Origin of the sequence: Rheinheimera sp. 1928-s, from assembly GCF_029269265.1 — a bacterium.
GTDB lineage: Bacteria > Pseudomonadota > Gammaproteobacteria > Enterobacterales > Alteromonadaceae > Pararheinheimera.
On sequence record NZ_JARIXP010000004.1, the window covers coordinates 288,358 to 403,700 of the forward strand.

104 protein-coding genes, 3 tRNA genes and 1 pseudogene (2 of these 108 only partly in view) are annotated in these 115,343 nt (G+C 44.7%); 24 read left to right on the top strand and 84 right to left on the bottom strand.

The annotated features are described in order from the left end of the window. Together P3C17_RS11630 and P3C17_RS11635 are read right to left on the bottom strand one after the other, a co-directional pair. Positions 1 to 2,527, bottom strand: partial view of an efflux RND transporter permease subunit gene (locus P3C17_RS11630; RefSeq protein WP_300929596.1) — the 5' portion only. The gene continues 539 nt to the left of window position 1, outside the view; 2,527 of the gene's 3,066 nt are visible here — the first part of the coding sequence; it begins with the start codon at positions 2,525 to 2,527; its stop codon lies off the left edge, out of view. A gap of 3 nt (positions 2,528 to 2,530) precedes the next feature. Then, a complete protein-coding gene (locus P3C17_RS11635; RefSeq protein ID WP_300929597.1) occupies positions 2,531 to 3,610 on the bottom strand; it encodes an efflux RND transporter periplasmic adaptor subunit in 1,080 nt (359 codons plus the stop codon). A 104-nt stretch (positions 3,611 to 3,714) separates the two neighbouring features. Between P3C17_RS11635 and P3C17_RS11640 the strand changes: the two genes are divergently transcribed. Then, a complete protein-coding gene (locus P3C17_RS11640) occupies positions 3,715 to 4,599 on the top strand; it encodes a LysR family transcriptional regulator (RefSeq protein WP_300929598.1) in 885 nt (294 codons plus the stop codon). Positions 4,600 to 4,913: 314 nt separating this feature from the next. On the opposite strand, the gene P3C17_RS11645 is transcribed toward P3C17_RS11640, so the two are convergent. The 3 genes from P3C17_RS11645 to P3C17_RS11655 form a co-directional block, all read right to left on the bottom strand. After that, positions 4,914 to 5,687 carry a putative porin gene (locus tag P3C17_RS11645; RefSeq protein WP_300929599.1) on the bottom strand — a complete coding sequence of 258 codons (774 nt, stop codon included), beginning with the start codon at positions 5,685 to 5,687 and terminating at the stop codon, positions 4,914 to 4,916. A gap of 136 nt (positions 5,688 to 5,823) precedes the next feature. Beyond that, entirely contained in the window at positions 5,824 to 7,815 is a 1,992-nt protein-coding gene (gene uvrB / locus P3C17_RS11650) for an excinuclease ABC subunit UvrB (protein ID WP_300929600.1), read from the bottom strand. Positions 7,816 to 7,879: 64 nt separating this feature from the next. Next, the gene (locus tag P3C17_RS11655; protein WP_300929601.1) at positions 7,880 to 9,244 is read right to left on the bottom strand and encodes an MATE family efflux transporter; all 1,365 of its coding nucleotides are present in this window, start codon (positions 9,242 to 9,244) and stop codon (positions 7,880 to 7,882) included. A gap of 535 nt (positions 9,245 to 9,779) precedes the next feature. On the opposite strand from P3C17_RS11655, the gene P3C17_RS11660 reads away from it, so the two are divergent. From P3C17_RS11660 to nth, 11 genes are all read left to right on the top strand, one after another. Next, positions 9,780 to 9,856 (top strand) — tRNA-Asn (locus P3C17_RS11660). A gap of 26 nt (positions 9,857 to 9,882) precedes the next feature. Then, positions 9,883 to 9,959 (top strand) — tRNA-Asn (locus P3C17_RS11665). A 35-nt stretch (positions 9,960 to 9,994) separates the two neighbouring features. After that, positions 9,995 to 10,071: transfer RNA gene (locus tag P3C17_RS11670), tRNA-Asn, on the top strand. A 123-nt stretch (positions 10,072 to 10,194) separates the two neighbouring features. Then, complete coding sequence (locus tag P3C17_RS11675) at positions 10,195 to 12,051, top strand: EAL domain-containing protein (protein ID WP_300929602.1); 1,857 nt, start codon at positions 10,195 to 10,197, stop codon at positions 12,049 to 12,051. A 235-nt stretch (positions 12,052 to 12,286) separates the two neighbouring features. After that, a complete protein-coding gene (gene rsxA, locus P3C17_RS11680) occupies positions 12,287 to 12,868 on the top strand; it encodes an electron transport complex subunit RsxA (RefSeq protein WP_300929603.1) in 582 nt (193 codons plus the stop codon). After that, complete coding sequence (gene rsxB / locus P3C17_RS11685) at positions 12,869 to 13,423, top strand: electron transport complex subunit RsxB (protein WP_300929604.1); 555 nt, start codon at positions 12,869 to 12,871, stop codon at positions 13,421 to 13,423. It abuts the gene before it with no gap. Position 13,424: 1 nt separating this feature from the next. After that, positions 13,425 to 15,803 (top strand): electron transport complex subunit RsxC, encoded by a 2,379-nt coding sequence (rsxC, locus tag P3C17_RS11690; protein ID WP_300929605.1) that lies wholly within the window; start codon positions 13,425 to 13,427, stop codon positions 15,801 to 15,803. Continuing rightward, a complete protein-coding gene (rsxD, locus tag P3C17_RS11695; RefSeq protein ID WP_300929606.1) occupies positions 15,800 to 16,864 on the top strand; it encodes an electron transport complex subunit RsxD in 1,065 nt (354 codons plus the stop codon). The genes rsxC and rsxD overlap by 4 nt, the downstream gene beginning before the upstream one ends. After that, entirely contained in the window at positions 16,864 to 17,490 is a 627-nt protein-coding gene (gene rsxG, locus P3C17_RS11700) for an electron transport complex subunit RsxG (RefSeq protein WP_300929607.1), read from the top strand. The genes rsxD and rsxG overlap by 1 nt, the downstream gene beginning before the upstream one ends. Positions 17,491 to 17,510: 20 nt before the next feature. Beyond that, entirely contained in the window at positions 17,511 to 18,218 is a 708-nt protein-coding gene (locus P3C17_RS11705) for an electron transport complex subunit E (protein ID WP_300929608.1), read from the top strand. 15 nt (positions 18,219 to 18,233) lie between these two features. Then, positions 18,234 to 18,893: an endonuclease III gene (gene nth, locus P3C17_RS11710; protein ID WP_300929609.1), complete on the top strand. Its 660-nt coding sequence runs from the start codon at positions 18,234 to 18,236 to the stop codon at positions 18,891 to 18,893. Positions 18,894 to 19,087: 194 nt separating this feature from the next. Here the strand turns inward: nth and P3C17_RS11715 are convergent, their stop codons facing one another. From P3C17_RS11715 to P3C17_RS11730, 4 genes are all read right to left on the bottom strand, one after another. Next, entirely contained in the window at positions 19,088 to 20,056 is a 969-nt protein-coding gene (locus P3C17_RS11715) for a polysaccharide deacetylase family protein (RefSeq protein WP_300929610.1), read from the bottom strand. Positions 20,057 to 20,190: 134 nt separating this feature from the next. Then, entirely contained in the window at positions 20,191 to 21,237 is a 1,047-nt protein-coding gene (locus P3C17_RS11720; RefSeq protein ID WP_300929611.1) for an acyltransferase, read from the bottom strand. A gap of 93 nt (positions 21,238 to 21,330) precedes the next feature. After that, complete coding sequence (locus P3C17_RS11725; protein WP_300929612.1) at positions 21,331 to 22,077, bottom strand: alpha/beta hydrolase-fold protein; 747 nt, start codon at positions 22,075 to 22,077, stop codon at positions 21,331 to 21,333. A 455-nt stretch (positions 22,078 to 22,532) separates the two neighbouring features. After that, positions 22,533 to 23,099 (bottom strand): DUF6624 domain-containing protein, encoded by a 567-nt coding sequence (locus tag P3C17_RS11730; protein WP_300929613.1) that lies wholly within the window; start codon positions 23,097 to 23,099, stop codon positions 22,533 to 22,535. A 357-nt stretch (positions 23,100 to 23,456) separates the two neighbouring features. Between P3C17_RS11730 and P3C17_RS11735 the strand changes: the two are divergent. Then, positions 23,457 to 23,735: pseudogene (locus P3C17_RS11735) on the top strand (endonuclease III); the annotation flags it as partial. Positions 23,736 to 23,744: 9 nt separating this feature from the next. Continuing rightward, entirely contained in the window at positions 23,745 to 24,146 is a 402-nt protein-coding gene (gene gloA / locus P3C17_RS11740) for a lactoylglutathione lyase (RefSeq protein WP_300929614.1), read from the top strand. Between the two features lie 64 nt (positions 24,147 to 24,210). Here gloA and P3C17_RS11745 read toward each other — a convergent pair whose 3' ends face one another. The 7 genes from P3C17_RS11745 to P3C17_RS11775 all read right to left on the bottom strand — a co-directional run bounded on the left by P3C17_RS11745 (position 24,211) and on the right by P3C17_RS11775 (position 28,651). Beyond that, a complete protein-coding gene (locus tag P3C17_RS11745; RefSeq protein ID WP_300929615.1) occupies positions 24,211 to 24,900 on the bottom strand; it encodes a transposase in 690 nt (229 codons plus the stop codon). A 116-nt stretch (positions 24,901 to 25,016) separates the two neighbouring features. After that, positions 25,017 to 25,907, bottom strand: a complete 891-nt coding sequence (locus P3C17_RS11750; RefSeq protein WP_300929616.1) for an aspartoacylase — start codon at positions 25,905 to 25,907, stop codon at positions 25,017 to 25,019. 135 nt (positions 25,908 to 26,042) lie between these two features. Further along, complete coding sequence (locus P3C17_RS11755; protein WP_233077955.1) at positions 26,043 to 26,267, bottom strand: bacterioferritin-associated ferredoxin; 225 nt, start codon at positions 26,265 to 26,267, stop codon at positions 26,043 to 26,045. A 148-nt stretch (positions 26,268 to 26,415) separates the two neighbouring features. Then, positions 26,416 to 26,808, bottom strand: coding sequence for a DUF2750 domain-containing protein (locus tag P3C17_RS11760; protein ID WP_300929617.1), 393 nt, complete (start codon positions 26,806 to 26,808; stop codon positions 26,416 to 26,418). Positions 26,809 to 26,895: 87 nt separating this feature from the next. Next, complete coding sequence (locus P3C17_RS11765; protein ID WP_300929618.1) at positions 26,896 to 27,777, bottom strand: peptidylprolyl isomerase; 882 nt, start codon at positions 27,775 to 27,777, stop codon at positions 26,896 to 26,898. 20 nt (positions 27,778 to 27,797) lie between these two features. Next, entirely contained in the window at positions 27,798 to 28,232 is a 435-nt protein-coding gene (locus P3C17_RS11770) for a YqaA family protein (RefSeq protein WP_300929619.1), read from the bottom strand. Then, entirely contained in the window at positions 28,232 to 28,651 is a 420-nt protein-coding gene (locus P3C17_RS11775) for an MAPEG family protein (RefSeq protein ID WP_300929620.1), read from the bottom strand. Before P3C17_RS11775 ends, P3C17_RS11770 begins: the two co-directional genes overlap by 1 nt. A gap of 245 nt (positions 28,652 to 28,896) precedes the next feature. On the opposite strand from P3C17_RS11775, the gene P3C17_RS11780 reads away from it, so the two are divergent. The 3 genes from P3C17_RS11780 (at position 28,897) to P3C17_RS11790 (ending at position 32,229) form a co-directional block, all read left to right on the top strand. Continuing rightward, positions 28,897 to 29,478, top strand: coding sequence for a thymidine kinase (locus P3C17_RS11780; protein WP_300929621.1), 582 nt, complete (start codon positions 28,897 to 28,899; stop codon positions 29,476 to 29,478). A 13-nt stretch (positions 29,479 to 29,491) separates the two neighbouring features. After that, the gene (locus tag P3C17_RS11785; RefSeq protein WP_300929622.1) at positions 29,492 to 30,517 is read left to right on the top strand and encodes an MJ1255/VC2487 family glycosyltransferase; all 1,026 of its coding nucleotides are present in this window, start codon (positions 29,492 to 29,494) and stop codon (positions 30,515 to 30,517) included. 95 nt (positions 30,518 to 30,612) lie between these two features. Next, positions 30,613 to 32,229 carry a response regulator gene (locus P3C17_RS11790; protein WP_300929623.1) on the top strand — a complete coding sequence of 539 codons (1,617 nt, stop codon included), beginning with the start codon at positions 30,613 to 30,615 and terminating at the stop codon, positions 32,227 to 32,229. Between the two features lie 6 nt (positions 32,230 to 32,235). Here P3C17_RS11790 and galE read toward each other — a convergent pair whose 3' ends face one another. From galE to P3C17_RS12130, 68 genes are all read right to left on the bottom strand, one after another. After that, on the bottom strand, positions 32,236 to 33,249 hold the full coding sequence (gene galE, locus P3C17_RS11795) for a UDP-glucose 4-epimerase GalE (protein ID WP_300929624.1): 1,014 nt from the start codon (positions 33,247 to 33,249) through the stop codon (positions 32,236 to 32,238). A 2-nt stretch (positions 33,250 to 33,251) separates the two neighbouring features. After that, complete coding sequence (rfbD, locus tag P3C17_RS11800; protein WP_346015664.1) at positions 33,252 to 34,208, bottom strand: dTDP-4-dehydrorhamnose reductase; 957 nt, start codon at positions 34,206 to 34,208, stop codon at positions 33,252 to 33,254. Then, positions 34,168 to 34,713 carry a dTDP-4-dehydrorhamnose 3,5-epimerase gene (rfbC, locus tag P3C17_RS11805; protein WP_300929625.1) on the bottom strand — a complete coding sequence of 182 codons (546 nt, stop codon included), beginning with the start codon at positions 34,711 to 34,713 and terminating at the stop codon, positions 34,168 to 34,170. Before rfbC ends, rfbD begins: the two co-directional genes overlap by 41 nt. 60 nt (positions 34,714 to 34,773) lie before the next feature. Further along, positions 34,774 to 36,867: a YjbH domain-containing protein gene (locus P3C17_RS11810; RefSeq protein ID WP_300929626.1), complete on the bottom strand. Its 2,094-nt coding sequence runs from the start codon at positions 36,865 to 36,867 to the stop codon at positions 34,774 to 34,776. Further along, complete coding sequence (locus P3C17_RS11815; RefSeq protein WP_300929627.1) at positions 36,864 to 37,625, bottom strand: capsule biosynthesis GfcC family protein; 762 nt, start codon at positions 37,623 to 37,625, stop codon at positions 36,864 to 36,866. Before P3C17_RS11815 ends, P3C17_RS11810 begins: the two co-directional genes overlap by 4 nt. After that, positions 37,622 to 38,308 (bottom strand): YjbF family lipoprotein, encoded by a 687-nt coding sequence (locus tag P3C17_RS11820; RefSeq protein ID WP_300929628.1) that lies wholly within the window; start codon positions 38,306 to 38,308, stop codon positions 37,622 to 37,624. The genes P3C17_RS11815 and P3C17_RS11820 overlap by 4 nt, the downstream gene beginning before the upstream one ends. Before the next feature lie 74 nt (positions 38,309 to 38,382). Then, complete coding sequence (locus P3C17_RS11825; RefSeq protein ID WP_300929629.1) at positions 38,383 to 38,790, bottom strand: hypothetical protein; 408 nt, start codon at positions 38,788 to 38,790, stop codon at positions 38,383 to 38,385. 130 nt (positions 38,791 to 38,920) lie between these two features. Beyond that, positions 38,921 to 40,828, bottom strand: coding sequence for a nucleoside-diphosphate sugar epimerase/dehydratase (locus tag P3C17_RS11830; RefSeq protein ID WP_300929851.1), 1,908 nt, complete (start codon positions 40,826 to 40,828; stop codon positions 38,921 to 38,923). A gap of 241 nt (positions 40,829 to 41,069) precedes the next feature. Beyond that, positions 41,070 to 43,022, bottom strand: coding sequence for a nucleoside-diphosphate sugar epimerase/dehydratase (locus tag P3C17_RS11835; RefSeq protein ID WP_300929630.1), 1,953 nt, complete (start codon positions 43,020 to 43,022; stop codon positions 41,070 to 41,072). A 97-nt stretch (positions 43,023 to 43,119) separates the two neighbouring features. Continuing rightward, on the bottom strand, positions 43,120 to 44,010 hold the full coding sequence (galU, locus tag P3C17_RS11840; protein WP_300929631.1) for a UTP--glucose-1-phosphate uridylyltransferase GalU: 891 nt from the start codon (positions 44,008 to 44,010) through the stop codon (positions 43,120 to 43,122). A gap of 12 nt (positions 44,011 to 44,022) precedes the next feature. Continuing rightward, the gene (locus P3C17_RS11845; protein WP_300929632.1) at positions 44,023 to 45,024 is read right to left on the bottom strand and encodes an NAD-dependent epimerase; all 1,002 of its coding nucleotides are present in this window, start codon (positions 45,022 to 45,024) and stop codon (positions 44,023 to 44,025) included. Then, positions 45,025 to 46,191, bottom strand: a complete 1,167-nt coding sequence (locus P3C17_RS11850; protein ID WP_300929852.1) for a nucleotide sugar dehydrogenase — start codon at positions 46,189 to 46,191, stop codon at positions 45,025 to 45,027. 49 nt (positions 46,192 to 46,240) lie between these two features. After that, a complete protein-coding gene (locus tag P3C17_RS11855) occupies positions 46,241 to 46,795 on the bottom strand; it encodes a sugar transferase (protein ID WP_300929633.1) in 555 nt (184 codons plus the stop codon). Positions 46,796 to 47,095: 300 nt separating this feature from the next. Beyond that, complete coding sequence (locus P3C17_RS11860) at positions 47,096 to 48,052, bottom strand: SDR family oxidoreductase (protein ID WP_300929634.1); 957 nt, start codon at positions 48,050 to 48,052, stop codon at positions 47,096 to 47,098. Next, positions 48,045 to 49,184 carry a glycosyltransferase family 4 protein gene (locus P3C17_RS11865; protein ID WP_300929635.1) on the bottom strand — a complete coding sequence of 380 codons (1,140 nt, stop codon included), beginning with the start codon at positions 49,182 to 49,184 and terminating at the stop codon, positions 48,045 to 48,047. Before P3C17_RS11865 ends, P3C17_RS11860 begins: the two co-directional genes overlap by 8 nt. Before the next feature lie 31 nt (positions 49,185 to 49,215). Beyond that, the gene (locus P3C17_RS11870) at positions 49,216 to 50,373 is read right to left on the bottom strand and encodes a glycosyltransferase (protein WP_300929636.1); all 1,158 of its coding nucleotides are present in this window, start codon (positions 50,371 to 50,373) and stop codon (positions 49,216 to 49,218) included. Then, on the bottom strand, positions 50,366 to 51,499 hold the full coding sequence (wecB, locus tag P3C17_RS11875; protein ID WP_300929637.1) for a UDP-N-acetylglucosamine 2-epimerase (non-hydrolyzing): 1,134 nt from the start codon (positions 51,497 to 51,499) through the stop codon (positions 50,366 to 50,368). Before wecB (P3C17_RS11875) ends, P3C17_RS11870 begins: the two co-directional genes overlap by 8 nt. 2 nt (positions 51,500 to 51,501) lie before the next feature. Further along, on the bottom strand, positions 51,502 to 52,608 hold the full coding sequence (locus P3C17_RS11880; protein ID WP_300929638.1) for an NAD-dependent epimerase/dehydratase family protein: 1,107 nt from the start codon (positions 52,606 to 52,608) through the stop codon (positions 51,502 to 51,504). A 3-nt stretch (positions 52,609 to 52,611) separates the two neighbouring features. Continuing rightward, positions 52,612 to 53,646, bottom strand: coding sequence for a polysaccharide biosynthesis protein (locus P3C17_RS11885; protein WP_300929639.1), 1,035 nt, complete (start codon positions 53,644 to 53,646; stop codon positions 52,612 to 52,614). A gap of 39 nt (positions 53,647 to 53,685) precedes the next feature. Further along, positions 53,686 to 54,927, bottom strand: coding sequence for a hypothetical protein (locus P3C17_RS11890; protein ID WP_300929640.1), 1,242 nt, complete (start codon positions 54,925 to 54,927; stop codon positions 53,686 to 53,688). Between the two features lie 39 nt (positions 54,928 to 54,966). Further along, entirely contained in the window at positions 54,967 to 55,869 is a 903-nt protein-coding gene (locus tag P3C17_RS11895; RefSeq protein WP_300929641.1) for a glycosyltransferase, read from the bottom strand. Between the two features lie 108 nt (positions 55,870 to 55,977). Further along, on the bottom strand, positions 55,978 to 56,712 hold the full coding sequence (locus P3C17_RS11900) for a hypothetical protein (RefSeq protein WP_300929642.1): 735 nt from the start codon (positions 56,710 to 56,712) through the stop codon (positions 55,978 to 55,980). Further along, positions 56,712 to 57,956 carry an O-antigen translocase gene (locus P3C17_RS11905; protein WP_300929643.1) on the bottom strand — a complete coding sequence of 415 codons (1,245 nt, stop codon included), beginning with the start codon at positions 57,954 to 57,956 and terminating at the stop codon, positions 56,712 to 56,714. The genes P3C17_RS11900 and P3C17_RS11905 overlap by 1 nt, the downstream gene beginning before the upstream one ends. A gap of 2 nt (positions 57,957 to 57,958) precedes the next feature. Further along, on the bottom strand, positions 57,959 to 59,077 hold the full coding sequence (locus P3C17_RS11910; RefSeq protein ID WP_300929644.1) for a DegT/DnrJ/EryC1/StrS family aminotransferase: 1,119 nt from the start codon (positions 59,075 to 59,077) through the stop codon (positions 57,959 to 57,961). Continuing rightward, positions 59,074 to 59,535, bottom strand: a complete 462-nt coding sequence (locus P3C17_RS11915; protein WP_300929645.1) for an acyltransferase — start codon at positions 59,533 to 59,535, stop codon at positions 59,074 to 59,076. The genes P3C17_RS11910 and P3C17_RS11915 overlap by 4 nt, the downstream gene beginning before the upstream one ends. After that, positions 59,532 to 59,933 carry an FdtA/QdtA family cupin domain-containing protein gene (locus tag P3C17_RS11920; RefSeq protein ID WP_300929646.1) on the bottom strand — a complete coding sequence of 134 codons (402 nt, stop codon included), beginning with the start codon at positions 59,931 to 59,933 and terminating at the stop codon, positions 59,532 to 59,534. Before P3C17_RS11920 ends, P3C17_RS11915 begins: the two co-directional genes overlap by 4 nt. Beyond that, positions 59,930 to 60,811 carry a glucose-1-phosphate thymidylyltransferase RfbA gene (gene rfbA, locus P3C17_RS11925; RefSeq protein ID WP_300929647.1) on the bottom strand — a complete coding sequence of 294 codons (882 nt, stop codon included), beginning with the start codon at positions 60,809 to 60,811 and terminating at the stop codon, positions 59,930 to 59,932. Before rfbA ends, P3C17_RS11920 begins: the two co-directional genes overlap by 4 nt. A gap of 3 nt (positions 60,812 to 60,814) precedes the next feature. Next, a complete protein-coding gene (gene rfbB, locus P3C17_RS11930) occupies positions 60,815 to 61,888 on the bottom strand; it encodes a dTDP-glucose 4,6-dehydratase (protein ID WP_300929648.1) in 1,074 nt (357 codons plus the stop codon). Next, positions 61,885 to 62,853: a Wzz/FepE/Etk N-terminal domain-containing protein gene (locus P3C17_RS11935; protein WP_300929649.1), complete on the bottom strand. Its 969-nt coding sequence runs from the start codon at positions 62,851 to 62,853 to the stop codon at positions 61,885 to 61,887. The genes rfbB and P3C17_RS11935 overlap by 4 nt, the downstream gene beginning before the upstream one ends. A gap of 186 nt (positions 62,854 to 63,039) precedes the next feature. Continuing rightward, positions 63,040 to 63,531, bottom strand: a complete 492-nt coding sequence (gene rfaH / locus P3C17_RS11940; RefSeq protein WP_300929650.1) for a transcription/translation regulatory transformer protein RfaH — start codon at positions 63,529 to 63,531, stop codon at positions 63,040 to 63,042. Between the two features lie 12 nt (positions 63,532 to 63,543). Beyond that, on the bottom strand, positions 63,544 to 66,324 hold the full coding sequence (locus tag P3C17_RS11945) for an SLBB domain-containing protein (protein WP_300929651.1): 2,781 nt from the start codon (positions 66,322 to 66,324) through the stop codon (positions 63,544 to 63,546). A 446-nt stretch (positions 66,325 to 66,770) separates the two neighbouring features. Further along, positions 66,771 to 71,300 (bottom strand): choice-of-anchor U domain-containing protein, encoded by a 4,530-nt coding sequence (locus P3C17_RS11950; protein ID WP_300929652.1) that lies wholly within the window; start codon positions 71,298 to 71,300, stop codon positions 66,771 to 66,773. A 134-nt stretch (positions 71,301 to 71,434) separates the two neighbouring features. Beyond that, a complete protein-coding gene (wecB, locus tag P3C17_RS11955) occupies positions 71,435 to 72,565 on the bottom strand; it encodes a UDP-N-acetylglucosamine 2-epimerase (non-hydrolyzing) (protein WP_346015665.1) in 1,131 nt (376 codons plus the stop codon). A 118-nt stretch (positions 72,566 to 72,683) separates the two neighbouring features. Further along, on the bottom strand, positions 72,684 to 74,099 hold the full coding sequence (locus tag P3C17_RS11960) for an MBL fold metallo-hydrolase (RefSeq protein ID WP_300929653.1): 1,416 nt from the start codon (positions 74,097 to 74,099) through the stop codon (positions 72,684 to 72,686). A 132-nt stretch (positions 74,100 to 74,231) separates the two neighbouring features. After that, a complete protein-coding gene (locus P3C17_RS11965; protein WP_300929654.1) occupies positions 74,232 to 76,946 on the bottom strand; it encodes a hypothetical protein in 2,715 nt (904 codons plus the stop codon). A gap of 169 nt (positions 76,947 to 77,115) precedes the next feature. Next, entirely contained in the window at positions 77,116 to 77,604 is a 489-nt protein-coding gene (locus P3C17_RS11970) for a DUF2802 domain-containing protein (protein WP_300929655.1), read from the bottom strand. After that, on the bottom strand, positions 77,604 to 78,098 hold the full coding sequence (locus tag P3C17_RS11975) for a chemotaxis protein CheW (RefSeq protein ID WP_053424550.1): 495 nt from the start codon (positions 78,096 to 78,098) through the stop codon (positions 77,604 to 77,606). The genes P3C17_RS11970 and P3C17_RS11975 overlap by 1 nt, the downstream gene beginning before the upstream one ends. A gap of 40 nt (positions 78,099 to 78,138) precedes the next feature. Further along, the gene (locus P3C17_RS11980) at positions 78,139 to 78,882 is read right to left on the bottom strand and encodes a chemotaxis protein CheW (RefSeq protein ID WP_300929656.1); all 744 of its coding nucleotides are present in this window, start codon (positions 78,880 to 78,882) and stop codon (positions 78,139 to 78,141) included. A gap of 1 nt (position 78,883) precedes the next feature. Beyond that, entirely contained in the window at positions 78,884 to 79,663 is a 780-nt protein-coding gene (locus P3C17_RS11985) for a ParA family protein (RefSeq protein WP_233008846.1), read from the bottom strand. A gap of 1 nt (position 79,664) precedes the next feature. Continuing rightward, positions 79,665 to 80,654 (bottom strand): flagellar motor protein MotB, encoded by a 990-nt coding sequence (locus tag P3C17_RS11990; protein WP_300929657.1) that lies wholly within the window; start codon positions 80,652 to 80,654, stop codon positions 79,665 to 79,667. Further along, positions 80,655 to 81,398 carry a flagellar motor protein gene (locus tag P3C17_RS11995; protein WP_300929658.1) on the bottom strand — a complete coding sequence of 248 codons (744 nt, stop codon included), beginning with the start codon at positions 81,396 to 81,398 and terminating at the stop codon, positions 80,655 to 80,657. Beyond that, the gene (locus tag P3C17_RS12000; protein ID WP_300929659.1) at positions 81,391 to 82,587 is read right to left on the bottom strand and encodes a chemotaxis response regulator protein-glutamate methylesterase; all 1,197 of its coding nucleotides are present in this window, start codon (positions 82,585 to 82,587) and stop codon (positions 81,391 to 81,393) included. The genes P3C17_RS11995 and P3C17_RS12000 overlap by 8 nt, the downstream gene beginning before the upstream one ends. An 11-nt stretch (positions 82,588 to 82,598) precedes the next feature. After that, on the bottom strand, positions 82,599 to 84,785 hold the full coding sequence (locus tag P3C17_RS12005) for a chemotaxis protein CheA (RefSeq protein ID WP_300929660.1): 2,187 nt from the start codon (positions 84,783 to 84,785) through the stop codon (positions 82,599 to 82,601). A 15-nt stretch (positions 84,786 to 84,800) separates the two neighbouring features. Then, a complete protein-coding gene (locus P3C17_RS12010; protein ID WP_300929661.1) occupies positions 84,801 to 85,553 on the bottom strand; it encodes a protein phosphatase CheZ in 753 nt (250 codons plus the stop codon). 25 nt (positions 85,554 to 85,578) lie between these two features. Then, positions 85,579 to 85,962 carry a chemotaxis response regulator CheY gene (cheY, locus tag P3C17_RS12015; RefSeq protein ID WP_026349410.1) on the bottom strand — a complete coding sequence of 128 codons (384 nt, stop codon included), beginning with the start codon at positions 85,960 to 85,962 and terminating at the stop codon, positions 85,579 to 85,581. Between the two features lie 42 nt (positions 85,963 to 86,004). After that, positions 86,005 to 86,724 (bottom strand): RNA polymerase sigma factor FliA, encoded by a 720-nt coding sequence (locus P3C17_RS12020; protein WP_300929662.1) that lies wholly within the window; start codon positions 86,722 to 86,724, stop codon positions 86,005 to 86,007. Continuing rightward, positions 86,721 to 87,554 (bottom strand): MinD/ParA family protein, encoded by an 834-nt coding sequence (locus P3C17_RS12025; protein ID WP_300929854.1) that lies wholly within the window; start codon positions 87,552 to 87,554, stop codon positions 86,721 to 86,723. Before P3C17_RS12025 ends, P3C17_RS12020 begins: the two co-directional genes overlap by 4 nt. 40 nt (positions 87,555 to 87,594) lie before the next feature. Beyond that, entirely contained in the window at positions 87,595 to 89,001 is a 1,407-nt protein-coding gene (gene flhF / locus P3C17_RS12030) for a flagellar biosynthesis protein FlhF (RefSeq protein ID WP_300929663.1), read from the bottom strand. A 10-nt stretch (positions 89,002 to 89,011) separates the two neighbouring features. After that, positions 89,012 to 91,117: a flagellar biosynthesis protein FlhA gene (gene flhA, locus P3C17_RS12035; protein ID WP_300929664.1), complete on the bottom strand. Its 2,106-nt coding sequence runs from the start codon at positions 91,115 to 91,117 to the stop codon at positions 89,012 to 89,014. 73 nt (positions 91,118 to 91,190) lie between these two features. After that, positions 91,191 to 92,318: a flagellar biosynthesis protein FlhB gene (gene flhB, locus P3C17_RS12040; RefSeq protein ID WP_300929665.1), complete on the bottom strand. Its 1,128-nt coding sequence runs from the start codon at positions 92,316 to 92,318 to the stop codon at positions 91,191 to 91,193. 9 nt (positions 92,319 to 92,327) lie between these two features. Next, a complete protein-coding gene (gene fliR, locus P3C17_RS12045) occupies positions 92,328 to 93,101 on the bottom strand; it encodes a flagellar biosynthetic protein FliR (RefSeq protein WP_300929666.1) in 774 nt (257 codons plus the stop codon). Further along, positions 93,101 to 93,370 (bottom strand): flagellar biosynthesis protein FliQ, encoded by a 270-nt coding sequence (gene fliQ, locus P3C17_RS12050; RefSeq protein WP_300929667.1) that lies wholly within the window; start codon positions 93,368 to 93,370, stop codon positions 93,101 to 93,103. The genes fliR and fliQ overlap by 1 nt, the downstream gene beginning before the upstream one ends. Continuing rightward, the gene (fliP, locus tag P3C17_RS12055) at positions 93,367 to 94,113 is read right to left on the bottom strand and encodes a flagellar type III secretion system pore protein FliP (RefSeq protein ID WP_300929668.1); all 747 of its coding nucleotides are present in this window, start codon (positions 94,111 to 94,113) and stop codon (positions 93,367 to 93,369) included. Before fliP ends, fliQ begins: the two co-directional genes overlap by 4 nt. Continuing rightward, positions 94,114 to 94,560, bottom strand: a complete 447-nt coding sequence (gene fliO, locus P3C17_RS12060) for a flagellar biosynthetic protein FliO (RefSeq protein ID WP_300929669.1) — start codon at positions 94,558 to 94,560, stop codon at positions 94,114 to 94,116. Then, positions 94,560 to 94,949, bottom strand: coding sequence for a flagellar motor switch protein FliN (gene fliN, locus P3C17_RS12065; RefSeq protein ID WP_008898500.1), 390 nt, complete (start codon positions 94,947 to 94,949; stop codon positions 94,560 to 94,562). The genes fliO and fliN overlap by 1 nt, the downstream gene beginning before the upstream one ends. Before the next feature lie 2 nt (positions 94,950 to 94,951). Continuing rightward, positions 94,952 to 96,040, bottom strand: coding sequence for a flagellar motor switch protein FliM (gene fliM, locus P3C17_RS12070; RefSeq protein ID WP_233078004.1), 1,089 nt, complete (start codon positions 96,038 to 96,040; stop codon positions 94,952 to 94,954). A 12-nt stretch (positions 96,041 to 96,052) separates the two neighbouring features. Beyond that, a complete protein-coding gene (gene fliL / locus P3C17_RS12075; protein WP_300929670.1) occupies positions 96,053 to 96,577 on the bottom strand; it encodes a flagellar basal body-associated protein FliL in 525 nt (174 codons plus the stop codon). 160 nt (positions 96,578 to 96,737) lie between these two features. Further along, positions 96,738 to 98,651, bottom strand: a complete 1,914-nt coding sequence (locus tag P3C17_RS12080; protein WP_300929671.1) for a flagellar hook-length control protein FliK — start codon at positions 98,649 to 98,651, stop codon at positions 96,738 to 96,740. Positions 98,652 to 98,774: 123 nt separating this feature from the next. Beyond that, on the bottom strand, positions 98,775 to 99,215 hold the full coding sequence (fliJ, locus tag P3C17_RS12085) for a flagellar export protein FliJ (RefSeq protein ID WP_300929672.1): 441 nt from the start codon (positions 99,213 to 99,215) through the stop codon (positions 98,775 to 98,777). A 3-nt stretch (positions 99,216 to 99,218) separates the two neighbouring features. Beyond that, positions 99,219 to 100,556 (bottom strand): flagellar protein export ATPase FliI, encoded by a 1,338-nt coding sequence (fliI, locus tag P3C17_RS12090; protein ID WP_233078008.1) that lies wholly within the window; start codon positions 100,554 to 100,556, stop codon positions 99,219 to 99,221. A gap of 42 nt (positions 100,557 to 100,598) precedes the next feature. After that, complete coding sequence (gene fliH, locus P3C17_RS12095; protein ID WP_300929673.1) at positions 100,599 to 101,402, bottom strand: flagellar assembly protein FliH; 804 nt, start codon at positions 101,400 to 101,402, stop codon at positions 100,599 to 100,601. A 22-nt stretch (positions 101,403 to 101,424) separates the two neighbouring features. Further along, complete coding sequence (fliG, locus tag P3C17_RS12100) at positions 101,425 to 102,459, bottom strand: flagellar motor switch protein FliG (RefSeq protein WP_300929674.1); 1,035 nt, start codon at positions 102,457 to 102,459, stop codon at positions 101,425 to 101,427. Further along, the gene (gene fliF, locus P3C17_RS12105) at positions 102,452 to 104,170 is read right to left on the bottom strand and encodes a flagellar basal-body MS-ring/collar protein FliF (protein WP_300929675.1); all 1,719 of its coding nucleotides are present in this window, start codon (positions 104,168 to 104,170) and stop codon (positions 102,452 to 102,454) included. Before fliF ends, fliG begins: the two co-directional genes overlap by 8 nt. Before the next feature lie 16 nt (positions 104,171 to 104,186). After that, positions 104,187 to 104,528 (bottom strand): flagellar hook-basal body complex protein FliE, encoded by a 342-nt coding sequence (gene fliE / locus P3C17_RS12110; protein ID WP_300929676.1) that lies wholly within the window; start codon positions 104,526 to 104,528, stop codon positions 104,187 to 104,189. Between the two features lie 160 nt (positions 104,529 to 104,688). Beyond that, positions 104,689 to 106,044 carry a sigma-54 dependent transcriptional regulator gene (locus tag P3C17_RS12115; RefSeq protein WP_300929677.1) on the bottom strand — a complete coding sequence of 452 codons (1,356 nt, stop codon included), beginning with the start codon at positions 106,042 to 106,044 and terminating at the stop codon, positions 104,689 to 104,691. Beyond that, positions 106,031 to 107,149, bottom strand: coding sequence for an ATP-binding protein (locus tag P3C17_RS12120; RefSeq protein ID WP_300929678.1), 1,119 nt, complete (start codon positions 107,147 to 107,149; stop codon positions 106,031 to 106,033). The genes P3C17_RS12115 and P3C17_RS12120 overlap by 14 nt, the downstream gene beginning before the upstream one ends. A gap of 122 nt (positions 107,150 to 107,271) precedes the next feature. Next, positions 107,272 to 108,723 carry a sigma-54-dependent Fis family transcriptional regulator gene (locus P3C17_RS12125; RefSeq protein ID WP_300929679.1) on the bottom strand — a complete coding sequence of 484 codons (1,452 nt, stop codon included), beginning with the start codon at positions 108,721 to 108,723 and terminating at the stop codon, positions 107,272 to 107,274. 165 nt (positions 108,724 to 108,888) lie between these two features. After that, positions 108,889 to 109,686: a flagellin gene (locus P3C17_RS12130; RefSeq protein WP_300929680.1), complete on the bottom strand. Its 798-nt coding sequence runs from the start codon at positions 109,684 to 109,686 to the stop codon at positions 108,889 to 108,891. A gap of 239 nt (positions 109,687 to 109,925) precedes the next feature. Between P3C17_RS12130 and pseC the strand changes: the two genes are divergently transcribed. The 7 genes in view from pseC to P3C17_RS12165 are tightly spaced (at most 28 nt apart) and all read left to right on the top strand, a layout consistent with a single transcriptional unit that may run on beyond the window. After that, positions 109,926 to 111,149, top strand: a complete 1,224-nt coding sequence (gene pseC, locus P3C17_RS12135; RefSeq protein ID WP_346015666.1) for a UDP-4-amino-4,6-dideoxy-N-acetyl-beta-L-altrosamine transaminase — start codon at positions 109,926 to 109,928, stop codon at positions 111,147 to 111,149. A gap of 6 nt (positions 111,150 to 111,155) precedes the next feature. After that, entirely contained in the window at positions 111,156 to 111,845 is a 690-nt protein-coding gene (gene pseF, locus P3C17_RS12140) for a pseudaminic acid cytidylyltransferase (protein ID WP_300929856.1), read from the top strand. Further along, the gene (pseG, locus tag P3C17_RS12145; RefSeq protein ID WP_300929681.1) at positions 111,842 to 112,933 is read left to right on the top strand and encodes a UDP-2,4-diacetamido-2,4,6-trideoxy-beta-L-altropyranose hydrolase; all 1,092 of its coding nucleotides are present in this window, start codon (positions 111,842 to 111,844) and stop codon (positions 112,931 to 112,933) included. Before pseF ends, pseG begins: the two co-directional genes overlap by 4 nt. A 28-nt stretch (positions 112,934 to 112,961) precedes the next feature. Continuing rightward, complete coding sequence (pseI, locus tag P3C17_RS12150) at positions 112,962 to 114,023, top strand: pseudaminic acid synthase (protein WP_300929682.1); 1,062 nt, start codon at positions 112,962 to 112,964, stop codon at positions 114,021 to 114,023. Next, entirely contained in the window at positions 114,023 to 114,598 is a 576-nt protein-coding gene (locus tag P3C17_RS12155; protein ID WP_300929683.1) for a GNAT family N-acetyltransferase, read from the top strand. Before pseI ends, P3C17_RS12155 begins: the two co-directional genes overlap by 1 nt. 1 nt (position 114,599) lies before the next feature. Continuing rightward, positions 114,600 to 114,857 (top strand): acyl carrier protein, encoded by a 258-nt coding sequence (locus tag P3C17_RS12160; protein ID WP_300929684.1) that lies wholly within the window; start codon positions 114,600 to 114,602, stop codon positions 114,855 to 114,857. Then, on the top strand, positions 114,857 to 115,343 hold the 5' portion of the coding sequence (locus P3C17_RS12165; protein ID WP_300929685.1) for an SDR family oxidoreductase. It continues 263 nt past the right edge of the window; only the first 487 of its 750 coding nucleotides appear in the window; the start codon lies at positions 114,857 to 114,859; its stop codon lies beyond the right edge, outside the window. Before P3C17_RS12160 ends, P3C17_RS12165 begins: the two co-directional genes overlap by 1 nt.

The following is a 115,343-nucleotide window of genomic DNA, read 5'->3' on the forward strand; positions in this document are numbered from 1 at the left end:
GTAAAGGAATAGCTTCGATCTGAGGCTGTACCCTTTGCAATAAAGCTGCAGCCGTATCATCACTTAAAATATTATGATCGGCCATCACAGTCAGGGTTCGTTTGCGGTCACGGCGCATAATTTGTGGATCTTCCCACTCCAGAGCAAAACTGCTAACCACCTGGCTGATTGGAATATAGCGGTTTAGTTTAGGACTGTAGACCTGCAGATCGGCCAACGCATCCACACTTTGCCGTTCTGAATCTGGCGCTCGGGTGATAATGGGCAATAAGTGAGTGCCATCACGGTAAATACCCACAGTACGGCCATTGACATGAGTCAGCAGCACATCGTCAATGTCCTGTTTGCTAATACCAACCCTGCGCGCCAAAGCTTCGTTAAACTGCGGCCGGATCACTTTGACTCTGTTACTCCAGTCATCACGTAAATTCCTGGTGCCGGCATCTTCAGCCAGAATAGCTTTGGCCTGCTCAGCCAATTGCCGTAATACATCAGGATCAGCGCCACTAAAACGAGCTTCCAGTTTGGCCGCCGTTGATGGCCCTACATCTAAACGTTTTAATTTATGTTGTAAGCCAGGATGTTGCTCAGCAATATACTGGCTAATATCGGCCATACGACCTGCCAGCAAGGATTTATCCTCTACCCTTACGATTAACTGGCTGTAAGCGGCATAAAAACGTTCTGGCTGATAGGTCAGCATAAAACGGTCAGCGCCACGGCCTGAAGTTAAGGTTACCGCTTCCACTCCATCCAGACTTTTTAAATGCTGCACAACCTCTAAAGCTTCCAGGTCAGATTGGCGTACATCAGTGCCAGCAGGTTGCCATAGATCAACCAGAAAAATCGGCGTGTTAGACGGAGGGAAGAATACCTGTTTTATTTTGGCAAAGCCCACAACAGACAGGATCAACAGCAGGATCATCAAAGCATAACTTAAAAACCTGTACCGAAGTACGGCAGTTAAAAGCGCTTTGTAGCCGTCGAAAATAAAACCACGGTACAACTCTGGTTCTCCCTGCGCCTCATCCGCATCAGCTTTCAGTTCTTCTTTGAAAAATAAGCTGGCAAAAAATGGGGTCAGGGTAATAGCTGTTATCCAGCTCAGCAGCAAACTAACTAATAATACCCAAAACAAACTACCGGCAAATTCCCCTGTGGCGTCACTGGATAAACCAATAGGCGCAAAAGCAGTAATAGCAATAATAGTTGCACCCAACAAAGGCCATTTGGTTTGTTTGACTATGGCGGAAGCCGACTGGCTGATGGTTAAGCGCCTTTGCATCCCAATCAATATACCTTCGGTAATGACAATGGCGTTATCCACCAGCATACCCAAAGCAATAATTAAGGCGCCAAGCGAGACGCGTTGCAGCTCAATTTGCATCTGCTGCATAAAAATAAAAGTGCCAAGTACAGTCAGCAGTAAAATAAGCCCAATCAGCAAACCACTGCGAAGTCCCATAAAAATCAACAGCACCACGATAACAATGAGCACAGCTTCCAGCAGATTCAATACAAAACCACCGACTGAAGCTTCCACTTCAGCCGGCTGGTTATAAATGGTATTGATTTCCATACCTACAGGACGGGCATAGTCCAGTTCGGCCATACGTTGTGTCACCAAAGCACCTATATCAACAACATTTACGCCTTTACTAAAGGAGACCCCCAGGGTCAGCGTATTTTTGCCATCAAACTTTAAAATCTGGCTCGGCACTTCCTGCACATCTTTGTAAACTTTGGCCACATCTCCTAAATAAATCAGCTCTTTAGCGGCTGGGTTGCTGATAATCAGTTGTTCCAGTTCCTGTACAGACTGAAATTCGCCTGTTGGATGAATACGGATCCGATCTGGCCCTACCCGCAAAGCTCCCGCGTTGGATACGACATTCTGAGTTTGCAATAAACTGGCAATTTGTGTTGGCGGGATCCCTAAAGCAGTCAGACGAGAGCGGGAGATTTCGACCACTACTTGCTCTTGCTGGCGACCGCTGACAGAGACTTTGCCTACGCCCTCCACCAGCACCAGCTCACGGCGTAAAAAATCGACATAGTCGCGAATTTCTTCGTCTGAGTAACCATCCCCTGTCACGGCATACAACATGCCATACACATCACCAAAGTCATCGTTTACCACTGGGGTTTGCACTCCAGGTGGCAACTGTGGCGTTAAATCATTGACCTTACGCCGCAGTTCATCCCAAATCTGTTTCAGTTCTGTCGAACGATAAATGCCTTTCATTTCCACCATAATCTGCGACGTGCCATTGGTAGAAATAGAGGTCACATGGTCGACATAAGGCAGTTGCTGAATGGCATTTTCAATCGGATAACTAACCTCTTCCTCCACCTGCAAAGGCGAAGCACCTGGGTAGGATGTAATGATCAAAGCTTGTTTGAGGGTAAACTGCGGATCTTCCAACCGGCCCAGGCCAAAGTAAGCCATAGTGCCGCCGATTAGTAAAATAGCGGTCACCAGCCAGGAAGAGGTTTTATTTTTAATAAAATACTGAGCCACATCCATGATTTACAGTCCCCGCTCACGTTGCCATGGCCGTACCTGCTGGTTTTCAGTCAGTTGCTGTACACCTGCTGTCACCACCTGATCCCCAGCGGTTAAACCAGATAAGACTTCAATGCCCTGCTCGGTTAAGCGCCCTACTGTAACGGCACGACGATTCACTTTGCCTTCACTGAACACCCAGACAAAACGCTCTGTAGCGTCCACAGGCTGATCATTGGCAGCAAATACAGCTGTAGCAGGCACTACAACGGCAGAGGCCTGAGCCCGCATCAGTTGGCTCATATCAGCCACTACATTGGCAGTCATACCGGAGAGCACATTAAACTCTTCAGGCGCAGCCATACTGAATACTACTTTAAAACTGTTGGTGGCACTGTCTGCTCTGGTGTCCCACTCTTTAATGCTGGCTTTGTAACTTAAACTTGGGTAGGAATCAAAAATCACTTCTGGCTGATAACTGATGTCTTTTTTCACCAGCGCTATCACATCTTCAGGCACCTGGATCACCACATCCACCATGCCTTTGAGTTGCAATTCCAGAATAGCTTGCTGAGCGGCGACATTTTCATGATTTTCAACTAAAGAGCGCGACACTATGCCGCTAAAAGGCGCCACTAATTCGGTGTAACTTAAATTCGCTTGTGCTGTTTTTAAATCTGCATCCGCCACCTGCAACTGAGCCTTAGCTTCATCGTACATGGCTTGCGACACCAGATTCTGCCCAATCAGGCTGGCAGCACGATCAAACTGAGCCTTGGATAACTGATATTTCGCCTGAGCTTGTTCGACCCTGAGTTTAAAATCAGTCGGGTCCAAACGCGCCAGCACATCACCTTTTTGTACTTCCTGGCCAGGGCGGATAGAAAATTGAGTCAGTTTACCGCTGACTCGAAAAGTTAAACGGGCATTTTCAGTGGGTTCGACCAGAGCAGGAAACTGCCGGATCAATTTTTGCTGACCGTCCTGCACCATATGCAGTTTTACCGGCCTATTCAGGCTTTGCTCAGTGGTTGCAACCGGCTTGGAACAACCCGCAACCAGCCCCATAACTAAGACTGCATAGATCATTTTTTGTCTGGACATTTAACGCTCTCCCTTGTCACACCACTTAATTTGCGCTGGCACTATACAAAAGCCACTATAAGATTAAAATTTATATTTACTTCAGTTCTATATAAGAATAATTGATGAACTTAACTCAGCTTTATATTCTCGACGCTGTAGCCAGCAGTGAAAGCTTGCTGCAAGCCGCGGTAAAACTACATAAAACCCAACCTGCTTTGAGCATGGCACTGAAAAAGCTCGAACAGGAATGCGGTTTTACTATAGTGGATCGTAGTCAATATCGCCTGCAATTTACCGAAGCTGGTAAACGTTTTTATCAACAGGCTCAACAACTTCTGCATCAAAGTGCTCAATTAAAATCTTTGGCTCAACACTTAAGCAGAGGCGCTGAAGCCAGTTTAGGCTTAGCCTTTGACGAAGCAGTCGACCTACAGCCTTATATGAGTGCTATCCGTCAGGCGCAGCAGCAGTTTCCTCATACCGAATTATTGCTAAGTTGTGACTACCGGCTACAAGCGCTGGAAAAGCTGAAAAACCAGCAGGTCGATTTAGCCATCAGCCCCTGGTACCCGGTTTTTGTTAGTTTGGGTGATTTTGAATCAGTGGCTATTGGAAGTTTTGATGTTTTATGTGTCGCCAGTCCAGAGTTTTTACAGCAGTTGACTGAACCTTTAACTCACCAGGCTCAGTTGGCCGAATTACCACAATTGGTAGCGAATTCAGAAGCACTGGATTTTGACAGCGGAAAATTACTCCCCCTGCAATCGGCACGCCGCGTTAAAGTGAATAACAGTTTATGCATGAAACAAGCGCTGTTAGCTCATTTGGGCTGGGGCATGGTTGCCCGGCATCAGGTGGCTGATGAATTAGCTCGCGGTGCTTTAGTGCAGCTCAAACCTAAAGAGTTTCCAAAATTTATTCAGGGCGAAGTGCATTTAGTGCGGCATAAAGATCAGTTATTAGGCCCAGTGGCAAAAGCCATCTGGCAACAACTGACCGCAGGTTAGTACCGCAGAAAAGAGAAAGGAGCCTAGCGGCTCCTTTCTTACATAATCACTTCAATTACAACTGACATTGCCCTAAGTAGTTGGTGTTGCAGCCAGGCGGCAAGCGAGCGAGACCTCAGGAGCATAGTTGTCCTATGTGACTGAGGCGACGAGCGCAGCCAACAACGCTGCGGCGCCAAATACGACGGGCATGCCCTAAGTAATTGATGTTGCAGCGCGGCGGCAAGCGCACAAGACCCCAGGAGCATAGTAGTCCTATGTGACTGGGGCGAGTAGCGCAGCCAACAAAGCTGCAGCTTCAAGTACGACGGGCATTAGAAGCGGTAGCTTGCGCCTAACTGATACAGATCATCACCCGTCTCCAGCGCATCAAAGGCCACGCCTGCTGATAACGACAGATTTGGCAGCGCAAACCATTTCGCACGCAAGCTCAGGCTGTCATCGCTTTCGCTCAATACGTTATCCGAGATCCATTCATAACCTACACCGGCAGAGAAGTTTTTACCGAAGTAATAATCTGCACCTACCCCATAACGGGTGCCTGAAGCGTTACGATAATCCAGAATGCTTGCTTCAAGGTTCATCATATCGCCTGTGCCTAAATCCCACAGTTTTTTGGTCATCACACCATAGTTAGTGCTGCTGCCGCCTTGATCTGGTCTGTCGTGCTCAAAAATTGCACCTACTAACCAGTCATTGCTGATGAAGTAACCAACAGTACCATCAACATCTTGTTGATCCGTGCCGCTGTAATGTGACCATTCCAGTTGACCGTAGAAGTTATGGCTTTGATCCATATACTCACCACCCACTGACCAAGCGTTACCGTTCAGATTTTTAATTGGATTATGTGAAAGTGTGCCAAAGACACTGGCGTTTTTATTGATAAATGCAGCTTCAGCTAATGGTGTCTTGCCTGAAGTATCTACGGCATTAAAGAAATACTGGTGCTTCAGTGTCCATGAATCAATATCTGAGGTGCCGAAATCACCATTGATATAATCCACTGAAGATTCATTTTGATAGCTGTTCGCTGCTGCACCGGTTGAGACTACAGCGATAAGTAAAGCGAGCATGGAACTTTTCATAATTACTACCTTTTGGTTGAGAAAACGCAGGCAGTGTAAACTTATGAAAGTTAATGCTCTCTGAACGACTCCGTAAAGAAATGTATAAATATCAATCAGATAACTATGTAAAACAGGAAAACTCCGATGGTTCCGGTTAAATTTCCAGCAAAGCTTCGCGTAACTGATGAATTTGATCCCTTACTTGCGCTGCCAGTTCAAACTCCAGATCTTTGGCATGCTGCAGCATTTTCTGCTCCAGTTGCTTAATTTCTGCCTGCAGCTGATACGGAGTTTTGCCTTTGGCCAGTTTGATTTTCTCTGCCACTTTAGGCAAATCAGCATCCTGCCCGAGGTCCATCACGTCCGACACCTTCTTCTTAATAGCTGTAGGTGTGATGCCATGCAGTTCGTTATAAGCGATTTGCTTATTGCGCCGACGTTCAGTTTCGTTAATAGCGCGCTGCATAGAACCGGTAATACGATCAGCATAGAGCACAGCTTTACCATACAAATTACGAGCGGCACGGCCCATGGTTTGAATAAGCGAACGCTCTGAACGTAAAAAGCCTTCTTTATCCGCATCCAGAATAGCCACTAACGACACTTCAGGAATATCCAAACCTTCCCGCAGCAAGTTAATACCGACCAGCACGTCAAAGACGCCTAAACGTAAATCCCGGATAATTTCCATCCGCTCTACTGTGTCGATGTCGGAGTGTAAATAACGCACCTTAACGCCATGACCTGCTAAATAATCTGTTAAATCCTCAGCCATTTTTTTGGTCAGTACTGTCACCAGAACCCGCTCACCAATTTTGGCGCAGCGAAACGCTTCCGACATTAAATCGTCCACTTGTGTGGCTACAGGCCGAATTTCGATGACAGGGTCTAATAAACCTGTAGGACGCACCACCTGCTCTATCACTTCGCCTGCCGATTGCTTTAACTCGTAATCTGCTGGTGTGGCCGACACATAAATGCGCTGCGGCGCTATAGATTCAAACTCATCAAACTTTAACGGCCTGTTATCCAAAGCCGAAGGCAAGCGAAAACCATAGTTCACCAGGTTTTCTTTGCGCGAGCGATCGCCTTTGTACATAGCGCCAATTTGTGAAATGGTGACGTGCGACTCATCAATAAACATCAAACCATCAGCAGGGAAATAATCCAGCAAAGTTGGCGGTGGCTCGCCTTCGGCCCTGCCTGATAAGTAGCGCGAGTAGTTTTCAATGCCAGAGCAATAGCCCAGCTCCACCATCATTTCTAGATCAAATAAAGTGCGCTGGCCAATACGCTGCTCTTCAATCAAACGGTTTTCGGCAAGTAATTGAGCACGACGCTCTTTTAGCTCCACTTTAATACGTTCAGTGGCTGCCAGAATTTTTTCCCGGGGCGTCACATAGTGAGTTTTTGGATAAATAGTGTAACGGCTGACCACTTTCTCCACCGAACCTGTCAGTGGGTCAAATAAACTGATGCGCTCAATTTCTTCATCAAACAGCTCAATCCGTACAGCGATTTCATCCGATTCGGCCGGAAACACATCAATCACATCGCCACGCACACGATAAGTCGCGCGTTCAAAAGCCGTATCATTGCGGCTGTATTGCAGCTCGGCCAAGCGGCGCAAGATAAAACGCTGATCGACTATATCGCCCACTTTGAGATGCAACAGCATCTTCATATAGGATTCCGGATCGCCCAAACCATAAATAGCCGACACTGAGGCGATAATCACTACGTCCCGTCGTTCCATCAAGGCTTTGGTCGCCGATAAACGCATCTGCTCTATATGTTCATTAATAGAAGCGTCTTTTTCGATAAAGGTATCGCTGGACGGCACATAAGCTTCGGGCTGATAATAGTCGTAATAAGACACAAAGTATTCCACCGAGTTATTCGGGAAAAATTCTTTCATCTCACCATAAAGCTGAGCGGCCAGTGTTTTGTTATGCGCCATAATCAGTGTGGGTCTGTTCACTTGCGCTATCACATTGGCCATAGTGAAAGTTTTACCAGAACCGGTGACACCCAATAAGGTTTGATGAGCTAAACCAGATTCCAGCCCTTCCACCAGCTTGGCGATGGCCGTAGGTTGATCGCCTGCAGGCTGATAATGGGAAACCAATTCAAAATCACGACTCATCGACATCCACCACTCAAAGTTATGACATGCTGCTCATGCAAAACCAATTTACTATCGCGACTCATCAGGATTCCCCACTTATTCGTAAAGCAGCCAGTTTACGCTTAAACCAGTTGTATGCCAGACCGGAAGTAAAGGCATTCGCAATAAGCCCGCCAACAAAGACCCCTATCACTCCTCCCAGTAAACCGCCTATATAAGCAAAAGGTACATAAAATACAAAGAGGCGAACCACACTGAGTTGCAGCGCACTCATCGGCAGATGCAAGGCATTAAAAGAGGAGTTGGTCAAAATAATAATGCCCTGCAAGCCGTAGCCTAAAGGCAAAATCCAGATAAAGTAGCGAATATACTGTGCCACTAAGGGATCGTCAGTAAACAGATCAGCCACCAGCCAGGCACCAGCGGCCAATCCTATATAAACCAGCAACTGCCAGGCCAGAATAAATTTGATGCAGCTTCTGTATGCATCATCAATGCGCTGATAAGCACAGGCCCCATAATTTTGACTGACAAAAGGCGGTAAAGTCATCGAAAGCGCCAGCACGACTAAAGAAGCAATACTCTCAATGCGGGCACCGACGCCAAAAGCAGCGACAGCTTCAGCACCATAACTTGCCATCAGTGCAGTTAAAATGGCCATAGCTAAAGGGGTCAGCATATTGGCACCCGCCGCTGGCAGGCCTATATGTAAAATTTTACGGCTTATTTGAATAAATTCTTTCAAAGGCTGATGCCCTATATCCACCAGCTTACGACGCACCATCAGCAAATACAGAATAAGGCCAAAACCCAGTAGCCAGGAAATAAGGCTGGCTATAGATGCTCCGGCTACGCCCATAGCCGGCACAGGCCCCCAGCCAAAAATAAATATCGGATCCAGCACGGCATTTAACAAACCGGCACTGGCCATCAGAATACTGGGGGTTTTGGTATCTCCGGCAGCGCGCAGCACCGCATTGCCAATCATGGGGGTAATTAAAAACACAGCGCCAAAAAACCAGATCTCCATATAGTCATGGATAAAAGGCAAAGTATCGTCTTTAGCGCCTAATAAACGGAATAAGGGCTCAATAGTCAGATAGCCCACCACAGACAAAGCAATGACTAAATATGCTGACAACCATAACGCTGCTAAACCATCACTACGGGCACTTTGCTGATCGCCACTGCCCAAAGCCCGGGCAATCACAGCGGAAGTACCAATGCTCAGGCCTATGGCTAAGCTAATCACGGTAAAGGTAATAGGAAAAGTAAAACTGACTGCAGCCAGTTCTGCCGTGCCCAACATACTTATAAAAAAGGTATCTACCAAGTTAAATGACATTAAGGTAATCATGCCAAACAGCACAGGTACCGTCATTTGTTTCATAGTGGCCTGAATATCACCTTTGAGCAGATCAGGGCGTGTCGAAGTGGATTGAGTCATAACAGTCAGCTTAAGCGCAAGTGGCCGCTATTGTAGAGAAAAGTCAGAGCTCGCACTACCTACGATGCGACCAAATTGAGCTAAAACTGAGCAAGAATAAGAAAAAATGTTCACAATCTGCTTTTGCATAGAAATTTTGTTTCATCAAAAGTGTATTGCATAAGGTTTCAATTCTTTCAAATTCGTAAATCATTGTTTTATATAGAATAAAAAATTAGTCTCAAACCTATTGATCTGGCGCTAAGCCTTACCTGTTAAGGCTTAGCCTATCCATCAGGCCAACAATTCACAGACTTATCCACAGATTCTGTGGGTAACTTACGCCAGCCCTTGAGTGGCCTGACTTTGCCAAAAATCATTCAGGTAACGAAAGCCCGAATAGCTTTTGCATATGCAAAAATTAGATTTGTGCAGCTTTTCTGCCCGCTTTGGCTAAACAAGCAGCAAGTAAACTTCTTTTATGAAAAAGCACTGGGCAAAGTGTTGACAGTGTTTAAGACGGGCATTAGTATTGCGCCCCGTTGCAGAACACAGTTCCTCAGTAGCTCAGCCGGTTAGAGCGGCGGACTGTTAATCCGTAGGTCGTTGGTTCGAGTCCAACCTGGGGAGCCACTGTAGTCTCAACATATTATTTCAGTTCCTCAGTAGCTCAGCCGGTTAGAGCGGCGGACTGTTAATCCGTAGGTCGTTGGTTCGAGTCCAACCTGGGGAGCCAACTGAAATAATCACAATTTGATAACCGTATACAATTCCTCAGTAGCTCAGCCGGTTAGAGCGGCGGACTGTTAATCCGTAGGTCGTTGGTTCGAGTCCAACCTGGGGAGCCACCTAAATCACATCTTGTTCCTTCCCTTAATTATCTATTTTCCTTAGTGTTTTTCTGTGAAATACCTTAAGCTTATTTTTTGATGTTCAAGCCCGGACAAAAAATTCAGTATGGGTTGCCTGCTATGAAGTCTCCGTCCTTTATTGCTTTAAGTCACTGGACTGCCGCTTTGCTGTCAGCAGTGCTTGCGCTTTGGCTGTTCTGGTTTGCCGCAGCCCAACAAATTCAAAGCTTGTATCAGCTGCATTACAGTGCGATTCAGCAAATGTTAGCCAGTGATTTAACAGGCGATACAAAAATTCTGACCCGTCAGCTTCGTAGCAGTTTTGATTTGCCTTACTTAAAAGTAAGCCAACTGGATGGCGTGGTACTGCATGAACAAAGCAATACTATGCCTGCTTATACTGTGGCTTCCTGGGTGCTGAACCGGTTTGGCCGCCCCATCACTGCAGCTTCCGTCAACGATCAGGCACATAATTTACAGGTCGAGTTTTTACCGCAACTTTCAGAGCAGTTAAGTACGCTGGAGCTTTTTAGTTTGTTTTTGTTTTTTGGCCCGCTGATTTTAGGTGTATTGCCTTATTACCTGCAGCCGGGCCGACCCAAAAAGCAAAAAGCCCTGCCACCTCATCCTATCGAAGCTGCGGTGCATCAAGCACCAGCGGTCGTACAACAATTGCAGCCTCAGGCAACCACTTCAGGCACCGACTATTTATTAGAACTGGCCTTGTATGATCAACTGACCTCTTTACCTAACCGTCAGCAGTTTGTCCGTTATTACGAACAGCAACTCAAAGCCGCTAATGCGGTGCATCAGTCAGTATTTTTGCTGGTCCGTTGTCACAGTCTGGCCCAGATCAACCACAAACAAGGTTATCTGGCTGGTGATTTGTATATTAAAGAGATGGCGGACTTATTAAAGCAGCTACCACAGTTGTCCGACGAAAGCCCATTGTTCCGGCTGAATAACACTGACTTTTGTGTGTTGTTTCCGCAAATGACCACTGAACAAATGGAAGAGCTGGTGTTACTGCTGCAGCAGAACTTTGACAGCTATCAGCAGCAAAAACAGCTGGATTCGGTGGCATTAACAGGTTTAGTTCAGGTCGCCCAAGGCAAACCTTTAGGTGAATTACTGGCAATGGCAGACACAGCCTTAGGGCTGGCAAAAACCAAACAGAGCAAAGTCACCAAACAAAGCAACTTATGGTACTTATTTACCGATGCTCAGGAGCAAACGGCCCAGTCATCGTTCAGCACCAAAAACTGGCGCAGTCTTATTGACGATGTTCTGCAAGGTCAGCGTTTGAGTTTATTAGCCCAACCTATCCAGCCACTGAATAAAACCAGTAAAACCTATTCCGAATTACTAGTGCGCTTTCGCAGTAATGAAGATCAGTTGTTACCCACTGCATTATTTTTAGAAATGGCACAAAAACTCGACAAACTCATCGACATTGAGCAGATGATCGTAGAACAGGCATTAACGATAGTGGCGAATCATCCGACACAAAGTTTTGGTTTGAATCTGTCAGCCCATTGTGTGCAGGACGAAGGCTTTATCAGTTATCTTGAACGGCGACTATTAAAGGAAACCGAACTGACACCCCGACTGGTATTTGAAATCAGTGAATGGGGTTTGCAGCAAAACCTGAAGTTAAGCAAACGCCTGATTGATATGTTGCATCAGTGTGGCTCTCGGGTGACAGTCGAAAAATTTGGAGCAGGTATTACTTCTTTTAAGTTTTTCCGCGATTTGAAACCTGATTTTGTCAAAATGGATGGCAGCTACACCCGACAAATTGAAGAAGATAAAAACAACCAGTATTTTGTCCGGCTGATGGTCGACTTAGCACACCGCATTGGCGTGGCTGTATTTGCCGAAAATGTGGAAACTGCAGCAGAAAAACAAATGCTGGAGTCGTTGTTGATTGATGGCATACAAGGCTACTTCTTAAGTAAGCCAGCGCCACTGGAATAATGCTTTGACAAACATCTGTCTGAACCGTTGTAACATTTAGACAGGTGTAGGGGCCGCGGCTTGTCCCGGCCCGCCCTAAACAACATCGGATTTGTATTCGAGACGGGCGGATACAAGACCCGCCCTACGTTTTATCAGGCGCCATAGGCTCAGATATGGGCCATTCGCGCTCAGCGCTGTTGTTTCAATAACAACAAAGCCGCATAATAGCGCGACTTTTTTCTGGGGTTCTTTTATGTCGGAATTTTTGCTGTTGCTGGTCAGCACAGTGCTGGTGAATAACTTCGTGCTGGTGAAGTTTCTCGGCTTATGCCCTGTGATGGGTGTATCAAAAAAACTCGAAACTGCTATTGGCATGTCGATGGCCACTACTTTTGTTCTGACCTTAGCTTCCCTTTGCAGTTACTTGGTGGATTTTTACTTATTACAGCCACTGGATTTAATCTACCTGCGCACCTTAAGTTTTATTTTGGTGATCGCTGTGGTCGTGCAATTTACCGAAATGGTGGTGCATAAAACCAGCCCTACTTTGTATCGTTTATTAGGTATCTTTTTGCCTTTGATCACCACCAACTGTGCAGTGTTAGGTGTGGCTATATTAAACGTCAACGCCCGTCATGATTTTTTCTCTTCTGTAGTCTATGGATTTGGCGCTGCAGTAGGGTTTTCCTTAGTGCTGATCTTATTTGCAGCTATGCGTGAGCGTCTGGCCGCAGCCGATGTACCAGTATCTTTTAAAGGTGCCGCCATCGGCATGATTACCGCGGGTTTAATGTCTTTAGCCTTTATGGGCTTTACTGGTTTGGTGAAAGCGTAAATGTCTATTATCACAGCCCTGTGGGCTTTGGGTATTCTGGCGCTGGTATTTGGTGCTGCGCTGGGATATGCCGCTATACGTTTCAAAGTGGATGCAGATCCACTGGTTGAACAAATTGATGAAATTTTACCGCAAACCCAATGTGGTCAATGTGGTTATCCCGGTTGTCGGCCTTATGCCGAAGCTATTGCCAATGGGGATGACATTAATAAATGCCCGCCCGGTGGCGACACTACCATTAAAAAACTGGCCGACTTAATGGGGGTCGAAGCCAAACCTCTGGATGCAGCCCAAACTCCGGCGGTAAAACGTGTAGCCTATATCCGCGAAGATGAATGTATTGGCTGTACCAAATGTATTCAGGCCTGCCCTGTGGATGCCATAGTGGGTGCCTCGAAGCAAATGCATACCGTTATTGTCGACGAATGCACTGGTTGTGATTTATGTGTTGAACCTTGTCCTGTGGATTGCATTGATATGGTGCCCTTGGCCAGCAGTATTGAACGCTGGAAATGGGACTTAAATGCCATTCCGGTAAAAGTGCTGGAGTCGTAACTTGCCTACTTTATTTCAACAAATTCAGGCAGGAAAAGTCTGGGATTTTCATGGCGGCATTCATCCACCAAGCCGTAAAGAGCGCACGAATCAAAAACCTGTGGCGCTTTTAGATATTCCTGATCGTTTATATATCCCGCTGCGCCAGCATATAGGTGTGGCAGGCAAAGTACTGGTCAAAGTGGGCGATCGTGTACTGAAAGGTCAGGCCTTAACTCAGGCTGAGAACGCCATGGCTGTGCCTGTACATGCCCCTACCTCAGGCACAGTGCTGGCAATTGAACTGCATACCAGCACGCACCCTTCCAGCTTAGCCGAACCTACTTTAATACTGGCGCCTGACGGCATGGACGAATGGCGACCACGTAAGCCGTTGGATCCAGAGCAGGTAGATCTTTACACCTTGCTGGAACGTATTCAGGAATCTGGTATTTCTGGTATGGGCGGTGCAGGTTTCCCAACTCATATCAAAGTGAATGTAAAACAGCCGGTGGATTATCTGATCATCAATGCTGTGGAGTGCGAGCCCTATATCACAGCAGATGACATGCTGATGCAGGAGCGCGCCAGCGATATTATTGCCGGTATTGAGATACTGGTGAAACTGCTGAGTCCAAAAGCTGTATTGATAGGCATAGAAGACGACAAACCTATAGCGGTCGCATCTTTAAAAGCCGCTATAGGCCAAAAAGATAACTACTTCGTGCGGGAAGTCCCTACCAAGTACCCATCTGGTGGTGAGAAACAACTGATCCAGTTGCTGACCAATAAAGAGGTACCAGCAGGTCGCAGGCCTTTAGATATTGGCATAGTGATGCAAAACGTCGGTACTGCTTTTGCCATAGCTCAGGCGGTGCTGGACGATATTCCGCTGATCCACCGTGTGGTGACAGTGGCAGGTGAAACTTTAGCTCAGCAACAAAATGTGCTGGCACTAATAGGCACGCCTATTTCTGATTTGTTAAATGCCTGTGGTTTTCAGGCAGAGCCGCAGCAGCGCATCATTGTTGGTGGCCCTATGATGGGCTTTGCCATAGCAGACTGGTCTGTGCCTGTGGTCAAGACCACCAACTGCATCTTGGCGCCTACAGAAAACGAATTAGGTGCCGCCAGTGATGAAATGGACTGTATTCGCTGTGGCGCCTGTGCTGACGCCTGCCCGGCCAGCTTATTGCCGCAGCAACTCTTGTGGTACAGCAAAGCCCATGATCAGGACAAACTGGCTGAATACAATTTATCTGACTGCATTGAATGCGGTGCTTGCGCTTATGTCTGCCCAAGCGAAATTCCATTGGTGCATTATTACCGTGTTGCCAAAGCCGAAATTCGTGAAACTCAACGTGAAGCCTTAAAAGCCGAACAAGCCAAAGCCCGTTTTGATGCCCGAACTGAACGTTTAGAGCGGGAAAAACAAGAACGTCTGGAACGCAATCAACAACTGGCGGCTCAGCGAGTAGCACAGCAACAAGCCAGCGGTCAGACGACTCAGAGCGCAGCAGCAGTGCAACAAGCCTTGGAACGCACTCAGCAGCAAAGTGCCCAGCCACTGGACAAAGAACAAATTATTGCAGAGCGTGAACGTAAAAAAGCCGAAGCTTTGGCCTATCAGCAGCAAAAACAGCAGGCTCAAACTGCAACCCCGGCTGAAGACACAACAGCAACTACAGCCGAAGATCCACGCAAAGCAGCTATAGCTGCAGCTTTGGCCCGTGCTAAAGCGAAAAAACAAGCTGAAGCACAACCAGAAGCTGTTGGACAACCAGCCCCGGCTGAAACTGCTACTGCTGATATTCCTGAAGCAGATGCAAAAAAAGCCGCAGTAGCAGCCGCTATAGCCCGCGCTAAAGCGAAAAAACTAGCAGAAGCACAACCAGAAGCTATTGAACAACCAGCACCAGCTGAAACAGCAGCTCCAGAAGTGGATGCGAAAAAAGCAGCAGTAGCCGCCGCTATAGCCCGTGCTAAAGCGAAAAAACTGGCTGACGCACAACCGGAAGCTAGTGAGCAACCAGCCCCAGCTGAAACAGCAGCTCCAGAAGTGGATGCAAAAAAAGCAGCAGTAGCCGCAGCTATAGCTCGCGCTAAAGCGAAAAAACTGGCTGAAGCACAGCCTGAAACTAGTGAGCAACCAGCCCCAGTTGAAACAGCAGCTCCAGAAGTGGATGCGAAAAAAGCCGCAGTAGCCGCAGCTATAGCCCGCGCTAAAGCGAAAAAACTGGCCGAACAAACGCAGATGCAACAGATAGCGAGCGAGCCTGCAACAGAAGCAACAGTGCAAGCTGAGGCTGTACCAGCAGAACAAGATGCAAAAAAAGCCGCCATAGCAGCAGCTATAGCCCGGGCCAAAGCTAAAAAACAACAAAACAGTGAGCCGTTATGAGTTTTAAAATCGCCAGCTCCCCGCACCAGCACAGTCAAAAAACCACGGCCCAGTTAATGAAGCTGGTGGCTTTGGCTGCTGTGCCTGGTATTGCAGTGCAGGCTTACTTTTTTGGCTACGGTGTACTTATCCAATTGCTGCTGGCCATTAGCACAGCTTTGCTTTGTGAAGCTGCAGTACTGGCCCTTCGTGCTAAAAAAGTGAAAGTGAAATTACTGGACCATAGCGCTCTGGTCACCGCTTTATTGCTTGCAGTCGCAATCCCCTCTTATGCGCCCTGGTGGCTGGTGGTAATAGGTACGGCTTTTGCCATTATTGTGGTGAAACAGCTGTACGGAGGCTTAGGCAACAACTTATTTAACCCGGCCATGGCCGCTTATGTGTTGCTGTTGGTGTCTTTTCCTCTGCCTATGACCAGTTGGTTACCTGCTGCTCCTTTGCAGCAGCAGAGCTTGAGTCCTGCCGATGCCGTTTGCACTATTTTTACCAATTTCAGTTGCAGTGGGTACAGTATCAGTCAACTGCGGCAAGATGCAGATGGCATCAGTATGGCTACGCCGCTGGATACGTTAAAAACCGATCTGTCGCAAGGTTACACCACACAGGAGAGTATGAAAAAACCGGTGTTTGGCTGGTTGTCCGGTGAAGGTTGGTTTTGGGTCAATTTGGCTTATTTGCTCGGCGGTTTGTTTTTGTTGCAGCAAAAAGTGATTCAATGGCGTATTCCGGTGGCTGTATTAGGCTCCTTGTTTGGCTTTAGTTTAATCGCCTGGTTACTATCGCCAGACACCAATGCCAGCCCGCTGTTTCAGTTATTTTCCGGCGCTACTATGCTGGCGGCTTTTTTTATCGCCACAGATCCGGTGTCCGCTTCAACCACAGAAAAAGGCAGGCTGATTTTTGGCGCTTTAATAGGCGGATTGGTGTTTGTGATCCGCAGTTACGGTGGCTACCCGGACGCTTTTGCTTTTGCTGTGATGTTAGCCAATATGACAGTGCCTTTAATTGACTACTATACCCAACCCAGAACTTATGGTCACAAAAGCAAGGGAGAGCGCTAATGCTGAGTTCTGTTGGTAAAAATGCGCTGTTGCTCGGCACTGCAGCTGTGCTTTGTGTCTTTGCAGTGGCTGCTGTCAATGAAATCACAAAAAGCGAAATCGCTCAGCAACAGCTGGACGGCAAACTTCGCACCTTAGTGGAAGTGATGCCAGAACTGGCGGGGAATACAACTATTTTGAACGACTGTGTAGCCGCGCTGGATACTGAGTTATTAGGCAAAGAAGCCAAACAGAATATCTACCGCTATCGGGTGGATGGCGCAGTTAAAGCCTATTTAGTTGAAACCACAGCACCAGATGGCTATAGCGGCGCCATTGAAGTGCTGGCCGCTATCAGTCCCGACAGTGAGATTATTGGTGTGCGGGTACTGAACCATAAAGAAACTCCAGGCCTTGGTGATAAAGTTGAACTACGCAAAACGCCTTGGGTATTAAGCTTTAATGGCCAGACTGTAGGTTCAACTGACGATCGCAGCTTTGCCGTGAAAAAAGACGGTGGTCAGTTTGACCAGTTTGCCGGAGCTACTATTACCCCACGTGCTGTGGTGAAAGCAGTGAAAAACGCTGCGATTTATATTCAGCAACATCCAGAACTGGCCAGTCTGCCAGCCAATTGTGGAGTCTGAGCACTATGGAGTCCTCTTTGATGGAAAGCAAAATGAACCAGTATCAGGAGTTAGTCCGTCAGGGGTTATGGAAAAATAACCCGGGCTTAGTACAGTTATTAGGCCTTTGTCCTTTGCTGGCGGTCACCAGCAACTTAACCAGCGCATTGGGCTTAGGTTTAGCCACTATGTTGGTGTTACTCAGCACCAATACTGTGGTGTCGTTAATTCGTAATTATGTGCCGAATGAAATCCGTATTCCGGTCTTTGTGATGGTGATTGCCTCTGTAGTGACAGTGATAGAGCTGTTGATGCACGCCTTTATGTATAACCTGTATCAGGCCTTAGGTATTTTTATTCCGCTGATGGTAACTAACTGTATTGTGATTGGTCGCGCCGAAGCCTACGCCTCCAAAAATGCTGTAGCGCCAGCCGCCTTTGATGGCCTGATGATGGGCACTGGTTTTGCGTTAGTGTTATGTACTTTAGGCGCGGTACGCGAAGTAATAGGTTCTGGTACTTTGTTTGCCGGAGCAGATTTACTGCTGGGTGATTGGGCCAAAGTGCTGACTATTCATCTGTATCAGGCCGATAACCAGTTTTTATTGGCCATATTGCCACCAGGCGCTTTTTTAGTGATGGGCTTTCTGATCGCGGGTAAAAACGCTGTAGATGCCAGAGCAGCTGCTAAAGCAAAACCTGTGGAACAAAAAATCAGCAGAGCACGAGTCACCCATGTCAGCAGTTAAAGTAAAACGAGCCAAATGAACAAAGAAAAACGTATTCAGATTTTACAGCGCCTGCGGGAAAACAATCCGAAGCCAACCACAGAGCTGGAGTTTAACTCGCCTTTTGAATTGTTGGTGGCTGTGTTGTTATCGGCTCAGGCCACGGACGTCAGCGTCAATAAAGCCACCCGTCTGCTCTACCCTGTTGCTAATACACCACAGGCTATTTTTGATTTAGGTGTTGACGGCGTCAAACACTACATCAAGACGATTGGGCTTTTTAACTCAAAAGCCGAGAACCTGATCAAAACCTGCCGTATTCTGATCGACCAGCACAACAGCATAGTGCCGGAAAACCGCGACGCTTTAGAAGCCTTGCCAGGCGTAGGCCGTAAAACGGCTAATGTGGTGCTGAACACCGCCTTTGGCTGGCTAAAAGATAACGAGGGTAAATACTTTATCGCCGTCGATACCCATATCCAGCGCGTCGCAAACCGTACAGGCTACGCCAAGGGCAAGACAGTTGAAGAAACCGAACAAAGCATTATTAAAAACACCCCAAATAAATCTGAGTTTATGTTCGACCTGCACCACTGGTTGATCCTTCATGGCCGCTACACCTGCGTGGCCCGTAAACCAAAATGTGGCTCTTGTATCATTGAAGATCTGTGTGAGTTTAAAGAGAAAACTGAATAGCCAAATGACGTTAGAGCTTATAGCTGTTATCCAGCCATAAGCTCCAGGTGAATGAAAGATGCACCGCATTGAATAAGTGCCGATAGGTCACAGAGCTTGGTTTTCCCAACCCTTGCCCACAATTGGTGCCCCACCCCAAAGACGCTAACTTTAATAGTATTTATAGACCGGCGCGTTATTTATAGAGCCGGGCTCTATGGTGTTCCATTCTTTAGCGTTGTTATGGCTTGCTGGTGTTCGGCAAAGACTTCAGCAGAAGGCTCTGGCTCTGTTGCCCAGTTCACTTTATTGTCCTTAGATTTATCCCAGCGAAACAGCCAATGAATACCGAATTTAAATGCCTGAGTTGGTTGAGCATATACCGGGTGCTGTAAAGTTTTCTCTAGGCTTTGAAAGTGATAACCACGTGATTGCAAGGACATCAGAATGCTGTCTAAACTATCGGCGTTTAATTGATTCACATGCAGCATTAATATGTGCGGCACTGGCTGGTCAAACATTTTTGCACAGGCACTTTCGTAAAAATCTAATCGATGCTCTGTAAACGCAAGGTACTGCTGCTTATAAGTATTTGCCTCTGATAGCTGTTTATTTTGTAGCTTGACTGTATAGGGCGCATCAAACACGTAATCTGCATTTTCCATCGTCACCGGAACTAATCTGAGGCCTAGCTTTTCCAGGCCCTTATCGAGCATTTGTTGCGACGCATTGGTGTCGCCCGCATGCAAATAAGGCGGGCGAAAGAACTTTTGCTTTTGTTTGCCTAGTACTGTTTGCGTTGTTATCGCACCTTTTTGAATATCCGCCAGATAAGTGTCTAATTCAGTCTTATGGTAGGAAATATGTGAAAATGTATGGTTGCCAAGAGCGTGCCCATGCTTGTGCCAGTCTGATAACAGAGACTGCAATAATTTGGGGTCGTTTTTAAGGTGGCCTTCATTCACAAATCCAGTTGCTTTTACATTGTATTTCTTGAGGGTATCAAGGAGTTGTTGGTTGATGTCTTTGAGTGATTGCGCAGGTAAAGTAAATTCACCGTGGATGGGGACATCATCAAAGGTGATTGAGATATTCTTAGGATGGTGCTCCCTTGCATCCACACAAAGACTGGCAAGGCACGCACAAGCGACGATTGACATATGAATCAACTTAATAATAAACATGACTATTTTCCACTTCCCTTTGGTTTTTTAGATATCAACATAGTCTTTGGGTTCATTTGGCATGAAATCAAAGTGTAATTGGTCTTCTACTTTTGGCTCAATTCGAATAATGTTTTCCTACTGCTTATACCGCCTTAAGCAGAGGTGCGGGTTAGCGCGTCCTGCTGACTAAATTTATTAAATGCGTTACTTCGCACTAGCTTAGCTACAGGTTTTTCAAAGGTTCTGTATGACACATAAGCGGCCAATACACTTAAAATGAAAGACAACACTAACTTTAGTTCGACGGATAAATCAAACTGATTTACTTGCACAATAATTGGCAGATGCAGCAAATAGAAGGAGTAGGAAATTTTTCCGATGAAATCACCAAGCTTGTTAGCCAGCAAAATATTGTTATCAGGGACTAAGAACACGACACAAAAGAAAACTGAGCTCATTACCAGCAGTACTTCGTAGCTTAACCACATTTTAACCTTTGCATCAGAACTCACAGGCGAAAACTCAGGGTACATCAGTGGGATTAAGCAAAGAACGAATATAAACCTGTTTTTCCTCAGATACTCTGGAACTTTCAGCTGTTTATAGTGCATGCCAAAAATGACACCGATAAAAAAGTAAGGCAAGCTTCTGAGCACACTAAACAAGTTGTATGGAACGCCGTTGATATCACCATGTATTTTGGGGAAGTTCGAAAAAAACAGCACAATCATCACGGCCAGGATGAGTAGATAAATATAGCCAGCTCTGTTTTTTGAGAATGCCCAAAAAATAATAAAAATGAAATAGAAGTGAATTTCTGCCGGAATAGACCAGAGTACACTTTCACCATAGAGAAATAACAAATGTCCTACTAACGCATTAAAATCCGGAATGTTATAGAGAAAATCTTTATCTGCCAGCGACAACAGATAAGAGCAGAATACAATCACCAGGTACAGCGGTAGCACCCTGCCCGCCCGGGCTAAAAAATAACTTTTGATATTCACCTGATTAAAGGCTTTATCCAGATAGAGATAAGACATCAAAAATCCGCTCAGCATAAAGAACAGCATCACGCCATAAGCGCCAGAGCCGCCGCCTAAAGAGCCATCAAGCCAATGGGTTATATCACTAAAGTGGGTGACAAAAACGATGAGCGCAGCCAGGCCCCGCAACGTATTAAGCTTTCTAATTTCCAAACATGACTCCTTTGTCGGGTTTTAGCGGGATCTAAAATCTTTCTCTGGCGCGCGGGCGCGCTTTAGACAACGAATAACACAGCTTGTGAAACCTCATTGCCGCTTTATACCATAAACCCAGTCCAGGCCCTGAATGGCAGTAGTGGGAAATGCGGTGACATGACTCGCGCCTGAAATAGTTGAAAATTTCAGTTCAATATCAGCACTATCGAGGCCAGTAATTTTTTCCTTGAGCTGAACTGCTCCCTTGACCATATCTTGCCCTTCGCCATAAGCAGGCGTTTCATACTCACCTACTGATAAGTACACTTTTGTTTTTAACTTTGGTTTAACCGCTTGCAGCGCCAGAATCACGTTATGATCAAACCAGACGGACGGGCTACCCAGTATGTAGTTTGAAAACAGATCTGGCTCGCTAAACAAAATATAAGCGCCAAACAAAGCGCCGAGCGAATTGCCGACAAAAGTTCTATCTTTTTTGCTTGCCCGATAATGATGTTCGATAAACGGAATCACTGTGTCACGAAGAAACAGCTTATGCCCTATCGCGTTGCCGGTCTGTTGCTTCCAGGCTTTTATGACTGTGGGGGTGTAGTCTCTGGTTCTACTGTGGGTGCCCACTGAACCCTTTTCATAAGATACAGCCACAATAATGGCATGCTGCATAACACCGTTGTTCATCGGAAAACGAGTCGCACCTGCTACGATCGGAAAAGTGTAATGGGCATCAGTCAGGTATATCACTGGATAAAGGTTGTCCGTTTGACTGGCGTAGGATACAGGCAACTGAATAAACAACGGATAGACACGACCAGTGGATTTTTCTTCAAGCTCAATCACTGAACTCCTTGGTAATTCATAGGGGGTTTCAGCATTTAACTTAAAACAGATCAGCAGTAATGCCGATAGCACATACAACTTCATTTGATTTACCATGTTTTAGACCACTCAAATTGAGAGCGACCTCGTACCTATTCAGCATCGTAGTCAAGGCTTTTGCTGACGATAAAATGTATTGGCCACGCGGAAGAACTTCTATAAATAATTGTTTTTCCTGACGTATTTTCAGCTTATCCAACTCAGCCACAGCCGGTTATTACATCACGGAATAATTTAGAATGCCAAGAGTGCGACAAGTGTCGCTCACAGTCAAGAATAATATGCGACATCTGTCGCATCATGATATTGGGCTGGCTAAAAGATGATAAAGGTAGACGCTTTATCGCCGTGAGCATGTGCAGTGTAATTAACTGCACATGCTACAAGACCTCACAGGTACAGTGATTGGTAGTATTCTAATTGCAGAATTGTTGCATTCGTTCTATGTACGAATGCAGCGGAGCTAGCTTCATTTTCTCCCGTCGTAAATGGACATACTGTGGTTCCTCAATTTCATTGGGTTGCCAGCCATGACCTTCTTCACACCGACCTTGAGTACCATACTGCTGAGGACGATTTTCAGCAACTGCGATGCGATCGCTAAGCAGGGCAACATCCTGCGGATTAGCCTCTCCTTCAGGCAGATAGCTTTCAAGGATCTGAAGAACGGCTTTTTGGAGATCTCGGTTGTGATCCGCGTGCTGGACAAGTAGCCAGGCGGCTTTGGCTCCATCAGGTCCCACTTCAGATATACGCGGCCAATCAGAATCACGAAGCAGATCAGACAGAAATTTTGAATGCTCATGATCCAACTCTTTTACCCTTCCCCAATCTCCTTCATTTCGGGCCTTCTGATCCGCTGCCATCTTTTGGAGCAATTCTGCACGCAACTCGGGTCTCTGGTAGATTTCCTCTGCCATTATAAAAAGCGACAGAAGTAATGCAGTAAGCAAAAGCAAGACGTTTCGTTTCCCTGGGACCATAATTCCTCTCAATTCTGATTCGTAAACCGCTCTAATCAACGAGCTAGTAAACTACGCTATTTTTTGATCTTTTCTCAATCTGGCTTGTGCGTCAGAGAAAGATTGAAAGCCACATTTTTTATCAAACTAGCGCGGATGTACCTCTATTTCAACAGTATTTTCTAAAATCACTAAATGTATGCCCATCAAAATTGATAGATGCAATACGGAAGTTGTTTTTCAATTAACTCAACAGCTACCACTTGAAATTTGACCTGTAGTTATATGTAGTTTGCTCCAACAGAATGAGTGCTCAGCAAACTTTTGAAGCACGTATTGCTAAGTTTCTGGCACTGAACCTTTCTTCCATTACGGTTGAATATGTTAATATCCGCTGCCGCACTGAGATATTTAGGCTGGCCGACTACAGCGGTCGACACACATATTTTCCTTGTTAGCAACAGAACTAAATTTGCGCCTGGCAAAAATGTCGATGAAGTGGAACAAAAGTTACTCAAAGTGGTGCCAGCCGAATTTAAGCTGGATGTGCATCACTGGCTTATTTTGCATGGTCGTTATACCTGCATAGCCCGTAAACCTAAATGTGGCAGCTGCCTGATTGAAGATCTGTGCGAGTTTGCCGAAAAAGTCGATTAAGGAAATTTTATGCGCATTTTACATACCATGCTTCGTGTCACTAACTTAGAACGCTCTTTGGCCTTTTACACTGAAGTACTCGGCATGAAGTTGTTACGCACTTCAGAAAATGCTGAATACAAATACACATTGGCTTTTGTTGGTTTCAGTGATGAAAGTGAAGGTGCGGTATTGGAACTCACCTACAACTGGGGTGTTGACAGCTACGAGCAGGGCACTGCTTATGGCCATATCGCTTTAGAAGTAGACGATATTTATGCGGCTTGTGAGTTGATCCGCGCTAAAGGTGGCGTGATCAGCCGCGAACCTGGCCCGGTTAAAGGTGGCACGACTGAAATCGCTTTTGTACGCGACCCGGACAACTACGCTATCGAACTTATCCAGAAAAAAGCCAGCTACGTTCAGCTTTAACATGAGTTAAAAATGGGGTCAGATCACATTAGTTATGCGTAACTAATGTGATCTGACCCCATTTTCATCGGTTATATCTTGGCCTTCCCACGCTTTGCTGTGGAATACTCAAACCGTATTTTGCCGCAATACCTTTCTGAGCGACAGCACTGCCTAACAGCGAACATTGTTGCAAAGAACTGCGGATAGAACAGAGCTCTTCTTCAGCTAAAACACCACTAAATAATGTCCTGTAATTCATTTGCCGCTCTGCATCGTTTTCACCCAAAGCCAGATAACGTGGGTCTGGTGTAATAAGAGCGCTGGAACGTCCCAGAGCATTACAACTATAGCTGGACCAAAAGTAATGTTCCGGCCTCTGAACCATTGCTGCACGCACTGGATTCATCTCAATATATCGATAAACATTAAGCACATAAGCTTCTTCTGCAATCAGACAAGATTTAAATCGTCCTTCCCATAAAGTGCCGCAACGTTGATAACGAGTATTGAAATAACGAACATACTTTCGCCCTACCGACTGCATCAGCACACTGGTTGCCATTTCTTCTTTTGGTGTACATAAGAGGTGAACATGGTTGGACATCAACACCCATGCATGAATGTCGACCTGACATTGCTCTTTGTATTCCGTCAGGTAATTCAGATAAGTTGCGAAATCCTGCGGATCAAAAAAACAAGCTTGATGATTATTTCCGCGTTGTACCACATGCTGTGGCACATCAGCCGGACAATAGCGTTGGTGGCGAGGCATGGTGAATCTCCTTTGCAAAGAAACACCACTAAGAATAGCCGTCAGCCCCAAAAAGACGAGAATAAAATCACATTGTTTTTACAATAAATAAACAATGTGATCTGACCCCATTTTTATTATCCCAGCTCAATCCAGATTTTGTCGTTCAGCGACATCGCCAGATTGTTGTCGTAATAAGCGGCTTCATTGATAAAGGTTGGATACACCACTGTATCGCCGTCATAAGGCACTTCAGTGCCATCAAATAAGGTGAAAATCGGGTCGCCCGGGTGAATAGGCTGGTAGTCTTTGTCCTGCACATTTTTGTGCACCATGCCCAAACGTTCGCCTTTTTCGTTCATTGGTAATTTAATACTGTGCAAATACAGATAAGCTTCAGTGCGTTTTGGCAGCTCTGGCAGGCTCTGAGTGTTGTACAGCTCCACAAAGTCCAGAATATGAGCCGTCATTTCATGCATTTGCTCCAGCACGTCCTGACGCAGCACAGACTGAGATTGTGGCCCTACTTCCACTATCACGCCATAACGGCCCAGTGTACACATCAGCGCGTGATCTTCGGCTGCCAGATGGTCTTCATCGCGGGAGATAATAGCTTCTGGCATTTTCATCTTCACATAAGCGGCCATCTGATTATAAAAAGCACCGGCTTGCGTCATGATCAGGCAGGCGCCCATATTGCTGGTGGTGTTGTGCAAATCAATGACCAGATCGGTTTTGGCATTGCCTTTTGGCCCCAAAATTTCATTGATCACTTTGGCGCGGCTTTGTTCGTAATTGGTAAGCTCAGCATTGGCTAAATCGACATTTTTAAACTGACGGTTTAAGTCGCTGTGTAAATAACGCTTATTGGCTTTATGCGCTTCAGGGTTAGCAAACAAGGTGCTGGTCTCAAAGCTTGAGCGCTGAATCAAAGCAGGATTGTCCTGGTACTGACGAATGGCATAAATACCGGAGAATTCGTTGCCGTGGGTACCGCCCACTATCGCAACCTTAGCAATTTTAGTCATAAGGCTTACCTCAGGAAAAGATGCCAACATTATGCCTAGCCGTAGCGATAAATGCAGCCCATTTAACTTTAAATGCTGATTTTATGCATAAAAATGAAGAATAGTGCTTAGGCTATGTTGAGGTTTAAGAATTAATTAAGCAGCGGGACGGGAGTTATTGATCATCAACACTGGAATACGTTGTTGTGATGACTGTTTAGATAAAGCAGAGTCAAGAATATCGCTGGCCTGACACACACATTTGCCACATTGAGTGCCGACACCCAAATTTTGCTTCAGCTCACGCATAGAACAAGCGCCCGCTTCAACCTGCTGGCGAATGGCTTTATCTGTGACTGCTTTACAAAGACAAACGTACATAAATGCACCTGCGTAATAAACTGCAGGCATAGTAATCTAATCAAGAATGGTTATCAATAGCTTCACGGAGAAAATCTTAGCCATAAAAATGGGGTCAGATCACATTAGTTATGCGTAACTAATGTGATCTGACCCCATTTTAAAAGTGTTATTCGTTGTCTTGTGTCGCTTCAATCAGAGTTTCAGAGAACTCTTCAGGGCCAATCACCACACCAGGTTCTGCAGCATGCGGGAACACAGCAATAGCTAATTCGTCACCGTCTAAACCAGCAGTCCACTTGTCTAACCAGGTGGCGATGTCGATTGCCTGAGCCTGACACTGAGCCCAATCACCGTTGATCCACAGTTCTGCTAATTCAGCATGCGGCCATACCGGGATGCAACGTTCTTCATCAGCATCAACCAATACAAAGCCTTCTTCATCGACCAGGATCCAGATTTTCTCCAGATCGGCTACAGCCTGAATGAAGTAGTCGTAACGCTGTTCAGCGTCCAATAAACTGAGTTTGTTTAAATCGTCAGCTGTTAATTCGTAGTTCATTGCTATCCCCTCGGAGCGCCACAGAAAAGGCGCACATAATGACTGAAAAGGCCGTCATCGACCAGTAAATTTTGTGTTTTACAGGCTTTATACAGCTTTTACCTCACGCACAGGCACTTGCGGATAACAAACATCCATATTGCCGTTGCCTTTGTGCTGATAAAACACATGAGTACGGGAACGACGCTCGGCCAGAGACTGTGAAAACTCTGAACTGTTGGTACTGAGCATCTCCAGTTGCACTTGTTTGTCTGATGCTAACTCAGTACCTAAACGAGCCTGCTTAATCACAGTGCGTGCTGCCGCAGAACCTATCACACCACCATCTGCGGCTTCACCACGACGGACACGGTTCACTGCATAGTGGCCCCATATCACTTTGCCAAAGGCTGACATATTTTTATCCAGATGGCGTGGTGCCTGCCCCATCATAATAGCAATGTCTGCCACACCGGTGTCAGGTTCATTGGCACGCGCCATATTCACGACGCCGGGGCAATGCACCAGCCATTCCTGATTTTGTTCACGCGCCACTGCAAAGCCCTGATTAAAACCGGTTTCTTCTGCTAATAAGTCTGGTCGTTGCACCAAAAGATAAGGATCAGCGCCGCGCACAGGCCAACTGAATTCAGCTTTCATTGGTGTTAATTTAGCTCTGCTGCCCCACTCATGTTCAGGCACTCCAAACTGGGCGACAAAACCTTCAATCACCCGATAAAAAGTCACACCATCATAAAAACGGTTTTTAACCAGCTCTTTGACTCGTTTCACATGGTTAGGCGCAAACTGCGGCGCTAATAAAATGACAATCCGGCCCTGGTCTGTGTCCAGATAGAGCAAATTATCCTGTGGCAATAGCTGCCATGCAGTTTTTGCTTCAGGCACAGTTGCAGTCGCTTGTTGTGCCCCAGCACTGCCAAAACTGAAGGCCAGAGCCATGGCCAGACCAGAGATCAATAACGCTTTCATTCACTCTCCTCTTATTCGATTCAAACCGCAGGCATCAGGCCTATTACCACACCATAACGCAAACCTTTGCCTAAGCCTACCAACAGCACAAACCAAAGCAAACGAACCTTCAGCACTCCGGCGATCAAAGTCAGAGGGTCACCAATCACCGGCAGCCAGGCCAATAATAACGAAGGTAAACCCCAGCGCTGAAACTGACTGCTGGCTTGTGCTATTTGAGCTGGCTTAAACATAAACCAGCTTTTGTGTTGAAACTGCAGCAACTGCTTCCCCAGATACCAATTCAGTACAGAGCCAAGGGTATTAAATACAGTGGCTATCCCCCACAACACCAGCGCCGGATAACCTTGAGTTAATAAGCCAACCAACACCAGCTCTGAACCAAAAGGTAACAAGGTAGCGGAGATAAAAGCGCTGAAGGCCAGACTAAGATAAGGCCAAAAGAACTCCGTCATCAGGCGAGCAAATACGCCATGCTTAACCGCAGCCAGAACAGCAATAACATCAAAGCACCAAATACATAAACAGCAAAACGCAGACGTACATGGTTAGCCCCAACATGCACATAAGCATGGGCTAAACGGCTAATGGCAAATAACCAGCCCAAAATCACCAGGCTAAGATCAACCACAGCAAACTGCAGCGCAAAAGCGACAGCAAACAAATACAACACTGGTAATTGGAACTGATTATCAAAGTTACGGCTGGCTGTAATAACTTTTTCATTAGCGCCTGTTAAGTCCATCACCCTGAATGCTTTGTAAGGTAATTCCCGGTTTTTCGCCGCTTTAAAACGACGTTTACCCATCAACACCATCATGAGCAGTGTTAATACTACCTGCACCAGTACTGTTCCAAACAACAACTTATCCATTGTTTCCCCTTCCGGGGTCAGAGCCTTGGCTCTTACCCCATTATCAAAAAATGCAAATATATCAGAGATTAACCTAAGTTCTGAGGCAGTCGCAATATAAAAGGTCAGAGCCCAAGCTCTGACCCTACGAGGCTACGTCAATTGTCTTCTTACTGTCATCTTCCATGGTTAAGGTAAAGCTAGGCTACGCCAGACTAATGCTTTTAGTTATACTGCGACGGACTTCAATTTACGAGACCACGCAGATGGCGCAATTGTATTTTTATTATTCGGCGATGAACGCAGGCAAGTCGACCTCTTTACTGCAAAGTGCTTACAACTATCAGGAAAGGGGCATGACGGTAGCGTTATTTACTGCCGCTATTGATGACAGGTTTGGTGTTGGCAAAATCAGCTCCCGTATTGGTTTGTCGATGGATGCGCAGATTTTTGACGCCAGCTTTGACTTTATCGAAGCCTGCAAAACGCTGAAACAGCAAGGCGCTTTGGACTGTGTGCTGATTGATGAAGCGCAGTTTTTATCCAAAGCTCAGGTCAAGCAGTTAACTTATGTGGTAGACGATCTGAACGTGCCTGTATTGGCCTTTGGTCTTAGAACCGACTTTTTAGGCGAAACCTTTGCCGGCAGTCAGGCGTTGCTGGCATGGGCAGATAAATTAGTGGAATTAAAAACTGTTTGTCACTGTGGCCGAAAAGCCAACTTTGTGGTGCGGCTGGATGAAAACGGCCATGCAGCAACTACAGGCAGTCAGGTGCAGATAGGCGGAAATAATCAATACATCTCTATGTGCCGCGTTCACTTTAAAGCGCTGGTCTGGAGGGACTGACAGGAGTACTTCAATGCGGGTTTTGTATGGTGTGCAGGCAACAGGCAATGGACATATCAGCAGAGCCCGCGCTATGGGCAAGTACCTTAAAGCTGAAGGCATAGCAGTCGACTTTCTGTTTTCAGGCCGCCCTGCTGATCAGTTGTTTGACATGCAGCAGTTTGGCGATTTTCAGGTAAAAACCGGTTTGACCTTTGTGACAGAACAAGGTCATATCAACTATCTGAAAACCGCTATTCAGGCTAAACCTCTGGAGTTGTGGCGTGATATCCGCGAGCTTGACTGCTCAGCTTATGATTTAGTGCTGACCGACTTTGAACCCATCACCGCCTGGGCGGCACGACGACAAAAAAAACGCTCTGTCGCCTTTGGTCATCAATATGCCTTTTTGCATCAGATCCCACAAATTCATGACACCCCACTGAGCCGCAGTATTTTTAAATTCTTTGCGCCAGCTCAGCAACAAATAGGCCTGCACTGGCATCATTTTAACCAGCCTATATTGCCGCCTATTGTCGATTTAGAACCAGCGTTAAACACAGCGGACTCCACTAAAGTACTGGTTTATCTGCCATTTGAAGATCAGCAACAAGTGATCCGCTGGTTACAACCTCTGAGCCAGTATCAGTTTTATCTGTATGGTCCAGGCCTGAGCAAAAGCCAGCTTGGGCATATTCAATGTTCAGGCCCTTGTGTTGATGAGTTTAAGCGCGATTTGCATCAATCCAGTGCAGTACTGAGCAACGCTGGTTTTGAACTGGTGAGCGAAGCGCTACAGCTACAAAAACGTATCTTAGTGAAAGCCTTGCAAGGTCAGATGGAACAGCAGTCGAATGCGTTGGCGCTAACTCAATTGCAACTGGGACAAAGCACCAGCACGCTCAATACAGCAGTGATTGCTGACTGGCTGGCCTCTCCCGTACAAGGCAACACAGTGCACTACGCCAATGTGTCTTTGGCTTTAGCCAAATGGATCCGCGCTGGCGCCTGCCCTACCGAATTACAACAACTGAATTTATGGCAAAACCACAAAGACTGAGCCGCTAACGAGCTGACCATATAAAAAATCACTTATACCCAAAGCAGGTTTATGTTGTGGTAGGCTAACGGCTGTTGGCGTGAGAGTTGAGCTAAGTGGTATCCAAGCGAGCATTTTACCGGTCTAAAAAAGTTCTGGTCATTGAAGATTACGAACAAGTGATAGCGTACATGAAAAGCATGTTGGCGCTGATTGGTTTCGACCATGTGGTTGTGGCCCGTAATGCCGAAAATGCCATGTCTGCCTGCCGCAAAACCGATTTCGACTTTATTTTATGCGACTACAACTTAGGTGTAGGCCGCGACGGTTATCAGTTATTTGAAGCCTTAAAAGCCGAACACAGCTTAAAACACAGTTGCTGCTTTATTGTGGTCAGTGGTGAACGTCATCGCCAGGCCGTGTATGGCATGATCGAATTCCTGCCCGACGACTACCTGTTAAAACCTTTTAGCTACGCCGAACTTGAACGCCGCATAGGCCGTGCCTTCCAGGTAAAACGGGCATTAAAGTACGCTTATCAGATGATTGCCGAAGAAAACTACACGGATGCAATCCAAGCCTGCGACGTTTCGCTGGAACAATACCCTGTTCATCAGGCCTACATTCAACGCTTAAAAGGTGAGCTTTTAGTGAAAGTTGGGCGCTACAAAGAAGCTGAAACTTTGTATAGCGAAGTATTAACCTTTCGTGACTTGCCCTGGGCCAAACTGGGCCTGGCAGTGGCTAAAGGCTATCAGGAGCAGGATACCGAAGCTGAAGGTATGTTGATTGAACTTACAGAACAGGCTGAAACTAAAATAGAAGCGCTGGACTGGCTCACCCGTTTGTATTTAAGCCAGAACAAAGCGGAAGAAGCCTTTAATACAGTGCGTATCGTTGCTGAAGCCTCACCCAAAAATTATCTGCGTCAGCATGTATTAGCTAATTTAGCTGTGATCAATAACCAGCCGGATCTGGCGGTACGTATTCATTCCAAGTTACTGGAAGCGGCTAAATATTCCATCTACGACACCGCCGATAATATGCTGAACTACGCCCGCGCTATGATCCAAAACGCCCAGCTTTTATCTGTACGTGACAAGCGCACGGCCTTAGGGAAAGTAGAATATTTTCTCAAAGACGTTAAAAAACGTTTTAACCCGGCCAGCTATGAGCATGACAAGCTGGTGATAGAAGCCCGTGTTGCAGTACTTGAGGGCAAAACCGACAAAGCTAAAAACTTACTGCAACAAAGTGAAGAGCAAAGCTTAGGCCGCACTCTATCGCCTTCTGCGTTACTGGACAGGGCCAGAGCTTATTTTGAAACCGGCAATCTGGCGATGAGCGACCATTACATGGGCTCACTCAACACCTTGTCGCAAAGTTCTGATTTATACAACAAAGCACTGAACATGATGTTTTTATCCGAGCAGGACAAATACAGCCACAAAAGATCCACCATGATGGCCAGCCACAACGCCGGGATGGAAGCCTACAGCCTGGGCCAGTACTCAGAGGCCATTACCTATTTTATCGAAGCGCAAAAAACCATGCCAGCCAACGCCAGCATAGCCCTGAATTTACTGCAGGCGATCAGCCAGCGCGGCCGTTTAAACGAAGATTTAATCTATCTGGCACATAAATGTATGAACGTGATAGACGAAACCGAACTGCCCAAAGATCAACGCAAAAGATACCAGTTCATCAAAGAGCAGATTCAGCAGATGTTGTGAACCAGGTTAGTTGTAACCATTTGGGTTGTTTTTTTGCCAATTCCAGCTGTCGCGCACTATATCATCCAGTGTTTTTTCTGTTTGCCAGTTTAATAGAGTTTTTGCCTTTGAAGGGTCGGCAAAATAACGAGCGACATCACCGGGTCGTCTTGCTGCAAACTGATAAGGCACTTCTACCTGATTTACTGCAGCAAATCGGGTCACTATATCCAGTACAGATAAACCTTCACCACTGCCTAAGTTAAAGCTATCAAAACCTGGATCTGTGAACAGGTGCTGTAACGCCGCCACATGGCCAGCGGCTAAATCTGTGACATGGATATAATCCCGCACTCCGGTGCCATCAACAGTTGGATAATCATTACCAAAAATTTGCAACTCTGCTCTTTTACCTACGGCAACCTGAGTAATAAAAGGCATCAGGTTATTTGGAATACCATTTGGGTCTTCACCAATACGGCCACTCTCATCTGCGCCCACAGGGTTAAAATAACGCAATACGGCAATATTCCAGCTGTTATCTGAATGCTGTAAATCCTGTAGCACCCATTCTGTCATCAGCTTGGACTGACCATAAGGATTCATAGCCACGGTTGGAGTAGTTTCCGGCAACGGGCTATTTTGCGCATCGCCGTACACAGTAGCAGATGAACTGAATACCAAATTTTTTACACCAAACTTCGCCATTACCTGACAAAGCTTAATAGTGCCACCGACATTAGTTTCGTAGTACCACAGAGGCTTTTGTGTAGATTCCCCTACGGCTTTTAAACCAGCAAAATGCACTACAGCTTTTACAGGGTATTGTGCAAATACTGCGGCCAAAGCTTCGACATCCAGCACATCCCCTTCAATCTTAATGATGGATTTGCCCGTTAATTGCTCTACCCGCTTTAACGATTCAGGGCTGGAGTTGCTGTAGTTATCAAAACTAATCACCTGCTCGCCGGCCCGAAGCAAAGCTAAGGCGGTATGACTACCAATATAACCAGCACCGCCAGTTAACAATACATAACTCATCTTTAGTCCTTTTTATCTATGGATACAGGCTTGAACAGCGGTAAAGCCTGCAATAACTGATGTTGCCACGCGACTTCCGGCAAAGACAATAATTCTTTCAATAACTTACTGTCCAGCGCGCTAAAAACTGGCCGCACCGCTGGGCTATTAAATTGTTCAGAGTTTACTGGTATGAGTTCAGCCTTGTGGCTTAATAACCCTAGTTGTAAACCCAAAGCCTGGATCTCAGTAGCAAATTCATACCTTGAACAATAGCCAGAATCTGCCCAATGGTACACACCAGACAAAACAGTTTTACTACCAATAATTTGCCAAATCACGCAGGCCAGGCCGTATGCCCAGCAGGGAGAACCTATTTGATCCTGTACCACTTGCAGCTGTGGTTTAGTCTGCATCAGCTGCAGTATAGTTTTGACGAAGTTAGAACCATAAACCGAATACAACCAACTGGTGCGAATAATTACACTGTGCGCTGCATATTCCTGCTGCAACCATTGTTCTGCCAGTAGTTTGCTATTGCCATAGTGGTTTAATGGTTTTGGTTGAACGCTTTCTTTATAAGGCTGGAATTGAGCGCCATCAAATACATAGTCTGTGGAAATATGCAGCAATTTGCTACCTGTTAAAGCACAAAGCCGTTGTAACCTCTGAACCAGGTAAAAATTCCCCGCCATCGCCAGTTCAGGCAAAAGCTCCGCCTGATCAACCTGATTGTAGGCCACAGCGTTAATCACCCAATCAGCCTTAAAATTCAGAAAGATATGGCTTAATTCGTCAGAAGATAAAACACTATACTCAGCAAAGCTAAGTACCTTAAGTCTTATCGATGCTGGCAGCATGAGTTGAAGTTCACAAGCAAGCTGGCCTGATTGTCCTAGCAGCAGTACGTTCAGCATTAAATCTGATCTGACCCCATTTTCAAAATAAGTCGGCGTTGGCAAAAGGTTTAGCATTCGCATCTTTGGCAGAAAGTATAGGAGCTTGCTGCAAAGGCCATTGAATGGCTAAATCCGGGTCGTCCCATTTGATAGACCGCTCAGACGCAGAGTCGTAATACTGATCGGTTTTATAAGCCACTTCGGCATAATCACTTAAGGTTAAAAAGCCATGAGCAAAACCTGCAGGAATAAAAAGTTGCTGCTGTTTTTCACTGCACAGCTCCATACCAAACCACTGACCAAAAGTTGCAGATTGTTGCCGCAAATCGACCACTAGATCAAAAATACGGCCTGTTAAAACCCGTACTAATTTGGCCTGAGGTTTATCCAGTTGATAGTGCAAACCTCGAAGCACATGCTGATAAGAACCCGACTGCGATTCTTGCACAAAGTCTATATCACCTAACAATTGTTTTAATTCAGAGTTGCGGTTTACTTCAAAAAAATAGCCGCGTTCATCTTTAAAGACTTGAGGTTGCAGTAATAATAAGCCAGGCAGTGGTAAAGCTGTTGTCTGAATAATCATGCGTTGTCCACCAAATTATAAAGCCACTCAAAAGAGTGGCTTTATTTTATCCTTCATCGCTTAGCGCATAAAAGGAGAACGAGATTCCGTTAACATATTTAAACTCACCGGTTTATTTAACATCTGCCCACCATCCCTTGCTATAGGGATCCATGGGATACGACCACGACCAGTTGCTGATTTAAGTGAGAATAAATCAAAGGGGATGGATACATAGAAGCCTTTGGTAAAACTACCTTCACCATACTCTTCGGACGACATATCGGTAATGGCCGCATAAGCACCTACTACTATGCCGCTATCAAAACGTTTGGCAAAGTCGACAGTGACCCCTTTATCTTTTGCCAGATACTGGCCAAAACTCGCGGTGATCATAGTGTCCTTTAACCACTGCGGAGTCCAATAAAAGCTTAAGTGACCTGTCAGGGTTTTATAGTCAAAAAATGCCACGTCACTGTCATAGTCCCGCTGCTGCACATAATTCATATCAAAACCTATAGCTAAAGAAGAATCTATTGGTTTGTATAAAACCTCGCCTCCTATACCCCCATACATGGTCTCCAAATAACCAGCGTAGGCTTGTCCATACCAATTATCAGCAATTTCATCTTTCCAAAGACCGTATAAATTTTCCATAGTCACATCACTGCGACTGACATACTCACGTACATAAGTACGAACACGAGGCACACCAGTTTCCTGTGAATCAACTTTAAAGTTAAAGTCATCAAAGTTAGTTAACAAATTGACTTTTACTGTGGTTTGCAAACTAAAATTGGTATTAAACTGATAACCACCACCTAACAACAAGCCCCCTTGGTACATGTAGAAGCTTTCCGGATTGCCGAAGGTCTGGATCCAGAATATATCTGCATTGTAACCGAAACCACTTTCAATGCGTTCTACAGCCCACTGCTCATCACCTAACACAGGTTCTGTTCTGTGGTAAGTTGTCTTCACATCAGCTTCTGGTGATTCATAACGGGCAGCTTTTGCAAACTGTTCTGCGTTCACTACAGTTTCAACCATAGGCAAATCCATAGCCACAGTGATTACCCTATAGGTTTTAATAGATTCCGGCAAATGTGTGGCCAGCACTCGGCCGATGCGATTCATTGCGACATCTTCATCACGGTAAGCAATCTGCGAGCCTTTTAAAATAATTTCGTCGTCTTTTAATACATAGTTGTTTACGACAAAACCTGCATTTAAATACAAATCTTGCCGAAGCTGTGCTTTATCTAAGACTTCTATAGAGGCCACTCGTATATCTGGAACTTCTTTTTCAGGTGGGTCTAGTTTGATCTGTTTCAGGTTATTAAAATCGACTTTGTAATTCACTCCAAAACCAAAAGTATTGCCACGCTGGTAGTTTACATTCAGATCAAATGAGTCATTCAGAGCATAAACGGCTCCAATATTAAAATCGGAATCCTGTAATAAAACACCAGCTCTGTCTTGCTGATAATTATTACCATCGTATTCTAGTTTCAGACGCAAAGGTTGCCAGGGAGTCTGGTACTCAATACCACCGTACAAAGCGGCAGGGCCTTTAAAAAAACGCTGGTAATCAATTTTTCCGCCAGAACCGCTGAATCCGCCGGGCCTTTCGCAATAACTATCTCTGATTTCACAAAATGGATTAGTGATATTGCCTTTACGACCTAAATAACCCCAACCGATACCTAGGTGAAAATCAAAAGGCCCGATACGTTTACTGGCTGCAATAAATTCGCTTTCAAACAAACCTGTACCGCCAAAATCACGGAAACCAACGGAAAGATCCGGCAAAAACTCACTTTCTTTCCATAACTTAAATTTAACATCGATACCTTTGTCTTTAAGAGTTTGGTCACCACTAAAACCTGGGTCACTGCTATAAAGTTGAGTTCGGACATCAGAATAACGAACTGTGGTTTCCATCCACGGAAACAGCATCAAGGACGCTGACCAAAACCTGTACTCTTCACTATCCTGGTAATTCAGGCTAAAGGCACCGGCATCGTTCATTCGAGCTGTTGGCATCTGAATTAAACCAATACCCCCATGATTGCCTTGAGAATAATTGTTTGACGCAGACGAAAAGTATTCATCAGCAACGACTGTCGAGCACAACAGCGAGGAAATAAGAGCAGCTAAACAGGACTTCTTCATTGGGTAACAACCTTGTGTAACAAGAGTTCTACAATTTGTTCATTGATATCACTAAATTCGCTCGGCAAGTGTCGTTGTTCAAAGGGAATAAATAACAGACTGCCTGGTGATACTTCCTGATGACTTTTATTCCATAACCCTGTTTTTGCGATATAAAACTCACCAGAAGCAGGAATCACATAAACAAAAGAGTCGCTGCCACCTTCCAGTATGGAAATACTACCAAGATAGCTGTCGACAGAAACAGCATTGCGCAATGGCATCTTATGTTCAGCCACTAAGCCTTCCATTTGTAACTCTGTCGGTCTGGCACTCACCAGCAGTTTGTATTGTCCTTCAGCAAGCAATGGATTAAGAGACTTTTTAGCTCTAACGCTATCCGGGTCCAGAGGTAAATTCATATTGCCCGCTAATTCCCACGAGGCAATATCTTTTTCTAATTTTTCAACACTTGCAGCTAAAGCTGAATCAGAATCTTGCTGAAATTCATGTTTAAGTGCAGCTAATTGGTTTTGCAGTTCTGTACGTTGTTGCTCAAGCTTTAATTTGGTGTCTACATCCGTTTTAAAAAGCTTTGCCGCTGGCCAGTACAAAGAAGCTGAGGTATTTAACTGATAAACAACCAACCCCAATCTGGGCTGCTCAAAATAGCCCTGGTACTTGCCTTGATGTTCAACTAAAACCACTGGTGTTGCAGCTTTAGCTACACTAATACCAATAACCCAAACAGCGATAAAGAAATAGCTTAAGCGGCTCATCTTAAACTCCCTTTTTTAATTACACCCAATAAACGACCTGCATTACTGATATGAACCAGCTCAACTTCAGGCCAAAAAGGTGCAATGGTCTGATGGCTTTTTAATAACCAACCACTATTTAAATCAAACCAAAACTGATTAATAGCCGTCTGCCCATTAGAAAAAGTAACCTGCTCTGTGACTAATTTGGTTTGAAACCTGTGTTCGAGTAATTCAAGGGAGGTTACTTCGGTATAAAGGACTTCATAACTAACCAGGTGGCCAGATTCAGAATTTCCAGACCAGTCGGTCATACTTTGCCAGGCCTGACCAGCTTGAATTCTAGTCATTTTTTGCTGCAGTGGATCCAACGCAGTATCAGACTGATAAATCAGATTATTGTCAAAACCAGTTGTCTTTACCAAACGCCCCTTCTCAAGCACCAACATGGCTTCATCGGCTGATATCCACTTGAACTGCCCATGCTCGATAAAAGCTAATACAAGAATTGCGTTAGGCAAAGCACCTACTTTGGCGTATAAAACATCACTTTCTCTGGCTGCAAGCTCAGTTTTAGTTAAACTGGCTCCTTCTCCAGGATTAAATGCCAGTTCCAGGGTTTGGGTATAAGTACGAAAAGTACTGGAGCAGCCTACCAGGCTTACCAAAGCGAAAAAGACAAAAAGCCGCATTAATCTGTGCATAAGATCCATTTCAAGCAAAAGTTATAGATAACAAAAAGCCGCCAACAGGCGGCTTTTTGATAAAAAATGCAATATTAACGTAATGTTGCAGGGTAAGTGAACGTTACAGGAACTGTCACTGTACCAGTACCAGATACTGTTACAGTTGAAGTAGTACCAGTACAAACCTCACCCACTAATAGGTCGTCGCCTTCACATCCAAGAACTTGGTTTGGTCGGCAAGTGCCATTGACCAAAGTTTGACCTGTAGGGCAGTTTACCGGAGAATCACTACGGTTGTTAGAAACAACAGCAGCTAATACACCTGCAGCAATAGCGCCAGCAACGATAGTACCAGTGGCGATACCACCGATAGCACCTAAACCAGAACCAGCAGCAGAAGCACCTGAACCTGCACCTGCAGAACCAGTCTCTTCACCCTGAGCCATTACAGCACCAGAAACCACTAACATAGCGGCCATTAATACGCTTAATTTTTTCATCACATCATCCCTTTAAAAAAGTCCTCTAAGGATAGAGGGTTTTCGTACAACCGACAAGCACTTTTTTGTCGTTTGTTTACAACATTCCAACTTAAACTAAGCCGGAAAACGGTTTTGCTACAGCTATTTACTAATGCACCAGTTCCTTTTTCACTATTTCGTTGCTTGCGCCACTGACGAATAATAAATCACAAATTTCACTACTGGGAGCAAAGCCAGTAGGTGCATCTAACAAAATTTGCCTGAGCATTTGCTGATCAAAAGACTGACAAGCAACATCCAGACTGTTTAACAACAGCATAGTCGCTGACCATGACAGAAATTGTTCTTTTGCAGCCCTTATTCTGGCATGTTGGGTTCTACTCTCGTTGTTACCGATCAATAACTCTTCATAGAGCTTTTCACCTGGTCTCAGGCCAGTGATCTGAATTTCAATGTCGCCTTGAGGGTTGGCTTTATCTTTTAACTTTAAGCCTGCCAGATGGATCATACGTTTCGCCAGATCGTAAATACGTACCGGCTCTCCCATGTCCAATACAAAAACTTCTCCACCTTTCGCCATAGCACCAGCCTGAATAACTAATTGTGACGCTTCAGGAATAGTCATAAAAAACCGGGTAATTTCTTTGTGGGTTAAAGTGACTGGCCCACCTGCTTTAATTTGCTGCGCAAATAAAGGCACCACAGAACCAGAAGAACCTAATACATTGCCAAAACGTACCATACACATACGGGTAGTGGTTTGTCTGCTGGCTAAGCCTTGTAACACCAATTCAGCCATGCGTTTACTGGCCCCCATCACATTGGTGGGGCGTACAGCTTTATCAGTAGAAATTAATACAAAGTTTTCAACTTTTGCCATGATGGCAGCTTCAGCACAGGCCCAGGTGCCAAATACGTTGTTGCGTACCCCTTCCACCATGTTGTATTCAACCAAAGGTACATGCTTATATGCAGCAGCATGATAAACAGTCTGCACCTGAAAATTTGTCATCACTTGTTCCAACAGTTTCTGCTGTTGCACAGATCCTAAAACCGGCTTGATCGCACAGGAGTAACCAAAACGCCTTTTCACAGCATTTAACTCACGCTCTATCGAATACAAAGCAAATTCAGAGACGTCAAATAACACCAACACATCGGGTTTGCAGCAAATAATCTGGCGACATAACTCAGACCCTATTGAGCCACCTGCACCTGTCACCATCACCACTTTGTTTCTTATATTGGCCTGTAGCAGCTGCTGATCAGGCTCTATCACTTCACGGCCTAACAAGTCTTCAATACGAATATCCTGTAAGTCATCAATTTTCATATGGCCAGCTACTAAATCGGCCATACCTGGAATACTTTGAACCGGTACAGGCAGCCGGGACAACAATTCAAGCAACTCACGTTTGCGACCTCGGCCCGCTGAGGGCATAGCTAAAAGCACGCGATCAATACGATAACGCTGAATCGCTTTTTCCAGTAATTCAGAAGGTAAAACAGTCAAGCCGCACACTGTAGTTTTTTGCAGTTCAGTATTGTCATCAACAAAAACGACAGGTTTGTACTCATCACCACTTTGCAGCGCATATAACAACTGCCGGCCAGAGCAACCTGCGCCATAAATAAGTACTCTGCTTTTTGCTTTATGCCGTTGCATCTGTAAAGCGCTGCGAAAGCCCCAGCGACTGCCACCTATCAGCAGCACAGCTATCACAGCAAAACACAGGGCTAAGCGCGCAATATCAGCCAGAGGCAGAAACCAACATAAAGCGATGAGTCCTGCGCTACTTGCAAAAACGCCATTGATCACTGTAGCCACAGCTTGAGGTGCCATATAACGCAAAATTGCACGATACAACCCAAGAAAATAAAAAACAGCAATACTAAACCCAAGCCAAACAAACAGGCCCAAGAAATGAGATAGAAAAAATGCAGAAGGTTGCAACACACCGCTTAGCCAACTGGCCAAAAACAATGCGCTTAGCAAAAAAACTGTATCTGATACAACCGAAATTCCCCGTTTTGTTGCACGGGGTAGCGACATCATCCAAGTCACGCTTTCACTCCCTCTTTACTCATAGAGTTATCACTTTGTTAGCTATATGACTGGTTTTCAGAAAATTAGCTTAGGACAGCCTCTGACTATCTACCAGTTTTAACCTATTAAAAATGAACTTTATATGAATAAAAATGTCCGTAGAGTTTACTATTTACAGCATCATTACATTTTTTTCTAAACTGGCACAACAGCCATTTAGTAACTAAGAGTTAAAATTCTATTATGTTTTTTACCGTATGGGCAATTTGGTGATTTGATGAGCTTGCCATACCAAATCACAAATACCATCCGTAGGATTAAAGCCTGTAGGAGCACTCAACATCAAAGCTCTTATTTTCTCTACGTCATAATTTATTGCAGCTTCGCTCAGCTCACTTAACAATGCTTGCATTTCTGCCCAGCTCAAAAACACTTCATTTGCAGCTTTAATGCGCGGATGCCGGGTTGGTTTTTCATCTTCCCCGATCAGCAATTCTTCATATAGCTTTTCACCTGGCCTTAAACCGGTAATTTTAATTTCAATATCACCCTGCGGGTTTTGTTTATTTTTAACTTCCAGGCCCGTTAAATGCACCATTTTTCTGGCCAGATCATAAATTTTTACCGGCTCGCCCATATCTAACACAAATACATCACCGCCTTCCCCCATGGCACCAGCCTGAATAACCAACTGAGCTGCTTCGGGTATAGTCATAAAATAGCGGGTAATATCCTCATGAGTAAGGGTAATAGGCCCGCCTTTTTTAATTTGCTTTCTGAATAATGGCACAACAGATCCTGAAGAACCTAAGACATTGCCAAAACGAACCATGCAAATCCTTGTGTTTTTCTGGCGTTTTGCTATCGCTTGCAAAGTAAGCTCAGCTAAACGTTTTGTTGTACCCATTACATTAGTTGGGCGCACTGCTTTATCTGTTGAAATCAACACAAAAGTTTCAACGCCTGAAGCGATCGCAGCTTCAGCTGTATGCCAGGTACCAAACACGTTATTACGCAGGCCCTCAATCACATTAAACTCAACCAGAGGTACGTGTTTATAGGCTGCGGCATGGTAAACAGTTTGCACATGATAACCTTGCATCATAGTTTGCAACCGCTGCGGGTCTAACACTGTGCCCAGTGCCGGTATCAGTTGTACGTCTAGTTGACTGGAGGCAATAGTGGCACTTAGTTCTTTATCAATTTCATACAGCGAAAATTCTGACGCTTCAAATAACACCAGCTTTAATGGAGACTGTAAAATAATTTGCCGGCAAAGCTCAGAACCTATAGAACCACCAGCACCAGTTACCATAACCACTTTGCCGGTAATATTGGCAGTTAATAACGAAGGTATTGGTGTAACGGCATCACGGCCCAATAAATCTTCTATTTTTACGTCCTGTAATTCATCAATTTTCATTTTGCCGTCAACCAGATCTGTCATCCCAGGAATGGTTAACACAGGTAAGCCTAAAGGCTCTAAACGCTGGACAAGCTCAGCCCGCACTGTACGACTGGCAGAGGGGACAGCTAACAAAATACGACTAATACCGTATTTATCAACCACACTTTTAATACAGACTGGCGAATAAACTTTTACATCTTTAATCATTACCCCGTGAAAAGACGGATCGTCGTCAACGAAAGCAACAGCACGATATTCAGCGCTACTGGCCAAAGCCAAGAGTAATTGCCTGCCACTGGCTCCAGCCCCATAAATTAATACTTTATGGTGTGCATGACGACCACCAACAGATACAATTTCCCGAAGCAGCAGCCTGGAACCGCCAATCCCAACAAAGGCAAAAAATATGTAGTTTAAGTTCACTGAGGCACTGTATAAAATTGCGTTGGCGTCAGTAACCAAACGTAGCAGGAAGCCTGAGATAATGGTGCCTACAGCTATGGCCAACATAGAGCGCAAACCAATATAACGCACCACGGCCCTGTAGAGGCCTAAGCTACCAAATACAACTAAAGTAATAAAAATAACAGCTAAAAAGCTAAGTAAAAAAGGCTCGTCGGATAACACACCAAGATGGTCAAACCGCAAAAAATAAGCACTTAGCCAGGCAAGAAAAAGAATACAACCATCCACCAACATAGAGACCAGGCGTTTGGCGTTACGAGACATTCCCATCAATGGTTTAAACAATTGATAGAGCATTTTGGACGACAATTTATTCAAGACAAACCCCATGCATATTCTGCTCGTTGCCAGTATTGTGGCATATAGGTATTTTACAAATACAAAACAGGCCTCCGTAAAGAGGCCGAAACAAGACAAATAATAGCTATTACTGCAGCAATGCCTGTAAACGGGCCTTCACTTCGGAGCCCAGTTCTTTATCACGCAATGCATATTCAACAAAAGCAGAAATATAACCCAGCTTATTGCCACAATCGTGGCTTCGTCCACGAATATGGTAAGCATTAACTTGTTGTTGCTGCATTAACATAGCAATAGCATCAGTTAACTGAATTTCATCACCAGCCCCCACAGGTGTGAGTTTTAATAAATTCCAGATATCTGCAGAGAATACATAACGCCCAACTACAGCTAAGTTAGAAGGAGCGTCTTCAACAGAAGGTTTTTCAACTACAGCTGTTATTTGCATAGAATCACCTGCTGCCATTTTATGACCCGCTACATCGGCTACACCATAAGAGCTAACATTTTGCATAGGTACTGGTTCTACCATTACCTGGCTTTCGCCTGTAGCTTCAAATAAGCGTACCATTTCAGCCAAATTATCTGTTTTTAAGTTGCTGTCGTATTCATCAATTAACACATCAGGCAATACCACAACAAAAGGCTCTTCGCCTACCACAGGCAAAGCACATAATACAGCATGACCTAAACCTTTAGCTTCGCCTTGGCGTACATGCATTATGGTTACGTCTTTAGGGCATATGCTTTGCACATCTTCCAGTAACTGGCGTTTTACGCGCTTTTCCAGAATAGATTCCAGCTCAAAGCTTTTATCAAAATGGTTTTCGATAGAGTTTTTAGATGAGTGAGTGACCAGCACTATTTGCTTTATTCCTGCTGCTATGCATTCGTTTACAACATATTGGATCAATGGTTTATCAACCAAAGGCAACATTTCTTTTGGAATAGCTTTTGTAGCAGGCAGCATGCGAGTACCCAACCCTGCAACAGGGATTACTGCTTTCTTAACCTTCACTTTTAAATCCTTTTAAACCTTGTAATAGTTTTTATACCAGCCGACAAAACGCTGCACACCAAGTTCGACAGAGGTTTGAGGTGTGAACTTTGTTACAGATTCTAAATCGGAGACATCAGCATAGGTAGCTTCAACATCACCAGGTTGAATGGGCATATAATCTTTAACAGCTGTTTTTCCCAACGCCTCTTCAATGGCATTGATAAATAATTCAAGCTGAACTGGCTCGCTATTACCTATGTTAAACACTTTATAGGGTGCTGAACTGGAAGACAGATCATCGCCAGCCCACGCTGCATTTTTACCAGGAGGCTGATCCTGAATACGGATAATACCCTCGACAATATCATCAATATAAGTAAAGTCGCGTTTCATCTTGCCATGGTTAAATACCTTAATAGGTTTACCGTCGATAATAGCTTTGGTAAATAAAAACATCGCCATGTCGGGTCGCCCCCAAGGGCCATATACAGTAAAGAATCGTAATCCAGTGGTAGGAATACCGTATAAATGACTATAAGTATGAGACATCAGCTCATTGGCTTTTTTCGTGGCTGCGTAAAGAGATACAGGGTGATCCACTGAATCGGACGTACTGAATGGCATTTTACGGTTCAAGCCATAGACAGAACTTGATGATGCGTACACTAAGTGCTTTACATTGTTATGCCGGCAGCCCTCCAGTATCGCTAAATGGCCAATTAAATTACTGTCCGCATAAGCCATAGGGTTTTCCAGTGAATAACGCACCCCTGCTTGAGCAGCTAAATGAATAACACGCTCGAATTGGCTTTCACTGAATAAATTTGCAATACCATCACGATCAGCGAGATCCAGCCTATAAAATACAAAGTTCTTTTCAGGTTTTAACTGCGCTAATCTGTCCAACTTCAGTTGTACTTCGTAGTAATCATTCAGGTTATCTATACCTGTGACCTGGTGACCCAAAGCCAAAAGCCTCTGGCATACGTGAAAACCAATAAAGCCAGCGGCTCCTGTTACTAAAAAACGCATTTAATCGCTCCCAAACAAATCGCGTGTATACACCTTGGCTTCAACGTCAGCTAAAACATCACTACGCCTGTTGGCAATAATTACGTCCGACATGGCTTTAAATTCAGCCAAATCACGAATAACACGTGAGTGATAAAAATTATCTTCTTTCAACTCAGGTTCAAATACCACCACTTCAATACCTTTGGCTTTAATACGCTTCATAATGCCTTGAATGGCGGAAGCCCTGAAATTATCAGAACCAGACTTCATCACCAATCGATAAATACCCACAATTTTTGGACTTTTGCGAACTATAGAGTCAGCAATAAAATCTTTACGGGTACGGTTAGCATCTACTATCGCCTGAATCATATTGTTTGGTACATCACGATAATTCGCCAACAGCTGCTTAGTGTCTTTAGGCAGGCAGTAACCACCATAGCCAAAGCTTGGATTATTGTAATGGCTACCAATGCGAGGGTCTAAACCTACACCTTCGATAATTTGGCGGGCATCTAAACCATGGCTTTCTGCGTAACTATCCAGTTCATTAAAATAAGCAACCCGCATAGCCAAATAGGTGTTAGAAAATAACTTAATGGCCTCAGCTTCTGTACTGTCAGTAAACAATACAGAAACATCTTGTTTTATCGCACCTTGCTTTAGCAAATGAGCAAACTGTTCAGCTCTTTCCGAGCGTTCACCAACTATAATACGGGATGGATATAAATTATCGTAAAGAGCCCGGCCCTCACGTAAAAACTCCGGTGAAAAAATTAAATTAGCAGTACCAAATTTTTCACGTGCAGACGCCGTATAGCCTACTGGCACTGTCGATTTAATAACCATTACTGCATTTGGGTTAATAGCCATCACATCAGCAATCACAGCTTCTACGCTTTTGGTATTAAAGTAATTTGTCTCAGGATCGTAATCTGTTGGGGTAGCAATAATAACGAAATCTGCGTTCTCATAGGCCAGCTGTTTATCCAGAGTAGCTTTGAAATCCAGGTGTTTGCTTAACAAAAACTTGGATATTTCCTTATCTTCAATTGGTGATTTTTTTCCATTCAGAAGTTGAACCTTCCAATCGATAATATCGACTGCGACCACCTGATTGTTTTGCGCTAAAAGCATAGCGTTCGATAAACCTACATAACCAGTGCCAGCGATAGCTATTTTTATTTTATTCATTAAATATCTCTCATAAACTAAAACATCTGCCTACTAGCGCTCAACGCTTAACCCTATCTCCGGAGCCTTTCCCTAAAATCGTCATCAGTATATATTTGAAATAATTAGCTACGTTTAGTGTGTCTATCATCTGTTTGTCTGTTTTTGCTAACAATAGAGGAGTCGACATATCAATTTGATTAACTTGTGCCAAACCTGTGATACCAGGTCGTGTTTTGAACACTCCAAGCCTGTCGCGTTCAATAACCAGTTCATCTTGACTAAACAGGCAAGGCCTTGGGCCAACCAAGCTCATGTCCCCTAACAAAACATTCCATAGTTGTGGAAGTTCATCCAGTTTTGTTTTACGTAAAAAGCCGCCAAAAGCAGTAATTGAAGTGCCATTTGCTAAATGGCTGGCTACGCTAGGTGTATCTATTTTCATGGTGCGGAATTTAACCAAGGTAAAAGGCTTTTTATTGCATCCGACCCTAACCTGCCGGAATACAGGCGATCCAGTATCAAATAGTCCAATGAGAGTTAGAATAACCAGCACAGGAAAACCAAACACTAAGCCACATAAGGCAAAAATAATATCCAACAAACGAATTAACATAGGGCCTCAATAAAAAATATAGTTACAAATGACTCGCAGCTACGCTGCTCGTTACTAGTTGCCGTTCGCAAAGCGAATCTATTACTTGTCACTGCCTTGCTTCATAAGCTCAATGCCGTATTTATCTTAACAACACGTTGCAACAAAACACTTGCGTGTAATAAGCGCTTCTGTTCGCAGCAGCTTAAAATCCTCGACCGCATATTTGTTCGCAATTTTATTACGAGCACCTTTCACAGTGCGGGCTATTTCTCAGAATCAAGATCACCACGCTTTACTGTATCGAGCACTCAGCCTTAACTACTCAACACCAAAACCTCGGCCCTTAGCTGCAAAGCAGCGCGCGATGCCCTCTTCCAGAGTTATCGGCGGTTTCCAACCTAAGGTATCTTTGGTATGGCTTATATCAAGCTGTAAATTACCGCATAACCTATCTATCACCGCAGATCTTCCGGTCAGCCTACCTACCAGTTTTAGCCAGCTCACAGGCACCGGCAGTAACCTTGGCGTTTTACCAGCAGCTCTCGTCATCATTTGCAGTAATTCAGTGGTAGATACGTCTTGATCATCACTAACCAAAAAGGTTTGGTTCGCTGCGTTGGGGTGGTCAATACAGGTAACAATTAAATCTACCAAATTGTCTAGTGCAACCAAACTGCGTCGGTTATAGATAGCCCCCAAAGGTAAAGGAAGATTTTTTTGTGCCACATTTAACATAGAAGCAAAATTAGCTTTTACGCCCGGACCATAAACCAAAGGTGGTCTGATAACGACAACTTCCATAGCTGTTTCTGTTGCCAATTGCCAAAGTGCTTGCTCTGCTTCAGCTTTAGACACTCCGTAAGCGTCTTGCGGAGCGTGCTTGTCGCGATAAGTAAAAGCCCTTCCCGAGTCAGAGTCCTCACCATTAACTTTAATACTGCTAATAAAAATGAAGCGCTTAACTCCGGCTACAGCGGCTTGTCTGGCTAGATTTAACGTTGCATAATTATTGACTTCTCTATACTCAGTCAGAGGATCATCAAGTTGCTCATTCATAACATGTGCTCTGGCTGCTACATGAATTAAAACTTCGATAGATTCAAGACTTTTCGAGTAATCGGTACGACTATTGAGATTAGCCTGAAAAAATTTGTCAGCTTGCACAGGTTTAGACCGCCCCAAAACAGATACACTGTGGTTATGCTGTTTGAGTACACTTAAAACCTGTTTACCAACAAAACCTGATGCACCAGTAAGTAATATATTTCTAGTCATTTTGAGCGTTCTTTAACAGCTCTTGATAGATATCAAGATGTTTAGCAACTACCGACTGTACATCAAACTCTTCCTCTGCAAGTTTTCTACCGGCAGTTCCCATGCGCACTCTAAGGTCCTTATCCTTAACCAACATCTCTATTGCATCAGCTAAAGCTTTCGAATCTTTAGCTGGTACAATAAGTCCGTTGACACCATCAATAACTGCCTCGGCACACCCAGGATTATTTGTTGTCACAATAGCACGACCACATGCTGCGGCTTCAATTAGCACTTTAGGTAAACCTTCGCCATAAAAAGAAGGAAGGACAACTATGTGTGACGCTGCAAAAACTTCTGGAATATCAGACCTAAAACCTAAAGTTTTAATAATACCTTCAGCTCTCCATACTCCAAGCTCAGCCGCAGTAACTGTATTTGGGTTACCAGGATCTGGCTCACCTACTAACTGAAAATCAGCCATAATGTCTCGTGCTTTTAATAAACGAGCAGCATCAACAAACTGATAGACACCTTTTTCTCTCAGCAGCCTTGCAGCCATAACAACAATCGGCGTTCCGTCTGGCTCAGCAGCGATATTATATGTAGTCAAGTCCGCACCAGACCCTTTGATCATTACGCAATCACAGTCTTTTAGGCCGATAGCTTGTTTTAATACATTTTTATCTACAGGGTTTTGGAAAATAACGCGAAAACTTCTGACCCCCAGAGCAAACTTATAAAGACCAGTAACCAAAAACCGTCTGATTCTCGCAACAAAGCCTTCGGCAACAAACACTAAACCAAGACCAGACACTGCGTAAACCATATTTTTAATGCCCAGTATTCTACCCACTAAACCGCCATACAGAACCGGTTTTATAGTAACAGCATGAACCACATCAGGTTTGACGATACTAAAAACTTCTCGGATTCGTAATAGAGTCTTAAGCTCGTGACGAATACCACCACCGCTTCGATCAAATGGTATATTGTGTAGCTTAAACCCATACGAAGCTAACAATTCATAGTGCTCAGTAAAATTACAAGCTATATGTACATCGTAACCTAATTTTTTTGCTTCAATTGCGATAGGTAGACGATGAGATATAAAAAACCAATCAACATTTACGAGAAAAAGTAATTTTTTCAAAAAACATCCAGTTTTACATTTGATTAAAAAGTCAATTCAAAATATCTGATAATTGATTCGAATATTTCAAACAATCGAAATGCTTTTCAGCTGTTAAACGAGCATTTTTTCGTAGCTCACTAAGGTTCTCTAGTTCTGAGCACCTTAGCAAAGCATTCTTCAATGACGATATTGTATAATCATTGCAGACAATGCCGTTAACGTTGTCTACAAGGTAAAGTTCCAAATCACTGAAAAAATTCCCGATTACTGGTGTTCCCAAGGACATGCTCTCAACAAACTTTGTTGGAAACCCTGCTTGGACATTTCTAAATGGCGGTCTAAAAACAATTGAAAAATCAGAGTTTTTTACTAAATCAAGCGAGTCTTTATGACTCAACATCCCATAAGCGTAAATGATTTCTTTAACCTTCGTAGGATTGAGACCTTGAAGAAAGCCTTTATCCTGCAAATCAGTAAATGACAAACCTGCGATATGCAGCTGGACTCTAGAACCAGCTTCATTAATTTGGTAAATAGCTTGTATTATATCCGCAAGAAAATCTTTTTTGATACCAATAGAACCTGCGTAACAAACCTTAACGAAATCAGATTTATTCCCATCCAATCTTGGCAGTACAGAGGATATATCAATGGTTGGTGGCATTAATACTAAATCAACTCCCCTTGATTGATAATACTCTTTAAGGTAACGGCTTATTACAATAAGCCCATCACATTTTGGAAGTAAATAACGCATAGCAAGTTCAATATTTAAATAATATGGAGAACAATACTTCGCAAAAACATTTGGCGGGTCATACCATTCAACAGCATCAAATATTAACTTCACTTTGTTCTTGTTACACCACAACCTAAGCTTAATCAGGTAAGGTGAGTATCCGCTGTAAAGAATAATGGCTGTAGGTTTAACATCTAAGCTGTCTAAAAACTGAATTGCTTTAGAACCAGCGTTAAAATATAAAAAATGCTTTAGGTACCTTGGCAAAGACTCGAACTTTCGCTCATTTAATGAATATACATCAATGCCATTATAACTAGTTTTATACTCACCAATTTGAGCACTCGCAACTGCTACATCATAACCTGCAGCTTTAAGAGTTAGACAATTGCCATAAACCCGCCTAGCGGCAGCACCTCCATCCGGAAAGCTGAAAGGTGCAATATAAAGAATAAATTTGTTAGACATACTGCTTCCAAACCACCCGCATTACATAATCACGGTAGCTGTGCACTATCCGCACCATTTTATCCGACACATTCGGCATACTGTAATCGGCAACCGGTCGCAGTAAGCGCTCGCTGCCACTGGGCTGGGTAGCTAATACCTCAAGAGCCTGAAACACCCGCTCAACTTCCAGACCAACCATCATTACAGATGCCTCTTCAAAGGCTTCTGGCCGCTCGTGGGCTTCACGGATATTCAACGCCGGGAAGTTCATAATAGAAGATTCCTCACTGATGGTGCCACTATCAGACAATACTGCTTTTGCTAATTTTTGCAGTTTATTGTAATCGTGAAAACCTAGCGGTTTTAACAACTGAACTAATGGGTGGAAACTTACACCTTGCTCTTCTATACGTTTACGCGTACGTGGATGGGTAGAAACGATAACAGGGAAACCGTATTTTTCAGCAAGGCCATTTAAAATAGCAGCCAACTTATGCAAGTTTTTTGGTGTATCGACGTTTTCTTCCCTATGCGCACTGATCACAAAGAATTCGCGTTCTTTTAATGACAAGCGTTCCAATACATCCGATCCATCAATTTGTGCCATATAGTGATTTAACACTTCAAACATAGGGCTGCCAGTTTTGATCACTCTGTCTGCTGGTAATCCTTCAGCGAGCAGATAATCACGGGCAATAGAGCTGTAAGTTAGATTGACATCTGCAGTGTGATCAACAATACGGCGGTTAATCTCTTCCGGAACACGCATGTCAAAACATCGGTTACCAGCTTCCATATGAAAGGTTGGGATCTTACGGCGTTTCGCTGAAATTACCGCCATACAACTATTCGTATCACCGAGAACTAACATTGCATCAGGGTTAACCTCTGCCAGTACCTTGTCTACTGTGATAATCACATTGCCTATCGTTTCAGCACCGCTAGCGCCAGCAGCGTTAAGAAAATAGTCTGGTTTACGTACACCTAAATCATCAAAGAAAACTTGATTTAATTCAAAATCATAGTTCTGCCCTGTATGCACTAGAATATGCTCGCAATGTTGATCTAAAGCGGCCATCACTCGCGAAAGTCGTATGATTTCGGGTCTAGTACCAACAACAGTCATTACTTTTAATTTATTCATTTTTACACCTTGTAAGCGACGGTATCAGGGCTGTGCCGATCAAAGTTTTCATTTGCCCACAACATAACAACAAGTTCATCATCGCCTATATTAGTTACGTCGTGAGACCAGCCAGGTACTGTCTCAACAATTTCAGGACTATCACCGCTAGTGATGATTTCCAAGACCTCATCAGTAATAATGTGTCTGAAACCAAAACGAGCTTTGCCTTTAATGACGAGAAATTTCTCAGTCTTTACATGATGATAATGACCACCACGTGTCACTCCTGGATGTGCTGTGAAAAAAGAAAACTGACCAGAGTCTCTCGTTTTCAACATTTCAACAAAACAACCGCGTTGGTCTTCATGTTTGGTAAGACCATAATTGAACTTGTTTGGTGGAATATAACTAATGTAGGTTGCATAAAGTACGCGGATAAAACCGTCACCTACAGGTTCTGTAATAAGACTTTCACGGCTATCACGAAATTTATACAACTGTTCCACCAACTCGCCTAAGGTAACCTGGTACACAGGCTCAACATTGACATATAGCTTGTCTTCTGGCTTGCGGTAAAGCATCTCGATAAAAGAGGTAACCACGGCGCCTATATGCACTAAGGATAGTTTTACTGCAGGGTCATTGACCTGTATTGGCAAACCGCGGCTGATGTTATGACAGAAGGTAGCCACTGCGGAATTGTAATTTGGCTTACACCATTTACCAAAAACATTTGGCAGACGATAAATATAAACTTTATTACCCGTTTGCATATGTAAGTTTAACAGGTGCATCTCTGCTTGCAGTTTGCTTTTACCATATGCATTTAAACGCTCAGCCTGAGTAGAAGAACTAAGCACAATAGGTATTTTGCGACCTGATTGCTTTATACACTCACACAAAGTAGCGGTTAAATCAGCATTACCTATAGCAAACTCGTTTTCGTCCAAAGGTCTGTTAATGCCTGCCAGATGGAAAATAAAATCGGCTTGATTTACCAAACCCTGAAGATCATTTAAATCAGACTCACGAGTAAAGCGCAGAATTTCCATTGCGGTATTGCGCAGTAAGCTAATGCACAAATTTTTACCAACAAAGCCATCAGCACCTGTTACTAAAACCTTCATTTATTAGTCCTCTGCAATTGCAAATTCGCCACGAGCTATAGCTTGTACGAAATCCAGCTTCAATAACAACTGCTTCATCCCTTCTACATCCAACCGGTCTGTGTTATGCGAGTTGTAATCTTCTAACTGGCTAATTTTTTGGTCACCAACATCAAAAAACTTTCCATAGTTCAAATCACGGTTGTCTGGTGGAACCCGATAATAATCGCCCATATCGATAGCGCAGGCCATTTCTTCACGGCTTAACAGGGCTTCGTACAATTTTTCACCGTGACGAGTACCAATCACGTTAACTTCGTGATTTTCTTTTTTCATCAACTGCAGCAAAGCTTTAGTTAACGTATCTATAGTTGCAGCAGGAGCTTTTTGAACAAAAATATCGCCGTTGTCACCATGTTCAAACGCATAAAGAACCAGATCTACAGCATCCTCTAACGTCATCATAAAGCGTGTCATTTCCGGGTCAGTAATGGTAATAGGTTTACCATTCCTTACCAAATCTACAAATAAAGGTATAACTGAACCACGGGAAGCCATGACATTGCCATACCGGGTGCCACAAATGACCGTCTTAGCCGGGTCTAGGTTACGGGCTTTAGCGACCATCACCTTTTCCATCATCGCTTTGGAAATGCCCATAGCGTTGATAGGATAAACAGCTTTATCCGTGCTCAGGCATACCACTCGTGAAACGCCGTTAACTATTGCTGCTTCAAGCACGTTTTCTGTACCTTGTACATTTGTTTTAACCGCTTCCATTGGATAAAACTCACAACTTGGAACCTGCTTTAACGCAGCGGCGTGATAGATAAAATCGACCCCTCGAGTAGCGCTCAGAACACTGTTGTAATCGCGCACATCACCGATATAAAACTTAAGCTTAGGGTGATTATACTTTTTACGCATATCATCCTGCTTTTTTTCATCTCGGCTGAAGATGCGGATTTCAGCGATGTCAGTATCAAGAAAGCGTTTTAAAACAGCATTACCGAACGAACCAGTGCCGCCAGTGATGAGTAGACATTTATTATTAAACATAAAAACCCAACATTTCAGTTAAAATTTAATTCAACAAGTCTAATTGACTTGGACATTATTCTTGACGCGGAGAGTCGTAAAAATAAAGTAACAGTAAAGAAGAAACAATAGCCTTGCTCCTGGAGTTGCAGCAAGCAAAAATCCTTTAGTATTCAGAAAGAAAATGGAAAATGTAAAAAACCAAAAATACCAATTTCTTAAACCAAGAGTGAAATATAAACGTACAGAACATACTGTAAAAAAAACTACAACCAAGAAAGCAAAAAAAACGCCTGCATAATTGAGTAGCAATATATATCCAACATCAGAACTGCCACTTTCTAAACCAAATAAAGAAATACCCTTACCAAAAAGAACTTGCCATACATCAGATGGTATAATAATAAAATCGTTTAACAATGTTGAAGCAGTTCCTCCGTCACCAGAGGTGAAAAAACCAATAAGTTCATAAAAAAACATTAAGGGCCAATAAAACAATTCTTCCGGGCTCTCTACACTTCGAAATAAAAAAGAAAATAGAACAAATATAAAAATAGAAAAAAGAACTAAATTTTTCAAACGAAATCCAATTGTTGCGAGATAAATCAACATGAAGATTACTGGGAAAAAGCCAATTCTAGCATTGAAAGCGACTCCTACAAGCAGCATGGAGAATATAAAAATATGTAAATAGCTTTCTTTTAGTTTCAACAATGCTAGAGCGGCAAACAGTCCTAATAAATATCCATAAGTAAACGTCAGGTTTTCTGATATCCCGTAAGCTCTATATCTAAATTCAAAACTTTTATACCGTTCATAGTAATCATCTACTTGTATAGTTTCATAGAAGCGATCGAAAGCAGGAATAAGTATCAATAGGCATGTCACAAAACCAGCAAACGCTACCACATAGTATATAAAATTTAACAAATCTGTAGATGAACAAATTTTTTTCTTTATATGCTTTTCAAAAATATAAATAACATAGACAGGGAAGATTAGTGATTGTAAAAACCAAATAACAAATCGGTCAGAGTAGACTATTTCCCCAGAAAAAAAATCTCTCAAACCGCTAAAAAAAACCAACAACAATCCTAGTGTTATTTCATACTTTAGCCGTCTAAAATACAAAAAAGAATAATTCATCTTCGAAACAAAAAAAAGTAAAAAAATCATAAAGCCAAAAGCAGCATAAAATAATTTATTTACAACTGGAGGCTGAAATATATAAACATATAAAAAAATGAAAAAAAATAACTTCGGAAAATAGATATCTCCCAAAGAAAAAAATAGTTTATTCAACTTTAATACTTTCAACACTTGATACCAATATAAATACATTCATTTTACAAGGGGCCGAGGCAGAAACATCTTAGCGACTAATTTAACCAGGGACTTAGTAAAAAATACATTTGGGTAAAGAGACAATGCTTTCCCTATTTGTTTGAGAGAGTGAATTTTACTGACTTTTTGAACATCATGGGCCTGTATCAACATTGACATGGCTAACGCTTTCTCATACAAGACATGATCTCTATATTCACTTAGAATATCTTTCACCCCTTGCCATATCAAATCCGATTTACTCGACATATTATCAGAATGCTGTCGATATTTCACAAGCGGTTCCTTCATTGTATAAAATACACCATTTGCAGCAGTAAGCTTTAGACGAATAAATAAGTCCTCTATCATGAAATTTGGGTTAAAGCCACCAGCAGCTTTCAATTTGTCAGTTAAAACAATACAAGTTGGGGTTGGTAGAAATTCAGTTCTAAGAAAAGCCTCATCAAAGCCTGAAAACTTATCACTTCCATGTTTAACTTTTACGTATTGCCCTTCAGAATCAATCATTTCAACACCGGAATAAATTGCTACTAGGTTTGGTTCAATCTTAACCATTTCCGAAAACTTATTAATTTGTTTTGAAAATCGATCTGGCATCATAATATCGTCTGATGCAAAAATTACACTAAACTTTCCCTCACACCAGTCTAAAGCTTCATTCAGAGTACCACAAAGGCCAATGTTTGTACGAGTTCTGAATTCGAATCTTACAAATCGATTTTCACATTCAAGTACAATCTTCCTAATACTCTCGACTGATGCATCCTTAGAACCATCATCAATTATTATCAATTCAATATTATCATAAGTTTGGGCACACACGCTTCGGATACAGTCCTCAACATATTTCTCATGATTGTAGCAAGGAATAATAACGGAAATAAGAGGATAAGACATAGTACACCTTCGGTTATATACAAAACGAATAAATCAACAATTGATTTTTTTTGAACTAATTTCAAACAAGCTGCAGCATTACCCTAATTATACAAATACAATTAAAAATCACCTTTTCCAGTTAACATCTGATGCTTTAATTTTTCCGGGGCAGCCAGCAATAAAAGATTTACTCGGATACTTTTTATTCAAATATGATTTAGCTCCTACAACTGAACCATTTCCAATACAAGTGCCAGGCCCGACAGATACACTTTCACTAATCCACACGTGGTCACCAATGGAAACAGATTCAATTCGTAAAGACCCGTTAAACTCATGTTGGCTACTGTCAGTTATATAGCAATTCCAAGATATTATGCTGCCTTCCCCAATAGTAACACTTTTGAAACATAAAATTATTGTGTCAGCAGTTATTCCTGAAGACTGATACTGTGCTCCACCTTTTATATTGAGCTTAGAGCTCTTAAATAACGAGATCTTGCAGTTATCACCGACAGTAAACGTATTTTCAATTTCGAGTATAGAGTCCTCAGCTAGATATAAACTTGTTGAACTGCCAGACCTCCATTTCTCGAATATCAAAGAACCATTTTTTATTATCGAAAATGCTCTTTTCTGGATAACCAACCTGACCCTGAAAACTCCATTACTAAAAAATACCTTAGGTAAAAAGCTAATCCCAAACAAACGAGCCGACAAAAAATAAGAATAAATAATCATTATCACAAAAATAAAAGGACCAAAAACATTATACTTCTTCATATAGATAAAGAATAAATATACTATATATGAAAATCCATTCCTTTCATTACCCATTTTTTTTATATAATTTAAAATCATTATTCCGGCCTAAACACAAACATTACAAGAACAAAAATAAAACACCCCAGGTAGTTAAACATATATGCCATTGAGGCTCCTTCCAAACCAAAATGCCTTACAAAATATGTAACAAAAAAATAAAATTGGAATGCGAAATAAACCTCAATAAACATAAACAATTTGAATCTAGCTTTGCTAAGAAAAAAATAACCGATTATAAAGCTCGCAATTTTAAAAACATCTCCAATCACTTGCCATAAGAAGAGAACTTCCATATCGGCGAATTCAGAGCTAAAAAGAAAACGGATTATGATTTCTCTAAAACAATAAATAATTACCCCACAGAGAATAGATAAAGGCATGATGAGCATGTAGCCATTAAATATTTCTTTATTAATTTTTATGGATTCCTTTAATTCTGAAAAACGGGGTAGAAAATAAACTGTAAGCGTTGTTGTTATCAGCATAAGATAAGCACTGCTTAGCCGCCACATAGCTTCCCAGTACCCGGCAGACTCCCAACCTAAAGTCTCCCCTAAGTGATTACGAATCAAAATGTGGCTAACTGGAACACAAGCCGCACCTGTTAATGCCATTGCTGTATATTTCGCTAAATTTTTAGCCGCTTTCTTATCAACTGCTCCAAATAGAAATCTTAGCTTGAACCAACTTGCTTTGTAACAAAGGGAGAAAGTGACGAAAAAAGTTAAAGACTGGTACACAGCCAAAGCTACCAAAGCGCCATATAAACCATATTGCATTGTCATTAAACTAGTCACGAACAGTGCAAACAGGCTGCCAGATATATTTGCAACAACATAACGGTGAATTTCTTTCTTACCGTTTAGAATTGCTAAAAGCAGCGTGTTAAATACAAAAAATACTAACGTTACAGCGAACCATAAAAAAACACCGCTGTAACTTTCATCTTTTAAAAACCACCCCGCTAACGACTTACTAAGTATTGCTACCGATATCCCCGCCAGCACAGCACCAGTTAGTGCAATAGTTCCTGCAGTTCGCCACACAGTTCGTTGCTTTTCTTCATTATCATGAAATTCAGCAGTATATTTAACGACACCTGTATTAATTGCACCACTGGCAAAGGTAGTTATCATTTGAACTGCGTTCTGGAACTGTCCAATTGCAGCATACCCTGCAGGGCCAACATAGATAGCCAGTACTTTGTTGATCCCCAACAAGGTCAGCATTTTGATAACTACTGCTATCCCATTTAGCAAGCTGGTTTTGATTAGAGTCAATTTTAACCTTTAAAACTATTGCAAGCGTTTACTACGACTTTAACCTGCTCGCCAGTCATCACAGGGCTAATAGGAAGACTTAGTACTTCGTTATGCATGTCAACTGTTAGCTTTAATTCTAATTCAGCCAACCCTTTATAAGCTTGCTGCTTATGTGGTGGAATAGGGTAATGTATTACTGTCTGGATCCCTGAATCTAACAAATGCTGCTGTAAAGCAGAACGGTTTTTGGTGCGGACTACAAACAAATGGAAAACATGGCTCTCTAAATTTTCCAAACTAACCCCTTTATTTATTGGTAGGCGAATTAAGGGGTTATTAATTTCATTGGCATAGGCTATAGCGACTTCACGACGACGTTGCATCTCAACATCTAAATGTTTCAGTTTCACAGTTAACAATGCAGCTTGTAATTCATCCAACCGGCTGTTTACGCCTTGATAAAGGTTTTCATATTTTTTATGGCTACCATAGTTGCCTAATGCCCGAATTGTTTGAGCTAATTCATCATCACTAGTAGTCACTGCACCAGCATCACCCAATGCGCCTAAATTTTTTCCTGGATAAAAACTAAAACCGGATGCATGCCCCCAGTTACCGGCTTTCTTACCTAAAATTGTAGCGCCATGAGACTGAGCTGAGTCTTCTAACACAAGAAGATTATGCTCTGATGCAATAGCCATAATCTCAGGCATTGCCGCTAACTGACCATACAGATGAACAGCAAGTATAGCTTTTGTGTTCTTGCTTATTGCTGACAAAATATTAGCAGGACAAATGTTGAACGTATGTGGATCAGGCTCAACAAGTACAGGCTTTAATTTATTCTCCGTAATAGCAAGAATGCTAGCAATGTAAGTATTGGCCGGTACAATAACTTCATCACCGTCTTTTAACTTACCGAGCACTTTCCAGGCACGTAGTACTAAAATAAGCGCATCAAGTCCGTTCGCAACGCCGATACAGTGCTTAGTTCCACAATAGTCAGCAAAACTCTGTTCGAATTTCTTTACTTCTTCACCTTGAATATACCAACCGGAATCGATTACACGCGTAGCAGCAGCTACCAATTCTTCACGATATACTGCGTTGACTTGTTTTAAATCTAAAAATGGGATCATTCTAAAAACCTGATAATTTTTGCAGGATTTCCAACAACTACAGCTTTAGCTGGAACATCTTTAGTTACAACGGAACCAGCTCCAATCATAGCTGACTCACCTATAGTGACACCTGGAAGTATTGTCGCATTGGCACCGATACTGGCAAAATCATTTACGGTTATACCAATAAAGCTTTCAGGGTATTCTTTTGACCTTGGGAATATATCATTAGTGAAAGTAACATTTGGACCAATAAACACATTTTTACCAATTCGTGTACCGTCCCATAACTGCACCCCAGACTTAACTGTAACGTTGTCACCAATAATCACATCACCTTCGATTAGGCTGTGGGCACAAATATTACAGTTACTACCAATCGAAGCACCTTTAAGGATAACGACAAATTGCCATACGTTGGTACCAACACCTATTTCGCATTTAGCTACATCAGCTAACTGGTGGATAAAACTCATTCTCTTACCTTCGCGCAAAAAAGCGAGTAGTCGCGGATGTAATCCGATTCATCATAATGCTCACTAGCTAAAACCAAAAGAACACAGTCAGCACTAAAATCATGCATCTCTCGCCAAACGTTGTTACCTATAAACAAACCTTTGTTGGAAGAATCTAGCCAGACTGATTCTCTAGAAATCCCATCATCTAATAGTAAACGGCACTTACCAGCTACACAAACGGCTAACTGCTGAAGGTTTTTATGCGCATGAAAACCTCGAGAAACACCCTGTTTTGTCTGTGAAATATAATAAACACGTTTTACTTCAAAAGGGATATGATTATTTGCCTCAATTGATACCAAAGAACCACGTTCGTCTCCTAAAGACTGTAGATCAATAAGATGTATTAAACTCATACCTTACCCTCAGCAACACCGAGTAAGTATTGACCATAACTATTTTTACTCATCAAAGTACCTGTTTCTATCAATTGCGCTCTGGTAAGCCAACCACGGTTGTAGGCAATTTCTTCTAAGCACGCAACTTTATACCCCTGGCGTTTCTCAAGTGTTTCAACAAATTGGGCAGCTTCCAATAAACTTTCATGCGTGCCTGTATCTAACCAGGCAAAACCTCGTCCTAGTAGCTCAACATTAAGTTCGCCTAATTCTAAATAGGCGTTGTTAACACAGGTTATTTCCAGTTCACCTCGCTGACTGGGAGTTACGTGTTTAGCTATTTCTATGACTCGATTATCATAAAAGTACAAACCGGTAACAGCAAAGTGCGACTTAGGCTCGATAGGTTTTTCTTCTATCGAAATAACTTTCATATCAGTATCAAACTCTACTACACCAAAACGCTCAGGATCTTTCACCTGATAACCAAAAACTGTTGCACCTTTGCCGTCTTTTGCTTTAGATACTGCTTCTTTAAGTTTTGGTGTAAACCCCTGACCATAATAAATGTTATCCCCTAAAACCAAACACACATCATCTTTACCAATAAAATCTTCACCAATAATGAACGCTTGAGCTAGACCATCAGGAGAAGGTTGTGCTTTGTAACAAAGGTTAATCCCAAACTGCGAGCCGTCTTTTAATAAACGCTGAAAGGCTGGCTGATCCTCAGGTGTAGTGATAATTAAAATGTCTCGAATACCGGCAAGCATTAGTACTGAAAGTGGATAATAAATCATGGGCTTGTCATAAATAGGCAATAGCTGCTTAGACACCCCCATAGTAATTGGATACAACCGAGTACCAGAGCCGCCAGCGAGTATGATACCTTTCATTTTCTAAACTCCCTGCCCTAAACGTTCTAATTGGTAACTACCGTCTAATACCGCTTGCCACCAGGTTTTGTTATCCAGGTACCACTGCACGGTTTTGCGTAAACCGGTTTCAAAGGTTTCTTCCGGCTTCCAACCAAGTTCACGATCTATTTTGCTGGCGTCGATGGCGTAGCGTAAGTCATGGCCGGGGCGATCCGTTACGTGAGTGATAAGTGATGAGTGTTTAGTGTTTTGTGGGAAACCACGTTCGTGCATTGGAGCAAGTTCGTCCATTAGCTCACAGATGGCATGCACCACTTCTATATTTTGTTTTTCGTTATGGCCGCCGATGTTATAGGTTTCGCCTACTTCACCTTTAGTTACTACCTTGTACAACGCACAGGCGTGATCTTCTACATACAGCCAATCGCGGATTTGATTACCCTTGCCATAAACTGGTAATGGCTTACCGGCTAAAGCATTTAAAATGATCAGCGGTATTAGTTTTTCCGGAAAATGATAAGGGCCGTAATTATTAGAGCAGTTGGTCACAATAACAGGTAAGCCATAAGTACGCTGCCAGGCCCGCACTAAATGATCAGAGCTGGCTTTACTGGCCGAATAAGGGCTACTTGGTGCGTAGGGTGTGGTTTCAGTAAACAAATCATCTGTGCCATGCAAATCACCGTACACTTCGTCGGTTGAGATATGATGAAAGCGAAAGGCGGCTTTACGCTCCTCAGGTAAGTCTTTCCAGTACTGACGAGCCGTTTCCAAAAGTACATAAGTACCAACAATATTAGTCTCAATAAAAGCTGCAGGGCCGTCAATAGAGCGATCAACGTGGCTCTCAGCTGCCAGATGCATTACTACATCGGGTTGGTGTTTATCAAATAAAACCCGCATCGCAGCAGCATCACAAATATCCGCACATTCAAACAGATAACGATTACTATCAGCAACAGTAGCTACCGAGTTTACATTGCCAGCATAAGTTAGTTTATCAATATTAACTACACTATCATCAGTCTGGTTAATCACATGACGGACAACCGCAGAACCAATAAAGCCTGCACCACCGGTTACCAAAATTTTCATATTTTATTGCCTGATTCTTTATTACTAAAATAACGCACTAGTACCACAAGTATCGACAACATGCCGCCTAGCATTACACCTAATATGCAAATTAATGCACGAGCCGGTTTATCCTTTTTCTCTGCCACCACTGCCGGATCCACTGTTTTAAATACATATTCTTCGCGTACATTGGCCAGCATTAGCGTTTTGGTTTGCTCTTCAATTAGTGAGAACAACATAGTGCGCATATCCGCAATATTGGTTTTTTCTAATTGGTCGGTTAAGTAAGCAATACTATTTTTGGCTTCGGTAAGGTCACGCTGGCGCATTTCATTATTAATTGCCTGTACCAGCCAGCTGGCCCACTGTTGCGCAATGTACGGCGAGTAATGTTGAATAGACAGCTTAACCATGCCGCTTTCTTTATCTTGTGACACTGAGAGCAGTTCTAACAATTCTTCGTGTGTTTCCAGCAAGCTTGGCTTGGGCTGAAATGGTGGCTTAACCTCGCGTACCCATTGCTTTGTTGCTACATCGTAGCTATCGGCGTCAATAACTAAACTGTTATCAGCACGGTTCCAGCCTTCTGCAGCCATAACGGGGATAAACAAGTCATGCTGCGTGATAAAGCGGCCGATAAATTCGCGTGATTTTAATACCTCTAGCGCCAGGCCGGTTTTATCACCGCCAGCCGTACCTAAATTAACCCCTGCCAAAGCTGCCAAACCACCAAGCTGACCGGGTATTTTCAAACCACTATCTTGAGATATTGGCGCCAACAATACTTCACTTTTATATATATTAGGTAAACTTAATGCATAAAATATTGATGCTAATGTGAATACAAAAGTAGTAGCTATAATAATTCGCTTACCTTGCCATATAGCGCTAAACAGCTCTCGTAAATCTATTTCATCGTCCACCGGATTATTTGCAAACCCGGCGTCGGTATTGTTTTTTAACATTGGATCGTTAGTTATCATATGCTCATACTTTAGATACGCTACCGCCCTTGGGTTACAGCCCCCAAAAGCTGAATGTTATCCCTAAGCTTCTGACGTTGCAGTGTGGTACTTTGTATCTCACCATTTAGCCTTACTCTATAGCGCTTTTGGTTTGATCCACTGAAACCTCTGTTACCAAGGGTATGTTTATGCTGTAAAAACTACTTAGTGAATTTCTGCTAATTGACTAAGGGCTACATTAGCAACCAGGTTTTGGCCTAACCATTCTAATAATACCAAACAGCGGTCTTGTGCTTTTGGCATTTGAAAAACTGCTGAAAAACCACTAAAAGGCCCTTCGGCAATTTGAACTTTGTCACCACTACAAAACAGAGGTTTTGTTACTTCACAACGCTGTACTTTTGCTATTTGATCGATCAAATTTTGAGGCACTACAGCTAACTGGCTACCAAAACGTACAAAATCTGCAACCCCTTTGGTATATCTCACCGAGCAAAGCGAAGCATCGCTATTTTTCGCCTGGATAAATAAATAGCGGGGAAAAAGCGGCTTAATGGCTGTTGTTATATGCCCAGCTTTTAGTTTTGCATTGCCATATGTAGGTAAAAACACAATAAAATCTTGATTCTGTAAATGCAGCTGCGCCAGCCGCTCTTGCCTTGGTTTGCTATATACCAAATACCAGTCTCGGGCCATTTCCTGCAGCCCTTAGAACGTATTTAAAGCAGCAATAGCAACAGCACTTTGATAAAAAATCTGAGTGAACTGGCCCCAAAGAGTTAGGTTATCCTTGTATTCTGTATCAACAGGAACGACTACTGTATCTCCTGGTTCCAACCCAATATCTTTCACTGCAAACCAACCATTCTGTTCAGGCATCATTACAGATCCGTCAGCCTTAATCACATAAACACGTTCGTCATCAGCACGTTTACGAGTGCCGCCTGCAAGCTTTAAATAATCATCAACCGAAAGATTTGGCTGAAATCTATGACTACTTGAATGTTGTACTTCACCTACTACAGATACAGTGTTGTCGATACGAGGTACATATAGCAGATCACCATTTTGAACCTGGACATCATAATCCGGCTGCCCAGCCAAAATAGAAGGTAAGTCGATGACTAAACGACCTATAGGAGGTTGGTCTTCCAACTGCTTAATCATAAATAATGCATCTTGCGGAGTGCTGCTCATGCCAGATTCAGACAAACCTTTAGTGGCTATGTCGGCTCGCAGTTGCTGTGCAAGCTTTTTGGTTTGTACCCGCTCACGCTCTTTTATATCTTCGCGGGTATAAATAGCACCCGCCATAAAAGCACTACGGTTTAAGCCGCCAGCGCGCTCTAATACATCAGATAAGGTTTCACCACGCTGAATAGTGTAGCGGCCAGGAAACTTCACCTCACCACGAATTTCAATGGTGCGATTAATATTCCAGTCAGGTATTGGGAAGACATTTAACCTGTCTCTTTGCTGCAAAGCCACAACATCTTCTTTGGAAAATACCTTATTTAAATCTATAGCGATGTTATTCACGGCTATGCTGTTGCTATCGGAAGCGATCACTGCACGAGTGAGCTCAGCTCGGCTTAAAAAAGCTGATTCAGTTAAGCCACTTGCCGCAGCAATTAAACTGACTACATTCGCACCTTCGGTTAATGGGTAATCACCTGGTACTTTGACTTCCCCATTCACAGAGATAATTAGTGGGTCGGTGCCACCGCGAACCTGCATTTTCAGTTTTTTCAGTATAGGGTAAAGTAGCTCTGTTCTATTAAAGCTGGCAGATAAAGCCAATATGTTTTTGTCACGGAATAACTGACTCATCATCCGTTGCATAATCGCAGGCAAAGCACCTCTGCCTAAATCTGGATTAGCAACAACTGCCCCCACAGAATTTTGGTTTGTTGTCGTTTGCGAATCGACAATGCGCAATTCACCTGCTGTTGACGATTTCCCGGCTTGCCCTTGCATTGCCTCGACTTGATTGTCATAACCCAACATACTTTGGAAAGCTTTAGAAGATAAATCATCTTCTGCTGTCCATTTTACATCGGCAGGCAAACTATAACGTTGTGTGATTTCTGCACGGATATAAGCATTTAACTTATCACGTTGTATGGTTTCGTTGGCATGATGAAATACCAAAATAAGATCGCGTGGTTTTAACTCAATGTTGGCTTCGCTGACTGGATGGTTAATTGCATTAGCTAAATTAAACTGTAGCACTTTAACATCACCAGCATTATTGATTTCTCGTACAACAAGGGCGTAATCCAGGTCGGCAGTTAAATGCACATCTGACCAAAAAGATTTAATCAAGTCGGAAACTTTAATACCTTGTTGCCAGGCATAAAAACCTGGGCGAACTACAGCACCAGCAATAGTGACTACATTTTCTATACGAGGTGAAGTTTCAGCTATACGCAAAACGTCACCGTCTCGTAATGCCATTTGACGGTTTACTGCATTGGTTAAATCTAAATTGATTAAATCGCGCAGGTTATTGCTGTTGTAACGTTCTAACACTACAGACTGAGGGTAAGCACCAGCTGTGGTGCCACCTGCCATACTCAATAAGGTATCTATGCTATCGCCGGATTTAATTTCATATATAGCAGCGCGTTTAATCTCGCCAGCAATTTGCACTGTAGCTTTCACTGGAGCAATGAAAACAACATCACCGTGCTGTAACTGCAAATCACCTGTGCTGTCGCCACGCAATAGTAAGTCGTATAAATCAAAACGACCTACGGTTTGGCCCGCCCTTTTTACTTGAATATCGCGTAAGCTGCCGATGTCAGATACACCACCAGCGACATATAAAGATTGAGTAACTGTAGTTAAAGCTGAAACCGCATACATGCCGGGAGTTTTTGCTTCACCAGCGACAAAAATATTGATGGTGCGTAATTTGCCCATAGTGACAGCAGCATCTACACCCATCATGGCTTCACGTACTTTATTGCTAATGATGCCAGACGCTTGACCTACTGTTAAACCGCTAATACTGACAGGGCCAATTTCAGGTAAATTTACAGTGCCATTGCGATCAACAATAAGCTCAGTGCTGCTGTTCTGTTTGCCAAATAATTGCAGCAACAGAATGTCATCCGGGCCTAATCTGTAGTTCTCTGGCACAGGTGCATTATCCACTGGAGCAAAAGTGCTGACCTTAGAATTAAACATCGCCATACCAAAGCGTTTTGTAGATGTGTTTGCAGTGACTGGAGTAGAGTCTGTAGTAGATGATTGTTGTACTGGTGCTGGTGCTGGCACCAGTACCTCGGGCTGTGCCTGTTGTGTTACTGCTGCTCCAGCTGAACCCGTGGGTAATTCTATACCGTATTGCTTAGCTAAACGCTGCTGCTCGGCAGGAGATAAATTTTGAAACTGCGCGATCATTGCAGGAGAAGGTGTCACAGCAGACACAGGCAAGGCAGTAAACAATGCAGCCAATACACAAGTTTTAAACAGTTTTAGCACGCTACAACTCCAGATATTATATTTGTTAGGTCCAGCAAAAACCCGTTTAGTTTACCTGCTTTGCTCGTTTTTCCAAGCAGAAACTGGATATACCTGATCATGACTGACTGCTCGATGAACAGTTATCAGACGCAATTTTTAATAATGCATTTAATAAACAAACAGTATCCAGCGGATCTTGTTCATTTTTAACGAGTTTATTTAAAAATACTAGGATGTCAGAAGTAAACCTGATGAGAATTCTGCACATCCTGATGCCAGTGGTCCTTAACGTTTTTTTAATACTTCAAAAAACCGCGGCGACTTTAGCTAATTCTGCTGTTTTTGTCTATCAAAATAACAGCCCAACAAGCCGGGATACGGAAGCTTGCCTTACATGAAATGGAGGGCAGATCACATCGTTAGCAGTTAACAATGTGATCTGACGCCATTTTGTTCGCAATAACTTAGTGGCTAAGCTGCTGTCGTATTTGCTTAACCGTTAAACCACGGCGCAAGGTAATGACCCACTCACCTTCTGTTGGCAGTGACCGCAACAAACGGCATTGCCCACTTGTTGCGATGTTGTGCAATAGCAGTGAGTTTAACTTGCCATGATGCATCAAGGTTGCACTGTCGAACTGTTGTGCAGGCCAATTCATACAGACCTCATTGCCTTTTAGCTGCACATCAACAGCAGGGCTATTTAATGCTATGCTTTGTTGTAACTTTATTTCTGCATTGCCGCGTTCAAAGCTCCAGCTTTGCTTGTCTGTAGCCAGTTGCAATTGTTTGATTTGCTTGTCAGGCAAGTAGCCATAGAAAAACTGCTGTTTAGCTTTGCCATGGCCAAGCTGTGGCAAATTCAATTCGGCATTAAAACGCTGACCCGAGATATCCTGCAGCACCACCTGCAGACGTTTTTCGGTAGTGGAGCGGCGGGAATGCTGAACCGGCATTAAATTTCGAATAGTTAACTGCCCAGCCTCATCAATGTGGCCGTCGATATACACAGCGCTATGTTCCGACGATTGCGCTGCTACATCAAAAGCAGGTGGAGGATTGTTTTGGATAAAATCCTGCACTTGCTCGTAGTTATAATCCGAGACATGCTGAGGCTGGCAGTAGCTCATCACGTCTGTGTAATCTTCAGGGGCCAGCAAGGTATCTGAAGTCAGGTTCAGGCCTACACTGCCGGTGGTCTCGGTGTTGTAGGGATAACTTAAATCAGAATCTTCTGGATCGCCACAATCTACATGTGGCCGGCCTAAATTATGACCAAGCTCGTGTGCGTGAATACCACTGCCTGAGTCATTATCAATACCTACCCCTGTTTTACCAGGGCGATAGGCTAAGCCTCCCTGGCCGCTGCCAACTTTTGAACCAGCTACATAGCCATAGAAATAAACATCTGACGATTGGTTTTCTGCCATGAAGGTTAAATCGTCCAACATGTCACCTAAATCTACCGGAGATGATTCTTCCACCACCAATGGTTCGGTCACTCTCAGTTCTACGGTATCAAAAGGCCAAAACGATTTTAAATCCTGATTTAGCACTGTGAGTTCAGGTACCACAGGTGCTAGGCCTTCCACCTCTATAGGCACTATATACATAGACAAAGTATTCACTTCAGCAAATGCAGGGCTAATTTGCTCTACTACTTGATTATCGACCAGAATATCTACGGATAAACCAGCAACCATATAGTTAGCAGGCACTATAACCTTATAGCTGCTATCCAGACTCGCATGGATTTTATCCCTGGGCAATTGCACTGGTGCTGTAGCGGCAAGCGTTACAGCATTACCAACAATGGGCGTTAATACAACGTCAACGTCCGGGATTGACGCATTAGCGTTGGCTGTGACGTGAATACGCAATAAAGCTTCTCTTTGAGCGACGAGTTTCGGATTTGTTTTGAGCACCACCTGGCCCCAGTCGTAACTGTCATAAGTGGCGATAGCAGCTCGATCAGAGGCGACCAGACGCTCAGCATCAGCCTGCACTTTTCCGCCTAAACCATCTTCAAAAACTACGGATGGCTTCACAGCTGAGCCGGCATAACTTAAGGCAAATGTGGTGTCCAGATCACAATTGTCAATTGCTTCTCTGGCTTCACGGGCTTGTTGCAAATCTAGATTAAAATGAATGGAACAGCGCCAGGCACCGTTATCCCAAGGATTAGTGACACTCCACACTAATTCCAGTTGTCCACCAGCTTCAGGAAAACTGGCGTCAAGGTTAGCTGTGGTATTGGAAACTGTATTTGGGCAACTGCCTTTGTTAAACACAGATTTATCATAAGCATCCACACTGACATCCAGCGCTTCTAGCTCGTTTATAGCTAACTGCGAACGCGAATAGCCCTTTAACGACAGGCAGCCGTATACCTGCACCCATTTTGTATTTTGATTGCGTATACCTGAGCTGACTACCGGCGTTAAATCCAGCACTTTGGTATCCGATAACTGCAGAGCGTATAGGTCTTGCCAGCCCGAGACGACTGAGATATCTGAAACGTCGGTACCCGACAAGTCGATAAACCGAATGTCCATGTTGCTCAAAGCGCTAATATCGTTAACCAGCGTGCCTGATAACCAAAGATCTTGTAAAGGACTGCCGGCCAAAGGTGTCAGATCAGCTACCTGAGTAAAATTCAGCCTCAGTTCGGTTAAAGGTAAGTCGGCAAGCGGTGTCAAATCTGATACCAGCGTAGAATTGAGCTGTAAGGTATGCAACGAAGTAGCAAATTCAAGCCCTGCTAAATCAAGAATGTCGACAGAGTTAGCACTTAGGCTGGTTAACAGAGCTAAATCTTCTGCTGTTAATTCATGCTCAACGGGTAAACTCAGTGTTTCTAAAATTGCCGCGGCCAGCAGTGGATCTGGAACTACACCACTGCCCTGCAGAGTAAAGCTCGCACTCACTGTACAAGGCGAAGTGATTTGTGAAGTCCGATACAGATTTCCCTGTAGTGCCCCTGCACATCCTTGCACTGAGTCGATGCCATAGCCGCCAGCAGGCGTAATAGTAAATTCAGCTTGCTGGGCATAATTGACCTGCAGGCTGCTTGGGCTGATCTGCCCCTGCCCTGTAAGCACTTCTGTTGATACCAGAATAGTTTGAATAGCCATCACTACGTTGACCTGGCAATTTGTTGTCAGAGCCCCAGTGGTATACACATAGTTGGTTGGATCGGACTCATTTAATGAGCCATCACAGCCTGTAACTGAGCTCAGGGTATAACCCTGGTCCGGAATAATACTAATGCTGATCTGTGTGCCATAAGCACCTACAGCGCTCATTGGGTCTATGGTGGCACCAGCATTAGATTGGACAGTGACAATCACTTGCTGCAGCTCAAAATCTACAACCAAAGTACAACTTTCAGTCAAAGACTCAATTTCATAGAGATTACCGTTTAAGGTCCCTGCACAACCTGTTGCTGATGCAATGGAATAACCTGAGTCAGGCATGAGTTCAAAACTAACGCTGTCTCCTGCCATACCGACATAACGCTGAGGTGAAACCTGCCCGCCTTCGTCACTTTGTACTGTGACTATTAAACTGTCCGCCGGGATAAAGCTTGCAGAAACACTACAAGCTGCAGTAATAGCACCAGTGGTATAGGTTCCACCGCTTAAGCTGCCTGCGCAGCCCGTTACTGAGTCGGTTTGAAAACCTTCGTCAGGTGTCAGCGTAAATTCGGTGCTATCGCCATAATTCACTGTTTGCTGGTTGGGGCTGATCCTGCCCCCTTCAGACTGAGTTGCAGTGACAACGAAACGGGCTACTTCCAAATCAACCTCAATATGACACTGGGCAGTAATAGGATCTGTGATATAGAGGGTGCCGTTAAGGGCTCCATCACAGCCTTCGGCACTGACATCGCTGATCTGATAGCCTGTTGGCACAGCAAGCTCGATGACAGCTGAAGTATTTTCCTCGGCCGATACCAGATTATAGATTGGCTGCAGGCCTGCTCCAGTCATATAAATAGTGATAGGGAAGAATGTCCCGGTAGACGAAGGCAACTGCGCAGCAATAGCAACGGGATCCTTGATATAGCCGTTTACCGTGAGGTCATCATCTCCTAATTCACCATCAGTCACAGACAAAGTAAGGCTGCGTCTGTTTTCTGAGAAGCTATATAAAGTTTCGTCAACTTCGTACCATTGTGGTTCTGCCCCAGCAGTTTGTGGGCCAAATTTCAGAACCACTGAACCTTCAGGAACCGGGGCTTCAAAACTAAGCACTACGCCAGCACTTGTACCCTCATCGCCTTTAACCAGCTCAAAATCAAATAAAGGATAAAGTGCATGGTAACCTTGTAACAAACTTACCGGAGAACCGGCTACATCGCTATCAGGGATAAAACCTACAGTGTCGGCACCAAAGGTCCAGCCGTTATCTTCTGTTACTTCAGCACCAAGTTGCTCCCCTGTCACTTCGTTGCTGCCTGCCACTGCGATAGGGTTAAAGCGGGCTTGTACTGTACAATTTGCTGTGACAGCGGCCGTTGTGTAAACAGCGCCATTGAGGCTACCGTCACATCCGGATACCGACTCAATTTCAAAATTAGTTGCGGGGCTTAGATTAAATGTTGTTGTGTCGCCGTAATTGACAGTACGGCTCGCTGGAGTAATTTGCCCTTCGCCAGCTGAGACCTCTGAGGTTACGGCGAAGGTTTTCAGCACAAAGGTTGCTGCTACAGTGCAATTTGCAGTGACAGGGCCCGTGGTATAAGTTTGCCCTGATAAAGTGCCTGCACAGCCTGTAACGCTTTGAATACTGTGGCTGTCTTCAGCTGTGACAGTAAAAGTGGCAGTTTGCCCGGAGTTAACGGTTCGGCTGACCGGGCTAATACCGCCACCAGTGCCAGCTGAAGCTTGAACTGTGTAGCTCGTTGGTGGCGGAGGGTTTTCATTACCTCCATCACCACCACCACATCCTGTTAGCAATAAAACTACAGCGACCAGCGTATAATTTTTCATCCTGAAGCTCCGTTCAATTCACCAAGCAACATTAGTTGAGGCAAAAAGAAGCTTCAAGTCAATACATTGAATTGCACTAATTAGCTTCAAAAATAACCAATTAATGCAACATACTGGCATTTTATTTAACGGGATTAAGACGCGTAAAGAGCTTGAATTGCCTCAATAATACGAGCACAAGCTTTGCCGTCGCCATAAGGGTTATGGGCATAACTCATTTGTTCGTAATAGGCTTTATCAGTTAATAATCGGCTGACTTCTTGCACTATCACATCTGCATCAGTGCCTACCAGTTTGACTGTACCAGCCGCTACTGCTTCAGGACGCTCTGTGGTGTCGCGCATCACTAATACAGGTTTGCCCAAAGATGGTGCTTCTTCCTGAATACCGCCCGAGTCGGTAAGCACTACTGTGCTGCGGCTCATCAGGTAAACAAAAGGCAGATAATCCTGGGGTTCTATTAAATGCACGTTGGACGTGTCGCTTAACAAACGAAATACAGGTTCGCGTACGTTAGGGTTTAAATGCACAGGGTAGACTACATCTGTGTCGGGGAATTGCTGGGCAATTTGTTTTAAGCCTGCGCAAATTTGCTCAAAACCATCACCAAAACTTTCGCGTCTGTGGCCTGTCACCAAAACTAAACGACGGCCGTTTAAGCCATAGGGGAATTGTTGCTCGAAGTTTTTGGTTAAATTAGCATCGCCATCAATTTTTGCCACCACCTGATGCAAAGCATCAATCACCGTATTGCCAGTCACCACTATGCCTGCAGCATCAATGTTTTCTTTCAGCAGGTTCTGTTTTGACGTCTCCGTTGGTGCGAAATGCAGTTTAGTCAAAGCACCAGTTAACTTGCGGTTGGCTTCTTCTGGCCAAGGGCTATAAATATTGCCAGTACGAAGCCCTGCTTCAACATGGCCTACTGCAGTTTTTTCATAATAACAGGCTAAAGCTGCAGCAAAAGTGGTACTGGTATCGCCATGTACTAACACTATATCGGGTTTGAAATCGCGTAAGACAGCTTTGATATTTAAAAGAATACTGGTGGTGACATCATATAAATCCTGACCAGCTTTCATAATAGCCAGATCGTAATCCGGAACTATGTTAAACAGCTTCAGCACCTGATCCAACATTTCTCTGTGTTGGCCCGTCACACAAACTTTGCTTTCAATGCCCGGGGTTTCTTTTAACAAATTAACCAGAGGTGCCATTTTGATGGCTTCGGGTCTGGTACCAAACACACTCAATACTTTGATCATCACTACATCCATTTGAATGAAACTGAAACTGCTGAAATGGTATCAGAATTTATCTTGTGGCGGCAGAGTAAAACAGGCTGGCTGAACACTAACTTAAGTAATTTAGGTCAGAGTACAATTAACCTATCACCACATTATGGCCTCTGGCTTCCAACTGCTTTTTCAGTTCAAGTTTTGCTTCTGTATCGCCATGCACTAAGCGGATTTGTTCAGGTGCTTTGTGCATCTGCCCGACAAAATGCAATAAGTCTTGTTGGTCGGCATGAGCAGAATAACCACTAAGTTGTAGCACTTCAGCCAGTATTGGGTAGTTCTCACCATCGAGTTGCAGATAACCCCCTGTTTTTGCATACTTAAGTAATGCAGCCCCCGGAGTTCCACGCGCCTGATAACCCATAAACAAAATTTGATGGCGCTGTGAACCTAACAATGCCTTCAGATAGTTCACAACCCTGCCGCCAGCACACATACCGCTGGCAGCTATCACTATCGCTGGCCTGCCAGTATCTGCTAAATGTTGGACTACTTTTTGGTGATCATCATGACTTTTCACGGTCAAGAGTTGTTCAAACTGCAATGGGTGCCGTCCACTTTGTACTCTCTGTTTTGCTTCGTCATCCCAGAACTGTTTTAACTCTTTGTATACAGAGGTAAAGTCAGCGGCCAGGGGCGAATCGACAATAATATCCAGTTGCTCCCAGTTCAGCTCTTGATGAATAACCTGGCCCTGCATACGATGAATAATATCTTCCAACTCGTACAACAATTCCTGAGTGCGACCTATGCTAAACGCAGGGATCAGCACTGTGCCATTATCACTCAGTGCTTTTTCCAATACCTGCTGTAAGCGCTGCTGCCGGTTTTTACGGTCTTGGTGATTTTTATCACCATAAGTGCTTTCAAGCACCAATAAATCAGCATCTTCAAGTGGTGTTGGATCAGGCAATAATGGTGTATCACGGGCTCCCAAATCGCCCGAAAAAACAGCTTTGTACAAGCCTGACAGTTGATCCGGATCTACAGCTGGGATTTGATGACGAATTTCTACGTAAGCCGAACCTAAAATATGTCCAGCGTTCTGAAAACAAACCTGCACACCTGATAAGCTCCCTTCTAATTCATACCAGCAGTTATAGTCACAAGGCCGCAGTTGACGTGATACTGCATTGAGAAAACCACTGATCAGTTTTTTATCTCTGGTGATGCCCATTTTTAATGCGTCTTCTAACACCAGCGGCAGCAGTACTGCTGATGCTTTGCTGCAATAGATTGGTCCTTGAAAACCTGCGGCTATCAGATAAGGAATACGACCGGCGTGATCAATATGCACGTGAGTAAGCAGCAGCGCCTGAATACCATCGAGAGGAAAATCAATTTGAGCACAATCGGCACCAGCTTTGCCCCTGCCCTGCTCTACGCCTTGAAACAAGCCACAATCGATCAGAACGCTTTGTTGTTCGTTGAAAAAATACTGATGGCAAGAACCTGTAACTCCGTCAACAGCACCATGATGGATAAGAGTTGGGTGATACATAGCTTAGCCCCGGCATGGGTCATCCTTGTACAAAAACTATAGCCATTTAGTTAAAAAAGACCACAACATGAAGTGATAACTGAAAAAAAGCCCGGGCAACAAAAACCCGGGCTTTTTAATCTCAAGGCTAGATTACAAACCTGAGTGTTGTTGCTCAGTAGGTTCCAGCACTACACGTACTACTGGTTTTTCAATTACGGCAGCGTTGCTGGTCGATTTTGAAGAAACAGTAGAAGCGCTTTCTGGAGTGATTGCTGTTTCATTCCAGTAATCAAAGGATATTTCTTCGTACATATTAATCCTTGGTCCGAGGCCATTCACTATGTACCAGGGAGATGTACTGCTATTTCTGCGCTGCTCTACTTCAAATACGTAAATACGAGGGCCTAAATTACCGTCACCAGATTTTAATAAGCGCCAGTCACGTTTGTTACACACCAGCGTTTGATCATCTCCACACATTGCACGATTAAGACTCACGATAGTTTCGTTGTCAGAGACTTGTTCTTTTGTCCAGTTCAGCGCAAGGTTAAACATAGGTTCAAAAACAGGGGGAGAGGTCTGGTAGTTAAACATTTGATAACCGGTACCATCTTCCAAAGTTTGCCAGCCGAAGTAACCAGAACCGTTATTCCACAATAAATTACCATCTTTCCAGGAGTTTTTAGTCCAGGTATTAATAGTGGTATTCCAGTACATGTCTTCAGGATTGGTATGGTCAAAGGTTTTAAAATCACTACCATCCAGGATCAGCGCATAATCGGCTTCAGCGGCAACTAAACTGCCCTCTGCATTATAAGACGAGCTAAACACCTGCACATCTGTACCTAATTGGTCCAGCTTGATGACCTGAACACTGGCGCCATCGCTAAAGGTAACTACAAAGGTGCCTTGTTCATTTACTTCCCAAACAAAGCTCTTATCCAGCTCCAATGCTATACCAGTGCCGTCGGCATTGATTTCAAATATGTCAGCGAACATACCTGCGTAGCCTAAATCCGGGTCACCGGCATAGTAATAGTGTTCAAACACCCAGTCTCCCGCCATATCAGCTTCGGTGAATTTAACGTCACCTAATTTATCTGCATTACGCAGCAACTGATCTGAAGTGGTTTCCAGCGTAATACCCTGAGTAGAAATGATAGTGCCTCCAGGTAGCTGCACCGGCGTCAGAACTTCAAGCACTGAAGAGGTGATGCGATAAGTATCTATTTTCTCACCTTCAATGATTCGCTTCATTGAAGCCGCAGATGGAATACGTCTCACCTCGACCTGATTAAACCCGGCACCACGCAGTTGTGTCACCTGCTCCTGAGTTAGGCCTGCCACACCGACCGCAGTCGTCGGATAAGAATAAGGGCCTGAATCTCCGGTGTAACTTAACTCAATGACGCCATCTATCAGTTCCCAGTCAAACTCATCGACACCGCGGCCATAAGTTTCTGCACCTGTACCATCGGCATTGAAGTCATATCTGTTCCCACCACGGGATAAGAAACCTTCAGCTGCGGGGAATACTTCAAAGTAAGTATTAGCTAAACTGCTTTCATCCACAGGAGGAGTTAACTCAGGATCGGCGATGATTTCCGCTATAGTGGTCGTGATAATACCTGGTGTTGTAACTTCAGCTGCAGCGACGTAACTGTTGTACGCTTCTGTATTGGTCAGCAGTTCAAGCACATTGGTCACACCATCAGGCAAAGCAAAAGCGCCGCCTTGTGCAATAAGCTTTACCACTGCCGCAGCTTCAATAAGCTCATCAGGACTTACCGATTTTTCTACCAGAGTAAAGCTACTCAGATCAGCAGGAGCAACGCCACCATTCCCGGTAATAATCAGCGAATACAAAGCCGTTGATACCGCATTAATAGCGATATTGTTTGAGCTATCGGCTTCAGCCATGGGTGAAGAACCAAGTAAGCTGGCAAATACAGACGACACTTTCGCGACCACAGATGACGGTACTACAACCGCAGCATCTGCCGTCAGGTTTGGCACAAACTTATAGAACTCCAGGCCAGTTACCGTAGCAGAGCGTGCAGTGATATTGGCAAATAAGTTGGTTTCATCATCATCAGCTTGTAACGGTAAACTGAAAACACCTGCTGCGTCAGCCGTTGTGCTAAAGGTTTCACCCGCCAGTACGCCACTGATTTGGGCATTGGCGAAGGACGCATCAGACACAGTTCCTGACAGGGTAAAGGTTGTCATCATCTGAGTGACGGTAACCACACCTGCGACTGATGATGTTTCTTCATCGTCATCTGTGACTGTGACACTAAAAGCTAATTCTGTATCTTCCGTGACACTGGGAGCAGTAAAGCTGAGCGCTGCGGTATCAGCGCCAGTCAGAGTGACGGCCGGGCCTGCGGTTTGTGTCCAGTTATAGGCCGTAATCTCGCCATCTGTGTCTGTTGCAACAGCAGTAAGGGTGACAGCTGATTTTTCAGCTGCACTTTCAAAGGCAGCTGTAACAGCGGGCAGAATATTATTGGCAATATTGACAGTAACATTGGCCGTTGCTGTTTGATCACTACTGTCGGTGACGGTTACGCGCAATACGGCGGCCGCATTGGCATCCACAGCAGGGGCAGTGGCAGTCACAGTGGACGTTGAGGCGTTGCTAAGGCTGAGCGTAGGTCCTGATACCTGGGTCCAACTGTAGCTGATAATTCCATCATCATCTGTTGCTGTGGCAGCTATGGTGGTTGTTCGGTTTTCTTTTAATGCAACTGCTGCTGCAACTGACACTGTTGGTAATTCGTCTTTATCATCCGAACCACATCCCGCTAATACTGCAAATGCGAGCATACTGAGTGAGATGTGACCTAAGATCTTGTTTTTCATAGTGACTCCTTGGGGAAATCCCAAAGTCAGTCTAATCAAAACTGGTTATTTATCCAGCAAAATAAAATTATTCCCGATAGCACAAATAAAGGTGACAATATTGTAAATATGAATAATTTGATAAAAACGAAACAAATTAACAATTCGTCATTAATACTAACTAAAAGGCTTATTTAGATTGCTTATGCAGGTTAAAAAGCAGTTCGGCTTCCGCCTGAGGTAGTTCACATTCGAGCATAATTTCATCCAGGCTGGCACCCAAATGAACCATTTTCATCGCTCTGCTGTAAATTTTTGATTCCGGATCAAACAAATGCAGAGATTTTTGTTGTTCAGCCAGTTCAGCGACCTGCTGCATTCCCTGGCCTAAATGGCTTTCCATAGTTAACACACGCTGGCCTACACCAATCACGGTCGAGCGTAACTCTTCTACATCCTGATAGGCACGTTTGAGCTGCTGTGCCTGTTGTTCCAATTGCTGACTCACTAGTTCAAGGTTTTGTTGCTGCTGCCAACTGGCCGCAGCGTTTTCGTTGATAATAGTCAGCAGCTTCTTCGTTTGACGAGAAGCAACAACAGCCATCACTACAGAAAGCAATAAAATGGCTGCGATCCCCAGCAGCCATATCCATGAAAATTCAGTCAGAAAATTAGCCATTAAATGCTACGGATCTCTTCCCATTCATCATCAGACAGCAGCTTATTCAGATCCACCAGGATCAATAACTCGCCATCACGGTTCGACACGCCCTGAATAAATTTAGCGCTTTCGTCTGTACCTACGTTTGGAGCTGTATCAATTTCGGACTGCTTCAGGTAAACCACTTCAGCCACGCTGTCGACCATAATGCCAATGACCTGACGCTCAGATTCAATGATTACAATACGGCTGTTGTCAGTGACTTCTGACGGCGGTAAACCAAAACGGGCACGGGTATCTATCACTGTGACCACGTTGCCACGCAAATTGATAATACCCATCACATAATCTGGTGCGCCAGGAACCGGAGCTATGTCTGTATAGCGCAAAACTTCCTGCACCTGCATGACGTTAATACCGTAGGTTTCTTCCTGCAGTTTAAAGGTCACCCATTGCAGCACTAAGTCTGTGACTTCTTTAGTTTTAGCGGATTGTGCTGTTAAATTACTCATGCCGAGCTCCTACCCAGAAGTTAAATACCTGTACTCTTACTCAGTGCTGACTGTTCATTCCCTTTGCCAATAAGGCAATCAGGGCATCGACATCCAGCAAAGCACACATATGTTCTTTAATTAAACCAGCGAGCCATGGCCTTTTGCCTTCGGTCTCCCGCCACTTTACTTCGTCTTGCTCTAAGGCAATTGTGTTGACCAAAGTATCACAAGCCAGGCCCCAATGGCTATTGCCCAGCATAATAACATATTGATAGTTTAGCTTTTCTGCCAGCTCTTGGTCATATTTTTCTGGCATCACCCAAAGCGCTGTATCGACCACATTAATTTTTTGTTCGCGGTACAACATCACGCCTTTGAGCCATTCAGGCTGACCTGGTAAAGAGTTAATGGGCATGACTTTGTGAATGCCACCCAAGGCTTTTAGTGGCAAGGCGATTTTTAAACCCGCCACAGTAAAAAACAACGCCTGAAAACGACCTTTTCTGTACTCTTTCACCACTGGCGCAGCTTTGACTACAGGAGCTGCAGGAGCCACTTTGACCTGTTCAATAACAGGAGCCACTGGAACGACAACTGGCGCTTTCACAACTGGAGCTGTCACTGGCGCCACAACTGCAGGTTTTGCGATCACCGGTGCTTTAACAGGAGCTGATACCGGAGCCAGCAGTTCATTCAGTTGTTGTTTTTTCGCTTGCTGAATAGGCGTTTCGACCACGTCATCGGTCAATAAAGCATTTAAATAATGCTTCATGACTTTTTGGCTGGCTTGTAAATCGCTCATCTTAGTTCTCCGGTGCTAACTGCAATAAATAGGTTAGCAGCGTATTGTAAGCAAACACACCTCGCGATTTAGGCGCGAATACAGGCGGAGGGGTCTGAGCCAGGCTAGCGTCCCGGAATTTAGTGTCGATAGGGATCACTGCAGACCATACACGCTCCTGATATTGAGCTTTTAAAGCCTTGTAAGCATCTAAGGAGGCTTTGGTTCTTTTGTCGTACATAGTCGGCACTATGGTAAAGGCATAATCCTGCGGCGATGAACTATGCATCAGTTGCATAGTGGCAATCATCCGATCCAGGCCTTTTAAAGCCAGAAACTCAGTTTGTACCGGTATTAAAATGCGGTCGCAGGCAGCCATGGCGTTGACCATCAGCACACCAATGACCGGAGGGCAGTCGATCAGCACATAGTCATAATCGTTTTCAATTTTTTGCAGGGCTTTTTTCAGAATAAGGCCCATTCCACCTTGCTGACCATGAGAGCGGTCTAAAGTAGCCAGTGCCATAGAAGTCGGCAGAATATCCAGATTAGGCATACCACTTGGGCACATAGACTGCAGAATTTCTTCGCCGGTAATATCTTTACCGCGCAGGAAAATATCGTACACACTGACTTCCAACTCTTCAGCGTCAATACCGAAGTAATAGGTCAGTGAGCCGTGAGGGTCAGTATCGATCAGTAAAACGCGATGACCGCGCTGTGCAAGCAAAGCGCCTAAGGTTACTGTAGTGGTAGTTTTTCCAACTCCACCCTTTTGATTTGCAATAGTCCAAACAACCAATTTACTGTTCCTGCTCAATAGGTGGCTCTTCTTCGCCCGGTTCAGGCGGTCTGGTTGTGATCCGTATGCCACCATGAGGTAAGCGGATCACCCTTACTTTATTCTGTTCTTGCTGTGCAGTTTCTTCCGCTGCTTGCTCTGACGCAGTTTCTGGTTCAACTGGCTGTGGCGTTTCGACCACTGCGGGTTCGTACGCATATTTTGACAAAGCTATCACTACCTTGCGGTTTTGACTGCGCCCTTGAGCAGTAGAGTTGTCTGCAAAAGGAGAATGCTGCCCATACCCTTCAATCGCCATACGCTGTGGTGCAACACCTAACTCTTCCAGTAACCGGACTATAGACGCAGCCCGGGCAACTGACAATTCCCAGTTCGATGGGAACTGTTCGGTGCGAATAGGTACTGAGTCAGTATAACCCCGCACTCTCATAAAATTGTCTGTCTGCTTTAAGATAGCAGTGAGTTCAGCCATCACAGCTGAAGCAGAGCTGTTTGAACTGGCACTGCCACTACCAAACAACAAACCACTATTAAGTTCAACTGTTAACCAGTCTTCATCAAGGCTCACTTTAGCTAAGCCCGAATCAACCAGGCTGCGTAAAGCGCGATTGATGTCTTTTTGCATCCCAGCCAGAGGGCTGCCCAATTTTGTTCTGTCGATCTGTTCCAGTTTAGAGTTGTCAGCCAGCAAAGTTGGGCCTGTCGCTTGTTCTAAACCTGAACCATATAATTCAAAATCACTTTGTGGATGGATATCAGGCTGCACCGATTGCCCCTGAATACCCGTCTGTTTTTTCTCTGTCGCTTCGACAAACACCTTAGAAATAGTGTCCTGCAGTTTCTTAAACTGCTCCCGCTCCATGGTAGACATTGAATAGAGCACGACAAAAAGCGCAAACAACAAGGTCATGTAGTCAGCGTAAGACACCAGCCAACGTTCTGCATCTGATTTGTCCGCTTCTACAGCGACAGAACGGCGAGGTCTGTACATTTAAGTAGCTCTGTATGCCTGAAGTTTGGATTCCACACTACGAGGGTTTTCTCCTAGCGCTATAGAACACAAGCCTTCGATCACCATCGAATGAAACAACGCACGCTCTTCAACCAATACTTTGATTTTATTAAATACCGGTATAAATACAAAGTTAGCCAAACCTACCCCATAAATAGTAGCAACAAAAGCTGTAGCTATCCCCTGTCCTAATTCGTCCGGGTTAGAGATATTCGATAAGGCCAGAATAAGGCCAAGTACAGCACCTACTATGCCTATAGTCGGACTATAGCCGCCCATAGCTTCAAATACCTTAGCAGCTCTTAATAAGCGCTCTTTCTCCAGATGCAATTCGGTGTCTAGAATGTCCTGCAATATCTTGGCTTCGGTGCCATCGACCAGCAAGTTCAAACCGCGTTTTAATAAGGGTTCTTCTTCATTCAGCGCATCCTGTTCTAAGGATAAAAAACCTTGCAGACGAGCGGAATGTCCCCATTGGGTAATACGTTCGATAGTGGAGTCAAACTCAAGTTTAGGTGGTCGAATGACCCAAGGTAGTAGTTTCATACTCAGTTTAAACTGCGCAGCCGGGCTTTGAATCAGCACTGCGCCTAAAGTACCGCCAAAGACGATACAAAAGGCAGGCCAATGCAACAGGCTCAGAACGTCGCCACCTTCCTGACTGAAGCCGCCGACTATGGCCACTAACGCGAGAATAATACCGGCAAGAGTAAGCTTATCCATGACCTACTTCAGCAACTATTCGGGCTGCCACATCAGATAACGCCACTTCAAGATCTGTTAAACCTGCAGCCGTCACGGCCTGCGGCATGCCATACACCACACAACTAGCTTCATCCTGCGCCCAGATCCGGGAGCCGGATTGTTTCAGCAAACGTGCACCTTCACGGCCATCCGATCCCATGCCTGTTAACACTATGGCCAGCACCTTGTCATTAAAAACTTTAGCGGCTGTACCAAAAGTGATATCTACACTGGGTTTAAAGGTAATACGAGGAGAGTCATCTTCACGTACCCGAAGTCTGGCCTGATTTTCATTGCCATCCACCAGCATTTGTTTACCACCAGGTGCCAGATAAGCCACTCCCGGGCGTAAAATATCGTTGTCTGCGGCTTCTTTGACTTCAATTTTTGCCAGACCATTTAACCGGCTGGCAAAAGCACCGGTAAAGGCTGCAGGCATATGCTGAATAAGCACTATAGGCAAAGGAAAATTGGCAGGCAGCGCCGTGATGATTTGCTGTAAAGCAACAGGACCGCCTGTTGAAGTACCAATGGCGACCAGTTTGTAATTTTTCCCGCTGGAGTCATAACTGCCTCCACGTTGTGATTCCGCACGTTCAGCCGCCCGGCTCTGAAGTTCAGCACGTTCAGCTAAAGCTCTGGCAGCCAAACTTTGAGCCAAAGGCGCTCTGGCTGGTATGGCTGTTGAACTTGCAGCAGGCGTTACTGGAGTGCGGGATGCTAAAGTCGAGCTGGCAGACCCGGTTAAACTGGATGGCCTGGTGATCACTCGCCTTCTGGCCACAGTTTTCACACGCTGGCGTAATACATCAGCAGCTTCAGCTTTATCGCGGGCTATGTCTTCAAATTTTTTCGGTAAGAAATCGATAGCGCCAGCTTCCAGCGCATCTAAAGTTGCCTTCGCGCCTTCATGGGTTAAAGAGGAAAACATCAGAATAGGCGTGCGTTGTACCTTTAAGATTTCACGCACGGCCTGAATGCCATCCATCACCGGCATTTCGATGTCCATCGTAATGACGTCTGGACGTAAGGCTAAAGCTTTTTCCACCGCCTCTTTACCATTATTGGCGGTGGCAATGACCTCTAACTCGGCATCCTGACTCAGTATTTCCGTCAGACGGCGACGGAAAAAACTGGAGTCATCAACAACTAATACCCTTATGGTCATAGTGCACTCTCTTAAGCTGAGAATTTGTCAAAGCGATCAAATTTTATTTTGGAGCGTTTGGCATAATGCTTCAGCAGGTTAGGCACATCTAAAATCAGCGCTATACCGCCGTCTGATGTGATAGTTGCGCCAGCCATACCCGGAGTACCTTGTAATAAAGCATCCAGAGGTTTGATCACCACTTCTTCCTGACCAATCAGAGAATCCACCACAAAACCAATTTGCTGCGTGCCTATTTGCACGATCACCACATGACCTTGTTCGCGACGTATCTTCTTGCTTGAACCTTTGACCAGCCAATGCTCGAGATAAAACAGTGGAATAGCTTTGTTCCTCACAACGATCGTCAACTGACCATCGACATTGTTGGTTTTGGCCAAATCCAGATGGAATATTTCGTTGACTGTCGCCAATGGTAAGGCAAACGTTTGTTCGCCCACTATCACCATTAAGGTTGGCAATATCGCCAGTGTCAAAGGAACCTTAATTTCTAATAAGGTGCCCTGACCTAACTTGGAATTAATATGCACTGTACCGTTTAACTGGGTAATTTTGGTTTTCACCACATCCATACCCACACCACGGCCAGAAATATCGGAAATCTGCTCTTTGGTGGAGAAACCTGGGGCAAAAATCAAATTAAAGGCTTCAGTATCCGACATACGGGCTGCTGCATCAGGTTCAAGTACACCACGTTTAATCGCAATGGCTTTGAGTTTTTCCGGATCCATACCTGCACCATCATCAGTGATGGTTAACAAAATATGATCACCAGCCTGCGATGCCGCTAATCGGACCAAGCCTGTACGAGGTTTACCCGCTTTAACCCGAACATCCGGCATTTCAATACCATGGTCAACCGAGTTACGCACCAAGTGGACCAATGGATCGGCCAGAGCTTCCACCAGGTTTTTATCTAAATCTGTTTCTTCCCCTTCCAGCACAAGGTTAATATCCTTTTGCAGAGAACGGGCTAAGTCGCGTACAACCCGCGGGAAACGGCCAAATACTTTTTTGATCGGCTGCATCCGTGTTTTCATCACTGCGCCCTGTAAATCGGCGGTGACTACATCCAGGTTAGCAATGGCTTTGCTCATTTCTTCGTTCTGAGCAGAACCTGATAAGCTCACCAGACGGTTACGAACCAACACCAATTCACCCACCATATTCATGATCTGGTCAAGGCGTTTAGTATCAACACGGACTGTAGTTTCTGGTTGGTTGGCGGCGGCTTTAGGATCGGCATCCGGATCTTTTGGCGCTGCGGCTACTGCAGGAGCTGGTTTTGGCGCTGCAGGAGCTGCTGCTTTCACTGGTTCAGCAGCTTTTGCCACAGGAGCTGGCGTTACCGCAACAGGCGCTTTGCCTTTGCCATGTAATTCATCCAGCAAGGATTCAAATTCGTCATCAGAGATATCATCACCTGACGCCGCTTTTGATTTTTCTGCTGGTTTAGCAGGAGCTTTTTCGGCCGGCTTAGATGCAGCAGCTGCAGCTTCGCCAGGGATAAAGGACCCCTGACCATGCAGTTGATCTAAAATGGCTTCAAACTCGTCATCTGTAATATCTTCACTGGCCGTTTCTTTGACAGCAGGTGGAGGCAGATTGGCTGACGTATCACGGCCAGGAGCTCCTGCACCATGTAATTCATCCAATAAAGATTCAAATTCGTCGTCACTGATTTCATCAATAGAAGAGCTTTCAACAGCCGGAACTGTGGCAAACTCAACCACAGCATCAAATTCTTCCATGCTGATTTCAGCTTCTGGTTCAGGTTCTGCAGCAACATGATGAGCCTGTTCTTCAGACTCAGGCATGCTCAGGCGATGCAAAGCTTCAATAATAGCAGGGTCAGCCGGAGTCAGAGGCTCGCGGTTTTGCACATCGGCAAACATAGCGTTGACCGCATCCAGCGCCTGTAAAATAACATCCATCAATTCGGCAGTGACACGACGTTTACCGGTCCGCAAAATATCAAACACGTTTTCGGCGCCATGGCAGGCGTCAACTAATTCAGTCAGCGATAAAAATCCAGCGCCACCTTTAACGGTGTGGAAACCACGGAAAATGGCATTTAATAAATTTGCGTCATCCGGATTATTTTCCAGCTCAACCAACTGCTCTTGCAGTAGTTCAAGGATCTCGCCGGCTTCGACTAGGAAATCCTGTAAAATATCCTCATCTAAATCAAAGCCCATGCTACAGCTCCCCTTTTAGAAACCTAAACTTGATAATAAATCGTCCACATCATCCTGACCGGACACCACGTCATCACGCTCTGCTGCGTTAATAATAGGGCCTTCAGCTTCGTGACCTGCTTTTGGTTTTTTCGCTACGGCTGGTCGTTCTTCCATGCTTAAATTGGTTTGACCAAAGGCCGTTAATAAACCAATTAAGCTGTCTTCCACTTCCCGGACCAATTCAATGACCCGCCGTAAAATCTGACCTGTTAAATCCTGATAATCCTGAGCCATCAATACTTCAGTCAGCCTTGCATGTAAGGTAGCAGAGTTTCCGGTGGCCTGATGCAAAAAGCCATCAAGATTGTGACATAAGGCTTTGAACTCTCCGACTTTTAAGTCGCGGCTCATCAGTTTTTGCCAATGAGGCAAAATAGATTTCAGGTGAGAGTTCAGCTCATCAGCAATAGGAAGACAGTTTTCGACCGCGTCCATGGTTTTGTTTGCGGCTTGTTCTGTCATATCAATGACGTGATTCAGACGTTTTTTCGCATCTGGAATATCATCTTCCAGCAGCGAACTTAAGGATGGATCGATTTGAAAACTTTTAAGCGAGTCGTGTAATTGCCGGGTTAGTTTTCCAACCTCGGCAAACAACTCAGAAGAACCCGGAACAGCCAGCTGTTGCACCAGTTGGTTAGCCGATTCGGTTTCGCCGAATTCGAGTAACTGAACCAGTTCACGGGCCTGTTCTAAAGAAATCAAGGGTGCCGTAGCTACAGACATGGTGTACTCCTTTGTCAGTTACGGTTTAACCCAGGCGTTCAAATACTTTAGCCAGTTTTTCCTGTAAGGTTGCAGCAGTAAAAGGTTTAACGATGTAACCGTTCACTCCAGCCTGAGCGGCTGCAATGATCTGTTCCTTTTTCGCTTCAGCAGTAACCATCAGCACAGGAATATGTTTCAGCTTTGCATCAGCACGAATCGCACGTAACAAATCTATACCCTGCATGCCTGGCATGTTCCAGTCAGTGACGACAAAATCAAAATCACCGTTTTGCAGCATAGGCAAAGCAGTACTGCCATCATCAGCTTCAGACACGTTGGTGAAGCCAAGATCTCTTAGCAGGTTTTTAATAATGCGTCTCATGGTTGAGAAATCATCAACCACAAGAATTTTCATATTCTTATCCAAAATCCCCTCCGGTGAGAGCCCAAGCTGGACTAACTCAAACTATTACAACCAATCCTGCATTCTGGAGCGCAAGCGCACCAGCGCCTGGCTATGAATTTGACTGACTCTGGATTCACTGACATCCAGTACAGCACCAATCTCTTTCAAATTTAGTTCGTCATTATAATACAGCGACAACACTATAGCTTCTCGCTCCGGTAAGCTACTGATATTTTTTATCAACGCCTGTTGAAATGCATCAGTTGCCTGTTGTTCGTACAAATGATCTTCATCTTTATCATTTGCCGTCACTAACACATCATCCGAGATGCCCAGATCTTCGATACCAATAATGCGACCACTGCTGGCGTCACTAAGCATATGATGATACTCATCTAAAGATATATCAAGTTTTTCAGCAACTTCACTATCTTTTACATCACGACCCAGTTCAGATTCAAGTTCAGAAATGGCTTCAGCTATCATGCGGGAATTGCGGTGGACAGAGCGTGGAGTCCAATCGCCACGGCGAATTTCATCCAGCATAGAACCACGAATACGAATACCAGCAAAGGTTTCAAAGCTTGCACCTTTGCTACCATCAAAATTCTTTGCTGCTTCAATCAGACCAATCATGCCGGATTGAATTAAGTCATCGACTAAGACACTGGCGGGTAAACGGGCTAACAAATGGTAAGCAATACGCTTTACCAAAGGCGCATGCCGCTCAACCATAAGTGTCAGTTGATCCGCGGCACCGTAGGCCGCAAGTTTGCTATTCAAACCAGACCTCTCGCTTCAGGTTGTTGCACCAGTTGTTCCAGGAAAAACTCCAGATGACCTGAGGCCACAGGAGGCACAGGCCATTGCACAGCGCGGGTGGCTAAGGTGCGGATAGCCAGAGACGCCGGAGTTTTTGGAAAGGCATCGACAAAAGCTTTTTGCTTACGTGCCGCTTTTCTGACGTTTTCATCAAAAGGAATAGTAGCGACTAATTCCAGACTGACATCTAAAAAACGGTCGGTCACACGACTTAGCTTAGCAAATAACTCCTGACCCTCTTTTAAGCTGCGAACCATATTGGCGACAATTTTAAAGCGTTGTACACCATGCTCGCGACTTAAAATTTTCATCAACGCATAAGCATCGGTAATGGAAGAGGGTTCATCACAGACCACTACCAACACATCCTGCGAAGCACGGGAAAAGCTTAATACCATATCGGAAATGCCTGCGGCAGTGTCGACCAGCAACACATCAAAACGGGTGCGCATTTCGCTAAAAGCACGAATAAGACCAGCGTGTTCTACTGGTTTTAATTCGGTCATGGACTGAGTGCCGGAAGTCGCAGGTACAATTTTAATACCAAAAGGGCCTTCAATCAGAATGTCATCCAGCTCAGCTTCGCCGGATAATACGTGAAATAAGTTTTGCTGAACCCGAAGCCCAAGCATCACGTCACAGTTGGCTAACCCAAGGTCAGCGTCCAGTACTAATACTTTTTTACCCAACTGAGCCATAGCCATGGCGAGATTCAGCGTGACGTTAGTTTTACCCACGCCGCCTTTACCACCTGTCACCGCTATGACTTTTACCATCTGTTGTTGGTTCATTCTTCTCAGGCCACTGGCTTGATCATCATTCATCGGAAGATTATGCATAGGTTCCTTCCACCCGGGCAGTCGTGTCTGAATACCACTGATAACCCGTACTACTGTTAGAGGTCCGTAACTGCTCTGCCTTGGCAACCATTGTTTTTGCGTCTGCCATTTCGATGTCTTCAGGGACTCGTTGGCCATGGGTCAAATAACTGACCGGTAACGCATTTTGTATTGCCACGTTAATGATTTCTCCCAAACTTAAGCATTCATCAAGTTTGGTGAAAATACAACCCGCTAATGGAATACGTTTGAAATGTTCAACGGTTTCCTGCATCACGCGAGCTTGAGATGTTGCAGACAATACCAGATAACTTTTTATTTTGACACGCGAATTATGCACTAAGGACGCAAGTTTTTCAGCAAGACGAACGTCACGCTGGCTCATTCCTGCGGTGTCAATCAGTATTAATTTACGTTGTTGTAACTGATTTAACAGCATGGCTAACTCTTCGCTGTCTTTCACTTGTTTGACCGGGCAACCAATAATGCGGCCAAAAGTCGCTAACTGCTCGTAAGCCCCGATACGAAATGAGTCAGTGGTAATTAAAGCGACCTGATCAGCACCGTGACGTTTAGCAAACTGAGCGGCCAACTTAGCCACAGTCGTGGTTTTACCCACACCCGTTGGACCAACCAGAGCCACAACTCCACCACGGCGCATAATATCGTCATTGGTGGTGATCAACTGCCCTGTTAACAGCTCTAATGCGCTGTCCCAAGCTTCAGAGTCACTGATATCCTCTGGCATAAAGCAGGCAATCTGATCCGCCACAGGTTCAGATAAACCCAACGCCAGCAGTTTTTCAATCACCATGGCACGTACAGGTTCACGACGCGCCAGATCCTGCCACATCAAACCAGAGACCTGATGTTGCAATAGCTGTTTCATCGATGACATTTCGCTGCGCATCGCATCGAACTGCTTTTGCATCAGTTTGGCTTGTTGCTCCTGATAGCGGGTTAATTCGTTTAAATTTACCGCAGCTGCGCCGGAAGATTGACGTTCAACATCAGAAGGTGCTGAATTTGAAACCGAAAATAAGGCATTGGTTGCAGCAGCCGTTTTTGCAGCCGCCATTTTATTGGCAGAGATAGCCTGAGCAGCTGCTGGTTGTTTACTGATTTGACGGGCGAGCAAAGCTTGCAGAGAATCGGCAGGCACTTGTTCTGGTTCATCATCAACTTTGATATTCAAACGACTGCCTACCGCAGGCTGAGCTGTGGCCTGAACTTCAGGCTGTTCCTTAGCTGGCGCGGCCTCCGGGTCTATCGCTGCAACAATTTCAACGCCGCCAGCCACTTTTTTATTCGACAGAATAATGGCATCAGGGCCTAAAAACTCTTTGACTTCTGTCAGAGCGGTACGCATATCTTTGGCAACAAAGCGTTTGATTTTCATAGCTTAACTCCTAATTCGACTGGCCTACCACACTGACAATACGGATTTGTTTGTTGTCAGGGATCTCTTGGTAGGACAAAACCCGTAATCCTGGAATACTGTACTTCACGAATCGTGCCATAACTGATCGCAAAATGCCGGATGTCAATAAAACTGCAGGTTCACCGGCCAATTCCTGATTCTGACAAGCTGTAGCTAAAGACTGCTGAATACGTTCTGCCAGGCCTGGCTCTATGCCTGCACCGTCATTACCTGCTGACTGCATCGACTGATGTAACATCTGCTCCAGATCAGGCGCAAAGGTAATGACCGGCACTTCAGGCGCACTGCCCACCACTTCCTGAATAATCAAACGTTTTAACGCCACACGGCACGACGCCGTTAACACGTCAACATCCTGACTCTTGGCGCCATAGTCCACCAAAGTTTGCACTATGGTGCGCATATCGCGGATAGGCACGCCCTCATGCAGCAGGTTTTGCAACACTTTGACCACAACAGTCAGCGGCAGCGTATCAGGTACTAAGGCATCCACCAGCTTAGGAGAAGATTTGGCCAGCATATCCAGCAGGTTCTGTACTTCTTCATGGCCCAGCAACTGAGCGGCGTTATTGGTTAAAATCTGGCTTAAATGGGTGGCCACTACAGTTGCAGCGTCCACTACTGTGTAACCTAAGGTCTGTGCATGTTCACGCTGGTTTTTTGCTATCCAGACCGCTTCTAAGCCAAAAGCAGGATCTTTAGTGGCTATGCCTTTGACAGTACCAAACACCTGACCCGGGTTGATAGCCAGCTCGTTATCATGCCGAAGCTCTGACTCGCCCGTTGTCACCCCCATCATGGTGACTCTGTAGGTATTGGGTTCTAAATCCAGGTTGTCACGGATATGCACTGCAGGAATAAGGAACCCCAGTTCCTGAGATAATTTTTTGCGCACGCCTTTAATGCGGGTCAAGAGTTCACCGCCTTGGGCTTTATCGACCAAAGGAATTAAGCGGTAGCCGACTTCCAAGCCAATAGTGTCAACTGGCTGCACATCGTCCCAGCCAATTTCTTTGACAGGAGCCACTTCAACAGGAGTGGTCATTTCAGCCTTTTTAATAGCTGCAGCTTTTTCTGCTGTTGGGTTTTCCACTCTGTACAGGTAATACGCAGCGCCGCCAACAATAGCAGCTAAGCTTAAAAAAGCGACATGCGGCATGCCAGGCACTATGCCCATAATGACAAGGATAGCTGTGGCAAGAACCAGCACTTTGAAGTTACTGAACTGGCCAGCCATTTGAGTGCCAAAATCACCATCTTTGTTTTGACGGGTGACGATAATAGCGGTACCGACCGACAACAACAGGCCAGGTATTTGAGCAACCAAACCATCACCTATGGTCAGCAAAGTATAAATTTCAACGGCTTCCATAAAAGGTAAATCGTGCTGTAACACACCAATGACTAAACCACCGATAATGTTAATGACCATAATAACGATACCCGCCATCGCATCGCCTTTAACGAATTTGTTCGCACCGTCCATTGAACCGTAAAAATCGGCTTCTTCGCCTATTTCTTCCCGGCGTTTACGGGCCTGCTCAGCGTCAATGAAACCTGCGTTTAAATCGGCGTCTATTGCCATTTGTTTACCAGGCATCGCATCTAAGGTAAAACGGGCTGTCACTTCAGAAATACGGGCAGCACCAGAGGTCACTACCATCATATTGATGATCACAAGAATAATGAAAACCACAAGACCCACAGCGTAGTTGCCACCAATCACTACTTCACCAAAGGCCTCAACCACTTTACCCGCAGCATCAGGACCATTATGACCTTCAAGTAAAATCACCCTGGTACTGGCGATATTAAGAGTTAAACGCATAATAGTAGCCACCAGAATAACGCTGGGGAAAATGGCAAAATCTAAGGGTTTCCTGGTGTAGATAGTGATTAATAACACCACTAATCCCAGGGTAATGTTAAAAGTAAATAAAATATCCAGCATCAAAGGCGGCAGTGGCAATACCACCATAGCCAGAGCGGCCAGGATCATTAAAGGAGTGCCAATACCTTTGATATAAGACAAAACTTCGGGGTTAATACGGGAAAATACTTGGGTCATCGACATAAAAAGCCTGACAAATTACTGACGCTACAGGCTGTTATACAAAAACCGTTCCACTTACTCAGGGCTCTGCTACTTAATGCCGATAATCTTCAGGTATAGGTAAGTCTCTCGCCAGATTTTTCGGACGTTTTCCTTTGCCTTTTTTGTACATATTCAACTGATAAACGTAAGCCAGTACCTGTGCGACCGCAGCAAATAACTGCTCCGGAATAGGATGATCAAGTTCAGTGGTATAAAAGATGGAGCGGGCTAAAGCGGGCGATTCGAGCACCGGCACTTTGTTTTCATCGGCCAAACGTCTGATGTATAGCGCGACTTCATCTGCACCTTTGGCGACAACAACAGGAGCTCTGAACTTCGCCTGATCGTATTTAAGCGCCACAGCAAAGTGAGTCGGGTTGGTGACAACAACATCTGCCGTAGGAACAGCGGCTATCATTCGGCGCCGGGCAGCCTGATACTGCAAGCTACGAATACGGCCCTTCACCCTGGGATCACCCTCAGAGTTTTTGTACTCGTCTTTGACTTCCTGCAGTGTCATTTTTAATTCTTTATGATGTTTCCACAACTGATAAGGAGTATCAATTGCTGCAATCACAATAACGCTGAAACAAATACCAAAAAATACCCAGGCCAGAATTTCTGCTGATGCAAAAATATCCTCCGGATTGGTCATCAGTGATAACGCCATAATATCGTCGAAAAAGGTCGCGAGTAGTGCGAAGGTTAAACCACCAATCACCAGCACTTTGGCGATACTTTTAACCAGCTCCACCATAGCCTGCAAACCAAACATCCGTTTAATGCCTGCGCCAGGGTTCAGTTTGCTCCATTTAAAACCAACGGCCTGCCAGGTAAAGTTGTAGCCACCTACCAGAACACTCCCCACATAAGCTGCCAGCATAATTAGCAGGAAAAACTTCAGTAGCCCGGGGAAAAGTTCAAATAAGGCATCCCCCCAGACCGAAAACATGGAATAGGGATTAAAGATGTCTTTTTCATCCAGCGACAATAAACGACGACAGACTTCCAGCACAGACCCTGCGATTTCTTTGCCGAAGATTAAAAGACCGGCACTGCTCCCTACAAGCACAGCAAAAGTGGCTAAATCCTTGGAGCGCGCCACCTGGCCTTTTTTTCGGGTGTCTTCCAGTTTTTTACTGGTGGGTTCTTCGGTTTTTTCCTGACCAGAGGTTGCCATAACGCTCTCCTAGCAGCCAATTAACTTGCAGGTGTATTCAATACCATGCTGCCAGTTCAGGTTAAAATGAAACAAAAAGGTATCCATCGTCATCCACATGATCAATAAACCAGCCAACATACTGATAGGCATACCTATGGAGAAAATGTTTAATTGCGGCGCGGTACGGGTCAAGACACCAAAAGCAATATTGACCACCAGCATAGCAGTCACAGGAGCCAAAGTAATGGCAAGAGCCGTCACTATGATCCAGCTACCAAACTCAGCCACTTGCCAGTATTTATTCACATCCAGCCACTCGCCGTTAATAGGTAAAGTTTCAAAACTGAACACCACCATCTGAAACATAATCAAATGACCGTCGTACACCAGAAACAATAAGGTGGCTAAAATCAGATAAAACTGGCCTATAGCCGGCACTGACACGCCGTTGGCGGGATCGGCCATAGCGGCAAAACCTAAGCCGGTTTGAGTGGCCAGAATTTGACCTGCGGTGACAAAAGCCTGCACAAAAATTTGCGAAATAAAACCTATGGCCAGCCCTATCAGAATTTGCTGGATCATTTGCACCACAAGATTCAGCGACATCAGATTGACGTCTTTCACTGGCGGCACCACTGGCATAATCATCACAATAAAAGCCGCACAAAATGCAGCTTTAACACGGGTTGGAATATTTTTTGCGCCAAAGGCCACCATAATAAACATCATGGCGGAGACACGGGCAAAAGGCAGCATAAAATCAGCAATAACCTGCAGTAATTGCTGTAGAGGGTATTCCATCAGCTAATAACCGAGGGAATGCTCATATAGAGCCTCTCGGTGTAATCCATAATGGTTTGAGTTAACCAATGGCCACCAAACATCAGCGCCAGCAAAGTAACAATTAAACGAGGTAAGAAGCTTAAGGTTTGTTCGTTGATAGAGGTTGCGGCCTGAAAAATAGACACGATCAAACCCACAATAAGCGACGGAATAATGGCCATGGAGACAATTAAAATCACCAGCCAAAGCGCGTCACTTAAAATATCAACAAAAACCTCTGGACTCATGTCCCCACTCCGTAGCTGGTGGCTAAAGTTCCCATCACCAATAACCAGCCATCCACTAACACAAACATCATCAGTTTAAAGGGCAAGGCAATAATCATGGGTGATAACATCATCATACCCATGGCCATCAGAATACTGGCAACCACTAAGTCGATGATCAAAAACGGAATAAAAATCATAAAACCAATTTGGAACGCAGTTTTTAACTCGCTTGTGACAAAAGCCGGGATCACCACTGTGATAGGTAAATCCGCCACATTATCAACTTTGGGAGTACCCGCTATTTCTGCAAAAGTTTCCAAATCTTTCATTCGGGTTTGATGCAGCATAAAAGCTTTCATCGGCTTTATTGCTTCATCAAAAGCCTGAATCGAGGTCATTTCTTCAGCCAGATAGGGTTGCAGCGCTTTTTGATTTACCTCATCAAAAACCGGAGCCATGATAAAAAAGGTCATAAACAGCGTAATACCAATCAACACCTGGTTGGATGGCGAGGATTGCAAACCTATGGCCTGACGCAAAATAGCCAGCACCACAATAATACGGGTAAAACAGGTCATCATAATGACCATCGCAGGCAGGAAACTCAGGGCAGTCATCACTGCCAAAACTTGCAGTGTTACGCTGTAGTCCTGAGAACCATCCGGATTTGTCGTGACAGATAAAGCGGACAAAGAGCCGCCCTGCTGTGCCAGCAAATCAGGAGATAAAAGTAAAAGTACTAATGCAAGTAATGGCCACATTTAAGAATTCGACTTCTGTTTTTGTAGTAACGCCTGAAATTGAGTGCGCCAGTCTGGCGCCGCCGGATCGTCAACCAAAGGTTGTTCTAATTCAAACAACATATTAATTTGGTTTGCTGTCACCCCCAGGACTCTTTGTTTGCCTTGTACTTCAATCACTAACAAACGTTCCCTTGGTCCCAGCATGACTGAACTAACAATTTTAATATGGCTGGACCCCGGCAATTTTATCGCCAGCTTTTTATACAACCAGGCCAGACCAAACAACAGCCCCAGCACAATAATTAACGAGCCAAATACATTCATGATGTTCATGGCATTCATGCCGTTGCCTTGAACTGAAGGTGCTGCAGTGGCTGATACTTCAGCAACAGTTTCAGCAGCGACTGTCAGAAAAGGACTAGAGGCAGCCAGAGCAAAGGTCATAACGCAACGACTTAACCGCATTAGCGCAGCTTCTTAATTCGTTCGATCTGACTGATCACATCGGTCAGACGAATACCAAATTTGTCGTTCACCACAACCACTTCGCCGTGAGCAATCAAAGTGCCGTTTACCAATACGTCCAGCGGTTCACCAGCCAGACGTTCCAGCTCCACCACTGAACCCTGGTTCAGTTGCAGTAAGTTACGAATACTGATTTTGGCGCGTCCTACTTCCATAGAAATAGTGACAGGGATATCTAAAATGGTATCAAGTTTACGTTTTTCATCGACAGTCAGCTGAGCCGGTTCTTCTTTTAGTTCATCCAGCTCAACAGCCGAAACCCCAGTGTCCACTTCAGCTTCAGCTAAAGCCGCGGCCCATTCGTCCATGGTATCTTGTTCATTCGCCATGATTATCTCTCCCCACGTTCAGATAAGTTTAAATCCGCTTCCAGTTCAGTGATATCCGCATCGCTGTCCAGGCGACGACCGCCTTTAGTGAACACATGCATCTCTGATTTCACGGACTCAGGTCGTTTAATTTTTTCGATGATTTTTAATGCAATATTGTCGCGGGAACGCCCCATTTTTGCTCTGTAGGTCGGTAGATCTTCAATCAGCACTGTGATGTGATCTGGCATTTCCACCGGAATAATATCGCCAGCCTGCAGATTCATCAGTTGTTCCAGCGTAATGTCCACATCCAGCATTTTGGTGGTCAAATCCACTTTCACATCCATAATTTCGTCACGCAGCGCCTTACTCCATCGTAAGTCGGTGTCTTCTTTATCACTTTGCACACCGGCATCTAACAGCTCACGGATAGGCTCCAGCATGGAATAAGGTAAGGCCACGTGGAAATCACCGCCACCGCCATCCAGCTCAATATGGAAAGAGCTGATCACCACCACTTCGGTTGGACTGACGATATTAGCCATAGCCGGGTTGACTTCAGAATCCAGATATTCAAAGGAGACATCCATCACGGGTGCCCAGGCTTCTTTGTAATCTTCAAAGATAAGCTTCAGCAGCATTTGAATGATGCGGCGTTCCGTTGGCGTAAATTCCCGGCCTTCGATTTTGGCGTGGTAACGACCATCACCACCGAAGAAGTTGTCTACCAGAATAAACACCAGACGCGCTTCCATGGTAATAAGGCCTGTGCCTTTTAACGGACGGAACCGCACCATGTTTAAGCTGGTTGGAACAAAGAGGGTATGCACGTATTCGCCGAATTTAATCATCTGTACGCCGTTAATGGAAACTTCGGCAGTACGGCGCATCATATTAAACAAGCTGATACGCATATGACGGGCAAAACGCTCGTTGACCATTTCGAGCGTGGGCATACGACCACGCACGATACGATCCTGGGAGGAGAAGTCGTATTCGGTCGCAGATCGGCCACGACCGTCGCCACTTTCCTCGACCTCTTCTTCTTCGACGTCATCGACACCATGTAGTAGCGCGTCAATTTCGTCCTGGGACAATAAATCAGTCAAGCTGTTGCTCTCTTATTGCATCACAAAACCAGTGAAAAGCACTTCTTCCACTACTTCACTGCCAGCCACGCCGGTTAAGGCTTCCTGCACATCTCTCAGTGCTTTTTTCTTTAAATTCTCTTTGCCTTCGACCGTGATCAGTTCTTCGGCATTGCTGGTACTAAAGTTACGTAACAAGGTGCTTTCAATTAATGGAATATGCACTTTGGCTGTTTCTTCATTGTTGCTGCCACGGACTAACAACTGTACTTTAATTTGCACCAGACGATCTTTAGAGGCGCCAGGCACATTAAAAATAAAAGGCCGCGGCATACTGACGTACAAGGCGGTGCCTTTGGCTGCCAATGCATTTGGATCTACTGCTGCAGCTGTTTCAGCACCAGCTTCAGCCGGAGCTGGTTCAGACGAACCACCTGACATCATCAGCACAGCAACTACAGCTCCAACGGCAAGTATTACAGCTGCAGCTATGATGATGAGCAGCTTTTTCTTTTTCGCTTTACCGTCACCAATTTCTAAGTCTTTACCCGCCGCCATTTTTATTCCTTATCCACTGTGATCAAACCGTATTATTGACCTCGCCATTCATCAAAGGCAATCTCTAACTGTGCATCTGCCGTTTTTCTGCTCTTATGAACAGAAACAAAAGGGATACGGCCTGTTTTGCTCTGCTCAAAACCTGCTGCTTCTTTGGTCTTTAGGCGTAATAGTCCACCACGCGGTCTGGATTCTTCTTCGGCATCAGAGCAGGATCATTGCCCTGCTCAGAACCATCAGCAGCAGTGCCCACAGCATGACCACCTGCGGTACGACGACCCCCTCCCTGGCCTGAAGACGATTGGTTTTGCTGCTGTACCGAGCCCTGGCTCAGTTCAATACCTTGCTGTTGCAATAATTCTTTGAGTTTTGGCATTTGTTGCTCCATCAACTCTTTGGCATTGCCCTGCTGCACCATAAACTGCACCGACATTTGGTCCTGCTGCAAACTTATTTTGATCTGCATCGAGCCTAATTCCGAAGGATCCAGACGAATTTCAGCGGTATGCACTTTGTCTTTAACCATCATCAGCATCTTTTCTTTTAACTGATTTGAAGCTTCTGGCTGGATCAAATTCAGTTTCTGTCCAAGCGGGTCCAGCGGCTTTTGACTTTGCTCAGAGACGAGGTCACGAGCTGTAACAGTAAGCGCTGCGCTGGCTTTTTCCAGACTGGATTTTAACTGACTGCTAAATGTATTGATTTCTGTCGCCACAGGGTTACTACTTTTTTGCTGCTCAATAACGCTGAGCAAGCTGTCAGCTTTACTCTGCTGACCGGATTCACCGGAAGAAGATGATGCTCCCTGCTCTCCCTGAGCGGACAGAGTAGCTGTTTGAACTTGTTTTAAGACCTCTTCAGTCGTCACTTTAGCTTCAGCTGGCGCAGCTTTGCTTTGTTTTGCTACTGGAGCTAATACTGCGGCTGCACTTTGAGCCTGTATTGAGGCTTTTGGATCCGTAGCCGAGGCGTGCGAGCTCAGGTTTTCGGTCTCAGACTCCTGCTCTTCAGACTGTGTAACTGTCAGGGTCACCCCTTTAGGCAACGTGAGCTGCTCTGGTTGAACCGCAGCTTTATTGATGCCAACTACTGCAGTTACCTCAGCAGTTCGCTCCGTAGTTGCAGCCACTGCAGACTCAGTTTTCCCGGTATCAACCGCTCTTTTTAGTGATTTCTCAATCTGGGCTGAAACTTTGTTTTGATCAGGGCTTGTGTCTTTTGGGATTTTAACCAGAGCCTGGTCCGCAGCCTCTTCCGTTACAGTTTCAGACAAGCTCTGCTGACCATCCTGCGGTGTTTTTTGAGCCAATTGAGCTACGCTGCCTTGTTTTAATGGGGTGTCAACAGAGTCATTTTTTACTGACAGGTTTTTATCTGACGGAGAACTCAGCTTTAAAGCTTTTAACTCTTCTGCTGTCAGATGCTGCTCTGAGCCTTGACTTGCCAGCGGCATATTTTTCAGCACAACAGCACCTTCGTGTTCAGTGGCAGCTAAAGCCTCAGCACCTTGCGCTGTTGTAGTTGGATCTGCCACCTGTTTTCCTGCAGCCTTGATCTCTGCCGGGTCGCCTGTCATTCCTGGCCAGACTTTGTCAACTTTCGGCCCTACGACCACTTTAGTATCGGGTTCTGTTTTTTCAGCTTTGGTTAAACGTTCATGCAAAGTTTTTGCTTTTTCCAGCAAGTTTAACCAATGTGATTGTTCTGCTTCGCCTTTTTCAGTACTCACCAGTTCCGCTTCAGTCTCAGCTGCAGTCAACGCTTTATCATCTTTAGCTTCTGAAGGGCTATGAGTCACCGCAGATCCGGCGGCCTCGCTTTTAGTGTCGGCTGTGCCAGCACTCTGGTTTTCAGACGATTTGTGCAGATCCGACACTTCTGAGGCATTATTCTGCCGCGTTTTAGCAACAGATTTAGCTGACTTTTCCGGCGCTTTGCCATTTACCTCTGCAGCCAATGTAGCGGCAAAACTTTGATCCGGCTCAGCAGAACCGTCGTTTGACAACCCAGCTTGTGGCTTTGCTGCTGAGACGGGCTCAGGGCTAAGCAGTGTCATTGATAATAATTCAGCCATCGATCACTCCGGTCCGGATGCAAGCAGCTGTGCTGCTTTTGCTCATTAGTGCCAGCACTGGGCAGGCAATATATTAGTTAGCAAACTACATAATAGAAAAGACATACAAAATACGCGCCACACTTAACTGACTCTGCGGAAAAATTGCTGAGAAGCTATTTCATCCAACATTTTTTGCTCTTGTTTGTCGGCTTTACGTTGTACTTCTGCCAGTTCCCGTTCAATCAGTATTTCCAGCGCTTTACGTTTTTTCTGCATATCCAGTAGCTGAAGCAAACGCTGGTCGGCACTGGCCTTGGCTTGTTGCACATATTGCTGCTGCGCCGTTAAAGCTGCATCCAGCTTACCAATGAAATTCAGATATTGATTAAAACTACGGCCCGCCATGCCCTGTTGACCACGGCTTTGAGTTTGTTGTACATACTCAATACGATAATCAGCCAGCCCCTGATATTTTTGCTGCATCGACTGGTAGTTCTGCAGCGCAGCTCTGTACTGTGCATGTAATTTGTCTTCTTTTTCCTGCTGGACTTTCACCAACAATTGAAGCTGTGCAAGGGCCATAGATTAACGTCCTAAGTGAGCAGGCAAGAGTTTATCCAGCTGTGTCAGACTTTCGTCATAAGGCACAATATCTTTCATTTCCTGCTGTAAAAAACCACGGATTTTTGGCATCAAGGTGACAGCGGCATCCAATTGCGGATCGGCACCTTTGACATAAGCACCTATAGAAATTAAATCTTTGCTTTGCTGATAAGAGGCATATAACTGCTTTACAGCACGGGCCAGTTTTTGGTGTTCCATACTGGTCACTGCAGGCATAACCCGGCTGATCGACTTTTCAATATCGATGGCGGGAAAATGACCGCTGTCAGCGAGCTGACGGGACAAAACGATGTGACCATCCAAAATAGCGCGGGACGCATCAGCAATAGGGTCTTGTAAATCATCGCCCTCAGACAGCACAGTATAAAAAGCGGTGATGGATCCCTGACCTACAGCACCATTACCAGCCCTTTCGACCAGTGCCGGTAATTTGGCAAATACCGAAGGCGGATAGCCCTTAGTCGCTGGGGGTTCACCTACGGCCAAAGCAATTTCCCGCTGTGCCTGCGCATAACGGGTGATGGAATCGAGCAGCAGCAGTACATCAAGCCCTTGCTCGCGGAAATATTCAGCCACCTGCACTGCAGTTTCACAGCCTTTTAAACGCATTAACGGTGATACATCGGCAGGAGCCGCCACTACCACAGAACGTTTGCGGCCTTCTTCACCGAGAATTTCATCAATAAATTCTTTAACCTCACGGCCCCGCTCGCCCACTAAACCAACCACTATCACATCAGCGGCAGTACCGCGGGTCATCATGCCAAGCAGCACCGACTTACCTACACCTGAGCCTGCAAACAACCCCATACGCTGGCCTTTGCCTACGGTAATAATACTGTTGATAGCGCGTACGCCTACATCCAGCGGGGCATGAATAGGCTGACGTTGTAATGGATTAATAGGAGGTTTTTTCGCGCCGCCAAATTCCTGACTTAAAATCGGCCCTTTGCCATCCAATGGCTTACCTGCACCGTCAATAACCCGCCCCAGCAGTGCCATGGTTAAAGGCACACCTTTGAAATCATTTAAAGGTGTCACTTTTGCACCAGGCACTACACCGGACACATCATCTTTAGGCATTAGAAAAATACGGTCGTTAGCAAACCCCACCACTTCAGCAAACAACTGACCGGATGCGGTTTCAACGTGACAAGTCTGGCCTATAGCCGCGGTGCAGCCTGTAGCTTCCAGAGTCAGACCCACGACCCGAACCAAGCGTCCGGCCAGATTAGGCCTGCTTTTCTGAATATGCTGCAGCTGTTGCTTTAAGTTAGCGGCTAACTGTGACGACGACATAAAACTCCTTAAACAAAGCCTGCAACAAGACAGAGCTTGATATTAATCAGGAGAATGCAAGAAATGCTCCAGACTGCTTTGCAATCTGTGTTTAATACTTCTGTCCATCGAAGATAAAGGGGTCTCCAGCAGACAACCACCCCGTTCAATAGCCGGGTCTGAGCGCAATTGCCAATGCCGCTCTGCTAATTGTTCTGCACTGAAATGCTGCTCAACCACAGCAATATCATCAGGATGAAGTTTGATCAGAATATGTTCGGTTTGCAGTGGTAATACAGCTGTCGCATCAGACAGTGTTTTTAAAATAACCTGTGGATTGGTTTTCACTTCGATAGCAATCACAGCTTCTGCCATTGCCAAACAAAGTTGCACCAGTTGCTGCTCTACCTGCTGATCGATTTGCAGTAAAGGCTGCTGCAACTGATCCAGCAAGGCAGCCAGTTGCTGCTTTTTCTGCTCGATTTCTTCAGTAGCTTGCTCTAAGCCAAGTTTTTTACCTTCGGCCTGGCCATGAGCTAAACCATCAGCACTGCCCTGTTCGCGGCCTTCTTCGTAACCTTTAGAAAAACCTTCTTCTTTACCCTGAGCAAAACCTTCATCAAAAGCAGCCTGACGTATTTGTTCAATATCGTCAGCCGTCAGAGGTTTGATGTCCAGTTCAGTGTCTTCTTCCACTGCCACTGCGGCCATCTTTTGTGTTGGCAGTGTTTTATTCAACGCATTGGTTTTTCCAACCGGAGCCTTTTTATCTGATGTCAGTTCAGGGCTTGGCCAACGTTTGAGTAGTTCAAGTAACTCATCCGTTGGCGCAAAAGGTTGTTTGGTTCTGAAAGGATCCATGGTCATACAGCTTTACTCCACAATCCTGTTACAGGAAGTCTTCACCACCACCACCACCCAGCATAATTTCGCCGGCATCAGCCAAGCGACGCGCAACTGACAGTATATCTTTTTGTGCCGCTTCCACTTCGCTGACACGAACTGGTCCCATAGCTTCCAAATCGTCGTTCAGCAATTCAGCCGCCCGTTTGGACATATTTTTCAGGATCTTCTCTTTTAAGTCGGCATCAGCGCCTTTCAATGCTTTCATCAACGCATCCTGCTGTACTTCACGCAGAATGGTCTGAATGGCCCTGTCGTCCACGTCGATCAGGTTTTCAAATACAAACATCAGATCCTGAATTTGTTGTGCCATTTCTTCGTCATGTTCGCGAATCGCATCCATCAACTGACCTTCAACATTGGTGTCGAGGTAGTTCATAATATCGGCCGCAGCTTTTAAGCCACCCATTTTCGCGGCCTGAGCACCAGCCTGACCAGCAAACTGTTTCTCCATAATTTCGTTTAATTCTTGCAGTGCCGCTGGTTGTACTTCTTCCAGGTTGGCAATACGCATAGTTAAGTCTAAACGCACTTTTTCCGGGAACTGCGACAGAATTTCGGCGGACTGTTCCGGCTCTAAGTAGGACAATACAATAGTCTGGATCTGCGGGTGCTCGTTGCGGATGATATTCGCCACCTGCTTCGAGTCCATCCATTTCAATGAATCCAGGCCTTTGGCGCCACCACCCAGAATAATCTGGTCAATCAGATTCGAGGCTTTCTCTTCACCTAAGGCCGCGGTTAAAGCGCGGCGGATAAAGTCTTCGCTCTGGAAGCCGATAGTACTGAAATTCTGAATTTGCTCGATAAAAAGCCGGTGCACAGCGGCAATTTTGGCCTGGTTCAGATCGTCGATCTGCGCCATCGCCATACCCACCTTTTGCACTTGTTTTGGCTCCAGGTGTTTTAAAATCTGTGCAGCGTCCTCTTCTGACAAACTCAGCAACAGGATAGCGGCTTTCTCGACGCCATCTAATTTGCCTACGTCAAAGCTCGGCTTGATGTTTTCAACATTACTCATCTTCGGCTAACCAATTTTTAACGACCAATGAGGACAATTCAGGTTCATTCGCAACCAGAGCCCGAACCGCTTTTAACAGATCTTCATCACCATGCAAGTCTGGCAGCATCAATGTGCCATCCGCTGCGAAACCTACAGACTTCGCATCAAACTCGCGGGTTAACATATCCAGAGTATCGTCACCCAGATCCAGACCACTGCTTAAAGAAGATTCATCATAAACATCCTGAGTATCTTCAGGGTAAATCAGTTTCTTCAACATTGGACGAACCACAGCAACAATCAACACGATAATAATCAGTGTACCCATCACCAGCTTCAGCATACGGGCAAACCATTCCTGCTCGTAAATCGGAGGTTCAACAGCTTCAGCCATAATACTGCGGGCAAAAGGCACAGATACAACTTCTATAGTATCGCCCCGTTGTACATCAAAACCAATGCCCCCTTGCAATAAACGACGGATATTGGCAATTTCAGCCTGAGAACGGATTTGTGGTTCAGTCACAGTGCCATCGGCTGCTGTTGTACCTGGCATATAATCTACAGCAACAGAAACACTGATACGACGAATCACACCGGACTGCTGAGTCGAATGACTGATGGTGGTATCCAGTTCATAGTTACGGGTCATTTCTTTGGTATTGCGACCAGGCACTACAGGTTTACTGGCATCAGCTCCGACTGCTTGTTCAGGAATAGCGCTGTTCAGTGGCGGCTGGTTGGTTAAAGCACCAGGAATGCCGCCTAAACCACCACCCACGCTGTTTTCTTCAATGCTCATTTCGCTGCGCACCGCAGGTAAATCAGGATTAAAACGTTTTTGCGTTTGTTCAACAGCAGTAAAATCCATTAATAAATCCACCTGAGCTGTGTAGTTATCTACGCCCAGCACCGGGATTAAAATGGAGTCAATTTTCTGACGATATTCTTCTTCACGAGCGCGTTCCATCTCATATTCTTTACGACTACGGGCTGATGAAGCGTCTTGCGAGCCGCTGTTCAGCAGACGACCATTTTGATCCGTCACAGTCACACGGCTGGGTTCAAGACCTTGTACCGCAGAAGCCACTAAATCGACGATGGAATCGACTTCACCGTCTTTTAAGCTTTTACCGCCACGAACTGTCACCATCACAGTAGCGGACGGTTGTTTTTCACGGCGGGCAAAAATATTCTCTTTTGGAATAGCAAGCAATACACGGGCTGAGGCTATGCTTTGAAATTGTTCGATAGTACGGGCCAGTTGCTGTTCACGGCTGTGTTTTAACCTTTCCATCTCTAAACGCTGGCTGACGCCAAAACCACTGTCCTGCATCAGAATTTCATCGCCGGTGGTTTGTTGCTGCTGTAAACCTGCACGTGCCAGTTTGAGCTTAATATCCTGATATTCTTTACCGGACACCATCACCACCTGGCCTTCAAGCTTGTAATCTACTTTTTGGCTGTCCAGATAATCCAGAGTTTCAATCAGCTCTTTGGTTTCAAAAGTGCCTAAAGGTCGCATATCAGGCTCGCGGGCCCACAAAATAATCAGCACAGCTAATGCAATACAGATAGTTAAAGCGACAATCAAACTGATTTGCCGCACCATATCCATGCCACCGCCCATAGAGCCTAAGAAGCCGGATTTCTGCTCCTGTTGCACCGGGGTGTTGCTGCCAAAATCATCTGACGAAATTGCCAGTTCAGTTGAGGTACTTTCTGCCACGTTTTAATCCCCCGCCTTAGACCGGCATCGACATAATTTCTTTATAGGCTTCAACCAGCTTGGTTCGCACCTGTACTGTGGCTTCAAAGGCTAAAGAGGCTTTTTGCCCGGCAATCATGGCCTGAGCCAAAGACACTTTAGGGTCGCCCATTTCAACAGCTGTGCTGAGTTCACGGCTTTGAGTTTGTAAACCATTTACTTTGTCCAGCGCACCTTTGAGCATGGCGGAGAAATCAGATTGGCTGGTATTTTGCTCAGGGATAGCCGGAATGGCCAATTCAGAAGGCACACTTCGGGCTTGTGAAGCGAGGGACTGAAGTTCCTGATAAAGACTGTGACCTTGACCTTGAATGTTCATCTGCTGTGACCTGTCAAAATATTGCTATTACTACGATTAACAGAGATAAAGCAGGGATCGTGCCAGAATTAAATTTAATAAAATGAGATGATTGAAAATTAAAAATGGGGTCAGATCACATAAGTTACGCATAACTTATGTGATCTGACCCCATTTTCATTTAAGCAGGTAACTGAATACCAGACTCTCGCATCCTGGCTAGTTTGTATCTTAAGGTACGGGCACTGATCCCCAGACGCTCGGCCACTTCTTTGCGGCTATTGGCACAAGCACGCATAGTTTCCAGAATAATACGGTGTTCCTGCTCGTAAATTTCAGATTTAAACACACTGACATCCAGCTCGCCGCCCTGAGTCAGAGCTGCATCAGGCATGCTGTCCATCATATTGGGTGCTGATTCAAGCAAAATATCGGCTGCATTGATCTGGTCGCCATCACAAATAATCAGGGCGCGTTGCACTATGTTATCCAACTCACGCACATTACCAGGCCAGTAATGCTGCATCAGTTTGTGCTGAGCTGCATAACTTAACAGAGGCTGAGGCATACCTGTGCTACGACAATGCCGTTCTAATAAATGCATCGCCAGCGGCACTATGTCAGCCGGACGTTCTGCTAATGCTGTCCAGGTCAGTGGAAATACGTTCAGACGATAGTACAAATCTTCGCGGAATTTGCCTTCGGCCACAGCCTGTTTTAAATCTCTGTTGCTGGTGGCGATCACCCGCACATCCAATTTAATGGTTTTACGTGCACCTAAACGCTCGACTTCACGTTCCTGCAATACCCGCAGTAATTTCGCCTGCAGGTTTAAATCCATTTCACTGATCTCATCCAGCAAAATAGTACCTTGCTGGGCTTGTTCAAACTTGCCTGGGCAGGCCTGTATAGCGCCGGTAAAAGCACCTTTCTCGTAGCCAAACAAGGTAGCTTCCAGCATATTTTCCGGAATAGCAGCACAGTTAATGGCGACAAAAGGACCGTCAGGACGACCACTTTGTTGATGGATATAACGTGCCAGCACTTCTTTACCAGAACCACTTGGCCCTAGTACCAGTACATTGGCATCAGAACGGGCGACTTTCGCTGCCAGTTTGACCAGCTGTTTGCCCTGCTCTGAATGCACTACAGGTTCTATAGTGGCTACTTCTGCGCCCAAGGCATAGCGGCTGACCATATTGATCAGCACTTCGGGTGAAAATGGTTTCGCCAGATAATCCACAGCACCATTACGAATAGCAACCACGGCGTCATTGACGTTGGCATAAGCCGTCATCATCAACACAGGCAAAGACGGAAAGTTCAGCTTCACTGTTTTGAGTAAATCTAAACCTGACATAGTACCCATTTGCACATCACTGATCAGTAAAGAGATTTTATGCTCTTTTAACAGCTGCAAGCCTTGTTCAGCACTTTGGGCTGGCACCACCTGATAATTCGCCAGACTCAGCGTGTCACACAATGCTTCGCGTAAACCGGCATCATCTTCAACGACCAAAATACTAGTTGTTTGCATAACTTAACTCCTGACCTGCAGTGACAGGCACATAGACGGGAAACAATAATTCAAAACGGGCGCCACCCAACTCTGAAGTGCAATAACGGATAGTGCCATTGTGAGAGTGAGCAACAGCTTGCACCACAGCTAATCCAAGGCCAGTGCCCTGACTACGGGTGGTAAAAAAGGGTTCAAAAATTTGTTGCTGTAAATGCTCTGGTACACCAGGGCCATTGTCTTCGACCGCTATCATCACCAACTGAGGATTAACAGTATCTAAGCGGGCTTCGAGTTTCAGCACAGCCCCCTGACCTATAATTTGCATGCTGTTTTGCAATAAATTCTGAATAGCACCAGCTAAGCTGCGTGGGTTTCCCAGAATTTGCACATCAGGTTCTGGCAGTTGCACACTGATTTGACTTTGCTGTTGCTCCACCAAAGCCTCAACACCTGCGAACACCTCGGTCAGCAGTTGTTGCAAAGATAAGGCTTCTACTTGCTGTTCGCGTCCTGCGCGGGCAAATAACAGCATGTCATTGACCTGCTGTTCTAAATCCACCAGACGGGCCACCAGCTTATGCTGAAATTGCTCACGCGAGTTTGGGTTCAATTTAGGGCTGGTTAAATTCTGCGCATATAACAAAGCTGAAGATAATGGAGTGCGAATTTGATGCGCCAAGGACGCCATCATTTTGCCAAGGGTCGATAAACGCTGTAAATGAGCCAGTCGGCTTTGCAACTGACGGGTTTCCGTCAGATCAGTTAATACAATCAACTGCCCTGCTTCAGGCTCTAAGGAACTGATTGCCAGTTTGACTCTGCGCCCATCTAATAAGGACACTTCCATACCGTCATCACTGCGGGGCCGGAACGAGCGCGCTATCACATCCAACCAGCGCTGCCCCACTAAAGGCTCGCCTAAGATAGAAATAGCAACGGGATTAGCTTCAGCCACATAACCACGCTCATCCAGCACTATAACGGCTGTTGGCAGGTTATTGACCAAATGCTGCAGGCGACGGGCCTGACGGGCCGTATGAATGGCAGTTGCTGCTGGTACTTCTGGCTGCGCTTGTGGCTGCATTTCTGCTGCAACATAAGCATAAGCTTTGGCTGAACTCATAACGTCTCTGCAAATGAATTGACACTAGCCATTCAAATGCACAAGACATGCCACAATTAAATATTGATTTAAGGGATGTAAAATCAATAACTTAACAGGCCATTTTTTTGACAATTAAGCTGTCAGGCCTGGCTTTCATCCCGCATTAAATTGTATTTACGCATCTTCTCAACCAGAGTTGTACGGCGCAAACACAGAATATCTGCAGCTCTTGCAACTACATAGTCGTGCCGTTCCAGTGCCTGAGTAATTAAAGAAATCTCCAGTTCAGCTAAAAACTCTTTTAAATCCATGCCCTGCTCTGGCAAGACTTCAATGCTGCCTGCTTGAGGGAAAATCAGCTCGTCAGTGCTTTCGTCTTCATCGTCACTGCTTTGGAATAATTCGTTAATTGCATCCCGTTCCAGCAAGGCATCCGGATAAACAGGCACATAAGTTTCCACTTCCAGATGGCGGTATTTTTGTGGGAGTTCAGCCACATCCACCACCTGATTTGGAAACATAATAGCCATACGTTCCACCAGATTCGCCAGCTCACGCACATTACCTGGCCATGGGTGCAGTTTTAAACTCTCCAATGCACGTTCAGTAAATTTCACTTTGGCGTGGCCTTGTTGCTCAGTGCGGATAATCAGTTCCTGCACCAACAGAGGTAAGTCATCACTTCTGTCGCGAAGCGCCGGGGTTTCAATAGGAAAGACATTCAGACGATAAAATAAGTCTTCACGGAAACGCCCTTCTTCAATCATGTTTTCCAGCGCTCTGTGAGTCGCGGCGATAATACGTACATCAGCCCGAATAGGCTGACTGCCACCTACCCGCTCATAGATCCGTTCTTGCAGCACTCTTAATAACTTCACCTGCATAGGCAAAGGCATATCACCAATTTCATCCAAAAACAGAGTACCGCCCTGTGCCAGTTCAAAGCGGCCTTTACGGGTGGAAATCGCACCGGTAAAAGCACCTTTTTCATGGCCAAACAACTCGCTTTCTAATAATTCGGCCGGAATTGCACCACAGTTCAGTGGTACAAAAGGCCCCTGATGACGATTCGACAGCACATGGATATTACGGGCCACCACTTCTTTGCCTGTACCTGAATCCCCCAGAATTAACACATTGGCGTCGGTTTTAGCGACTTGCTGGATCAGGAAACGAACCTGCTGCATAGCCTGAGTTTGCCCGACCATGCCAATAAAACGCGATTGTTCACACTGACCTTTCTGGCCTGGTAATAAACGCTGGTATTCCTGACAATCCCGCAGTAACTGAGTAAATGAAGCGTAAGAGAAGGGTTCAGTCAGTAAGCCCACCACATTGGCTAACCCTATATGATGCTTCAGGGTTTCACCCAGCAACAAAAAAGCACAAGCCGGATAACGACGGATCAGCTGTTCATGATCCTGATTGGACAAAGCCCCTAATAAAATCACAGCTTGTGAGCCTGCATGTAAATGCTGGTCCAGCTCATGGTAGTTCAGCAACTGATGGGGTTCAGAAATAAAACTCAGCACAGCGCCTAAACGAGAGGTTCGTTGTTCCTGCTGATCAAGAATATAGAGCTTGGTGGTCATAAGACTCAGACTTTTACTGCTTTTTTATCATTCTACAAAGCTTGTCTGAGGTTGCAAGGTAAAACGCTATTTTTTTGACACTGGCGTCAAAAAAATAGCGTTTAAAAATGGGGTCAGATCACATTAACGTTGTTTGCTAATGTGATCTGACCCCATTTTTATAAATTAAGCTAACAGCTTTAAGGCTTGTTGTTCAGAAACACGGCCCTGGCTAATCACAGAAATAGAAGCTTGTTCACGAACACCGGCTGCCACTTGTTCTGTGACCGCTTTGGCATAATCCAGGTCCTGAATACGGCTGATGGCTTCCTGCTCGTTTACATTCTGCGTTTGCAGATTACGGGCTGTCGACTGCAAAGCATTAATAGTAGCGCCTAAATCAGTTCTGTTGTTGTCCACTAGCTGTGAAGAACTCTGAATAGACTTCAGCGACGCTTCTGCACTTTCAGCAGAAGACAAATCAATACTAAAAGCACCTGAGTCAGTTAACTTAGTGGATAAATCCTGAGTTTTAATACTGATACTGCCATTGCCTGTTCCTACAGGAATAGATCCATCCTGATCAAATAATTTGATGCCAGCAAATTCGGTATTTTTAATTTGGTCCTGAATACTGGCGGAGTAAGCATCAGCTTGTTTTTGCAAGGCCTGACGGTCTGAAGCAGTTAAAATGCCATTACCAGCCTGCACAGCTAAACGGCCCATTTCATTCAGATTATCTGTCACGCCCTGCAAGCCTTGATCGGCCACAGTAGCTAAAGAGATACCATCGTATACATTCTGTGTGCCCTGTGCAGAAGCATTGGCACTCTGAGTTAAACGGTTGGCAATTTGTAATCCGGCGGCATCATCTGCAGCACTGTTGATACGACGCGCTGTGGCTAATTTTTTCAGCAAATTTTCAGATTCATTTGAATTGAATTTCAACTGGTTTTCATTGGCGAAAGAGCTACCGATTTTCATACTACTACCTCAGGCTATTCCGAAACGGATTGGCTATGAAAGGAGTCTACCTCAAAATGAGCTGCCTGCCCAAGCTTTAAACTGTGCTTTTTTTAGACAATAAAGCTATAACCAGATGATTCTAAGCTAAGCACCTATTTAAAAAGGATTTTTTAATAGTGGAATAAATTATGCTAAGGTTTGTTACAGTGGGTATAGATCCAATATGACTGTCAGTTTTAAGACGACCAGAGCACATTGTGAAACACCACAAGTGTGGGTCACAAAGTTCTTACTTGCAGCAGACAGAACAATTACAACAAACTGGGGCGAACATGATTCTTTACGGTAAACAATGTATAAGTGATGCCGATATCAACGCTGTAGTTGACGTCCTTAAAAATAATAACCTGACACAGGGGCCTAAAATCAAAGAGTTTGAGAAGGCCATTAGCGAATATACCGATTGTAAGTTTGCTGTTGCCGTTAACAGCGCGACTTCCGCTTTGCATATCGCAAACTTAGCCTTAGGCGTTGGCCCAGGAGATCTGGTCTGGACATCCCCAATAACATTCGTAGCTTCGGCAAATAGTGCTCTTTATTGTGGGGCATCGATTGACTTTGTTGATGTGGATATAACAACAGGAAATATGTGTACAGTGTCCTTAGCTGCGAAACTGGCACAAGCAAAACAGAAAGGCAGACTCCCTAAAGTAGTCATACCTGTCCATCTGGCTGGCCATAGCTGTGATATGGAAGAAATTGATAAACTTGCAAAAATATACGGATTTCGAGTGATTGAGGATGCCTCTCATGCAATAGGAGGTAGTTTCAATCACAAAAAAATTGGAGCATGTGAATTCAGCGATATATGTGTATTCAGTTTCCATCCTGTAAAAATAATAACTACAGCTGAGGGAGGATTGGCCACAACAAATGACCCTGAATTAGCTAACACTTTAATGATGTTGCGCAGTCACGGTATAACAAAAGAACAAAATGAACTGGTGAGACTAGATGAGGGTGATTGGTATTATGAACAACATAGCCTCGGTTTCAACTATAGAATCACTGATTTACAGGCTGCTCTGGGTCTAAGCCAACTGAAATCGATAGACAGCTTTACTGCCAGAAGAAACACCTTATCAGGTCAATACCGAAAATTACTTAAAGAACAACCACTGGACATAGTTGAACCTTTACACGATTGTTTTAGTGCAAGACATCTGCAAATCATAAAGCTTCATGATGAATCAATTAGACGAAGTGTTTTTGATGCTATGAGAGCTAGAGGGATTCAGGTTCATGTCCACTATTTTCCTGTACATCTACAGCCTTTTTATACAAACCTTGGATTTAAGGAAGGTGATTTCCCCAAAGCTGAACTATTCTACAAAAAAATTCTTACGTTACCCCTTCATCCTCAACTTTCAGAAGATGAAATTGATTTTGTTTGTTCAAACCTCATTGAGCTTTTGCATTAAGTGAAAATGGCCATTATTCCGGCACGCGGCGGCAGTAAACGAATTCCGCGTAAAAATATTAAAGACTTTAATGGTAAGTCGATGATTGGCTGGTCTATCGAAGCCGCATTGTTGTCCGGCGTTTTTGATGAAGTTTGGGTATCCACCGATGATGCAGAGATTGCAGCTGTGGCGCAAGGCTTTGGCGCCAAAGTGCCTTTTATCCGCCCTGCCGAATTATCAGATGATCACACAGGTACCTCAGCCGTAGTGCGTCATGCCATCAATTGGGCCCTGCAACACCAGTTAAAACCCGAATTCGTTGCCTGTATTTATGCCACTGCACCTTTGCTTCAAGCTGAGATGCTAAAAGAGGCCATGCTGCAATTGCAACAGGATGCGGCTTTGGATTATGTATTCTCAGGCTGTCGTTTTAGTTTTCCTATTCAGCGTGCTTTGTATCGCTCTGAGTCAGGCAAAGTCAGTGCTGTAGACCCATCTTCTATTCCTAAACGATCACAGGACTTGCCTGAAACTTTTCATGATGCGGGTCAGTTTTATTGTGGTCGTGCTCAAAGCTGGCTGGATGCCAAACCAGTGTTTTCGCCAAGCTCTTATTTATATGAGCTGCCACAGCATTTGGTGCAGGATATAGATACAGTGGACGACTGGCTTCGCGCTGAGCTGTTGCATCAACTGCTTTTAAGACAGCCATGACAGTCAGCAGAAAAGCGCTATTTCGGGTCGATGCCTCAGCCGTTATAGGTTCAGGTCATTTGATGCGTTGCCTGACCCTGGCCAAAGCAGTGCAGCAATCAGGTTGGTCTGTTGTTTTTGCCTGTCGCGCTCATTCCGGCAATTTAATTCAGTGGCTGCGCGATCAAGGTTTAGACGTCCTTGAATTAACAGCTCCAGCGACAAATACCCAAGCAACAGACTATGCCGCCTGGCTTGGCGTAACAGAACAGCAAGATGCGGCAGAGCTTATTGGGCAACTGCAACAACCTGTCGATTTATTAGTGATTGACCACTACGGCTTGTCCAAAACATTTGAACAGGCGATGACAAGTTTTTATCAAAAACTTCTGGTGATTGATGACTTAGCCAACAGGCCTCATCACTGCGATTATTTGCTGGATCAAAACCTCTACCCGCAGCTGCATAGCAGGTATGACTCACTGGTGAATAAAGAAGCCACACTGCTGTTAGGCCCTTCTTATGTGCTGCTACGTCCGGAATTTGCAACTTTTCAACGAACAGCAAAAGCCGATCAACTGCGCTTTTTAGTGTTTTACGGTGGCACAGACGAGCTGAATTTAACCAGCAGGACGATAAAGGCGTTACAGCAACTTCAGAAAACTGACTTTCATGCCGATATAGTCATAGGCCTTGCCAATCCACACAGGATGGAACTTGAAAAACTCTGTGCTAAAGACAGCCGTTTCAATTTATATATCAATACGCCACAGATGGCAGAATTGATGAGTCAAGCCACTTTAATGATAGGTGCAGGTGGTTCCACCCATTGGGAACGCTGTGCCTTGGCTTTGCCTGCATTGGTGGTGACTTTGGCAGAAAACCAAGTCGCCAGCACTTTATCTTTAGTCGAAGCAGGCGTTTGTGGTTATCTGGGGCAAGGTCAGAATTTAACAGCATTGCAATTAACGGACGCTGTGCAGCAGTTGCTGGAAAATCCAGAGCAGTTGCAGTTGATGTCCGACAAAGCCAAACAACTGGTGCCGCAAGGCGGCGGTTGTGCTGCTATTGTAGATTTACTCAACACAGAATTTCAGGGTCGGCATTAAAGGCCAACAGCAGTACAGGAAAATACAGATGAGCAAAGCACCTTTGGATATTCAGTTAGGCCAGCACTGGGTTGGACCTTCTCATCCGCCTTTAATTATTGCTGAGCTTTCCGGCAATCACGATCAATCGCTGGATAAAGCGCTGGCGATGATAGATGCAGCTGCAGCTGCCGGTGCGCAAGCCGTTAAATTACAAACCTATACCGCCGACACCATGACGCTGGATATAGACACTGGCGAGTTTTATATCGAAGATAAAAACAGCCTCTGGCATGGCACCACTTTGTATAAGTTGTATCAGATTGCCTATACACCATGGGACTGGCATAAAGCCATTTTTGAGCGAGCCAAAAGCCACGGCATGCTGGCGTTCAGCACCCCTTTTGATTTAACTGCAGTGGATTTTTTAGAATCTTTGGATGTGCCTTGTTATAAAATTGCCTCTTTTGAAAATATTGATCATCCGCTATTGGCAGCGGTGGCGAAAACCGGCAAACCTGTAATTATGTCGACCGGCATGGCCAGTCAATCAGAACTGGCAGAATCTGTGGAAGTATTGCGCGCCAATGGCTGCAAAGAGCTGATTTTACTCAAATGCACCAGCAACTACCCCGCCCGTCCTGTTGATGCGAATTTACTGACCATCCCGCATTTAGCGCAACTGTTTCAATGCCAGGCCGGTTTATCCGATCACACTACAGGTATTGGTGTCTCTGTGGCTGCTGTGGCTTTAGGCGCTACTGTGATTGAAAAACACTTTGTACTCGACAGAAGTGAAGGTGGCGTCGATGCTGAGTTTTCATTAGAGCCGAACGAGCTGAAACAGTTGGTGGAAGAAACAGCCAAAGCTAAAGTGGCTTTAGGTCAGGTCAATTATGGCTGCACTGAAAAAGAAATAGCTTCACGTAAACACCGCCGCTCTTTGTATATTGCAGCTGATTTAAAAGTGGGTGATGTACTTACCACTGAAAACTTGCGCGCTATCCGGCCTGGTTTAGGCTTGCCTCCGAAATATCTGTCGATGCTTTTGGGCAAAGCAGTGACTAAAGACGTGGCACGTGGCACCGCCATGAGCTGGGATCTGGTGTAATGCCGGACGCTCGCTTAACTATGTGGCATACCGATGAAATAGCCGCCTTTAATGTGTTGCTTAAACCTTTGCAGCAGGATGATTTGGCACAGGTGCTTATATGGCGCAATAGCCCGGAAGTGAGCAGCCACATGCTGGATCAGAGTGAAATTAGCCCGGAGCGGCAACAAAGCTGGTTTGAACGTATATCTTCTGACCGACGCCAGATGCAGTTTGTGATTTGTTATAAAAACCAGAAGGTTGGCGCCTGTAATTTAAAAAGCCCTACAGCTTTGGCTGTGGCAGAATGTGAAGCTGTTGAAACAGGCTTTTATTTAGGTGAAGCTAAGTACCGCGGCACTATACTGGCATTTTTTGCGGCCTTAGCGCTGAACCAGTATGCTTTTGAACAGCTTGGCATCAAGCTATTAAAGGCGCAGGTGAAAAGCACTAATAGCGCAGCCTTGCGTTTTAACGAACAATTAGGTTATCAAGCTGATGCACTGCAGTCTTCGAGTGAGATGGTGACCATGACTTTGGTGCAGCAAGCACACCAGGACGCCGCCGCTAAATTTGCAACTTTTATCCGGAATTAATATGAGCAACGAACTAATTCAAACCAACTCAGCTAAATTAACTGTCGCTTTTGCCACAGCTTTAGTGGTTGCTGACACGCAAATCCATGATGATTTAGCCTACAACAGCATTAAAGAATGGGACTCAACGGCTCATATGCTGCTGATTGCAGAGCTGGAAAACGTATTTAATGTCATGCTGGATACCGACGATATTATTGATATGAGTTCGGTCGCCAAAGCCAAAGAGATACTGAGTAAATACGGAGTGCAGTTCTAATGAATGCGACTGCTGCGCCTGTTAGCCTTATTACAGGTGCCAGTCGTGGCATAGGCCGCGCAGTAGCCCTGCATCTTGCCAAAGCGGGCCATGAGCTGATTTTGGTGGCGCGTGATCTAACAGCTTTAGAACAAGTGCAGGCCGACTGTCAGGCTTTAGGGGCTTTGGTCTCTATTCATGCAATGGATTTAACAGACCGTGACGCTGTAACTGCTTTATTTCGCCATTTGCACACAAAGTTGCAAGACAAAGGCCTAAGCCATCTGGTGCACTGTGCAGGCCAGATGCAGGACTCATTACTGGCTATGACCCGTTTAGCGGATATGGATAAACTGCTGGCGCTGAATGTCGGCGCTACAGTGCAGCTCTGTCAGCTTGCCAGCAAACTGATGCTGCGCCATAAAGCCGGTCACTTGCTGTTGTTATCGTCCAAAGTAGCAGAAGCAGGTTCTGCTGGTCAGGCTGTCTATGCCGCCACTAAAGGCG

Bases quoted from the DNA above. Each gene is read 5' to 3' on its own strand.
- P3C17_RS11635 (WP_300929597.1), bottom strand. From the start codon at position 3,610: ATGTCCAGACAAAAAATGATCTATGCAGTCTTAGTTATGGGGCTGGTT.
- P3C17_RS11640 (WP_300929598.1), top strand. From the start codon at position 3,715: ATGAACTTAACTCAGCTTTATATTCTCGACGCTGTAGCCAGCAGTGAA.
- P3C17_RS11645 (WP_300929599.1), bottom strand. From the start codon at position 5,687: ATGAAAAGTTCCATGCTCGCTTTACTTATCGCTGTAGTCTCAACCGGT.
- uvrB (WP_300929600.1), bottom strand. From the start codon at position 7,815: ATGAGTCGTGATTTTGAATTGGTTTCCCATTATCAGCCTGCAGGCGAT.
- P3C17_RS11655 (WP_300929601.1), bottom strand. From the start codon at position 9,244: ATGACTCAATCCACTTCGACACGCCCTGATCTGCTCAAAGGTGATATT.
- P3C17_RS11675 (WP_300929602.1), top strand. From the start codon at position 10,195: ATGAAGTCTCCGTCCTTTATTGCTTTAAGTCACTGGACTGCCGCTTTG.
- rsxA (WP_300929603.1), top strand. From the start codon at position 12,287: ATGTCGGAATTTTTGCTGTTGCTGGTCAGCACAGTGCTGGTGAATAAC.
- rsxB (WP_300929604.1), top strand. From the start codon at position 12,869: ATGTCTATTATCACAGCCCTGTGGGCTTTGGGTATTCTGGCGCTGGTA.
- rsxD (WP_300929606.1), top strand. From the start codon at position 15,800: ATGAGTTTTAAAATCGCCAGCTCCCCGCACCAGCACAGTCAAAAAACC.
- rsxG (WP_300929607.1), top strand. From the start codon at position 16,864: ATGCTGAGTTCTGTTGGTAAAAATGCGCTGTTGCTCGGCACTGCAGCT.
- P3C17_RS11705 (WP_300929608.1), top strand. From the start codon at position 17,511: ATGGAAAGCAAAATGAACCAGTATCAGGAGTTAGTCCGTCAGGGGTTA.
- nth (WP_300929609.1), top strand. From the start codon at position 18,234: ATGAACAAAGAAAAACGTATTCAGATTTTACAGCGCCTGCGGGAAAAC.
- P3C17_RS11715 (WP_300929610.1), bottom strand. From the start codon at position 20,056: ATGTTTATTATTAAGTTGATTCATATGTCAATCGTCGCTTGTGCGTGC.
- P3C17_RS11730 (WP_300929613.1), bottom strand. From the start codon at position 23,099: ATGGTCCCAGGGAAACGAAACGTCTTGCTTTTGCTTACTGCATTACTT.
- gloA (WP_300929614.1), top strand. From the start codon at position 23,745: ATGCGCATTTTACATACCATGCTTCGTGTCACTAACTTAGAACGCTCT.
- P3C17_RS11745 (WP_300929615.1), bottom strand. From the start codon at position 24,900: ATGCCTCGCCACCAACGCTATTGTCCGGCTGATGTGCCACAGCATGTG.
- P3C17_RS11750 (WP_300929616.1), bottom strand. From the start codon at position 25,907: ATGACTAAAATTGCTAAGGTTGCGATAGTGGGCGGTACCCACGGCAAC.
- P3C17_RS11755 (WP_233077955.1), bottom strand. From the start codon at position 26,267: ATGTACGTTTGTCTTTGTAAAGCAGTCACAGATAAAGCCATTCGCCAG.
- P3C17_RS11760 (WP_300929617.1), bottom strand. From the start codon at position 26,808: ATGAACTACGAATTAACAGCTGACGATTTAAACAAACTCAGTTTATTG.
- P3C17_RS11765 (WP_300929618.1), bottom strand. From the start codon at position 27,777: ATGAAAGCGTTATTGATCTCTGGTCTGGCCATGGCTCTGGCCTTCAGT.
- P3C17_RS11770 (WP_300929619.1), bottom strand. From the start codon at position 28,232: ATGACGGAGTTCTTTTGGCCTTATCTTAGTCTGGCCTTCAGCGCTTTT.
- P3C17_RS11775 (WP_300929620.1), bottom strand. From the start codon at position 28,651: ATGGATAAGTTGTTGTTTGGAACAGTACTGGTGCAGGTAGTATTAACA.
- P3C17_RS11780 (WP_300929621.1), top strand. From the start codon at position 28,897: ATGGCGCAATTGTATTTTTATTATTCGGCGATGAACGCAGGCAAGTCG.
- P3C17_RS11785 (WP_300929622.1), top strand. From the start codon at position 29,492: ATGCGGGTTTTGTATGGTGTGCAGGCAACAGGCAATGGACATATCAGC.
- galE (WP_300929624.1), bottom strand. From the start codon at position 33,249: ATGAGTTATGTATTGTTAACTGGCGGTGCTGGTTATATTGGTAGTCAT.
- rfbD (WP_346015664.1), bottom strand. From the start codon at position 34,208: ATGCGAATGCTAAACCTTTTGCCAACGCCGACTTATTTTGAAAATGGG.
- rfbC (WP_300929625.1), bottom strand. From the start codon at position 34,713: ATGATTATTCAGACAACAGCTTTACCACTGCCTGGCTTATTATTACTG.
- P3C17_RS11810 (WP_300929626.1), bottom strand. From the start codon at position 36,867: ATGAAGAAGTCCTGTTTAGCTGCTCTTATTTCCTCGCTGTTGTGCTCG.
- P3C17_RS11815 (WP_300929627.1), bottom strand. From the start codon at position 37,625: ATGAGCCGCTTAAGCTATTTCTTTATCGCTGTTTGGGTTATTGGTATT.
- P3C17_RS11820 (WP_300929628.1), bottom strand. From the start codon at position 38,308: ATGCACAGATTAATGCGGCTTTTTGTCTTTTTCGCTTTGGTAAGCCTG.
- P3C17_RS11825 (WP_300929629.1), bottom strand. From the start codon at position 38,790: ATGAAAAAATTAAGCGTATTAATGGCCGCTATGTTAGTGGTTTCTGGT.
- P3C17_RS11830 (WP_300929851.1), bottom strand. From the start codon at position 40,828: ATGATGTCGCTACCCCGTGCAACAAAACGGGGAATTTCGGTTGTATCA.
- P3C17_RS11835 (WP_300929630.1), bottom strand. From the start codon at position 43,022: ATGGGGTTTGTCTTGAATAAATTGTCGTCCAAAATGCTCTATCAATTG.
- P3C17_RS11845 (WP_300929632.1), bottom strand. From the start codon at position 45,024: ATGCGTTTTTTAGTAACAGGAGCCGCTGGCTTTATTGGTTTTCACGTA.
- P3C17_RS11855 (WP_300929633.1), bottom strand. From the start codon at position 46,795: ATGTTAATTCGTTTGTTGGATATTATTTTTGCCTTATGTGGCTTAGTG.
- P3C17_RS11860 (WP_300929634.1), bottom strand. From the start codon at position 48,052: ATGACTAGAAATATATTACTTACTGGTGCATCAGGTTTTGTTGGTAAA.
- P3C17_RS11870 (WP_300929636.1), bottom strand. From the start codon at position 50,373: ATGTCTAACAAATTTATTCTTTATATTGCACCTTTCAGCTTTCCGGAT.
- wecB (WP_300929637.1), bottom strand. From the start codon at position 51,499: ATGAATAAATTAAAAGTAATGACTGTTGTTGGTACTAGACCCGAAATC.
- P3C17_RS11880 (WP_300929638.1), bottom strand. From the start codon at position 52,608: ATGAAGGTTTTAGTAACAGGTGCTGATGGCTTTGTTGGTAAAAATTTG.
- P3C17_RS11885 (WP_300929639.1), bottom strand. From the start codon at position 53,646: ATGTTTAATAATAAATGTCTACTCATCACTGGCGGCACTGGTTCGTTC.
- P3C17_RS11895 (WP_300929641.1), bottom strand. From the start codon at position 55,869: ATGTCTTATCCTCTTATTTCCGTTATTATTCCTTGCTACAATCATGAG.
- P3C17_RS11900 (WP_300929642.1), bottom strand. From the start codon at position 56,712: ATGATTTTAAATTATATAAAAAAAATGGGTAATGAAAGGAATGGATTT.
- P3C17_RS11910 (WP_300929644.1), bottom strand. From the start codon at position 59,077: ATGATCCCATTTTTAGATTTAAAACAAGTCAACGCAGTATATCGTGAA.
- P3C17_RS11915 (WP_300929645.1), bottom strand. From the start codon at position 59,535: ATGAGTTTTATCCACCAGTTAGCTGATGTAGCTAAATGCGAAATAGGT.
- P3C17_RS11920 (WP_300929646.1), bottom strand. From the start codon at position 59,933: ATGAGTTTAATACATCTTATTGATCTACAGTCTTTAGGAGACGAACGT.
- rfbA (WP_300929647.1), bottom strand. From the start codon at position 60,811: ATGAAAGGTATCATACTCGCTGGCGGCTCTGGTACTCGGTTGTATCCA.
- rfbB (WP_300929648.1), bottom strand. From the start codon at position 61,888: ATGAAAATTTTGGTAACCGGTGGTGCAGGCTTTATTGGTTCTGCGGTT.
- P3C17_RS11935 (WP_300929649.1), bottom strand. From the start codon at position 62,853: ATGATAACTAACGATCCAATGTTAAAAAACAATACCGACGCCGGGTTT.
- rfaH (WP_300929650.1), bottom strand. From the start codon at position 63,531: ATGGCCCGAGACTGGTATTTGGTATATAGCAAACCAAGGCAAGAGCGG.
- P3C17_RS11950 (WP_300929652.1), bottom strand. From the start codon at position 71,300: ATGAAAAATTATACGCTGGTCGCTGTAGTTTTATTGCTAACAGGATGT.
- wecB (WP_346015665.1), bottom strand. From the start codon at position 72,565: ATGATCAAAGTATTGAGTGTGTTTGGTACCAGACCCGAAGCCATCAAA.
- P3C17_RS11960 (WP_300929653.1), bottom strand. From the start codon at position 74,099: ATGTATCACCCAACTCTTATCCATCATGGTGCTGTTGACGGAGTTACA.
- P3C17_RS11965 (WP_300929654.1), bottom strand. From the start codon at position 76,946: ATGAAAAACAAGATCTTAGGTCACATCTCACTCAGTATGCTCGCATTT.
- P3C17_RS11970 (WP_300929655.1), bottom strand. From the start codon at position 77,604: ATGGCTAATTTTCTGACTGAATTTTCATGGATATGGCTGCTGGGGATC.
- P3C17_RS11975 (WP_053424550.1), bottom strand. From the start codon at position 78,098: ATGAGTAATTTAACAGCACAATCCGCTAAAACTAAAGAAGTCACAGAC.
- P3C17_RS11980 (WP_300929656.1), bottom strand. From the start codon at position 78,882: ATGAGCGATTTACAAGCCAGCCAAAAAGTCATGAAGCATTATTTAAAT.
- P3C17_RS11990 (WP_300929657.1), bottom strand. From the start codon at position 80,654: ATGTACAGACCTCGCCGTTCTGTCGCTGTAGAAGCGGACAAATCAGAT.
- P3C17_RS11995 (WP_300929658.1), bottom strand. From the start codon at position 81,398: ATGGATAAGCTTACTCTTGCCGGTATTATTCTCGCGTTAGTGGCCATA.
- P3C17_RS12000 (WP_300929659.1), bottom strand. From the start codon at position 82,587: ATGACCATAAGGGTATTAGTTGTTGATGACTCCAGTTTTTTCCGTCGC.
- P3C17_RS12005 (WP_300929660.1), bottom strand. From the start codon at position 84,785: ATGGGCTTTGATTTAGATGAGGATATTTTACAGGATTTCCTAGTCGAA.
- P3C17_RS12010 (WP_300929661.1), bottom strand. From the start codon at position 85,553: ATGTCTGTAGCTACGGCACCCTTGATTTCTTTAGAACAGGCCCGTGAA.
- P3C17_RS12025 (WP_300929854.1), bottom strand. From the start codon at position 87,554: ATGAACCAACAACAGATGGTAAAAGTCATAGCGGTGACAGGTGGTAAA.
- flhF (WP_300929663.1), bottom strand. From the start codon at position 89,001: ATGAAAATCAAACGCTTTGTTGCCAAAGATATGCGTACCGCTCTGACA.
- flhA (WP_300929664.1), bottom strand. From the start codon at position 91,117: ATGTCGATGACCCAAGTATTTTCCCGTATTAACCCCGAAGTTTTGTCT.
- flhB (WP_300929665.1), bottom strand. From the start codon at position 92,318: ATGGCAACCTCTGGTCAGGAAAAAACCGAAGAACCCACCAGTAAAAAA.
- fliR (WP_300929666.1), bottom strand. From the start codon at position 93,101: ATGGAATACCCTCTACAGCAATTACTGCAGGTTATTGCTGATTTTATG.
- fliQ (WP_300929667.1), bottom strand. From the start codon at position 93,370: ATGAGTCCAGAGGTTTTTGTTGATATTTTAAGTGACGCGCTTTGGCTG.
- fliP (WP_300929668.1), bottom strand. From the start codon at position 94,113: ATGTGGCCATTACTTGCATTAGTACTTTTACTTTTATCTCCTGATTTG.
- fliO (WP_300929669.1), bottom strand. From the start codon at position 94,560: ATGCGGTTAAGTCGTTGCGTTATGACCTTTGCTCTGGCTGCCTCTAGT.
- fliN (WP_008898500.1), bottom strand. From the start codon at position 94,949: ATGGCGAATGAACAAGATACCATGGACGAATGGGCCGCGGCTTTAGCT.
- fliL (WP_300929670.1), bottom strand. From the start codon at position 96,577: ATGGCGGCGGGTAAAGACTTAGAAATTGGTGACGGTAAAGCGAAAAAG.
- P3C17_RS12080 (WP_300929671.1), bottom strand. From the start codon at position 98,651: ATGGCTGAATTATTATCAATGACACTGCTTAGCCCTGAGCCCGTCTCA.
- fliJ (WP_300929672.1), bottom strand. From the start codon at position 99,215: ATGGCCCTTGCACAGCTTCAATTGTTGGTGAAAGTCCAGCAGGAAAAA.
- fliI (WP_233078008.1), bottom strand. From the start codon at position 100,556: ATGTCGTCGTCACAGTTAGCCGCTAACTTAAAGCAACAGCTGCAGCAT.
- fliH (WP_300929673.1), bottom strand. From the start codon at position 101,402: ATGACCATGGATCCTTTCAGAACCAAACAACCTTTTGCGCCAACGGAT.
- fliG (WP_300929674.1), bottom strand. From the start codon at position 102,459: ATGAGTAATGTTGAAAACATCAAGCCGAGCTTTGACGTAGGCAAATTA.
- fliE (WP_300929676.1), bottom strand. From the start codon at position 104,528: ATGAACATTCAAGGTCAAGGTCACAGTCTTTATCAGGAACTTCAGTCC.
- P3C17_RS12115 (WP_300929677.1), bottom strand. From the start codon at position 106,044: ATGCAAACAACTAGTATTTTGGTCGTTGAAGATGATGCCGGTTTACGC.
- P3C17_RS12120 (WP_300929678.1), bottom strand. From the start codon at position 107,149: ATGAGTTCAGCCAAAGCTTATGCTTATGTTGCAGCAGAAATGCAGCCA.
- P3C17_RS12125 (WP_300929679.1), bottom strand. From the start codon at position 108,723: ATGACCACCAAGCTCTATATTCTTGATCAGCAGGAACAACGAACCTCT.
- P3C17_RS12130 (WP_300929680.1), bottom strand. From the start codon at position 109,686: ATGAAAATCGGTAGCTCTTTCGCCAATGAAAACCAGTTGAAATTCAAT.
- pseF (WP_300929856.1), top strand. From the start codon at position 111,156: ATGGCCATTATTCCGGCACGCGGCGGCAGTAAACGAATTCCGCGTAAA.
- pseG (WP_300929681.1), top strand. From the start codon at position 111,842: ATGACAGTCAGCAGAAAAGCGCTATTTCGGGTCGATGCCTCAGCCGTT.
- pseI (WP_300929682.1), top strand. From the start codon at position 112,962: ATGAGCAAAGCACCTTTGGATATTCAGTTAGGCCAGCACTGGGTTGGA.
- P3C17_RS12155 (WP_300929683.1), top strand. From the start codon at position 114,023: ATGCCGGACGCTCGCTTAACTATGTGGCATACCGATGAAATAGCCGCC.
- P3C17_RS12160 (WP_300929684.1), top strand. From the start codon at position 114,600: ATGAGCAACGAACTAATTCAAACCAACTCAGCTAAATTAACTGTCGCT.